The sequence below is a fragment of the Paenibacillus sp. NPDC058174 genome, from assembly GCF_042883865.1.
In the GTDB taxonomy this organism is placed as follows: domain Bacteria; phylum Bacillota; class Bacilli; order Paenibacillales; family Paenibacillaceae; genus Pristimantibacillus.
This window is the reverse complement of sequence record NZ_JBHVUY010000001.1, coordinates 2,197,514-2,312,856: the sequence shown is the minus strand read 5'-3', so window position 1 is coordinate 2,312,856 and position 115,343 is coordinate 2,197,514. Positions and strand designations below refer to the sequence as shown.

Below are 115,343 nucleotides of genomic sequence, written 5' to 3'. Positions count from 1 at the left end.
CATTGACCGGATTGGCCTGCAAGGAGATGCGATGAGCGTAGCGATATGCACAGACAATGAGAAAATTAATGAAGATATCAAACTGTTCAGTCAGGCTCTAAGCGACGACGATGAAATGATCGGTGAACGTTTGCGGGCATTATCGAAAATTTTACAGGATATGGGGTATTGAAGATGTTTTCCAATCGTTATGTTCGAACTATTATATTTTCCCGGGTACTGCTGCAATTGGGCATCTGGATCCGGAATTATTCCGTCCTTCTGTATGTGACCGAGTTAACGAATAACAATTCGGTATATGTATCGCTAATTTCGGTTGCGGAGTTTGCTCCGATCTTTATTTTCGGACTAATTGGCGGCACCTTTGCCGACCGGTGGCGGCCGAAGCGGACGATGGTTTGGAGTGACCTGCTGTCGTCCTTATCCGTTATGGCCGTATTGCTTACCGTCATGAACGGGGGATGGATCGCACTTCTAGTCGGGTCATTTATTTCTGCGAGTCTGTCGCAATTTTCACAGCCTTCCGCTATGAAGCTGTACAAACGGCATGTGCCTGGCGAACAGCTGCAAGGCGTAATGGCGATGTCCCAGACGATTGTCGCTGTATTTACGGTGTTGGGTCCGGTTGTCGGCACGTTTATTTTCATCCGATTTGGCATTAACGTTTCTTTGATCCTTACCGTTATTCTGTTCCTCGGCTCGTCGGTTATCCTCTCGACGCTTCCTCGTGATGCAGAGGAGAAGAAATCTGCCGATGGAAGCAGCTTCTTGAAGGAATTGACCGACGGTCTGCGTTATATCGGTGCCAATAAATCTTTAAAAACGTTAACCATGACTTTCGCGGCTGTCGGATTAGCTTCCGGATTGATTCAGCCGCTGCAAATCTTCCTTGTCATTGAGAAGCTGGGTCAGGATAAACAATTTCTGCAATGGCTCGTAATGTCCAATGGAGCGGCAATGCTGGTCGGCGGAGCTGTCATTATGTCGATAGCGAAAAAAGTGAAGCCGCAGCTGCTGCTCATGATCGGTCTGGTTGTTACAGCTGTCTGTACGATCGGAATTGGCGCGTCAACGATGATCTGGCTGACGATCACGCTGCTGGTAATTAGCGGTCTGGTGTATCCTTTCGTGCAAGGAGGCATTCAGACCTTGCTTGTACGGAATACAGAAGGGGCCTTTATTGGCCGGGTATCGGGAGCGATTATGCCCGCGTTTATGGGGATGATGGTGACCGGGATGTTTGTAACCGGCTATTTGAAAGAATCCTTTTCCTTAATGTCGGTATATATGGTGAGCGGCTGTCTGACGATTGCTGGTGCGATTTTGCTGCTTCCTATTGTTGTTGAGAAAAGAAAAAAAGCGGAGAATAGTCAAGCGTTATGACAGAAGGGAAAATGAAATATGTCTGCATTGGAGCAATATGAGCTGTCGCCTGCGAGACAACTGACCGAAGCGGAAAAGAAGCTGGTCTGGCAAAAGCCTGCTTCTCACAAAATTAGTGAAGAGGAGCTGCGCATTAGCAAGGAAGTAAAGCGCAATTGGAATCGCGGGGAAATGAAAATCGCCAATATTTTGTTAGAGGGCGATGCCGGCTCCGGTAAAACACAGCTCGCAAAAGCATTGTCGGCAAACTTTGGGCTGCCGTATACGAAGGTGACTTGTTTTGCCGATATGGATAAGTCGGATATTATCGGGGCGATCCTGCCCGTCATTTCGTCCGAGCAATTGGAGAAGCTGGAGCCCGCAGAGCAAGCGGTGATGAAGGCCTTGTATGAAAGCGACGGCTTTCAAAGCGCTGCTGAAATCTTGATGGATGTGCTGGGGATGACACGGGAGCAAGCGGGTCTGAAAATGAAACAGCTGCTGAAGCACGCATCGGAGCATGCTAATGGCCAGGCGGTCGAGTACCGGTTTTACCCGTCGGAGATTGTCAGAGCGTATCAGCAAGGCTATCTGCTGGAAATTCAAGAGCCTAACGTTATTCGGGACGCCGCGGTGCTTATGGCGTTAAACTCTGCTTTGGAGCTGGACGGCAGCATTAATCTTCCGACGGAAATGATACGCAGACATCCGGATTTCATCGCAGTCATTACAACAAACCGCAGCTATGCGGGGGCCCGGCCGCTAAACGAAGCGCTGCGCGACAGAGTTCAGCATTCGGAGAAGATGGATCTGCCCGCCAAAGAAACGATGATGGAGCGTGCGATGTCCAAGACAGGCTACGGGGATGAGGAAGTGCTGAGCCTGTTAGCCGAAAGTATCATGGTATTGGATCATGCTGCCCGGGCTAATGCAATCAAAGGCGTGGCGGGAATGCGTTCGCTGTTTTACTGGACTGATGCGGTTGCCGGGGGAGCTTCAGCCAAAGAATCACTGTATCATAAGGTTATCTACAAAATTACAACCGATCCAGAGGAAATCAAAATTTTGGAGGAAGCACTCGAAAAGCATGGTCTGATCGCGAGTCTAGATGGCGTTGCGGACGAAGTAAAAAAAAACGAAAAAATAACGATGCTCTAGAAATGAAGATTTGGGGAGAAATTGACACCGCTGATTTTGACCAGAACAGCAGCCTTGAAGAGGAACAGGGCATTGCATGGAAAAAGTCAGCGGATAGTGAAGAAAGCTCTTCTCTGGCATCCGAAGAGTCTGCCGATATGGAAAGCTCAGATACGGGGGAGAGCGGAGCTCCCCGCTATCATCAGGCCAATCCCAAAGCCATGCCGGAGGATGCCAAGCAGCAAGAACGCGAGTTCCGCAAACAGCTGAATCGTAGCGCCAGAGAGATCGTGTCCGGTTCTATTCATGATAAAATAAAGCTAATCGTACACCGCCCTGCATATGATGAAGGTCATCAACAGGAATATGCCAGTCTGAGCAAGGGGCTGATGCCTGTCGTAAGGGAAATTGCCAGGAAGACGCTTCCGCTTCTGGAGCATGAGGTCTCCTCCGAATTTACGAGGAACCGTTACTACGGCAGCAAGTTTCAAGCAGACAGCATTGCTTACAAGGATTACAAATATTTTGCTAAAAAACGGCCTCCAACAGAATCGCCTTCCCTAATTGTTGGTCTAAGGGTTGATGAATCCGCATCGATGTCCGCTTTCGGAAGATTAGAAGCGGCTAAGCGGGCTGTTATCGCGGTATATGAGTTTTGTCAAATTTGTCAGATTCCAATTCTGATCAATGGCGATACGGCGGATGTCTCCAGGCTGGAGCAGATGTCAATCTTTGCTTATGCAGATTGGGAAAGACCAGATGCCAATGACCGGTTCCGATTAATGGGAATTGGGGCAAGAAGCAATAACCGGGACGGCATGGCGCTGCGAATTATGGCGGAGCGGCTGGCTGCATCACCGCAGCAGACTAAGCTGTTAATTAGCATCAGTGACGGACAGCCCAAAGCAATGGACAACTACACGGGAAGCTATGCCGTTACCGATATGCAGCAAACGATTGAAGAGTATGAACGGAAGGGCGTTACCTTTCTGGCTGCCGCAATCGGTCAAGATAAGGATGTCATTAGTGAAATATATGGCGATGAGCGTTATTTGGACATTACAAATTTACAGGAGCTGCCTGCCAAACTGGTTCGGATTATCGCGCGGTATTTGTAGCATTCATTAACAGTTCATCAGCCACAATAAGGAGAGAAGCGACATGGATAAGAATAAGAGAAGGGAACTAGTTGAGGAATACAAGAAGATCAAGATTTATATGGGAGTCGCTCAGATCAAGAACAAAGTGAACGGCAAAATCTATATCGACAGTTATCCCAACCTGAAGAATAAATGGTTTACCCTGCAGATGCAGCTGGATATGGGGAAGTTTGCGAATGCCGAGCTGCAGAAGGAGTGGAAGGAGTTTGGCGGAGCCGATGCATTCGAATATGAGGTGCTGGAGCAGAAGGATACCGAGAAGATAACGGATATCCGCTGGGAAATGAAGCAGATTCTGAAGCCTTGGTTCCAGAAGCTGCAGCCCTTCGGAGACAAAGGCTACAATAAGCCGCTCAAAGAAATTTAAGATGAGTATGAACCCGTCAATTGAAAAATTGGCGGGTTTCGTCATTTGTTACGCCTATAAGGATGCCCCTGTATCGTCTGCAGATTGACTAGCGCTGCAATCCAAGATAAGATGAAACCGTCGTTTAGTAATTTAGTACAATTTAGTACATACACGGGTTAGAGGAAAGAGGGGTATAGATGAAAATACCTACGACGTTAAAGCATAAGCCAGTGGTCGTATCGGAAAATTATGAGAACGTTGACGGCCGCTTGGCCGGGAACACGGACGCCAAAGGTCTATCCCTGGGTTTAGCCCAGTGGAATGATAGAGGAAAGGTCGATATTTCGGCTAAAGTATGGAGATATACGGGAGAAAAATGGTCGAGGCAATCTGAGGAGCTGCCGCTCCATCGTGTGCTGGATTTGTCGATTCTCATTTGCCGCTCCCTGGAGCATTTCCGCGAAGCTTACCGGTACGAGCATTTGTATGACCCGCAGCAGCCTGTCATTGACCGGGTTGGTCTGCAGGGCGATGCGATGAACGTGTCGATCTGCACGGACAATGAGCGGATTAATGAAGATATTAAGCTGTTCAGCCAAGCTTTGAGCGACGACGATGAAATGATCGGAGAACGTCTGCGCACGTTATCGAAAATTTTGAAGGATATGGGCTATTAATTCAGTCTTGCTATGGGAAACCCGCTAGACGTCTTGCTTTTACAAGGCGCCTGGCGGGTTCTTTATTTTGTCCGTGAATCAGGAATCTTGCAACGTTTGTTGTTTTCTGCGGAAGCCAACCAATTCGAGCATACTGCCTCCGACGATATGTGCCATCGCGGCACGCGGTGCTCGGTCGCACATCGGCGGTCAAACCTGCCTTTCTTCAGGCTGTCCGGCTGCGAACATCGACCCCATTCCCGTTCACTAGGAGCAACAAAATGCAAAAGTGCAGGCTGATGGGGCTCAAATGGCCCAAAACAGCGTTCAAAATGCAAAAGTGCATTTGAAATCGTTATTTTTCATGCTATAGCGGCTTTTTGAGCCTATCAAACTGCACTTTTGCAGTTTGAAGCGATAAATCGTGGAAAATGCGGCTAACAACATGTACTTTTACATTTTGATTCTCTGCAGCGCCATTAGCCGGCATCATCAGGCGGAACTGAAAACGTAATCTCCTTCCATAGCAGCTGGTTGCCCTAATAACAAATTGACATATCGGTAATTATCGATATAATCATGGTTATGGAACCTATCGAATTGTTTAAAGCATTGGCGAATGAGTCACGCCTCCAAATTTTGCAATGGTTAAAGGAGCCTGATCATTATTTTAAGCCCCATGAAGGGATTGATATGAAAAAAATCGGGGTATGTGTCGGTCAGGTAACTGAAAAGTTGAATATGACGCAGTCAACTGCCTCTCAATATTTAACGATTCTGCAGCGGGCAGGTCTAATTACAAGTGAACGGATCGGGAAGTACACCTACTACAAAAGAGATGAAGAGAAAATCCGCGAGGCTATAGCGCTGCTGAAAGGGGAGATGGAATAGCAGCAGTATGGACGCGAGGGGATAAGGCTAGGCCTTCGGATGACTGGCAAAGGAGGCCGGCTATTTTGTTTGACGGGATTAATGTTCCTGGGGCTTTTTTTTGAAATAAAACATCGACAAATTCCGATTTTTTGATTTGAATGTAATCGTGATCGTGATTCTGAATGTGAAAGTGATCCTGATTGCCAGAAGACAATACCGAAGGTCTGTTTTATTTTTTTTGGGCAATACATCGACAAATAACGATTTGTTAATTTGATATTGAGATTGAGATTGAAGTTAAAGCTAAAGTGAATTTATCTATCCGTCACAGCTTGCAGACAGAACTTAACTAAAGGAGACACATAAATGAAGGGCTCGTTAAAAGTATATTTATTAGCGCTTGTCAGCTTTTTGGTAGGTACATCTGAATACGTCATTTCGGGAATATTAGATAAGATTTCATTATCTCTGGATATATCGATTACTTCGACCGGCCAGCTGGTGACGATTTTTTCATTAATTTATGCGATCTGCACACCGGTAGTAATGGCATTGACTGCGAGAGTGGAACGGCAGAAGCTGCTCGTTGCTGGACTAGCCGTATTTGTGATCGCCAACCTGCTGGCGTTCCTGCTGCCGGGCTATGAGCTGTTTGTTGCTTCGCGGGCATTGATGGCGTTAGGAGCGGGAACTGTCGTCGTATCCGCGCTCGACATTGCCTCCAAAATTGCACCTGAGGGTAAAAAGGCGAGCTCGATTGCCAACGTCACGATGGGCTTTACGATGTCCTTAATCATTGGGGTGCCGCTCGGGCGGATGATAACAGCCGAATTTGGCTGGAGAGCGGTATTTGGCCTCTTGGCATTGGCGGGGCTGTTGATTATGGTTGTGTTATATTTCACCATTCCCCGTGTGAAAGGCGATGCCCCAATGCCGCTGTCCAGGCAGCTGGGCTTTCTCAAAAATAGCCGGGTAGCGTTTGGGCTTGCGATTACCTTCTTTTGGCTCGGCGGCTACTCAATTGCTTATACGTATATTTCGCCTTATCTTCTCTCGGTCGCGGGCTTAGGTGAAAATATGCTGAGCAGCGTACTGCTGGCTTTCGGTATTGCCAGCCTGATTGGTTCCAAATCCGGTGGTTACAGTACGGATAAATGGGGAGTTGCCCGTACCTTAACCGGCGGGATGCTGCTGCATGCGGCTGCTTTAATTTTACTAACGGTTGCCGTTATGTTCACACATTCATGGGTTCCGGTTGTCGTGATCCTTATGTTGTGGTCGTTCGCAGCTTGGTCTACCGGCCCTACACAGCAGTACAATATGGTGCGGATTGAGCCTCAGTATTCAAGTGTAATGCTTAGTCTCAATCAGTCCACGATGCAATTGTCGATGGCTGCAGGCGCTGGACTCGGCGGAATCGTTATCGATCAGGTTTCGTTGTCTCATGTCACATGGGTAGGGGCGTTCAGTGTGTTGATTGCCTTTGCAGCATCGCTCTTCTTACATGCGAAAATGAAAATGAAGGAGAACGTCGCTTAAGGCAGTGAAAACCCGCGAAAACCTTGGTTTTACGAGGCTTTTCGCGGGTTTTATTGTCAGCCCGAATGGGATAGGCTAATTACTTCCGGATAGATCTGTAAAATGCGCGAATGTCTTCAGCCAGCAGCTCCGGTTCCTCTATGGCCGTAAAATGCCCGCCGGAAGGCATCGTGGTCCAGCGCGTTATATTGAACTGGCGTTCCGTCCATGATCTAGGCGGCGGCAGTATATCTTCGGGAAATAAAGCTAGACCTGTCGGAACTTCTATAGGGCCGAGAGGCGGCAAGGAATGCGAGTTTTCGTAATACCTATTGGCAGCTGGTCCGCTTGTATTCGTCACCCAATAAATCATGACGTGAGTCAGCAGCTCATCCATGCTGTACTTCTGGCTGAGATCGCCCTTACAATCGCTCCATGCCCGAAGCTTCTCAATGATCCAAGCAGCCAGACCAACAGGAGAATCAGAAAGCCCATAGGCCACAGTGTGAGGCTTTGTCGATTGAATGGACATGTAGCCTCCCTCATTAGAAATCCATTCGGCTGCTTTTTTCTTATATTGACGTTCTTCCTCAGAAAGTGCCGAATCATCCGATGAAGCCATAAGACTTTTTATAATGCCAACATCCGTTAGATGGATCCCCACCAATAGCTCAGGATAATGGGCGGCCAAGTACCTTGTCACACCAGAGCCCATATCTCCGCCTGCAGCGGCAAATTTGTTATAGCCTAATTCTTGCGTCATCAGCTTAGCCCACATCTGAGAGACAACAAAGTTGTTGACGCCAGGGCGGTCAGGATGGCCGGAAAATCCGAATCCAGGCAATGAAGGGACGATGACATCAAAGGAGTCCTCCGCATTGCCGCCGTAACGGGCAGGGTCTGTCAGGAGAGGAATCATTTTTTCATACCGAAGATAGCTGTCAGGCCAGCCATGGGTAAGAATAATGGGCAGCGGATTAGGGCCTTTGCCGCGTTCGTGAACGAAATGCACGTCTATGCCGTCAATATTGGAACGAAACTGGGACAAGCGATTCAGCTTGGATTCCTGTGCCCGCCAGTCGTAATGATCTCTCCAATAGTCGACGAGTGACTTTAAATAGCCTAAGTCCGCACCTCTCTCCCAGCCTGCATCTTCCCACTGGGCGGGCCAACGGATGTGATGAAGCCTATACTGCAGATCGTCAAGAATTTCATCGGAAACATGGATAGCATACGGTACAGCAGTCATTATGATTTCCTCCTTTTTTGTATATTTGCAACCTCATTATATCCGTTCGTCTTGTATGCTACACTAGAATAAGTGAAGCAACCGACTATACTATTTGATAGGTGATCATTATGCCGCAAGTGGACAGGCACAAAGAACGTATTGTGAATATAGAGTTTGCAGCAGTGGAGGATTTCAGCAGTTTGCCTTATCCGGAACGTTCAACCATGATTTTTATAACGTCCGGAAGTATTAAGGGTATATTGAACCAGCGCCCCATATTGATAAGTGCTCCAGGTGTTCTCTGTCTGGCGGAAGACGTTCAATGGCAGCTGGTTGAAAAGATCAACGTATGCGCACAATCGTTCCGGTTTCATTCCGAATTTCTGAGCAGCGTTAAGCTTACAGAGACGAAGGCGCATTTTCCGGCAGCGCCTAGAATACAAGTAGGACTTTCCTTGTTTGAGAACACTAATCCTTATGCCGGAGTGCCGCGTATTACGGACAAAGCATTTCCGCTGCTCTTAGAATGGTTTTTTCTGCTTGGCATGGAAGTGCAGGCGCAAAGTGATGCACTCTGGGCGTGCAGAATCAAGAAATATCTGATTCAAATTTTAGGATTGTTAGAGGAACTGAATCGCAATCGCGAGCATTCGCCTGTCGATGAAGCGCTGGACTATATTCATACTCATTATTCGCAAAAGATATCCTTGGAGGATTTGACAAAGTATGCACATTTGAACCGGGTGACGCTTAACAAGAAATTTCAGGACAGATGCGGGAGTACCGCGATTGGTTACTTGCTGGCCCATCGCTTGAAAGTTGCGTGCGAGCTGCTGACCCATACCGATATGAGCCTGAATGAAATTGCGCTCGCTGCCGGATTTGAATATGATACTTACTTCATCAAGCAGTTTACAGCTAGAAAAGGATTGTCACCGACGGCGTACCGGAATGCCTCCCGCAAGTTCTCCAGCGCCCAATGATAAGATTTGATTAGCGGATAGAAATACAGAAGCGGGTGCTGTCCTGATTAGAGGATAGCACCCGCTTTTGCGTGTTACTTTGCGAGTTTAGCGAAGTATTCCAGCGTCCGAACCAATTGAGCCGTGTAAGACATTTCGTTATCGTACCAAGCTGCAGTTTTCACCAGCTGCTGGTCGCCAACCGTCAGAACTTTGGTTTGAGTGGCATCAAATAGGGAGCCGAACGTCATCCCCTTAATATCAGAAGATACGATTTCGTCTTCTGTGTAGCCGTAGGTTTCCGGGTCAGAGGCTTCTTTCATTGCGGCGTTAACTTCCGCTACTGTAACCTTTTTGTTCAAAACAGCAACTAGCTCCGTTACGGAGCCTGTTGCAACAGGTACACGCTGAGATGCGCCATCCAGCTTGCCCTGCAGCTCGGGAAGAACTAGACCAATAGCTTTAGCGGCACCGGTTGGATAAGGAACGATGTTCTCAGCAGCAGCCCGTGCTGCACGATAGTCACCTTTTGGATTAGGAGCATCAAGTGTGTTCTGATTTCCTGTATAGGCGTGAACGGTCGTCATTAACCCGGAATGAATGCCGAACTTGTCATGAAGAGCTTTAGCCATGGGCGCCAGACAGTTTGTTGTGCAGGAAGCGCCAGAAATAACGGTTTCCGTTCCGTCCAGCGTGTCATGATTCACGTTGTATACGATGGTTTTCATGTCGCCTGTTGCCGGTGCGGAAATGACGACTTTTTTGGCGCCGCCCTTCAGGTGAAGCTCTGCCTTTTCCTTAGTGGTGAAGAAACCTGTACATTCAAGAACGATATCTACACCAAGCTCGCCCCAAGGAATTTCTTCGGGGTTACGGATAGCCGACACTTTAACCTCTTTGCCTTTAACGGTGAAGGTCCCGTCATGAACCTCAATACCGCTCTGAAACATGCCTTGCGTCGTATCATACTTGAGCAGATGAGCCAGCATTTTCGCATCGGTAAGATCATTAATTGCGACAACCTCAATACCTTCGAGCTCTTGAATACGGCGAAAAGCGAGTCTGCCTATCCGTCCAAAACCGTTAATACCTACTTTTACGCTCATAGAATTAATCCTCCTGGAATCGTTATTTATTCCAAACAGACAAAAGCCTGTCTTGAAATCAAAGGAAGCGGGACGTACATGTTGCATAAATAAAAAAAAGAGACCGATCGGTACTTTTATTGTATCATGAAATTATAGATTGGCAAGGCTTCGGCCGTCTTAGTTTTGATATAATGTTGAATTAGAATACGATCATTCGGAGGCACTCATGAAAAAAGGAGATCGGACACGAGAACACATCATTATGAAGTCAGCGGCTATCTTTAATCAGAAAGGATATGCCGGAACTTCCCTAAATGATATTATTGCGGATACCGGAATTAAGAAGGGAGGCATATACCGGCATTTTGTCAGCAAAGACGAGATTGCGATTGAAGCCTACAATTATGCTGCTAGTCTGGTCAGCAGTAAATTTAATGAGGCAGTCGATCAAGAGCAGTCCGCGTCAGGCCGGTTAATTGCTTTTTTTCGTGTTTATGGAGATGTTGTACACAATCCTCCCTTTATTGGCGGATGTCCGATGCAGAATACGGCAGTGGAAAGTGATGATACGCATACGGAGCTTCGTGACCGGGCAAGGCAAGGGCTGCATAATTTCCTGGATGTGATGAAGGGTATTATTAGGGACGGGATTACAGCAGGGGAGTTTAAAGAAGATTTGGATGCCGAGGCGCTTGCTTCCTTTGCATTTTCGCTGTTGGAAGGCGGCATATTGTTGAGCAAGCTGGATGGAGACAACAAGCACATGCACACGAATACAGCCATCTTCTCATCCTATTTGCAGCAATGCTGCTTGAAGACCAGTTAGTTGAAGGCTGGTAGCTGGTACAGGGAGCGGGATAATGCTTATAACAAGAAAGACTGTAATGTCCATAACCGGGTCATTACAGTCTTTTTAATATCTGCACCTAAGCTGTTATTTCTTTGTACTGACCGCCGGTTCATAGATCAGGCACCGTAAAATCTGCTCCGGATAGCGCAGCTCGGCAAGGTAGGAGCTCCCATCCTCCAGCTCAAGAGAGATCGCAACTGTACCACGCTTGTTATATTGATCCGCTTTTACGATTGAGGATTTTTTAATAGCCCGTTTTTCACCTTGTTTTTTGACTACAATATCTTTCGCCGCTGTCACCCAGCTTGCATCCTGCTGAATCTTTTTCGCAATTGCCTCTGTAATTGGCGTCCGCTTATAAGCAGAGTCGGTCACGGTCGTATCAACGACTTGTCCGCTCATGGAATCAATGTACACGTCGTACATCATGAAAGCTTTCCCGTCAGTCAGCAGTTTCTCCATCTGATAGGGCTGAAAGTGGACATTCCACTGGCCTTTTTGTGCGGGGCCAAACTTGTTGTAGGCGACGCTCATTTGGAGCTTGGATACATCGACATCAAACAGCTTCTTGACGCTTTGAATCGCCTTTTGCGCAGCCGCTTCTTTACTGATATCCTTGGCATCCGGCTGCGGAGCCTGATAGCGCTTGGCTCCGGCGTAATTAACACGGGCATGCCAGTCAATATATTGCAGCAGCTCTTCATTGGTCAGCTCCCGTTTGGGATAGACAAACTTGTCGTTCTTCAAGTCAAGATAGAAGCTGGCTTCTCCCGCCTTCAACGGCAGCTTCTTTTGCGGACGAACGCCATCGTACATGTACTGTGCATTTAATGCTGCCAAGCGCTTGTTTTCCTGCTCGCTCATTTTCCGGGTACCGAGTTCGCTCTCGCCCTTGATATGATCCAGGTAATCATAGATTTGCTGGAGTTCCGCTTCCGTCATGCTCTCCGACAAATAATCCTCTACAGTAGAAGAAGGGGTCTTGCCCTCCACCTTCAACAAAGGAACCCTGCTGCTTACAAATGCAGTTTCCGGTAAATCGATTAGCTTGTTGCTCTGGTAAGCCTGCGGCGAGCTCAAGGCGTTCACCTGGGTAGTGGCACCTAGGCGCGGGACAGCAATTGCGCTCAGTGTCAGCAATCCGGCAGAAACGGCAAAAACCGTCAGGGTGGCGGGAATACGCTTTCTCTTCATATGACAACCTCCATGAATATTAGGATGAGGACTGGCCCATGCCCCTACTTTAAACCAGAGATGTTATTAAGTTAGGGCCTAGTTGTTATGGAGTTGTAAAAAGATTCGGATGCTTGTTCCGCGCTTCTCCTCCGATTCAAGCGATAGCTCTGCCTGATGCGCCTCCGCGATCTGTCTGCAGATCGATAAGCCCAGTCCTGCTCCGCCATGCGATCTGGAGCGGGCATTATCGGCCCGGTAGAAAGGCTCGAACGCCTGCTGGACTTGTCTGGGGCTCATCCCTTTTCCGAAGTCTCGAACTTCAAGGACGGCAGCGGCGCCTTCTTGATAGGCAAGCATCCGGATTTCGGAGCGGGGGGCAGAAGCATGAATGGCGTTATCGACACAATTGACGAGGAAAGAAGCGAGCAGATCGGGATCGCCCGATACGTGCTTAATGCTGCTTTCGATAACAAGTGTAAGTCCTGCTTCCTCGAGCTGCTTCTGCTCCAGCTGCCGCACGGATTCAAACAACTGATCTACCGGCACACGGACGCGTTCCACCGACTCGCGGCGCAATATCGAGAGATCCAGCAGCTTGAAGACTAAGCTTTTCAATCGCAGCGTCTCGCTCCAGATGTATCCGCTGGCCGTAATGCGCTCCTCCTCGCTAATATTGGCAGCATTCAAATATTGCGCAAAGCCCTGCATGCTCGTTAATGGGGTTCGCAATTCATGAGCAAGATTATCGACAATCCGCTGCTTATCCTCCGCCATTGCAGACAGCTCGGTGACATGGCGGTCTACCGCTTTCGCCATTTGATTGAAGTTTTGGGCAAGCTCCCCGAATTCATCACGGTTCTTCAATTGCACGCGTTCGCTGTAGTTTCCTTCTGCTATCGTTTGCGTCGTGGCCGATAAGAGGCGCAGAGGCTTAGTTAACTGCCGGATGAGAACATAGAGTATAATCGCGAGGATTGGGCCGGTTATAAAATTGACATAGACAAAATAGCGGTTAAGCTCAGCCTGGCTTGCGTACAGCTCATCTATATTTCTCCGGTATACGAACCGGAGATGCTCGAAGGGAGCAGGCAGCTCGCTGGCTGATACGATATCATGGGCATTTTGCTCGTGTGTTAAGTTGTTCGCCGGGGCTGCCGGATCGTCCGGCTTTTGGCCATCTTCGTATACGAGCTGGTTCCCGTTCCACAGCTGCAGCGAAATTTTCTGCTTCCGGTAATAGTTAGCATAGGATCGTGCAACGTCAGTCAGAACCGTATCATTAACCGCCATCCCCCGCGACTGGATAGAGATCAGATTCTCATAAATGTTGTTGGCGATCAGTGCCTGCTCGCTTGCTGCCCGCTGTATCTCGCGCTCCATATGAAGCTGCCAGCTTTTATTCATAATGATAATGACGCTAACGTCTAGAGCGATGATGAACAGCGCCAATACGGCAAGCAGCGTCTTATGCCAGAATCTCATCGGCGGCCACCTCAAGACGGTAGCCGAGCTTGTACACCGTTTTGATCCTTTCTTCCCAGCCAAGCTTCTTGCGCAGCTGGCGGATATGTACGTCTACCGTTCGGGTTTCGCCTTCATATTCGAAGCCCCATGCGAGCTCCAGCAGCTTCTCCCGCGACAGCGCAATATTCCGGTTCTGAATCAATACCTCCAGCAGCTCGAATTCCTGCGCCGTTAATTCAACAATGCTGTTGTCCCTATAGACTTGACGCTGGGCCAGCCTGATCTGGGCGCCGTCCAAAACAAACCCCGACTCTTCCTTCACATTGCGGCGCAATACAACATTAATGCGGGCAAGCAGCTCCAATATTTCAAAGGGCTTGATCAAGTAATCCTCCGCGCCAAGCTCAAAGCCCGTAATCCGGTCGGCTAGTGAATCCTTTGCCGTAATAAAAATTACAGGAATGTTCATGCCGCGAATACGCTTCATCAGTTCAAAGCCGTCCAGCTCCGGGAGCATCACATCGAGCAGAATGAGATCGATCTTCTCCTGCTCCAGCAAGGGCAGCACTTCTGCACCATTGTAAGCTTTGACATATTCATGCCCGACAAGCTTCAGATTCATTGTGATCAGGTCATTGATTGGTTTCTCATCTTCCACTACCAATATTTTCGTCACGCATTTATCTCCTTTTTCTATAGGCAATCCTGCTGCTGGCAGCGTATTGCTGGCAATAGCGGTTAGATATTCGACTATTTCCAGCAATTTTCCTCTTAAACAGCCCAACTTAACTATTAATCGTATTTTACCGATAAATAAATCGTATAGATAGGGATTTATTGGTATTGATAAATAGAAAGAACCCCCTGGTTGATCAACCAACTTATTGGGCGGGATATAAGAGAGCATAAGAGCTGGAGGCTAAAGGATGAGTAACGGGAACGAAGTGCAAGCGCCGCATGAGTTGATTGAAGCTTTTGTAAAGGTGGCTCCGCTGCTGAGAAATCTTACGAATGATGATATGACAATCGGCATTTATGACACGGAGAAGCTGATCGTCAACATTCCAGGCCGGACATTCTCGCTGAATGTCAGTCCGGGGGACCCGCTAAGAGAAGGGGATATTGTGAACGATGCGATTAAAAATAATACGGTGCTGTCGGCTGTCGTGCCAAAAGAATTGTTTGGCTTTCCGCTCGCAGCCCGTGCCATTCCGCTGCATGATGAGCAGGGCAGAGTGATTGGCGGCGTCGGCATGGGGACAAGTCTCGAGAAAGCGAATAAGCTGTTTGAGATGGCCGAGAGCTTCTCCGCTATTGTAGAACAGACAACCGCGTCCATTGAAGGGATCAGTCAGTCTGTTACGCATCTTACTTCCCGTGTGAATGATGTATCGAATCAAATGAAGGACGTCAGCACGAGCGCGCAGGAGATTGACCAGATATCGGCTGTCGTAAAGCAAATCTCGGATCAGAGCAACTTACTGGGACTTAATGCTGCGATTGAAGCAGCAAGAGCGGGGGAAGTGGGGAGAGGCTTCTCCGTTGTGGCCGATGAAATCCGCAAGCTGGCCACAAGCTCGAAAGAAAATGCGGACCAGATCAACGGCATTACCAGCAATATTCAAGACCTGTTGCTGCGGCTGAATCATGCTTTTGCCGATATTAACAAGCTGACTGACAGCCAGTCGGGAGCTATTCAGGAGTTTGCAGCTACGATCCAGGAGATTAGTTCCAAATCAGAGGAATTGGCTCAGGTTGCCGAAGCTTCGCTTTATGCGAAGCAAGAAGGGGAGTAGTCTGGTGCCAGGCTGCCGGGATAATCCCGGCAGCCTGTTTTTTTTACAATCCTCGCTTTTACGACTCTAAGCAAGCAGGATTATTTAAGCTTAACAGGAATCTCCTTAAGCCCCCGAACAATCATGCCAGGCCGCCATTCCAGTTCACTGACATCCTCTTGGAGCTGCATATCCGGAAAGCGGCGAAGCAGCGTCGTGATTGCAATCTCGCCTTCAAGCCGCGCGAGAGGGGCTCCCAGGCAAAGGTGTATGCCGGTGCCAAAAGCCAGATGCGGACTCTTCTCGCGGGTAATGTCAAATACATCTGCATCCTTGAATTTCTGTGAATCCCGGTTGGCTGAATCCAGCGCAACGACAACTAGCTCACCTCTGGCTATGTGATGTCCATGAAAGTCCATATCTTCTGCTGCCCAGCGTGATGTGCTGAATTCAACCGGTCCATTGTAACGCAGCATCTCTTCAACAGCTTTATGAATGAACTCGGGCTGCCGGATGAGCAGGTCGCGTTGTTCCGGATTCTCCAGCAGGGCAAGTACGCCGTTGCCGATCAGGTTAACGGTTGTTTCGTGTCCGGCAATAATGAGCAGCGCGACAACACTAAGCAGCTCCTCACCGGTTAGCTGTTCCCCGGCTTCCTCGGCTATAACGAGCTGGCTGATCAGATCATCGCCCGGTTCTTCGCGTGTTTTGGCAAACCAGGCATTCAAGTAATCCGTGAACTCTTGCATATGCTGCTCGAATACTTCAGCAGACTCATCGCTGGTCGCATCGATGATGGTGTTGGACCAGACCCGGAATTTATCCTGATCCTCAACCGGCACACCGAGAATCTCGCTGATGACAATAATCGGCAGCGGGAAGGCAAACTCATCTATCAGATTCATCTTGTCCGGGGATTTAAGATTATCCAGAAGATCGTCGGCAATTTGCTGGATGTGGCTTCTCATGCCTTCAATCATCCGGGGGGTAAAAGCCTTCTGAACGAGTCCGCGCAGCCGGCGATGATCGGGCGGATCTGCAAACAGCATGTTATGCACAAAAATGTTCTGTTCATCGGGACCGAACAGCTGAACGATATCCTTACTAAAGCGATTGTCCTTCAACACTTCCACTGCATCCTCATATCGCGTAATCATCCAGCCGAATTCACCGTTAGGAAACATTACTTTAAAAATAGGATTTTGCTCTCTCAGCTTTTCATAGGCGGGATAGGGGTTTTGTGTAAAAGCTTTGGTAAAAATTTCAGGCTGTGAAGCTTCATTTGTCCGCAGCATGATTGAACTCCTCTCAAATTAAAAACTGTTTAAGCCATGCATCCTTTAACGAAGCAGGATAGGAAGCCGACAAAGCGCTTGTTTAATCTGTATGTAAAAATAAAACAAAAATTAATCATCCAGTGTGAGGATTTCGTGACATTTATAGGCAATCAGCAGTCATGACCGCTAGCGTCAGAGAGCCGCCTGGCCGTCCGGCATGAATCATAGTCATTAAACGATCTCTATAGCCAAGGATGAGGATCTGGTTGTACAATTACCGAAGTCAAAGGAGCCGTGCGGGGAGGAAGCAGGTTCGTAACGAACAAATCCCGTGTTTGTCAGGAGATTCTCGAATGGGTTCCTTAAAAGCTGCAAAAAATGACTACAGGGCAGCTAAAGCAAAATAGATGAATTGGACAGGAGTGCCTTTATGTTGAAGCGGCTGCAGTCTATACCTTGGAATTCGATTCGTGTGAAGCTTGTGCTTGGCCTGCTTGCGATTACACTTCCGCTTATTGCCTTATTAATCTATAACAATCAATACAGCATAAGGGTCGTACACAATCAAGTAGCCAATTCTAATGAAAACCTTATTCAAATTCACATGAAACAAATCGATGCCAAGCTTTCAGAGATTGAACGTTATTTGATCGGAGTGAGAATGGCTGATTTGAACGTGCAAGCCATAAGCGGGCATTTGCCGGAGGATGATTATATATTGACCAAAAGCAGCATATACCGGAAGTTCAATTCCGACATGGTCATTTATCCCTATGTTGAAGGATTATTTATCTACTCCATTTCCCGTGACGACATCGTAGAGCCTTACCGCAATACGATCAGCTACTCCGACGTCTTGAAGCTAAATACAGTCATTAAGCGAAAGATCGTCGAGATGGCTGGTCAGACAGCTTCATCCGACGGAAAGTGGCAGGTTGTTTCAGTCGAAGGGAAGAGCAGCCTCTTGCAAATTTATGGCGAAGGCGATCTCTATGTAGGCGCATGGGTTCCTGCTGGCGCGCTGGTTGAACCGCTTCGCAATGCGAAGTCGGGCACATCCAGCAATATGCTGATGGTAGATGCAAATGGCGCTTTAATGTATAGTACCCAGCCTCTAGCGGATGAAACGATTGATTTTACCCGGAGCTTTGCCAAATACTATTTGTCAGGGAAAAATGAGTCTTATTTGATTGTCGGAGAGAAGTCGGCGAGAGGACCCTTTAGTCTTGTTGCTGCCACTCTTAATAAATCTATTCTAGAAAATTTACCTTATCTCACCTGGGCAACTATACTGGTCATCCTGCTTGCTCTGCTTATGCTCCCGATCAGCTTTTGGCTGCTCCGCCGTGTCCTTATGTACCCGCTGGTTAAGCTGGCGGAGACGATGCGGCTTATCGGGCAAGGGAATTTTAACGTGCAGATTAAAGAGGTTTCTTCCTCCGATGAGTTTTTGCTTCTATACCGCACCTTCAACCGGATGTTATCGCAAATTGCAGAGCTGAAGATTCATGTCTACGAGGAGCAGCTAAGCAAGCAACGCGCAGAATTGAAGCATTTGCAGCTGCAAATCAACCCGCACTTTTTCATGAACGCGCTTAATATCTTATTCCATTTAGCCCAAATGAAGCAGTACGGGCTCATTCAAGAAATGATCATGCTGCTTTCTCAATATTTCCGCTATATGTTCCAAAGCCAGCGGTCGCTTGTACTGCTTAAGGAGGAGCTGCAGCATGCGATTAATTATTTGCGTATTCAGCAGATGAGACTGTCAGATCGGCTGGCATATGAAATCGACGTTCCTGAATATTTGGGAACGACCCATATTCCTCCGTTAATGCTGCAGACCATTGTAGAAAATACGATGAAGCATGCGGTGCGGGCTGAGGGACAGACGCTGCTTGTTATTGAGGCCACACTTGATGATTTGGCGGAGGAGCCTATGGTTTGTTTGTCCATACGCGATAACGGTGCAGGGTACTCCGAGGAGTCTTTGCAGGCTTTTCGCTCAGGAAACGTAACAGTTGATGATGACGGGGAGCATATCGGGTTATGGAATGTTCGGGAGAGGCTGCGCCTTCAATATGGCGACAAAGCCTGGATAGAGTGCTATAACGATGATCCGCAAGGTGCTGTTACAGAAATTTATGTTCCATTGCGTACACAATAAAGGGGGAGCAAGCATGAGTCATTTGTTAATCGTAGATGACGAGCCAATCGCAATAGAGGGACTTTTATCCGGCATGAAATGGGCAGATATCGGTATTAGTCAAGTCTCGACTGCGTCAAGTTCGGAACAAGCCAAAGCTATTTTTGAGCAAAAGCAGATTGATGTAATGTTATGCGATATCGAAATGCCGAAAGAGACGGGGCTGCAGCTGCTTGAATGGGTGAGGGAAGCGCATCCGAATACCGTAACTATCTTTTTGACCTGCCATGCCGATTTTCAATATGCGAAGCAGGCTATCGCTCTTGGGAGCCTGGATTATCTGCTGAAGCCGGTGCATTATGCGGATTTGGAAGCCTCTCTGCAGAAAGCGCTCCGCAAAATAGAAGAAGACAGTACGATGAGTAAATTCAGCCAATACGGCAAGTTTTGGGTCAAGCATCAAGCTATCCATATCGAGCGATTCTGGAAGGACATTATAACGCATGAGATTCCATCCAATCCGGATGCCATCCGAATTGCAGCAGAGGAGCGCAATATACCCTATTCCAACGAGCTGCTCCTGCTTCCGATTCACATTCGCATTCGCAGATGGCATCAGGAGTTTTCATTGCGCGACAAAAAAATATTGGAGACTGCTTTGCTGAAATCAGCGGAGGAGCTCATTCTGGAAAAGTATGAGAGCGGGTTTGTGTTTACTACCGGTGAAGAATCGATGCTGGCTGTCCTGAATGGTGATTTGTCAGCAGGCATAGATATGCAGGTGCTGAAGGAATCCTGTGAGCGGTATATTCAGGCATGTCCCCATTATTTCTATTGCGACGTTGTATGCTACATTGGCGAGCCTGTATACGGCTATAAGCTGGCGGGTATGTACAGGAATTTAGTTGAGAAGGATCAAGTTAACGTATCCTATGACAATCATGTATTTATTCCGCAAGAGCAGTTGACGGCAGGCAGCACTGCGCGTGCTTTGCCCGATATGGGGATGTGGGCGCTGATGCTGAAGGAGGGAGCGCGTCATGAGGTGATGCGAACTGCGCTTGATTATATTAATGAGCTTGTCACAAGCGGTGAGCTGACCTCGGAGCTGCTGCGCTCATTTGTACACAACTTCCAGCAAATGATTCATTATGTGCTTCAGGTTAAAGGCATACAGGCGCATCAGCTGCTGGGTGACAGCGAGTCATCTGAATTGTATGTCAAAGCCCAGCGGTCTGCACAGCATACCACAGCCTGGATCAGGCATGCCGTCAACAAATCGATGGATTATGTAGCTTCGCTGGAGCAATCGCCTAATGTAGTAGAGAAGGCAAAGGCTTATATTATGGATAGGCTGGAGGAGGACATTTCCAGAGAGGATATCGCGGCACATGTCTTTCTTAACCCCGATTATTTAACCCGTATATTCAAGAAAGAGACAGGCCAGTCTATTTCGGATTATTTGCTCCAGCAGCGTCTAAGCCTTGCCGCAAACTTGCTTGTAAATACAGAGATGCCCATCAGTATGATTGCCAGCCGGATTGGATACTCCAACTTTTCGCATTTTTCACGTATTTTCAAAAAGTATATGACTTTAGGGCCGCTGGAATATCGGCAAAAGGGTCAAGAATGACAGAGAAAGTCGTAAAAGTGACAGCCAGAAGTCTTGTAAAGAGCAGTGGGGGACGGGAGGTAAGCGCTTATAATATGGACAGGAACAAAAATAAAGATAAAGGCGGGTAGAACAAATGAACAGAAAATGGCTTTCGGCATCGGTCTGGCTGCTTTGTATGATGTTAATATTGGCGGCTTGCGGCGGCAAGGAATCAAAGGGAGAGAAGCCGGCACCAGAGGGTGCAGCTGAAAAAATGGATGAAATTACGATTGCTTTCCCGATGATCAGCACCATTCTCAACGAAATGCCGGCTATTGAAGCTAGTATTAATGAGATTACCCAAGCTAAAATAAATACAAAGGTACACTTAAAGGCGATTAGCTCCGGTGAATGGAGACAGCAGATCAATTTGATGTTTACTGGCAGCGAAACGATTGATCTGATGTTCGTCAACGGCAATCTGTATCCTGGCATGGTTTCGAAAAATCAGCTGACGAAGCTGGATGAGTTATTGGATAAGTACGGCAGCGGAATTAAAGAAGCGGTTGGTTCGGATTATATTAAGGTTCCAATGATTAAAGGGGCAACCTACGGGGTGCCAACCATTCGTGACCTGGCGGCCAATTATGGCGTTATTATGCGCAAAGATCTCGTTGATAAATACAACATCGATTTGAATGCGATTAATAAGCTCGAAGATTTGGACAGCGTATTCAAAAAAATTAAAGAAGGCGAAGGCATTGAGCCGTTTGTCTCGGCTGCCAGCGGCAACTCATTTGTTGACGCCCACATGACTTGGGATTCGCTAGGCGATAATTTAGGTGTATTGCCTGGCTATGACAACAACCTTAAGGTTGTCAATCTGTATGAAACGGATGAATATAAAAACCTACTGAATCTGGCAAGAGGCTGGTATACGAAAGGCTATATTGCGAAGGATGCGGCTACATCCAATGCGACATCTTGGGACAGACTGAAGTCCAATACTGGGTTTGCGTTTCTAGCTGCCTTCAAACCAGGCATCGTTGAGCAGGAGACAAAGGCTGCGGGTATCGAACTCGTCGGCAAGGAGCTTACCGACATCATTGCCCGTTCAGGAACGGTATCCAATGTCATGTGGGGCATTCCTTCCATTTCGAAAAATGCCGAAGCAGCTATGAAGTTTCTAAATTTAATGTACACGGATAAAGATATTGTCAACCTGTTCGATTGGGGTATTGAGGGCAAGCATTATGTGAAGGTTGAAGGAAAAGAAGGCGTTATTCGTTTCCCTGATAATGTTAATGCCAAAACAACCACTTACAGTATGCCGCTTGGCTATTTGTTCGGCAATCAATTCCTGTCCTACACCATGGAGGAGAATGACCCGGACATTTGGAAGAAGACGGCTGAGTTCAACCAAAATGCGCGCCATTCCAAGGCAATGGGCTTTACCTTTGACCCAACGCCTGTGAAGACGGAGTATGCGGCTGTGTCTAACGTAGTTACACAGTACAGAATTGCTCTGGAATCGGGAACGGTAGATCCTGCGAAAGTGCTGCCTGACTTCATTGCAAAGCTCAAATCGGCAGGTATCGATAAAATTATTGCTGAAAAGCAAAAGCAATTGGATGATTGGGCAGGAAGCAGCGCTTCCAAATAAGCATAGCCCTGAACAATAGTATGAGATCCTTAAAAGGCTGTCTTTCAGATTTTTATCTGATGAGGCGGCCTTTTTTTATTGCTCGCAAGCCGGGGATTCATCCGGCAGCCATTGCGGAGACAAGGATAGTCGGCAAAGTGCAAGCTATAAGTCGCCCCAGCAGTAGTGGGCCTCAGCGCTCTTCGATAAAATTACTAATACATACAGGCGATTGCTTGCCAATTAAGGGGGAGAATACGGTGGCTACAACCGTGCAAAGCAAAAAAAGATCGGGCATCCGAAAGTATTTGCCGTTATACGTGATGCTGATTCCAGGCTTGGCGTATTTGTTACTGAACAATTACTTGCCGCTGTTCGGGCTTACTATTGCGTTCAAAAACATTGACTACAGCAAAGGGATTTGGGGCAGTGACTGGGCCGGATTATCCAATTTCCAATATTTATTTCAAACCAATGATGCTTTTGTTATTACTAGAAATACGCTGCTCTACAACGCTGTTTTTATCGTGCTTGGTTTAGGGCTGGCCATTATCGTTGCCATTTTGCTTAATGAAATTAAGAACAAGCTGGCATCCCGTTTTTATCAAAGCGTCATCATCCTGCCGTTCTTAATCTCCATTATCATTGTCAGCTACTTGGTCTACTCCTTTCTGAGCCCAAGCACAGGCTTTGTGAATAATACGATACTGCCTGCGTTTGGCATTGAACCGGTCTCATGGTATACAGAGTCGAAATATTGGCCTTATATCCTCGTTTTTGTACACCTTTGGAAAGGTGTAGGCTACAACTGCATCGTGTTTTTGGCAGCCATTATCGGTATTGATCCAGAGTATTATGAGGCAGCACGAATTGACGGCGCTTCGAAGCTGAGACAAATTTTCAGCATTACGATACCGACGATTTCTCCAGTCATAGTGATGCTGATGCTCCTTGCTATCGGACGAATCTTCTACTCGGATTTTGGACTGTTCTATCAGGTTCCGATGAACTCTGGTGCATTATTCGAGACGACAAACGTAATCGATACCTACGTTTTCCGCGGTCTCATGCAGCTTGGCGACATTGGCATGTCATCGGCAGCAGGCTTGTATCAATCTGTAGTCGGATTTTTGCTCGTGCTCATTTCCAACTTTATCGTACGTAAAATCAACAAGGAAAACGCATTGTTTTAGGAGGCTTGAACATGGATAGAGAAGATAAAATTTGGCAATGGATGGCTCATCTTATCATGATCGTACTTGCATTGCTCTGTATACTGCCTTTCATTTTGCTGTTCATGGCTTCGATTACAGATGAGACTAGCATTATTACGAACGGCTACTCCTTTTTCCCGGAGAAATTCAGCTTTGAAGCCTACAGCTATTTGTGGAGTCAATCCGACCAAATTTTTCGGGCATATGGGATAACCGTTCTCGTAACAGTCATTGGAACGGCAGCAAGTCTGATTATTACCTCCTTGCTTGCCTATCCGCTTTCCCGTAAAGATTTGCCGGGCGGCCAGACGCTTTCGTTTATCGTCTTTTTTACACTGCTGTTCAATGGCGGACTTGTTCCAACGTATATGGTCTATACGCAAGTGATTGATTTGAAAAACAGCTTTCTGGCCTTGCTTATTCCTTGGCTGCTTATGAACGGATTTAATGTCTTGCTGATGCGGACGTTTTTCAAAACAACAATTCCGCCCGCTTTGATTGAATCGGCAAGCATTGACGGCGCAGGTGAATTCAAAATCTACTGGCGCATCGTATTGCCGCTTTCCATGCCGGTTATGGCGACAGTAGGCATGTTCCAAGGGCTGGCATATTGGAATGACTGGAACAACGGCTTGGTATTTGTCACTTCACCGAACTTGTTCAGCTTGCAAAATATATTGAACCGGATTATGAATGACATTCAGTTCTTAACGAGCAACAGCGGCACCAGCAGCAGTCAGGCTTTGGCTTCACTGCCAAGCGAAACCTTCCGGATGGCAATTGCCGTCATTGGCGTCATTCCGATTCTGGTTGCCTATCCGTTTTTCCAGCGTTATTTCGTCAAAGGGATGACAATTGGCGCTGTAAAGGGATAGCACGGAAAGCGTACACCATAGTTGATGAAGGAGATGATGAGTATGTCTACACCTGTATATATTTATCCGCAGCCCCGCCGCTATGCGGCGCTAAATGGAAGCTCGGCTGCAGCGGCGTATTTCCAATTGCGTACCGGAGATGAAGCGGCCGAGCGAATGGCGAAGGCAGCACATGCGAACGAGCGTCTTGCTGATCTGCCGAGAGGGGAATCCGTCTCTGCTCCTCATCTCGCTGCAGTGTCTGCCAGCATCATCGTGAAAAAGAATCTTCATCCGCAAGGCTATGAATTGACATGGAATGAGGATGGACTGCAACTGGCAGCGGCTACGGCGCAAGGCCTGCATTATGCCTTGCTGACTGCATCGCAGATTTTTGCAGGAATGAAGGGAGCTGCGCAGTGGGGACATTTCACTGTGGAGGACGAGCCGCAGCTTCCTGTTCGCGGCGTTATGCTCGATATCGGCCGATGCAAAATTCCAACCCTGATATCGCTGCGGACGTTGATTGATCATTTGTCCGGTTTGAAATTCAATCATTTGCAGCTGTACATGGAGGGCTTTGCTTTTGACTACCGCAAATATGCGGAGCTGTTTCCGGATGCAACGCCTATTACGGCTGAAGAATACCGGGAGCTGGACGCCTACGCAGCTTCACGCTTTATTGATCTTGTACCCAACCAAAATTGCTTGGGACATATGGGGAAATGGCTGTCTAAGCCGGAGCTTAGACATTTAGCGGATCATCCGGACGGCTGGCCGCTGCCTCTGCCGGAGCCGCTTTCGATTATAGCTCCTCCGTTAACGCTTAATCCCGCGGACGAGCGCAGCGTCTCGCTGGCTAGAGATTTGTTCGAGGAGCTGCTGCCGAATTTCTCCTCGCCGTACGCCAATATTAATCTGGATGAGCCGTTTGGTCTCGGGACGGGAGAGAGCAAGGAACGGGCCGATGAAATTGGAGTTGGACAGCTGTATCTTGATTATGCGCTAAAAATGATTGAAATTGTCCGTGAGCAAGGCAAATCGCCGTTGATGTGGGGGGACGTGCTGACCCACTACCCGGAGCTTGCAGATCAGCTGCCGAGTGATTTGACTGTGCTTCATTGGAATTATGAACCGGATATCCCGTTCGAGCCAGTATGCCAACAGCTGCAAAAAAGCGGCGTGTCTTATTATGTTTGTCCCGGTACAAGCTCATGGTCATCGCTAAGCGGACGTACGGCTAATATGCTGGCCAATATTGCCGATGCTGCAATAAACGGTAATAAGTACGGAGCTGGCGGATTAATTGTTTGTGATTGGGGAGATGGCGGACATTGGCAGGTTGCGGCGATAAGCTATCCGGCTTACGCCTATGCTGCCGGAGCAGCCTGGCAGACTGACCATAATCTGAAAGCGCTGGAGCCGCTTGAATACTATGTATCCCGTCATATGCTGAGGGATAGAAGCGGCAAAGCCGCGGCCTTGCTGCTGGAGATGGGCCGTTATCACCTGCTGGAGAGAAGCACGGCGGAGAATATGACGTACACCAATCTTTTGCTTACCAAAGGGCTTATGGCAAAGGAACAGCTGGATCAGACGCTGGCTGTGACCGTACAAGTTCAACAGCAGTTTGGCGGAAGCGGGACACCGATGGAGCATGATTACCGCTTTGCAGAGCTGTCGAATTGGCTGTCTCAACGCAGGGAAGAGCTGAATGCGCTTCAGCTTGAGAGCGAGGATGCTGTGCTTCTGAAGGACGAGCTCGCCAATACCCTTCTGTTCATTGAACAAGGGGGCGGTCTGCACCGCTACATTCACCGTCAGGATCTGCATAATGAAGCAGAGGAAAAGGCATGGCTGACAAAGCTGCATAACGATTTGGAAGCAGCCCTTGCCGAATTCCAGCGGCTATGGCTTGCGCGTAATCGCAGCGGAGGACTTGAGGAAAGTATAACCCCGTTTACAAAGCTGCTTGATCAATATAAAGAGCAGCTGGCTTGAATGCGTCATGCTGGTGAAAGGGAGGAACCTGTGAAATGTTCGATCAATTGAGTACGGAGGTCCGGCAGCTGCTGCTGACAATTAGCGATAAGATGCTGGAAAAAAGCAAGCAGCAGCGCCTTGAGGCATTTAGAAGTTTAAATGCGGATGCAAGCAAACAAGGCATCGTATTTATCGGGGATTCGATTACCGAGCATTTTCCGTTATCCGAAATGCTGCAAAGCAAGGATATGATCTACAATCGGGGCATTGCAGGGTTTACGGCCTCGGAGCTGCTGAAGCATCTGCAGGTTATGTTATATGATTTGGAGCCGCGCAAAGTATTTCTGATGATCGGCACCAATGATATGGGGAAAGGCGCCGACCCTGATTCTATCGCAATTCGAATCGAGAAAATTTGCGAGGAAATACAAAAGAAGCTGCCGCAGGCTGAGCTGCTGATAGAGTCTGTTTATCCGGTAAATGAGCAGGCAGCGGCTGCTCCTTTCGGCATTGAGGCCAGAAGCAACGATAAAATTATAGCGTTAAACGAACGTATTAAAGACATTTGCGCGCGCAAGCAGCTCACTTATATTGCTGTATTCCCTCAGCTCATTGATGAGAACGGCAAGCTGGACGAAAGCTTTACAACAGACGGATTGCATTTGAATATCAGGGGCTACGGGGCAGTAAGACAATCCATTTCGGCCTTTCTGTAAGGGCATTATACTATGCCAGGAACTAGACCTTGGGTCTGAGAAATAGCTTTAGAAGGAGGACATCATAATGAAGAGTTCAAATTATATAAAAGAATTGGTCGGTCAATTGACGCTGGAGGAGAAGGCTTCACTCTGCTCGGGCAAGGATACATGGCATACACAGGCTGTAGACAGACTGGGCATTCCGTCGTTAATGGTAACGGATGGCCCGCACGGTCTGCGCAAGCAAAAAGCATCGGCCGATCATTTGGGCTTGTTCGACAGCGTGCCGGCTACTTGCTTTCCTTCCGCTGCAGGGTTAGCAAGCTCTTGGAACCGCGCATTAATTCAGCAAATGGGCGAGGCGCTGGGCAAAGAATGCCAGGCGGAAGAGGTCGCCGTGCTGCTGGGGCCCGGGGTTAATATTAAGCGCTCGCCGCTCTGCGGCCGGAATTTCGAATATTTTTCAGAGGATCCCTATTTGTCCTCTGAGATGGCTGCTCACCATATTACAGGAGTGCAGAGCCAGGGAGTGGGCACTTCCTTAAAGCATTTTGCGGCAAATAATCAGGAGCACCGGCGCATGACTTCAGATTCTATTGTGGATGAACGAACCTTGCGGGAAATCTATTTGGCCAGCTTCGAAGGCGCGGTGAAAAAATCGCAGCCTTGGACTGTTATGTGTGCTTACAATAAAGTGAATGGCGAATTCGCCTCGGAAAACGAAGAGCTGCTCACAACCATTCTGAAGGAAGAGTGGGGACATGAAGGAATCGTTGTATCCGATTGGGGCGCTGTAAACGACCGGGTTAAAGGGGTTGCAGCAGGGCTTGAGCTGGAGATGCCGTCCAGTCATGGCGAAGGCACAGCTCTAATTGTGCAAGCGGTGCAGGAGGGCAAGCTTGCGGAAGAAAAGCTGGATCAAGCGGTTGAACGCTTGCTGACCGTCATCTTCAAAGCGAAGGATAATCAGAAAGCCGGCGCCAGCTTCGATAAGGATGCGCATCACCAGCTTGCGCGCGAGATTGCCCGGGAGAGCATGGTGCTGCTTAAAAATGAGGACAGCATCTTACCCCTCAGCCGCACCGGCAAGCTGGCGATTATTGGCGCAATGGCGAAGGAAGTACGCTATCAGGGCAGCGGCAGCTCCCAGATCAAGCCAACGAAGCTGGAGGATATCAGCGAAGAAATGATGAAAATTGCTTCCCAGGCTGAGGTTGTGTATGCCCAGGGCTATCAGCTTTCGGAAGAGCATACCGATGAGAAGCTGCTGGAGGAGGCCAAGCTTGCAGCTGCGGGCAGTGACACTGCAGTGGTATTCGCAGGCTTGCCCGCACGCTATGAATCCGAAGGCTTCGACCGCCAGCATCTGCGCATTCCTCCGAATCAAATTGCCTTGATTGAGGAAATAGCCAAGGTACAGCCTAATCTTGTTGTCGTATTAAGCAACGGTGCGCCTGTTGAGATGCCATGGCTGCCGCATGCTAAAGGGGTTCTGGAGGCTTACTTGGGCGGACAGGCGCTGGGCGGCGCCATCGCGGATTTACTGTTCGGAATAGTCAGTCCATCCGGCAAGCTGGCGGAGACATTCCCGCTGGCGCTTAGCGACAATCCATCCTATTTGTATTATCCGGGCGAAGGGGACAATGTGGAATACCGGGAGGGCATCTTTGTCGGTTACCGCTATTATGATAAAAAACAGCAGCCTGTTTTGTTCCCGTTCGGACACGGCTTGAGCTATACAACCTTCGAATACTCCAATTTATCGGTGCAGTCGAAGCAGATCAGCGACACCGATACGCTGCAGGTACAGGTAACGGTCCGCAATGCCGGACAAATGCCGGGGAAGGAAGCCGTTCAGCTCTATGTACGCGATATCGAGAGCAGCGTTATCAGGCCTGAGAAGGAGCTGAAGGCCTTTGACAAAGTAGAGCTGCAGCCAGGCGAAAGCAAAACCATCTCTTTCGAGCTGGATAAGCGGAGCTTTGCTTATTATGATGCAGCATTAAAAGACTGGGTTGTCGAATCAGGAAGCTTTGAGCTGCTTGTCGGCAAGTCTTCGCAGGATATTGTATTGACGGAGCAAATCGATGTCGAATCTACGACAGTGCGCAGCATCAGCTATCATCGTAATTCTACCGTTACAGACCTCATACAGACGGAAAAGGGGCGCGAATGGGTGAAAAAGATTTACGCGGCATTGCCGTTCGCAGCAGCGCTGGAGGGCCCTCATGCCGCAATGCTGCAAGCCTTTATGAAATATATGCCGATTCGCGGCTTGCTGTCCTTTAGCGGGGGCAAATTTACGGAACGTCAGCTGAGCGAGCTGATTGATGATATGAACAGTAAATAAAAGTGAATCAGTTAAAAAAGACGATACACAATTTCACTGGCATCGCCAGGCTGTCGAGAAGTCTCGACAGCCATTTTTTAGATGCAAATCATTTCTCGCAACAACGCGGATACCATCGTATTTGTTGCTTTCTTAGAAGCGATTAGCGGTCAGTTCCTTTGCCGGATTCAAGCCATTCCATAAAAGCGGCAACATGCCGGGCCCATAGCTCTGGCTGAGTCATTGTCAGATGTCCCCGGGATTTCAGAGTTCCCGGCTGCACGACATACCGTCCGTTTTTGACCTTGGGGACGAGTCGTTCAAGAACGCGGAGCTGTTCCGGATTAAACTCATCATCGGTGAAATTAAGTGCAAAAAGCTTTGTTTGGATGGAGGAGAGAAACGGCTCAGGATCATAATCAGCAGAGGATTGAAGTGAATAGAGTATATCGTTGGCATCTATCTGTTCTGCTTGTTTAGGTGATTCTTTCATAAATTGTTTAACAGCTGCGTTGTCTGGTATCGTTTCTTGCAAATGAATGACGCTGTCTATCATCATTTGCAGTACGGGATAGCTCTGTATCCAGCCAAGCGGAGGTTTTGTATAATTCCCGTTATCCCATGACGGGTCATTGCGAATAGCATCGGTTATAATATGCCGCCATAACAGGTTGCGGCCGGACACTTTGGTTGGAAATGATACGACGGGCATCACTCCGTCCATAGCCTTGGGATAGGCTTCTGCCCACTGCCAAGCATTCATGCCTCCCATAGATAAGCCAAGAATGGCATGAAGCCTTTTAACGCCAAGTATATCAACGACAATGTTATGCTGCAGGTCTACAATATCCTTGTATCCGTAATTAGGGAAGCCAGCCCTGAGGCCATCACTTGGTTTGCTGGATTGCCCGTGGCCGACATTATCGATAAAGATAAGATAGTAACGCCCGGCATCAAGAGGTTTTCCGGGATTGAATAATGCCTTCCTAAACTCGGGTGCAAGCAGGTTCTGGCTGCTAGCGCCAGTCCAGTGCAGCACAAGAACGGCATTATCGATTTCGCCATAAGTATCCCGGCGGGGCGTTCCCATCGTCACATAATGGATACGCAGCCGATCAAGCGTTTCGCCGCTTCTAAACTTGTAATTGTCAAACCAGGCATCGGCTTGTACAGGAGCAGGCACTTGCTGTGAGGGTATTATGGCAGAAAAAAGGATGCTGAAAATCAGGCAGTAAAGTTGAGCGAGGAACATGAGCAGAGCCTCCAGGCCATTATGTTTGCTTTTATCCATTATTTGTCCCATTTATATTGTCCAAACAAAAAGCAGGATACTCCTAGTGTTATTACAACACAAGATGCATCCTGCATACGCATAATAGATTTGATTAGCAAGGCAGTAAAATCTCAATCTTCGTCCCTTGCAGCACTTTGGATTGGACTTGGATTTCGCCGCTGTGGGCTTCGACGATCGATTTAGCGATGCTCATCCCGAGACCGGAGCCACTCGTCGATTCTAACGTATTCGTCCCGCGGTAGTAGCGCTTGAATAAGTGGTGCAGCGTTTCCTCGTCCATCCCTTGGCCATTATCGATTACCCGGATGTATGCTTTGCTGTTGAGCATGCCGGCAGAGACGTTAACACTTACGCCCGGCGGATTATGCTTCACGGCGTTGGACAGCAAATTGTCCATCAGCCGCAGCAGCCAGGTTTCATCTGCTTTTATCATCAGGGGACGTTCTTCCCCAACATAGATGAACTGATACTGGGACATTGTAGCGTCGTTGATGTACTTCAGTACGGAGCAGCGAACCAATTCATCCAGATCGATCTCGCGCAGCTCTATGATGGTATCACCCTGCTTGAGCTGATGAATCAGGGAGAAGTCGGAGATCAGCTCCAGCATATAATCCCCTTTTTCGCGAATCGTCGTCCCCATGATCCGCATTTCTTCTTGACTCCATTCCTCAGGCAGGCTCTCCAGCATATAACCATAGCCTTGAATGGTGGACAGGGGAGTGCGCAGATCATGCGAAATTCCTGACATCCATTCCGCTTGCGACTTTTCCAGCCTTGCGCGTTCCTTCTCGGTTTGCTCCAATTGATGCGTCATCTGATAGAAGGATTCGATGACTTCTCTATAGAGCTTGTAGCTGAACCGCATCGAACCGTCACGGCGGAACACCTTGCGCATGTCCTTGGCAGTCAGAACTTCATTGTATTGTCCGTTGCGCATCCGGTCGAACCAGCCTGCGAACAGAATAAGCGGTTGACCGTAACGGTAGCCGTGCCAGATGGAGATTGGAATCGCTAATAGCAGGATTAGACCTACAAACCACATGAGTCTGCGAGTTGCCGTATCCATCAGCGGATGCTTAAGCGGGCCTCCAGAATCTTGAGCGGTATAGAGAATCCAGGTCATTCCGCTCGGCTTGTCCAGATGGGTAACGATATTCGTATCATAGTTGCCCGGTGATTGCTGGATGGCCAGAATGTCCAAGGATCGAAAGGCCTTTTTTACATAGGCATCATCCCCGACTCCTTGCACAGCATGACCGGCAGAATCGATAATTTGTAAATAGCTGCCGGACTCGCGCAGCTTCTTGTCCAGCACGGGGATCGCTGCATTTTGTACCACCCCTTGCTGTCCGTAAGCGCCGAACCAATTCATCAGCTGATCAAGGTCAGCGTTATGATAGCCCAGCAAATATAAAAGCGGCTCGTTGAACGTGAAATTCAGCTGTGTGTAGACTTCATAATTGCCTAAAGTCCGGGTTTCCTGAATATCGAGCAGCTGGGCAGTAGAGTAGGAGGCTGGCAGCGTATGGTGAGGAATCGTATTGACTGAATGGATGACCTTCCCCTCGGCATTGACAACCTGCATCCACATGCCCCTCTCTTCAATGAAACTGTCCCACTTGGAGGAAATCTTAATTGTTCCGTCCTTGGAGCTCGCTTCCTGAGAAATCAGCTGCAATGCGCCAACCGGAAAGTTACGGCGCAACTCATTATTTTTCGTGTTCTGAAAGTACAGGATGCAGGCAATCAGTGTGAGAGCCACGATGAGCAAAGCATAGAAGATTAGTTGATAGGTGAAGTGGAAGGCCATACGCTGCTGGATTTTCATGGCTCCTGCGACTCCTTCGCTAGCTTATATCCGAGTCCGCGTACAGTAAGCAGCAGCTTCGGATTGCTGGGATCAATCTCGATCCGCTCGCGGATGCGCCGGATGTGTACCATCACGGTTGCATCATCGCCCAGGCCATTGATTCCCCAAACCTTGTCGTACAGCTGAGTTTTGGAAAAGATAATGCCCGGATACTTGCAGAAGTGCAGCAGCAGCTGGAACACCTGCGCAGGACATGGAATAAGCTCTCCATCAACAATCAGTTCTCCCTCTGCCTCATTAACGGTGAAGCGGTGAAACCGGTATATACCGGTTTCAGGCCGCTTTACTGGAGGGGCAGCAGCGGCTTCCGGCTCCAAGCGGCGTATGCGCGCCTGAATTCTTGCGGCTACCTCCAGCGGGTTGAAAGGCTTCGTAATATAATCATCCCCGCCCATGGAGAAGCCGCGAAGGACGTCGAGGTCGGAGGTTTTGGCCGTCAAGAAGAAGACATGCGGGTTCCCGTATTCCCTGAGCTTGGCGCAAAGCTCAAGTCCGCTGCCGTCGGGAAGCATAATGTCGAGCAGAATGATATCAGGAATGAGGCGCTTCGTTAAGTCGAGCGCCTCTGCACAAGTAGAAGCCGAATGCAGCTGCTGGAACCCTTCTCTGCGAAGCACCATCTGCAGCATTGTGACAATGGAAGGCTCGTCGTCGACGATTAATATTTTTATATCCGATAGATTAGTCATTGTTGTTCTCACCCACTTTCATATTAACATTCTCACTTTAACAGAACCTAAACGAGGCAGCAAAATGCAGAAACAGAGTCATCGATTTGTTTAGCTTTATTATTTAAAGGCTCCATTAAAATTATTGACTGAATGGTCTGGATTGTGTAAGATAGGGGTGGAAAGGTGGCTGAAGCGATGGCGAGAAGCAAGGAATTTGATACGACCGAGGTTCTGCATAAGGCGATGAAGGTTTTCGGCCGCTATGGCTATGAAGGAACATCTCTCCAGAATTTGCTGGATGGTCTAGGGATTGCACGTCAAAGTCTTTATGACACTTACGGGACGAAGAGAGATCTGTTCATCAAGGCTGTGAAGCATTATGTAGAAGAAAAGTCAGCCGCAGTGGTTAGCTATCTGAATCGCACAGAGCCGGTTAAAAAAGTGCTCGCTGAAATTTTTCAGACGGTAGTAGCTGCATTGCAGGACGAAGAGCGGCGCGAGGAATGCTTGATTTTATACAGTGCCATCGACCAAATACCTCATGATGCTGAGATTGCAGCGCTTTTTGAACGAGATCGCATCCTATTGGAACAAGCCTTCTATGATGCGCTGGTTCGTGCGCAAGACCGGGGAGAGATCAGGCAAGATCAAGACGTACATGCGCTTGCACGCTATTTATATCATGCACGGTACGGGCTGACGCAGACGGCGAAGCTGTCTAAGGACCCTAAAGTTCTAGAAGAGGTTTCAGCGGTTATGCTTTCTACACTGGACCGTTATTAAGGGAGCGGAATCTAATGCGCAATGCTCCTCAACGGATGCAAAGCCGCTTGCGCTTGTTGTTTTTAGACTGTTTAGTCTGTAATCCCGCTTGTTCAATGCAATAATATGTAGAAGTAATCTCTTAGTTTCGATGTGAATCTTATGCTGAAATTTGACCGAAAGGTCTAGAAAGAAAAGACATATTTTTTTGATTATAACAGACTGATTGGTCTATAAAAGAAAGGATGGTTCCGTCATGAACCTTAGCAAGCGTAAAGGACTTGCATTAATGCTTCTTGCCGTATCTCAGTTAATTTTGGCGCTTGATTACACGATTATTTTTGTGGCCTTGCCTGCAATAGGAGAGGCATTGGGATTTTCCGCCAACCATTTGCAATGGGTGGTCAGTGCATATTCGCTTGTTTTCGGTGGATTTCTGTTAATTGGAGGACGACTGTCCGACTTGCTCGGGAGGCGTAAAATGTTTGTGATCGCGATGAGCCTTTTTGGTCTAGGTTCATTGCTTGGCGGTCTGGCAACCTCACAAGTACTGCTGATCATTGCCAGGGGAATGCAAGGGCTTGGCGGAGCGTTATTGTCGCCAGCAACCTTGTCGCTTATTATGTCCAATTTCGATGAAGGCGCCGAGCGCAACCGGGCAATGGGAATATGGGCAGCTATGGGGGGCGTTGGCTTATCGGCCGGCTTGCTGCTGGGAGGTGTATTAACGAGCTACGTCGGCTGGGAATTTACGTTTTTCGTTAACGTGCCTATTACGATATTGGCAATTATACTTGCACCGCTTGTTCTTGTGGAGAGCAAAGCCGAAACGGGTAAAAGACACTATGATGCTGCAGGTACAATATCGGTGACGGCAGGCATGATCCTTATTGTATATTACTTGATTCAGTCTCCGGTAGAAGGCTGGGCTGGTGCAGGGACACTCACGTCCGGAATTATCGGTGCTGCTTTGCTGCTGCTGTTCGTTATCATTGAGAACCGTACGAAAGAACCGCTGCTCCCGTTTCGATTGTTCCGCAATCGCAACCTGACGGGTGCTGCTTTGACGGCAGCGCTGTTCTCTGCATCATTTGGCACACTGTATTACTTTTTGACCTTGTACACGCAAGGTGTACTGCATTTAGCGGCGATTCAATCCGGCTTAAGCTTTTTACCGCTGACGATCAGCGCATTTTTCGGAGCAAAGCTTGTTAATAAAATGCTGTCGGCCGTCGGAGCCTCCGGCACAATTGCTGCCGGTATGGGGCTTGGCGGCATCGGATTCCTGCTGCTTAGCGGGCTCTCGGTTTCGGGCCGCGTATGGGCAATCATTCCCGGCACCGTTATTATCGGACTCGGTCAGGCCCTTGTCTTTACGACGATGTTCATTGCCGGCAGCACGGGAATCGATCCGAAGGAGCAGGGTGTAGGCTCAGCGATGATCTCGACCGGCCAGCAAATTGGCGGTGCTATAGGCTTGGCTGTTATTATGGCTGTCATTTCTGCCAGTCTGGGCTCGGATGCATCACTGGAAACGATGGCAGCAGCCGATTTGAATCAAGCGATCCGCACAGCATTCATTATTGCCGCCAGCGTTACGGGACTTGGCATTCTTATAAGCCTAGCCATACTAAGAAAGCAGAAGAATTCCAGCAATGAGCTAAGGCAATAATAAAATATCTGCGATCGTCTGGATTCCTTCTGTAATTTGCGTTTCCGTGACATTGCCGAAGCCCATAATGAGACTCTCTTCATATTTGCCTTTGGCGATCGTATATTTCTCTGCGGGATAAATTTTAATATTCTTCTCTTGAAGCTTTGCCGCTTGGCTGGAGTCGAATTTGCATCCGGATAATTTGGCAATCAGATGCAAGCCTGCAGCATCTCCTGAAATCGCAGTCCTGCTGCCGAACGCTGCTGCTAGAGCTGTAATGAGATGATTTCGTCTTTTGCCGTAAATCCGCTTCATGCGGGCAATGTGCCGCTCCAGATGACCTTCAGCCATAAAGCGTGCCAGGGCTGCTTGGGGCAAGGCCGGGCATTGCAAATCCGTCATGCGCTTCAAGTGCAGCAGCGGCTCCAGCCGCTTCTGGGGAACGACCATATAGCCTAGCCGCAGGGAGGGGTACAAATTTTTGCTGAAGGTGCCGACATAAATTACCCGTTCTGAGTCTAGCTCCCGGAGTGCATGAATCGGCATGCCGGCATAACGGAACTCACTGTCGTAATCATCTTCAATAATGAAGCTTCCGGTCTGCCGGGCATAATCGAGCAGTTGAATACGCCTGCCAATGGACAGAATGCTGCCGAAAGGAAACTGATGCGAGGGTGTAACGAAGATGCACTTAGGCTTTGTATGAATCGGCAAGCGATCCACGCATATGCCATGTTCATCGACGGGAACGGGGACAATGTCTGCACCTGTTGCTGCGAAGAGGTTATGAATGAAGTTAGCGGTCGGGTCCTCAATCGCTACAGCGTCACCTGGCTTCAATAAAAGCTTGCATAACAGGGAGATAGCTTGGGTTGCTCCGGCTGTTACAATCACCTGTGACGGCATACATGGAATGCCTTTGACGCGGAGCAGATACCGGCAAATCTGTGTGCGCAGCAGCCAATTGCCTGCCGGATCTTCATCATAGCCGAACAGTGCCGAAGGAGCGTGATCATAGACATGCAACACAGCTTCCTTCCACTGCTTGTGCGGAAAATGGGCAAGAGACGGAAAGCTTGGACGGAAATCTATGCCTTGGAAACGGGGCGCTGCAGCTTCCGGGGCATCGTTCCATTCAACGGTGTCTTCGTTCAGATTCATGGACGGCATCTGAAACGGCCTGCTTTTCCCTAAATCCAGCACATAGGTCCCGGAGCCCTGACGGCCTTCCAAATAGCCTTCGGCTATAAGCTGTTCATATACCTCTACGACAAGAGTTCTTGATACACCGAGCTCGCTGGCAAGATCTCTTGTTGACGGGAGTCGGCTTCCCGCCTGATACCTGCCATGAAAGATACGTTCGCGGAGCAGCGCATAGACCTGCTTAGTTTTCGTATCTGGGGTTGCTGTAAAAGGGGCTGAAGGTTTCGGCATATAGGTTGCTCCTTTCCGATGCTTGAATTGGTATGCTTATATTAGCATAGAAGTGGTACTTATTTCTTCCAATTTCTCTTGCTATCATAAGCTTATATCCGGAGGTGTTCGAGATGAAAATATTCGTAGCCGGTTCATCCGGTGTCATTGGCCGTTTCCTGCTTCCTAAGCTGGTGAAGGCAGGCCACGAAGTGACAGGAATGACGCATAACCCGGAGCAGCTGCAGGTTATTGAAGCATTAGGCGCAAAGGCAATCGTTGCAGATGCCTTTGACCGGGAGGGGATGATTGCAGCAATCGGGGAGATTAAGCCAGATGCGGTTATTCATCAGCTTACTTCGCTCAGCAGCTGGAGTTCAGCTGATAATGCCAGGATTAGAGTGGAGGGCACCCGGAATTTGGTGGATGCCGCTAAGCAAGCAGGTGTTAAAAAAATGATCGCTCAAAGTATTTCCTGGGCATATGAGCCTGGCGATGCTCCAGCTTCGGAAGAAGTTCCTTTAGATATCCATGCCGCTGCGCCGCGAAAAACGACAATCGACGGTATTGCCGCTTTGGAAAAAGCCGTTGCAGAAATTCCGGAGCATGTCATTCTCCGGTACGGAACGCTATATGGACCTCATACCTGGTACGACAGCAAGGGCGCTATGGCAGATAAAGCACGGAATCGTGAGCTTCCGGCCACGGCGGGCATTACTTCTTTCCTGCACGTTGAGGATGCAGCGAATGCAGCTTTATTGGCATTAAATTGGCCGTCCGGTACGTTCAACATTGTAGACGATGAGCCAGCTCCAGGCACGGAATGGCTGCCCGTCTATACCGATGCGCTGCAAGCTCCCGCACCTGAAATTCAGCACGGAAGCAGCGGCTGGGAACGTGGTGCTTCAAACGCCAAAGCACGAAATGAGTACGGCTGGATGCCGAAATATCCGACGTGGAGAGCAGGATTTGTGCAAGCTTTGAAATAGGCGTGCTTGTTATGTAAACAAAAAAACCGCGAAAGACCTGATTGTACGGGGTCTTCGCGGTTTTTAATGTTAAGACGTTACAGTTTGGTCACCTTAAAGCCTTCCTTCTCCAGCAATGGAACGACACCCTCGTCTCCCAGCATATGCAGCATGCCAAGGACAACCAAATACGTTTCTTTCTTGTCGCCGTTCAAGTAGCCTTCAATTTTATCGGCCATTTCTGCATTGCGGTCAGTCAGCAGAGCCTTGTGGTACTCAGGATCCCAGCCTGAAGGACTGCTGTATTGATGCAAAGCGTTTACATCGCCAGTTTTCCACATCTTCGTCAGATCGTCGAGCCCCATATTTGGAGCAAGGGTGCCCCCGGCAGTCGGATCAATGGTTTGGAGCAGCAGCTTTTCCTGCAGGGCGTCGGAATAGTTGTCGTTTGTCGCAATCTGGGATTCGATCGTTTCCAGTGAAATAATCGGCTTTTTCGCATTGTTGGCCTTGTCGATCAAGTATTGGTCAATGCCCGTTTCCGATTGATAGCCTTCTTTGCCGGCGATAATGCCCACTGCATTTTGTTGGACGAACCATGGCTTGAAGCTGTCGAAGCTGTTTTCCGGCAGCCCGTTCGCCTTCAGAAAGGCGGCAACTTTCTTGTACGTTTCTGCAGAGATATGATCCTTCAGAGTCGTTCCGTCTTTGTACACAGCGAGATCAAGCAAGAGCGTTTGATATTGTTCGGCAGTAACCTTCGACAAGTCAACCTCTACGCCCAAGTAATCGGCAGCCTTTAAGGCATTTTCAATTTCCGGACGGAGCGGATACATGCCCTCCATTACATAATGAAGGGAACCAAGCAGATATACCGTATTGCCTTTATGCTCGATTTTCCACAAAAAACCGCGGTTTTCAGCTGTTTGCTGCTTAGCGGTTAAGATAATCTGACGCTGTGATGAATGATAGGCCACTTGATAGCCGGCAGTTTCCGCAACAAAGCGGAGCGGCACATACGTTACATTGTGAATTTGCTTTGGCGCGGCCTCCAGCTTGACTGTTTTGCCGTTTGCTGTAGCGCTCGTACTGCCAATTTGCAGAGACAAGGAGACGCCATCCTTCGCACCGCTGACCGTACGGGTCTTTTCATCCCATTTCACTGTGACGCCTAGCTTCTCCAGAATAGTACGCATCGGAACGAGCGTGACCCCTTTTTCTACGATTGGTGCCGACTTATTAAACTGAATTTGCTCGCCGTTTTGCCAGACGGATAACGCTTTATCCGCTGCATGAACAGATGAGAGACCGGAAGTAAGCAAGAACAGGGAAAGTACGGATGCGCTAATTTTTTTCATAACCATGCAACTCCTTCTAGTTGGAATAGGAAATCGTCGTTTTCTTATTTCCTATCGTACTAGCCCCAATGAAACATAGACTGAACGAATTGTTAAACGGCAGCTAAAGTTTGCTTCTGCCCGTTTAGCTTCTGTTTAAATAGAAAAAGCGGCTTTATCTCCTCGCGAGAAGAATAAGCCGCTTTATGCTTTAATTCACTTCAGCTGTTCAATATCGGTATTTCGCCGAGCAGATTTTTCAGGTTTATCGCATCCCAAGGCATATGCTCCGTTATCCCTAATCCAACGACATCGGTTTCCTGAGCCAGTTCTTTAAGCAGATGCAGGAGCCCGGACAGCTGCATCGTTCCGGCAGCGGAGAAGTCATAAGGAGCTTCAGGGTTGGCGAATAATAAAGAACGAAATGCCTTAGGGTCAAGCACATCCAGATCAAGATGAATCGCCAGATGCTTAATGCCGCTTTGTTTTATCCAATCCTTTATAGAGGCTGTGCAGTTCATCAGCTCTTTGGTGCCAGCCGTTCTAATACCAAGCCTTCCGATGATTTCAGTATCTTGTTCCGTAGGGACATCAAATCCGGCGATGAAGACATTTTCAGGCTTTAGCGGGATCTTCACATGCTTGGCGAACTCGGCATCTCCTTCTCCCAGAAGATTCCCAAGCGGCAAAGTATGTCCGTTGTCATACCCGGTAATCCGCACTAAATCGCTGTGTGCATCTATCCATATTAAACCTAATTCCCCGTTGTATCGTTCGTTCAAATAGGCAAATGGGGCTTGTTCGACTAAGCAATCGCCGCCAAACATGACGATGCGATCCGGTTTATGCGCACGTATGATATGCTGAGCAGACTCTAATTGCTCCAGCAGCTGCTTTCTTCCGTATATGCCATTCTCATTTTCCAGCGGAACTCCGTTATAAGGCTGAACAGGGACATGAATTAGGGGCTGATCATTGTCAGGAGCTAACCATGCCAGCAGCTCAGCTCCAAAAGAATAGTTAGCATTATTGCCCCCTTGCCATTGCGGCATCAGCAGGCGTATTGTTTGTTTAGTCATTGTTGTTCTCTCCTTTACTTTGAACGAGCTTTCAGACACGCCCTAGTATAGAATGTATAGATACAGAAAAATAGTACGCACTTTATGGGTAGGTACTTTCAGAAAGGATAGTGCAAGCATGAGTATGGCTGAATATAAAGGCAAGGTTAAGCACATTCAAGATACGCCTTTTGGTTATACCTTATCGGTTATCGGAGGCAAGTGGAAAATGGTTCTCATCTACCTTCTGGCTGAGAACCAGCCGGTTCGCTTCAATGATCTGAAAAGACAGGTAGGAGCTATCACTTATAAAATGCTGAGCTCGCAGCTTAAAGAATTGGAAGCCGATGGTATGGTGACACGGACCGAATATCCTCAGGTGCCGCCTAAAGTTGAATACAGGCTTACAGAGAGAGCGGAGAGCTTATTGCCCGTGCTGGAGCAATTATGTGAGTGGGGCGTAAAGAACCAGAATATTGATGCTCAACACAAAGAACAGGGCTAACCTCACGGTTAGTCCTGTAGTGTTATATATAATAAAAATTCAATTGCTGCTGTTATATCACCTTAAAGTCTTCCTTCTGTCGGAAAACGTATCACGAATGCCGCGCCGCCGCCCGGCTCGTTATGGGCTGAAATCCGGCCGCGGCACCGCTCGACAATGGCGCGGGAAATCGCCAGGCCAAGCCCTGTTTCGCCGTTCTTTCCTTTCACGAACCGCTCAAACAGCTGGGATAACAGCGGCTCAGGAATGCCTTCGCCGTCATCGGTAATGCCAATGCCGATCCCTTCAGCGTTAGCAGAGGTTTGAATGTGAATCTTGTGCTTCGCATAGCGGGCTGCGTTGCCCAGAATGTTGATAAGCGCTTGAAGCACTTTCTCGCGGTCGGCATAGATCGACCACTCTTGACTGCTGCCGAGTTCATCCAGCTCGACTTGCAAGCCGTTTTTGACGAGCAGCGGGTTGATGCGTTCAAGTGTCTCTGCAATCAGCTCTCGTACGGGGACATGGTCCATCTGGAATATGCCTTCCTCGCTTTCCAGCTTCGCAAGAAGAATCATTTCGGTGACGATTTTTTTCAGCCGCTCACATTCTTTAACGATGACATCTAAGCCCTTATTGGCAAGCTCCCCCGTAAAAACGCCATCCTTAATTCCTTCGGCATACCCTTGAATGGACATGAGCGGCGTCTTCAATTCATGCGACGTGTTCTGGAAAAACTGCTTCTGTGTACGCTGATATTTCTCTAATTCGCCTGCAAGATTGTAGACGGCTTTCGCGACATCTCCAATCTCGCCGCCCGTCTCAACCAGCCGGACTTCGGAGAAGCGGCGGTTTTCCACCTTATTCAATTCTTTCGTCAAATCGCCGAGCGGCTTCACGAGTCTTCTCGTAATGATCATGCTCAGCAGGAATGCGACGATTCCGCCTACAGTCAGAATGATCATAAGCCTTCCAAATAAGGCGAACTGCATCTCTTTTATTTTGCTTAGAGGGGCTGCCATCACCGCAGTGACAGCTGGAATTTGATACTCCGCCTGGATGCCTGGAATTGAAGTCATTGTTTCTAAGATATATTGATCGGTGGTGCCTTTCCAGATTTCTCCGGATGAAAGCTTCCCTTGCTTCGATAATTCCATGAGCTCGCTCGTGTCTTCTCCCGTGAGGGTACTGTATACGACTTGCTCCCCGGGTGTAAACAATACTGCGTTCGTGGGCTTGCTTAAAGACAGCGTGTCGGCATTTTTCATAGCCGCCGATTCCTGACCAGGCACAAGAGGCATAACCGGCGATAAATTCATGAGCATGCTGGCTTGACCCTGCAGTTCTTTCCGCTGGCTGTCCACTAATGTCTTAAGCAGCAGAGGGTGGATCAGAACAGCAGTAACTACCAGCGTACATAGCAGCAGCAAGGCAAAGGAAAGATGAAGCCGATAGATCATTTTCATATTAATGCCCCGTCCTTTCCGTCCGCAGCCGATAGCCGTGTCCTCTTACGGTATCAATCGGAAGCTCTTTAATTTTTCTGCGAAGCCGCTTTACCAGATCGTCAATCGCCCGGTCGTAGCCGTAGTAATTGTCTCCCCATATTAACGTAAGCAGCTCATCCCGGGTAAAGGCACGATTCGGCTGCTCGGACAATAGCTGCAGCAATTCAAATTCCTTCAGCGTCATCTCGATTTCTTCCTCATGCCAGAACACGCGCCGTTCCTCCAGAACGAGCCGCAGCTCGCCAACCTCGATAGCGGTATGCCCGGGCTGCGAAGTGGCAGCATTCTCCTTAGCCTCGCGAATCGAGCTTAGCCGGTGGAATAAGCGGTTCACGCGCGCTACTAATTCCCTCGGGCTGAACGGCTTCGTCAAGTAGTCGTCGCTGCCAAGCTCCAGCCCGAGAACGCGGTCGACTTCGTCATCACGAGCGGAGATCATGACGATTGGAACCTCCGCCTCTTTGCGGATTTTCCGGCACAACTCGAAGCCGCTCATGCCCGGAAGCATGATATCGAGAATCCACATATCGGGCGGATCATTTTTCCACAGCTCCCACGCAGCTTCAGCTGACGACAAGGTCAAAGTTCGGTAACCCTCTTTATATAAATAAGCCTCAACGATTTCTAGTATTTGCGCATCGTCGTCGACTACAGCAATTTGATAGGACTTCATCCGGCAACCTCCTAAACGGTTATCGAGGAACATTCTATCATAAAAGATTCGGCAGCGGCCCGATTCCACAGTTTTTCCACATTGCTTTCATACTTACTCCCCAGATTTGTTTGTACACTAGTCGATGTAAGGCCGTGCCCTTTGTTTACCGGCTCCCGATAGGAGGTTCCACCATGAAATTGCAACGTTTATCCCGCAAGGAGCTTCTGGCTGCGCTTGGTTTTCTGGCGCCCAGCCTGGCCGGATTTTCCTTGTTCTATCTTATTCCGTTCGGCCAGAGCATCTTGTATTCATTCCAAGACCGGATGGGTGGAAGCTTTACGCTGTCCAACTACAAGGAATTGCTCCTTAGCTCCTCGTTTCAGAAGGCGGCATCCAACACGTTCTCGTTCACAGCGGTCAGCGTGCCGATCCTTGTTGTGGTATCGCTCTTCCTAGCGCTGCTGTTGAACCAGCGGGTGTTTTTCCGCAACTGGCTGCGCACGGCGTATGTTCTGCCGCTGGTTGTGCCGGTCGCTTCAATTGTGCTCGTCTGGCAAATTCTATTCGACTGGAATGGCTCGCTAAATGCTGTTATGGAGCATTTTGGCTACAACCGCCAAGACTGGATGAAATCCGAGTGGGCCGGCCTTGTCATTGTGCTGGTCTATGTGTGGAAGAACATCGGGTACAACGTCATCCTGTTCCTGGCCGGCCTGCAGAACATTCCGGATCAATATTATGAAATCGCCGACCTGGAAGGGGCAGGTCCTCTGCGGAAGCTGTTCGGCATTACGCTCACCTATTTAACCCCGACAACGTTTCTAGTTGTGCTGATGTCGGTGTTGAACTCATTTAAGGTGTTCCGCGAGACATTTCTCGTGGCCGGCGCCTATCCGCATGACCGGATCTACATGCTGCAGCATTACATGAACAATATGTTTTTGTCCCTCGATATTCAGAAAGTGTCGTCTGCAGCTGTGCTGATGGCGCTTTGTATGACGGGGCTAGTGTTCGTGCTCTTCCGTACAGAGCGGATATTCCGTTCTTATATGGAGTAAGTGCAAAGAAAGAGTGGGGGGAGGTGAATGATTTGATGAAGCAATGGATACTGCCGCTGCTGCGCTCGCTGCTGCTGATCGCCATTGCCATCCTGCTGCTTATGCCCGTCGTTTTGACCGTCGTAAGCTCCTTCATGACGGAACGTGAAATTATGGCGAATTACAGCATGCTGGGCAAAACCGACACAAGTGTATTCGTCAATCTCAAGTGGATACCGGACTGGGTATCCTTCCAGCAGTACAACAAAGTATTGATTGCAACGCCGAATTTTTTGTATCTGTTCTGGAATTCGGTCATGCTGGTGGCTCCTATTATTATCGGACAAGCAACAGTGGCAACACTCGCCTCATTCGCATTCGGAAAGCTGAATTTTCCGGGCAGGGACGGATTGTTCTTCTTGTATTTGATGACGATGCTGATGCCGTTTCAGGTGACGCTTGTACCCAACTACTTGATGGCTGACCGGCTGGGTCTGCTGAATCATCCCAGCTCTATTATTTTGCCGGGTGTGTTCGGCGCCTTTGGCGTGTTTCTGCTGCGGCAGTTCATGCTCCACATTCATTCGGCTTATATTGAAGCGGCCAAAATGGACGGTGCCGGCTATTGGCGCATATTCATCTCAATTGCATTGCCGATGGTAAAGCCGGGCATCGCTGCGCTTATTGTGCTTCTGTTCGTCGATTATTGGAATATGGTCGAGCAGCCGCTTATTTTTCTGCAGGACGCCGCGATGCAGCCGCTGTCGGTATTTTTATCCCGGATTCAGGAAGATGCGCTTGGCGTCTCGTTCGCTGTCTCGGTTGTATACATGATGCCTATGGTGCTGCTGTTTTTGAGCGCTGAACGGTATTTTATCGAAGGAATCCAGCTTTCCGGCGTGAAAGGCTGAGTGAAGGGAGATTAGCAACATGGTATTGCGAAAACAACGGATTGCCGGCATTGCATTGGCGGCGTTCCTTCTCATACTGGCGCTGCTGACATTATTCAGCCAGACGCTTCAAACGGCTTTGCTGCCGAAAGTGGCGACGGAGAAGCCCTCGCAGAAATCACTCTCTCATCGCATTGAAGGGAGCGGGGTTATTACGCCTCGCAAGCAAACCGAGATAACCAGCGACAACAGCTGGAAGATTGCGAAGGTGCATGTCAAGGATGATGACCAAGTGAAAAAAGGTCAGGTTCTGATCACCTATGACGGAACGGAAGTTCAGCAGCAGCTGCTTGATGCGGAAGATGAGATGAAGAAACGGAATTTAAACCGGGAGTTGCTCAAGGAGCAGTTCGTCGCTGCTCAGCGTTCAGAAGACGAGGAGGCAATCCGCAAAGCAAAGCGGGACCTGGAATTGGAGCAGTTGGACCGGGGCATTGCGGAGAGGAGAATCGAAGCGCTGCGTAAGGAGCTGTCCCGAAATCGCACTTTGACTGCGCCTGCAGACGGTAAAGTGTTGAATCTTCAAGCGAAGGAAGGGATGAGCATTCCGCAAGGCCAGCCGGTGCTGACGCTGCTGGAGGGCGGTGAAGGTTTCAAATTCACCTTCACGGCGGATAAAGATTCAGCCGAAATGCTGCGAAAAGACGAGAAAGTGACGGTCAATGTGGACGGGGATGAGCCCCGAAAAATCGAAGGGACGGTAGCTGAGATCAAGGCCGCTCCGGCGAGCGGCGGCGGAGGGGATAACCCTAACCAGCCGGATGCAGGAAATGAAAGCCCGGGCGGAGGAGCCAAGGGCCAGAAAACGATCGTCGTCTACGTGCCGGGCAACGGTCTTCAAGGGGGTGAAACAGCCAGTGTCAGCTTGGAGAAGCCGTTCAAGGAGCAAGGTCTTGTCATCAGCAAAAAATGGATTAAAAAAGATGCAACCGGAAGCTACGTATTCGTTGTGCGGGAAAGACGAAGCTCACTTGGCAACACGTACACCGTACAGAAAGCGTACTTGAAGACAGGCAAGGATAACGGCGATGAAATCGTCGTGCTCGGAGGCGTCTACCCGGCAGAAGACATCGTGACGGAATCGAGCCAGCCGCTTCAGGACGGCAACCGGATCCGATTAAATTGAGAGGATGATTGATTTGAAAAAAGCAGGTTTTTTTGCAATGCTGTCTATCGTTTTGCTGCTGTCCGCATGTTCAGGAAACGGGGGAGGAGGTTCCAAAGAATCGAATACGGGAGGAGAAAAATCACCTTCGGAACAAGGCGGGAAAAAAACCATCGCCATATCGGTCATGATGAAAGACCGTTTTTTGGAGAATGCTGCGCGCAAATTTGAGGAGCAGCATAAGGATATCCATATCGAAATTAAGGAATATAGAACGTCGCAGCCAGCCGCAGAAGGCAGTATGAGCATGGAGGCCATTTCGCTCGGAGATGTGGAAAAGTACGTGCAGTCGGTAACGACACAGGTTATTTCCGGCAAAGGGCCTGATCTGATGCTGATGAGCGAATTGCCTCAAAACAAATTTGTCTCCAAAAAATTGCTCGTCAATCTGAATGATCTGATGGCAGGTGATAGCTCGTTTGACAAGAATACGCTGTACAACAACATTTTGGAGGCATCCAAGGACGGGGACGGCCTTTATGCGATGCCGCTCTCCTTTTCGATTAGCCTGTTCCAAGGCAATACCGAGTTGTTGAAGAAGGCGGGTCTTTCGGTTGACGCGGATAAAACGTGGAACTGGAATGAATTCAAGGCAGCCGCTAAAAAGCTGAATTTGGATGACTCGGACAAATTAATCAGTCTCGATCCAACAGGGCTGCTCTTCGATTTTATCGAGGATAGTTATAATCAGCTCGTAGAGAAGGGACAGCCGAACTTCGACTCGGAGCTATTCCGCAATATGCTAACGGATATCAAGTCGATGTATGAAGATGGACTGCTTAATGAATCCTTCTCGTTCAGCAGCAATAAAGCGGCCTTTCAAATGATGGACATATTCGGTCCTGAGCAAGCGCTGACGATGCCAAATGGGATGGATTTCTACCAAAAGCCGAATGTAAGCGGGCAGACGAAGGGCGCAGCGTTCCGGCCTTCATATAGCTTGGGAATTAACAGCAAATCCGCCGTTCAGCAGGAAGCATGGGCATTTATTAAGTTCCTGCTCTCCGAGGAAATGCAAGCTTCCCCGGATCTCTCGGGCCTTCCGATGAATAAATCCGTTACCAGCAGCAAGCTGAACGAGATTGCGCAAAAAATTGAAAGCGGAACGCTGGAAACGATGGTTCCGGCAGATATGCTGCCGGATGGCGAAACCGCCAAGAAACGGGTTGAAGCGGTGGAGAAGCTGATCTCGAACGCGGGCTTCCGAAGAACTAGCGATATGAAAGTGCTTATGATTGCGATGGAGGAGTTCAACAGCTTCATGAGCGGGCAGAAATCGGCGGAAGAAGTGAGCAAATTGATTCAGAATCGGGTGAAGACATATTTGAATGAGTAGCAGAGGAAAGCAGCAGGAGCGTTCAGACGCCGAAGTACTTCATCATTTATACGCCAGCTATTTCAAGCCAGTCTATTATTATGCCTTCTCGATTGCCAAGGACCGCGAGCTGGCACAGGACGCGGTTCAAGAAACGTTCTTGAAGGCTTATCGTCACATTGAGCTGCTGGAGCAGCTGGAGCAGAAAGAAGCTTGGCTTAAGACGGTTTCCCGTCATGTAATTATTGATATGTACCGCAAGCAGCGCAGGGAAAGGTGTGTCTATACCGGGTCACGGGATGTCTATATGAGTGATAGCGATATTGAACGGACAATCGTCGACCGGCAATTCCTTCGGGAATTGCTCTCTTCTTTACATCCGGTCAACCGGCAATCCTTGCTGCTCGTCTATGAATACGGCTTGACGTACGAGCAGCTCGCTGATCGCCAGCAAACCTCCATTAGCGCCGTGAAGTCGAGAATTCATCGGGCCAAGCAGAAGCTGCGCGGCGTGGCGGTGCAAATGGAAACCCCGATGGGGGTCTAAGATCAGCTAATAGCAATTAAAGGGGGAAAATAAAGCCATGTCGAGAAGATTTCACACCATTGCTGCGGGCTTGCTGGTACTGCTGCTGCTGATTCAAGGCGGCACAGCAGCAGTGGCTGCGGAAGCAGAAATTTCACGGCTCGTCTTAAGCAAGAATGAGGCAGCGCTTGAAGTAGGCGGTTCCGTCTCACTGACTGCAACAGCTGTATCGGTTACAGGAGGCACCAGCGATGTGACAATCAAAACGGACTGGAGCAGCAGCAATTCGGAAATTGCTGCTGTATATGCGGGTACGATTACGGCCAAAAAGGAAGGAACGGCCATTATTACTGCAACCTATCAGGGGAAAACAGTCATTGTCAATGTAACGGTAAGCAAGAAGGTTAAGGCATTGACGATGGATGTGAATGACTTCGACCTGCGCGTAGGGAAGGAACAGCAAATCGAGCTGACGGCCATTTATGAGGATGGAACAAGTGAACTGGTAACGAAAAAGGCAGCATGGTCCGTCGATAATTATAGTGTAGCGACGGTTGTGAACGGTCTGGTAACCGGCAAGAAGTCTGGAACGGCTAAAGTTACGGCCAAGTATGGCAACCAAAGCCTTACTGTAAAGGCATCTGTGGAGCTGGCCAGACGCATCGATATGGAATTTGCGGAAATCAACTTATTGGTTAACGAAGAAAAGAAAATTGTCGTGACCGCGACCTATCCGGATGGCTCTACGCAAAATGTATCCGATAAGGCAGAATGGGAAAGCGACAATGAGAAGGTAGCGGACGCCATTAAAGGCGTTATTAAAGCCTACCGTGCAGGAACGGCGACGATTACGGCTACATATGGAACGAAAACAGCATCTATTCAAGTATTTGTAGATGCTTCCCGCAAGCTGGAGGCGAGCAAGCAGGAGCTGTTCCTGCGTGTCGGGAAGTCTGAGCAGCTTGAACTGAACTTGACCTATATGGACGGGAAAACTGTACGCATTACGGATAAGGCAAAGTGGAGCTCCTCCGATGATACAATCGCTTATGTTGTAAATGGCGAAGTGTTCGGCCAAAAGTCGGGATCTGCAGACATTACGGCTGCATACGGAGATAAAAGCGTAACCATTCATGTCGACGTAGAGGTGCCAAAACGTCTGGATTTCGATACGGACTCCATTGACCTGGACTTGAATAAGTCCCGTGACTTAAAGCTTTATGCCACATTTGCAGACGGAACACAGGAGTTGATGACAGACAAAGCGCAATGGTCTTCCGATCATCCGAATGTTGCAGATGTAATCAAGGGCAAGGTGACAGGCTACAAGTCAGGTACAGCTATTATTAAAGCGTCCTACGGCGGCAAACAGGTGACCGCGAGTGTCAGAGTGGACATTCCAAACCAGATCGTAGTGAGCAAAACAACGGCGGATCTGCAAATTGGCGAGTCAGTGACCTTGACTGCCAACGGCTATTACAGCGATAGCCGTGTGGTCGATGTTTCGGCTCTTTCGCAGTGGAGCTCCTCGCATCCTGATGTAGTTGAGGTGAACAAAGGCGTCATTACCGCCTTGAAAAATGGAACATCGACGATTACTGTCACCTATGGCACGCGGACTGCAACTGTTGTTGTCTCCGTCGGTATTATTGAGAAGCTGACACCGAGTCAAAAGAAGCTGTCTCTCCGCAAGAATGCAACGTCTACAGTTACCCTGACTGCTGCCTACAAGGATGGTCTGGTAAAGGACGTGACGGCGATTGCGGAATGGAGCTCGTCCAATCCTGATGTTGCGTCAGTCTACAAAGGGCAAATTACAGCGAATAGCTCCGGTACAGCAACCATTAAAGCGGAGTTCGGCGGAGAGACTGTAACGATTTCTGCGGATGTGGATGTAGCGGATAAACTGACGGCAGATACTTATGCCATTACACTAGAAGTGAATGAGAACAAGCAGATTTCGCTAACGTCGACAGATAGTCTAGGCAATAAATTAGACGTAACGGATGCTGCGGAATGGTCGACCTCCTCGAAGACGGTTGCTGATGTCAATGGCGGTCTCATTCATGCGCTAGCTGCAGGCAAGACAAGCATAACTGCCAAATACGGCGGAAAAACGGTAACGATTACGGTCGAAGTTGGCGCTGTTCAGAAGCTGGAGGCGAGTACGGATGTGTTGACGATGCAGTCTGGTACGGCCCACTCTATTAAATTGACCGCGATGCTGCCGGATGGCCGAACGAAGGATGTCACTTCACAAGCAGAATGGTCCTCTAGCAATTCGAAGATCGCTTCGGTCTCGCAAGGGAAAATCACTGCGGTTGCAGCCGGAAAAACGAAGGTAACCGCCAAATATAACGGCAAGACGATTAATATTAGTGTGGATGTCGACCAGCTGAAATATTTGGATATTTATAGAGGCGGCAAACCGGTAACCCAGTTGACATTGAAGGGTGACCAGAGTATTCAGCTGGAAGCTATCGCAACCTACTTGGACAACGCCGAACGGACGATTACGACTGACGGAATTTGGAGCTCCTCGAAGGTAACGGTTGCTCATGTGAAGCATGGTGTCGTTACGGCGCAAGGCAAAGGAAGCGCAACCTTAACCGTGAAATTCGGCAACAAATCGGCGAAGATTCGGATTATTGTGGAATAGAATGTCAGAGGTAAGGGTGCTCCTTGAGAGCATCCTTATTTCATTTTCTAGAAGAAAGCACTTTCGGTTTTCATTGTGCTGCGCCTGCTCCGATGCGGAATCGGCTCTTTATACACGCCTTCCTGTGCTGCTGAGAAACAGAATAGGAAACAAAATGCAAAAGTGCATGCTGATCCGCCTGAAATGGGGGGAAACAGCTGTCAAAATGTAAAAGTACATTTAAAATCTCTGAAATTCTCTCTTTGGCGGCTTTTTACGCCAATCAACCTGCACATTTGCATTTTGATGCGGTAAACCGTCAAAAAAGCAGCCTGCAGCCTGCACTTTTACATTTTGATCCGCCGATATGGACTCGAAAGGCCCAACTGACGGACTGGTTTTGCGCCAATGGTAGACTGCGATTTGCTTATCGCTCCCCACTCCTTTCTAGCGACAGTACAGGTCATGACGTTACGTCAGGCGCAAGCATTCTTTTGACCTCATTAGCATAAAAAAGAGCCATAACCAAAATGCTGTAATCGAATGAGCTCCCTGAGCATCATTCAACAGAGATTTTGGTATGGCTGTTTGCATTAACGCAGATGAAGCAAAAGTAAACTCAACGCCATGCTTCGAATGGGTTCGTTTCTATTTTACCAAAGCGTCAGTCTTTCCTCTGGGGCAATGTACATCGCGTCGCCTTTTTTAACATTAAATGTGGAGTAGAAATCATCGGTATTAGCTGATACGGCATTCACTCTAATTTTATTCGGCGCGTGGGCATCGATCGTCAGCAGCAGCTGTTCCAGCTCAGGACGAGCCTTCTGTCTCCAAATGGTTGCATAGGATTTGTAGAATTCATTCAGATTGGCATCCGGCAATTGCTTGGCTGCTTCAAGTGCGGCCATCAATCCGCCAATATCGGCGATATTTTCGGATACGGTCATTTCGCCGTTGATTTTCTGTCCCAAATAATCCATGTTGCTGTATTGGTCAATAACAGCCTTTGCTTTTTCCTCGAATTTCTTGTAATCCGATTCTGTCCACCAGTTGGCCATATTGCCGATCTCATCGTATTTTGCCCCGTTGGTATCAAAGGCGTGAGAGATTTCATGCGCAATAATGGTGCCGATGCCGCCGTAATTTTGGCTAGCGCTTTGGTTTTTATCATAAAATGGCGCCTGAAGAGCGGCAGCGGGAATCGTAATCGTGTTGGTCAGCGGCTGATAGGATGCATTTGCCGTGTTGGCAGACATTCTCCACTCGTCCCGGTCCACCGGCTTATCCAATTTTGCAAAGTTGTTTTTCGTAATGATCGTTTGGATAGCGCGATTGTTCTCGAATAACGTTTTATTCTCATCAACCTTGAGCGATGCGTATATGTCTTCCAGCTTGTCCGGATAACCGATATGTGTTTTCATATGATCCAGTTTTTTAATAGCTTCTGTCTTGGTTTGCTCCGACATCCAGTCGTTGTTAAGCAGCTTATCTCTGTAAACGTCAATCATGTTTTCAACCATAGAAGTAACATCCTGCCGGGCTGCGGCTCCAAGATGGGACTCCCCGTAGTAGCTTCCGGCCACATACTTGAATGCTGCATTTACGATATTATGAACCGTATCTTCCGTTGCCGTCATTTCTTGCTGTCCGGACAGCGCTCTGCCCAATTGCGTTGATGCATTTACAAAGTCATCGGAGAGCAGCGACGAGGATTTCAATACAAAGTTTGCGTAAGTCCAGCTTTTTACTTTATCCCAATTATTCTCGTTGAGAAACGTATCGAGATTTTCGAAATAGTTGACGGACATGACCGAAATATGATCGGGTACTTTACCGACAACGTCGACCAGGAATTTTTCGAAATCTATGCTTTTGCTGTATGCCTTTAACTCGTCAATCGATTTAGGGTTGTAAAAGGATTCGAAATTGCTGGCTTCTGCTGCGCTTAGCGTATACTGTACATACTCTTGTTCAAAATCGACGGCTTCACCCGCAATTCGCGCCGCTTCCGTGTCCGATTCGCCAACCATTACTAGCAGATCGGTCAGCATTTTTTTGTACAGTCCTAGGAACACTTCGCTTTGCGGATTTTCTGAAGCATAGTAGCTTTTATCCGGCATTACAGGTGCAGGCGCTTCGATGTACAGGGCGTAATCTGTCGCATTTTTCATATCGGATAGAAGATTCAGGCTGAATGGCAAAGCCAGACCTTTGAAATAAAATTCCTTTTGCTTGCTCGCCAGCTCCTCCAGGCTTTTGGTTGATTTAATTTTTTGAATATCGGCCTTAATGGCTTCAAAGCCCTGTTTGTTCAATTTATCGCGGTCTGCGGCCAATTTATAAAATTTAACCATGCTGCCGATCGCGTCATCGGTTTTATCGCGGCCCTCAGCTGCCATTTTGGCCAGATCGTCCGAAACGGCTTTTTTTACATCGGTATCGAGGTCTGCCAAGCCGCCTATAATGACTTTATTCGCCGGCAATTCCGTAGATTTCAGCCATTTGGCATTTACTGCTTCATAAAAATCGTCTTGCAGTCTGTTTTGTGCGACTTCATTGTTTGCAGGGGATGGGGCTGCTTTCTCGTTCACAGCCTTTGTGCTGTTATTGTTTTGTATATCGCCTGCGTTGTTTGCGGTACAAGCCGATGCAGAGATCATTACAGCTGCGCCTAAAGTGATGAGGCCAAGCGTTTTTATTTTTTTCATAAAATAATTCCTCCCATATAAAAATATTAGATAATGACTGCGGTTCCGCTGACAGCAACCATCAGCATATCCTGCCGGACAACCTCGTAATTGATCGCGACTCCAATAACAGCACTGGCACCCATCTGCGAAGCCTGCTGTGTCATTTCTTTAAAGGCCTCGTCTCTTGCTTCTCTCAACTTTGTCTCATAGGCTTTCGAACGTCCGCCTACAAGATCTCGGAAGGAAGCAAGAATGTCGCGTCCGATATTAGCACCCATGATAACTTCGCCGGTGGCAACGCCGATATATTGTCTGACCGGAGCGCCTTCGACGATTGCGGTTGTTGTAATAATCATCTGTTTTCCTCCTTTACTATTGCTTGATGCCCGGGAGCCTATGCTGCATGAGCTTCCTTAGTTCCTATCCTACCAACCCGCTTGAAACGGAGCCGAAACGAATGGATAAACCTCAGCTAAAGTTTGCAGCGGCTGTTTAGATTCTGTTTAAGTACGAACATTGTAACTGCAATGTGCAAGCTTCCCGGGCTAGGCGGGAAACAAAATGCAAAAGTGCATGCTGATGAGCCTCAAAAGGTCATAAAAAGCAATCAAAATGTAAAAGTACATTTGAAATCGCTCCAAATGGCTCAAAAGAGGCTTTTTAGGCCAATCAACATGCACATTTGCATGTTGAGGCGGCATTTCGTTGAAATGGCGGCAATCAGCCTGCATTTTTACATTTTGATTCTTTTCAGCCTGCAGTAAGCCTGATGCGCTAGCAAGGGTACTTTTTTCTAGGAATGAGTAAACGATTAACTATGGCTATTGACTATGACGACCGTCATAATGTACTATCATTATGACGGTCGTCATAATTTTGTGTTATTAAAGGAGAATGAGTGATGCCAATGATTGATGTATACGCACCTGAACATATTTTCCCAGCCGATGCAGACAACACCCTTGGAACAGAGCTGGCTTACGCTGTTCTTAGAGCGGAAGGGGTTACGAAGCCGGGTCCATTTCATTTGGACAACACAGCGGTGTTTGTTCATCGTCTGAAAGAAACGGCTATTCATACGGGAAGCATGAACTCGGCGAATCATGTAAGAGTCCAAATTATTACACCTCCAGGCGCGCTTAATCGCGATGGCCAAAGACAAATTACGAAGGATGCGACTGAAATTGTTGCGCGTATTGCCGGTGATGCAACGCTCGTAAAACGTACTTGGGTCATTCTAAGCGAAGCTGCTGAAGGCGGTTGGGGAATTCAGGGAACCGCATTTGGCAAAGAAGAGTTGGGCGCTTTGGCTGCCCAAGCCGCCGCCGCAGCTAATGCCGCGCAAGAAGGTGCGAAATAAGTATCGAAGGAATAGGTAATAGTTCGTAGGCCTGCTAGTCTGTCAGCTTCGTTATGGAGTGGCGGACGTGCAGGCCTGATTTTATGGGAGAACAGTGCATCGACTGATATGAATGTTAAGGCTATTGCGCCGTAATTCTTCAACCACTGCCTTTAAATAAGACAAGTCCCGGTTGCAAAGGATGCAGCCGGGACTTGGGAAAATTAATTAAAAGATCGTACATCATCAAAATCAGCACAGTAATTCGTGATGTTCTATTCATTTTCCTGAGGAGAGTTTGTTGCGTTCCTGATCATCATAAGCAATTGCTCCGCTACGGTATCGAAGGTATCGAATGACTTTTGCGCTCTGCTGATCGCTACAGCGCCTTCGCAGGAAGAGATAACTAAATTCGCTAATCCTTTTGCTTGGCCGGATGCTACACCGCCAGCAAGCAGCATCGCTGTTAATTGGTCACTCCATTGGCGAAATACAGCTGCAGCTTGTTCCAGCATATCCGGTGATTCCGATCCTACCGTGACCGCAAGCACAGAGCAGCCTATTTCAAAGTTGAAGTGACTAAGCAGCATTCTCCAGAGAGAAATGAACTTCTCGACAACGATTACAGCGGGTTGGCCTTGATGGGGATCTAAAAAGTTTAGAGCTCGTTTACCAGCGAGCTCGACCGCTTCTTTGACCAGTTGTTCTTTGCCTTCTGGAAAATGATGATAGATGGAGCCTCTTGGCGCTCCTGTAGCCTTCATTATTTCAGTAAATGAGGCGGCTTGTACCCCTCGCTGTCCGAGGAGCTTTACAGCACCCTCAATCATTAAATCCCGGGAGTTTTGACTCATCGTTACACCTTCCTTAAAGCTTGCTGACTTATATAGTAAAGATTGTACCGTTCAAAGGCAGAAACGTACAGAAATACACCTCCAAAGCTCCATAAAGCTCTATAAAAATGCCTGATACCGTCTCCGGTACTCTCCGGGCGTGAACGATGTCTGGCGCTTGAACAGGCGGATGAAATAGTTGCTGTCATTGAAGCCGCACTGCTCACCGATCTTGACCAAAGGGAGCTCGGAATGGGTCAGCAGCCGTTTGGCGCGTTCAATTTGCAGATGATGTCTGTACTGCAGAGGGCTCATCCCGGAATATTGCTTCAAGCATCTGGAAAGATAATCAAAATGGTAATGCAGGTCTAGCTCCATTTGCTCGGAATCAAAAGGAGCTTCCAAACGGCTCGCCAGGTAGGAAGCGGCCTTCTCGCCAATGAGATGGGAGCGGGCTTGCGAGCTGCCTGTTATCATTCCGTTCTGAAGCTGCACCAGAAGCTGACCGAATAAAATATGCAGGTCAAAGGAACGGCTAGGCGTCAGCACGCTGTGTACCTTAAGCATCTCTGTCAGCATCGGAACGATAATCCGCAGATTGGCTGCAGCAAATTTAGGGATATGGATGATGGCTGGATGAGGCACAGTATCTTGATTAGTCGTTTCAAGCAAAGGCTGCTGCCAGCTCTCCGTTAATTTAGGCGGTGAAGAGGCGGGATGCTGGAAGTGTATCCAGTAAACCTCGGTTTCCGTCTCGGTGGGACGATAGCCGGCATGTGTTTTTCCCGGTTCCAGAACGAGCATTTTTCCCTGTTCAATCTCGTATTGTATGCCGTTTTCCATCATATATAATGTCCCTCTGGTACAAATGATCAAATCAAACACATCAAATTGCCGCTTGGCATGCGTGACGCCTGACGGCCATAATACATAACCGACAGTAGTCAGCAGAGGAAAGGGAGGAACTTGTAATTCAAGTGCAAGCATCGCATCACCTTAGTCTGAATTTATGTAGAAATTGTACTATAGAAAGTCGAGATTGTCAGCTGTAACGGGGGCCTGGATTCTATACAGTAGTAGATATCATATGATTCTATTACAACGGATAACAGGGAGGCAATCTTCATGAGTAATCAAGAGCTGGTACAGCGGCAGCAATGGTTCGTTAATCAAAGACATGGCATGTTTATTCATTTCAACAGCGCTACCTTTCAGTTTGCAGAGTCGGAAGTTGAGGACTGGGAATACGGTCACGAGAATAATGACGAGCCCCGCAGATTCGTATTTGATCCAAAGGACTGGAACCCGGCTCAGCTGGACTGTTCCCAATGGGCGAAGGCTGCTAAATCGGCAGGGATGAAATTTGCTGCCCTGACAGCCAAGCATCATGAAGGCTTCAGCTTGTGGCCGACAGCCTACACGGAGCATTCAGTGAAAAACGCGACGCTCCAGACGGACGTCGTTAAGGCATATCTTGAAGCGTTCAGAAAAGAAGGAATCGAAGCAGGTCTTTACTTCTCTGCACTAGACCTGCATCATCAAATCGGGCAGAAGAAATGTACGCCTGAAGACAAGCAGTTTATTAAAAATCAGATTGAGGAGCTGCTCACAGGCTACGGGGAAATTCCGTTCCTGATCATTGACGGCTGGAATGCGCCTTGGGGCGGCCCTAGCTATGAGAATCTGCCTTTCGAGGAAATTGATGCATGGGTCAAAGGGTTCCAGCCGCAGTGCCTGCTGATGAATATTGGCTGCGAGTCTAACGTACAGCAGACGGATATCGCCTTCTTCGAAAATGCTGCAGGACAAGAAGTGAATTCTTCATTTAATGGTCCTGGAGCAAGCTGCAACATTTTAACGAAAACGTGGTTCTGGCGTGCGACAGATACGGCGATGGAGCTTAGAACGGCGGACTGGGCGCTGGACAAAGTGAAGGAATCCAATGCGCATAATGTATCATTCTTGCTCAATGGCGCTCCAAACCAGCAAGGTTTGCTGGATGATAACATTCTGCAGCGCTTTAAAGAAGTCGGCGAGCGATACGTCCATCCGGCGGAGCTCACAACAATTCCGGACAACTGGTGCTACCGGAAATAAATGAAAGGGGCTGTCCCATTCGATGACGAATGGACAGCCCCTTTGTTCTATTAATCAGCTTTTGTTTTGTGCAGCAAGGAAGGCATCCAGTTGTTTCTGATACTCAGCAAGCACTTTATTGATGCCAGCGGCATCGAGCCGGCTTAGAAATTGATCCTTCACGGTGGAGAAATCAACTTGACCATTCATGAGCGGGCCGTTAGCGGAGTACTCCGCGACAATCGCTGACAGCTTGGCAAGCTCTGCTTTCACAGGCTCATTGTCGAGAGCAAAGCCGATCAGCGGCGTTTGTACGGCGCCGTTATCAAAGTTCTTAATGACATCGAGCTGAGCCGGCGTTATATATTTGCTGAACTTGTGATAGCGCATATCCGTCCAAGCCCAGCTGATCGGGAAGTACTGCTTGTCGGCAGGAATGCCGTCATAGGAAGCGCTGCTGCCGTCGACTTTGTAGTTCACATCTTTAACGCCAAGCGTGAACAAGTCGTAGTTTTCTTGACTCTTATGCAGCCAGTTCACGAATGCTACCGCTTCATTAGGATGCTTGCTCGTAGCCAGAACCGCTAATAAATTATCTGCGCTGCTAAAAATATATTTCGGATCTTCTGGAGCAAACTGTACAAATTCAAGCTCAGCTTCAGGGAAATTCGTTTTCAAAGCGTCGATGACCTCTGTAGGACGCAAAATGTTAGAAGGCATTGCCGCCATTTTACCTTGCGTGAAGCTTCCGTTGACGTCCTTGAACAAATTAGGATCTTTCGGCAAATACCCTTTCTTATACCAGTCCCGGGTAATATTCACGAAGTCCTCGTAAAATTTAGAAGTAAACATATTTTTGACCTTCAGCGGTTTTTCATTGACATCCACATAGAACAAGCTGTTCATATATTCGCCGTTCGTAAAATTGCTAGGTCCAAGTTCTCTGATCATGCCGCTCGCTCCGCCTACAAGAGGGACCATTTGCGGATCATTTTGCTTGACAGCCTCCAAATATTTCTCGAAATCTGCGGAGTTTTTAATTTCCGGCAAGCCGTACTTTTTGCGGAGATCGCCCCGGATTTGGAAGCTGTCGCTTTGTGCGGAAGGGACGACCCTTGGTATCGCGTAGGTTTTGCCGTTTACTTGGACAGCCTTCCATACGAAGTCCGATATATCTTGATTCAGCTCGGCGCCGTTCGTTTGCAGGATTGCATCCAGAGGCATCAGCACGTTTTTGCTCACACTCTGGGACAGCTTGGACACATGAGACCAAGTCAGGTCATAGCTTTCTCCAGCTGCAACAACGAGGCTCTGTTTATTCCAGTAAGAATCCCAAGGAACAAAGGTATAATTCAGCTTGATATTGAGTCCGTCTGCTTTCAACTTCTCGGAGATTGCCGCATTCACAGCATCCAGGTCACGAGGGGGATCGCCAGGAAATAAGATTTTCAGTGTAACTTCTTTGCCGGCAGAGGAAGCCTCACTTCCTCCCTGTTTGGTTGAACCGGCAGAGCCGCAGCCTGCAAGCAGAGTTAAAATCAGAATAGCGGCAATCAGGATACTGCTCTTAAACGGCTTCTTGTTCTTCATTGTAATCGCTCCTTGTTCATGTTTATCGTAACCTTATTTAATTGGGGTTAACCTTTCACAGAGCCAATCATAATCCCCTTCACGAAATACTTTTGGACATAGGGATACAAAAGAATAATGGGGCCAATCGTAATGAGAAACATCGCGAATACGATGGTTTCAGATGGCAGCAGAACGGCTGACATATTGGTATGCTGACTCATATAAGCGATCATGGAATTGATCCGGTACAGCAGGAACTGAACGGTGAACAGCTTCCGGTCATCAATCAGCCATAGCGATGTTGTGAAATCATTCCAATAGCCAAGTGAAGCGAACAGGCCGACAGTTGCTAGAATCGGTTTCGATAATGGAATCATAATTTTATAAAAGGTGTACCAGGGCCCGGCTCCGTCAATTTCAGCCGATTCTGCCAGCGCAGGAGAGATCGACTTATAATAATTTCGCAGCAGGAAAACATTGAACGGGCTAATGGCCAGAGGCAGAATGAGCGCCCAGACCGTATTTTTCAAATGAAGCACATTGGATACGACGATGTACCAGGGGACAAGTCCCGCTGCAAAAACAATCGGAATAAAGATGAGAAAAGCGATAATATTGCGGTACTTTACTTTTTGAACAGACATCATGTAGCCCAGCAGCGATGAGAACAATAGGGAGATGAATGTGCCGACAACCGTTACGAAGATGGTTACTTTGTATGCATTAAATACCATGCTGTCTTGGAATATCATTTTGTAGGCATCCAATGAGAATTGTTCAGGGATGAACTTATAGCCATGCAGCGCAACCGAGCTTTCTGCGGAGAAAGAGACCATGATCGCCAGCGTAAAGGGGACCAGCGTCACAAGAGCAAAGGCTATGAATACGATATAGATCAGCAGATCCAGCCAGCCAAATTTGATTTTCAATTTCGTTCACCTCGATGCGTTTAGAATAGCGAGTAATCCTTGTCATATCGTTTGACCAGCCAGTTGCTTCCGAGAACAACAATGAACCCGAGAATGGACTGATACATGCCAATGGCGGTAATCATGCCGTATTCCTGTCCTCCATTGATCAGGGCACGATAAATATAGGTTTCGATAACGTCGGTAGTCGGATAGAGCAGACCGTTGTTCTCGACGATGGCATAGATGAGCGCGAAGTCGCCGAAAAATATTTTGCCAATCGCAAGTAACGTCAATGTAATTATGGTAGGAATCAAGTTAGGAAGCATGATGTAACGTATTTTCTGAATGCGGGAAGCCCCGTCCAGCGATGCAGCCTCCATCATTTCATCATTAATGGACGTGATGGCAGCGAGATAGATAATGACGGAGTAACCGACGTTTTTCCAGACGCCTGCAGAGACAATAATCTTCACCCAATACTCCGGTATGGCGTACCACTCTTTAGGCATGCCGTGGAATAGCTGAATCAGGCCGTTGGCAAGTCCATTTTCATTTGCGAATATGAGGAGAATCAATTTTCCTACAATGACAAAGGAGAAGAAGTAAGGCAGGAACAAAATGCTCTGAAACCACTTTTTCACGGCATTGTTTTTAATCTCATTCAATAAAATCGCGAATACGACAGCAAGGACAGTCCCCCACAGTATCTGGTTGGCATTGATCCAGAATGTATTAAAGGTAATGCGCAAAATATCGTCATTGCTGAATAGAAACTTGAAGTTGTCAAAGCCGCTCCATGGACTCCCGAAAATGCCTTGAATCGGATTGAAATTTTTGAAGGCGATGAGCATACCCGGATAAGGCAAATAGGAAAAGGCAAGGAGTAGGAGAAGGCCTGGAAGCGCCATTAAATAATAAGCTCTGTTTGTCCATAATTCTCTTGTTACACTGTTTTTCAGCTTCATGTCTGCACCTCCTGTTGTGTTGTTTGTAACCGCTTACCACATCATAAGGGAGGCTTGTCTATTTTCAAATAGTCAAATATTTAGGCAATGTTCTAATATTCAGCGGTGGATTTCGGGGAAACTTTAGACTGTTGTTTTTCCTGAAAGCAGCTACTATACTGTTACTAAAAAAAGTCAGGGTGAGTGTGGTTGAAGTTAAAATCCTTTAAAACAAGCATCATTCTATACTTCTCGCTGCTCATATGCGCTTCGCTTACCCTGCTTGGTACAATCAGCTATCGAACCTTCTCCAGCTTTACGGAGCGGGAGATGGTGAAGAATACGACCTCTATTACGGATCAAGTGAATCAGAGCCTGGACCTATACTTGAACGAAATTAAGGATTCCTTGCATTTCTTGGCGATTGACCAGAATCTGATCACGATGCTCCAGGATTCGGTCTTGGAAGAGGGGGGATTTGCATCAACGATGGACCGTACCCGGATATCGATTTTGTTAAACAATATCTTCTCCGAGAAATCGGATATCCGCGGTTACTTTATTTATAATAATGACTATCGCAAGCTGTATATTAACAGCTCTCGTTCGATTAATTTTGAGTCCCCGTTTCTGAAGCAGGTATGGAAGGATTTCAAGGAAACCCCGTATGCCCTGCAGACCAAATTCTATGGCGCTCATAAGCCGGATTATTATGATAACTATGATAAGAAAGCGGATTCAAACAATGTAATTACGATAGCAGCCAATATCAAGGATGCGTATGATCCGTCTAATCCAAATCTGTATGGGGTAGCTGTATTTGATTACAACATTAACAAGCTGAATCATATTTTCGAGTCCACCCAAACTCAGCTTGGCATCGAATCATTTATTCTGGACAATGAGAAGCAGCTTGTGTATCAGACGGATTCTTCCCTTCGCCTTGATGAAGTGGAATTGGATCAGCTATTCCATGATTCAGAGGGTTATTGGACGCAGAAGATACAGGGACAGAAGATGCTCGTCGTCTATTCCACTTCAGCGGTTACGGGCTGGAAAACCGTAAGCTTGCTGCCTTTTACCCATCTGGATAAAAACCTGTCGGTCATCCGCAATACGACGCTGCTGCTGCTCGTCATCATGATTGTTGTAACCATCGTGTTAGCTTCTGTCATTACGATTCGAGCCTCCCAGCCGATCTTGAAGCTGGTCAATTTCATGAAGAAGGTTGGAACAGGCAATCTGAATATTAGAGTTGAAAGACAAGCGGAGTATGAGGAAATTATGGTACTGAACCGGGGAGTCAACGATATGCTGGATAAAATAAATGAGCTTATAGAGGACTCCATTAATCGTCAGCTGCTGCAAAAGGAGGCGGAATACAACGCCTTGCAGGCCAAGATGAATCCGCATTTTCTGTACAACACCTTGCAATCGATCTCATCCTTATCGATCTTGGGCAGAAATGAAGATATTGAATTAGTTACGCATTCACTGCGAGAGCTGCTGCAATATTCGCTGTATCACATGAATGACATGGTACAAATAAAGGACGAGCTCCACGCTGTAGAAAACTATCTGCACATTCAAAATATTCGTTATGATGGACGAATTCAATTCGATATTCAAGCGGATGAGCGTATACTTTCGGTTCCGATCAACAAATTCGTGCTTCAGCCTATTATCGAAAATTCGATTTATCATGGTTTGGAAAGCAAGGAAGGGGTATGGCTGATCAGCCTTGTTATAAAGGAGGAACTCGAACATATTCAGATCATCATTAGCGATAACGGAATAGGTATAGAACCGGGCAAGTTAAGCTCCATACGTCAAGAGCTAGCTTCAACGAGCACGCGCAACGGCCGAATTGGGTTAACGAGCATAGCAGACCGCTTGATGCTGAGATTCGCATCCAAAGCCCAATTGACGGTTGACAGTGAGCAGGGAAAGGGGACGGCCATCCGTATAATGATCCCGAAGCCACAGTCACAGGAGGGGATACACAATGCTGTCGATACTACTGATTGATGACGAGCCTCTTACGACGCTGGCTCTTCGTAAAATATTGGAAAATCATTTTCCGGCCATAGAAATATTAGGAGAAGCAACGAACGGGAAGCAGGCGTGGGAGCTCATACAAGTGAAAGTTCCAGACATTATTATTTCGGACATTCGTATGCCGCACTTGGATGGATTGGAGCTATTGAACAAAGTCCGTGAGGCCAACTTGCCGAGTAAAGTCGTATTGCTTACCGCATACGGAGAGTTTGAATACGCACAAAAGGCGTTGAAGCTCCAGGCATCAGGTTATTTGCTGAAACCGTATATCCAAAGCGAAGTGATTAAAGAAATTTTCCGCCTGGTTAAAGAAGTTGAAGCAGAAAAGGGAGTCAAAGAGAGTTTGTCCAAAGTTATTCCATTGTTTGAAGAAAACGCTCTCAAAAAGCTGCTGGCGGGCAAGCTGGATTCTAATGGATTAGATGATTTTATGAAAATAACGAAAAATCGCTGGGAGAGCTGCGAGATAAGCGTGTTTCAGCTTGGAGGCACAACTGCCAAAGCAGAAGAAATCGAAGAGGTTATTAAAATTAGCCTCACAGAGGAAGTCAATGATTATTTCTCGCATTCTGATTGTCATGGAATCAGCTTTTTTCACCGTTATAATGAGCTGATCGTTATTCATGCTTCCCCTTCTGGCACGTCCTGTGATTCTGCGCTAATCCAGGGCTGTACGCAGATTTTGATGAATTATATAGAAGAGCCGTTTCTAGTGGGCACTAGCTCAAAGTGCTGCCCGTTGCTGCAGCTAGCGGATGCCTATGCAGAGGCTTTGTCGAACAGCAGTAAAATCCAGGATTCCAGTTCTAGCAGAGGGGCTTCAATTCGTCAGGGGGCTCTCATCGAGAAGGCGGTTGAGTATTGCAAGATGAACTATACGACAGATATTAATTTGCAAAAGATTGCCGAGTACCTGGATGTGAATAAAAACCACTTCTGCAATATCTTTAAGGAGCAGCTGCAAGTTACGTTCTGGGATTATGTGACCGGACTGCGCATAGCTCATGCGAAGCAATTGCTGCAATCGAGCGATGAGCTTGTTGCAAATATTGCGGTTCAGAGCGGTTACATTAATACGAGCCACTTTGGCCGCGTGTTTAAGGAAATGGTAGGCGTTACGCCTGCTGAATACCGGAGGAAATCGAAGATTACTTGACCAAAATGTAAAAGTGCAGGTTAATAGGCGTTTTTTCGGCGATTTATCGCATTGAAATGCAAATGTGCAGTTTGATTGGCCTGGAGAGCCCTTTTAAGGGTGAGATGGGACGATTTCAAATGCACTTTTGCATGTTGAACGCCATTTTGGGCCTTTTGAGCCTCATCAACCTGCACATTTGCATTTTGTTTTGACGTTAGCGCGTGAAGAAAACCATATGACAGTTATTAAAATTGCAGTCCCAGACGATAGGCTTCTGCCAGCAGGGCATCGTAATGATGTTTCTCCTTTTCGGAATCATCAGGGAATTTAGCAATAGTCTCGTATAGGTAATGAACCGCCGAATCTTTAACCCCAACGTAACCGGCCAAGTAATTTAAGTGGCGGGTTATCGTAACATCATGCTCGTGTTTCTCGAAATGCGGCTGCGTTCCTCCAACTAGCGAAACCCAGCTTATTTTTTGGACAGGCAGCTTGAACCTTTCACCGGTCACTTCATCTTTCCCATAGGCGAATCCATTATTCCATATCCGGTCGATATAGCCTTTCAGCATGGCCGGTACACCAAACCACCATAACGGGAATACAAAAATAATCGCATCATGGTTCCGGATTCGCTCTATTTCGCGCATCGTTTCAGCAGAATATACTTTATTCGGATTGTCCCAATCCGGCTCATCGGGAGGATATACCAGAGGATTAAAGCCTTCCGCGTATAAATCAGCTACCTCATATTCATGTCCGGCTTCGGCCAATCCTCGTGCCAGTTGCTTCGTGATGCTCCCGGTTAATGAATCTTGCCGGGGATGTGTAACGACTACAAGTATTTTCATCGTATAATTCCTCCTTCTATAAAATGAGTTAAGATGAAGGCTTCGGCTAATAACCGATTAACCTTTAATTTTTTGCTTGAATGCTAGTATGTCGTATTGATGCTAAAATAGGAAGTAGGCACAATATTGTGCTATAGGAACATCAGAGTACTGTATAGACGAAAAGGATATCGTCTTAATTCATAAATTTGCATTGAATGAGGAGGATACTGCAATGGATAAACAAAAGAAATATAGAATTGGCGTTGAGGTTACGCTAGAAGTTATGGGCGGGAAATGGAAAAGCGTAATCCTTTATCATTTGACCACGGGCAAGAAACGGACGAATGAATTAAGAAGTCTCGTGCCAGAAATTACGCAAAGAATGTTAACCAAGCAATTACGGGAACTGGAGCGGGACAAGGTCATTAATCGTTATATGTACAATGAAATTCCTCTGCGGGTAGAATATGAGCTTACTGAATATGGCTGGAGCTTGAAGACGATTTTAGACAACATCTGTGATTGGGGTGAACATCATTTGGAGCATGTCCATGGCAACAAGGATCTGCTTGAGCCATGGGAAGCATAAGGCTTGAACAGAGAATAATCGCCCTCCGTATGGCTATTGAGGCCAAACGGAGGGCGATTGTTATTTTGCAAGACGTGTTCCTCTCTTATTTGTCTACAGCTTTCGGTTCTGACTGCCCGGACTGCTTACGAAGCCAATTCAAGATGACCAAAGACAATGCGATGACCGTGAGGACTGCTCCTAGTCGCTGAAACCCGTTAGCACTAAGTTTATCTCCCATGATAATGCCGAGCAGGAGGGAGGAGAGAATCGTTCCGAAGTATCTCGATGTCATAAATACGCCAGATGCGACACCGATCATTTCTCTGGGAGAGCTGTTGAACAGAGCGGCTTGCATGCCGACACTGTTCAGTCCGTTGCTAATGCCAAATGCAGCTAACGCCAGTATGACACTGATCACTGGAGATGCTTGATTGAAAGTCATGATCCAGATGGACCCCAGCGTCATGAGGATACCAGCCGTGAGCAGTGCTGGCCGAGGGCCCGCTTTATCAATCCATCGTCCAGCTATAGGCGAAGCAACAAGCGAGCATAAACCCAGGCTAAGCATGAGCATTCCGGTGTGGAACTCGCTGACATGACGAACGGTCTGCAAATAAGCTGGAAGCCCGAAAAAGAGCGAGTAATACAGGATGTTAACGAGTATAAATTCGATATTAATCCAAGTCATCGCCGGGTATTTGACGAATGTGCGCAGCGGAATGAACGGTGATGCCGCCCTCCATTCATGTCTGGCGAATGCCGCCAGAGACACGAGACCTAATAAGCCAAGGGCAGCATGTCCGGTTGAGACATGTCCGGATGATTTGGCTGCCAGCACAGCAATGAGCAAACCAACCAGGCCGACGGTGAAGAGCAGTATGCCAGACGCATCAATCAAATGGAGCCAGCTGCGAAGGGACATGCTGCGTGCAAGGGAAGATGCCGGCTTATCCTTCGGTATATTTCGCCAGGCGAACAGAAAGCTTGCCGCTGTGAACGGAATATTCACGAGAAAGATTGCAGGCCAATCCCACCAATGGAGCAGAACCCCGCCGATAAAAGGTCCGATAGCTGCCGCTCCGGATAGAAAGATCGACAAAACGGAGAGCGCAGACGCTTGTTTCTCCGTTACATGGATTCGCACGATCGCCATTCCAACGGCCACCATCATGCTCGTTCCGATGGACTGCATGATGCGGAATACGATAAGCCATCCGAAGCTTGGCGATAAGGGAGCCAGCATGGATGCGGCGAAGGCAACGACCAGCCCGGCAAGGAACAGCTTTCGGCGGCCGAATAAATCACTGGCTTTTCCCATAACGGGCTGGGCAACTGCGCTCGCAATGTAGAACGAGAAGATAATCCAGGAAACAACGGTAAAGTCGAGCTGATATACGGCCTGCAGTCTTGTTATTGCAACAGCAATCATTGAAGAATTTAGAGGATTTAACAGGATTCCGAGTCCAACGGAAATGATCAGCCATCTGCTGCGAACACTCATTTGCGGTTCCTCCCATAACGTAGTAAAGTCATCGTACGCGAAATGAATGATTCATTCCAACGCTTTTTATGCTATGATTTCATTGATTTGAAGGAATGAGCGGAGGTGCGGAATGGAGCTTCTTCAGTTGCAATATTTTCTCGCAGTTGCCAGGCTGGAGCATGTTACGGAGGCAGCACGGAGTCTGCATGTTACGCAATCATCATTAAGCAAAACGATCCAACGTCTGGAGGAGGATCTAGGGGTCCCGCTGTTTGATCGCATAGGGCGAAAGCTGCGCTTAAATACGTACGGAAGCAGCTTTCTCCGCCGGACCGAGAGGGCTTTGTTTGAATTGGAACAGGGGAAGCAGGAGCTTAGCGACTTATCAGGCGCAGAGCATGGAACACTTGAACTGGCGGTCACCGCAGCAAGCACGCTGCCTTCTATTCTCCGCGAGTTTCGGAGGAAGCGGCCTCATATTCAATTTCATGTACAAATGCTGACCACGCAGGAAATGGTCACGCTTCTTCACAGAGGAGAGGTCGATTTCTGCTTGTCCTCACCTGCTGTACAAGGGGAAGATATTGAATGTCAAATTGTGTTCAATGATCCGGTCATGGTCGCGGTTCCGGCTGGACATCGGCTGGCGGAACGAAACAGCGTATCGTTGTCCCAATTGAAAGAGGAAGCTTTTGTCGGCGTGAAGAGAGGCTACGGCACGCGGGATTTAGTGGATAAGGTATGCGAATCAGCCGGCTTCGTCCCGCGATATGTGTATGAGGGAGATGAGCCGGCAAGGCTAAGCACACTAGTCGAAGCGGAAATCGGCATCGCCTTCATTCCAAGCACAGCGAGGAATCCGCGCGAGCAAATTAATTATCTCCAAGTGGAGGATTATGCGCTGGTCCGGGAGATCGCTTTGCTATCGCATAAGAACCGGTACATTTCACGGGCTGCGCTGGAATTCCGCGAGGTCGTGATGGAATACTTTGCGGCGTTATCGGAATCGGAGGCGTAGGCTATATTTTTTTGTAATGAAAACGCAATCAGTTAGAAGGATGCGCCGACAGTCGCGACAAAGACGTTTCTGCATGTGATATAATAGGAAGAATGCAAGGTGTACGGAAGAAAGCAGGTGAACGTATGTCGAATTTCGATCAAAAGCAGCAAGTAACGCTGGAGCAGCACTTCAGCGAGCATCTGTCGGATACCATCATTACCCGAGGCTGGGAATATTACCGCAGCGGTCATGTGAAAAATGTAAAGTTTGCTTCTGACGATACGCTATACGGCACCGTAATCGGATCCGACGTCTATGCGGTCGTTATCGATGCAGGAAAGTTTAGATACAGCACATGCACATGCCCTTACGGCGATTATTGCAAACATATGGCGGCGGTTTTTTTCGCCTATTTGAATGAAGAAGATGCAACCGGCTTTGCGGCGAAAGCGGCTTACCGCCGCTTGATGGGGCTGGATCCGCAAGCCGAGCTGACAACAGCGGCTGCTTTGCTTAACAATAACAAACCGCAGCCGGCAGCTGAACATAACAGCCAGCCGGACGAAGAGGCGAGCCCGGAGGTTTGGCAAAGCTGGATGGAGTCGGTATACGGCGAGGTATGGCGCAATTGCCGTCATTCGCTGCATGCGCTGCAGCCGGTGCTGTCCGCCTTGAAGGGAACTTCAAAGCATTGGGATAAGCCGCTGCAAAGGCTGCACTGGATGAACGTTATTTTGTTTGTCCTGGAGCAAGGAGAACGTGCGATTAAATCGGTCGACACGTTTAGCCGCTACTATCATGAGATGTCCTTTGCGCGCATGGCGGAGCCATGGATCGAGCATTACGGCCAGCTTGTGCTGGAGCTTCAGCCTTCCGTAATGGGTGAACACGAGCGGAAGTGGGCTGACCATGTCGTCCGCTTTACTTACAAACGTGCGCTGAAGCTGGAGCAGCAGCTGTTCGACTGGCCGTTACTTTATCTAACGATTTGCGAGAAGCTCTCGGAGAACCGGCTGTGGAGAGAAGAGGAATTATCGGCACTCAATGATTTCGCAGGGGAAGGTGCCGGCGATTCGGATGAGCCGGTTAATCGTTCATTCATTCATACTGCGTCTGCGATGCTGCATTTTTTCAGCGGCAATGACGAAGGCGCTTTAAGCCATTTTGAGCAAGCTGATTTTCAGCGGGCGCAAAAAATAATCTATCCATGCGCAGCCCAGCGGCTAGGGGAACAGGACTGGGAGCTGTTCAGCCGCTGGATGAGCTTTTTGCATGAAAGAATTTACCCGAACCGGAGCGGCAGAACGATTGGCCCGTTCTTAGCCCTGTGCAGGCGGGCTGACGAAGAGCAGCCTGAGAACGGGAAGTGGACGGCATATATGACGGAGCTTCTTCCTTATTCCTATAGCGAGCTGTCGGAGCATTGGCTGGCTGTCCATAAGTATGAGGAATGGGCGGATTTGCAGCTGCTGCTCGGAATGAAGCCGGATGATCTGGGCATCCAGGATGTGAAGGAAGTGGTGAAGGCTGCGCCTGCGGTCATGCTCCCGCTTTATCACCAATCGGTTGAGGATTGGATTAACACGCGCAACCGGCAAGGGTACCGGATGGCAGTCAAGCATCTGAAGAAGCTGGAACGGCTCTATAAAGCGATTAAAGCCATGGATACATGGAATTTTTATATCACATCAATTGCCAAAAAGCATCAACGGCTTAGAGCCTTTCAGGAGGAGCTGTGGAAAGGAAAGCTGGTGAAATGAAAGCATTCGTTGGAGGTATAATTGTTGACGGTTTCTGGTCGCGGCTGGAGGATGAGCTGCATGGCTCCGTCATGCTGGCAGCTGCCGAACGGCAGGAAAGCGCATTGCGGCTCCGTTCGGTGCTGTTCGCCTGGCATAAAGCTTCCTGGTACGGAACCGAAGTTGAAGAGCTTGAGCATAACGGCCGGAAAATGCTTAAGCTGCCGCCGCTAATCGCTGTTGACTATTTGTCTGCCCCGCAGCATGCAAGACTGCTGCGTGTGGAGTGGAGCGACCGTCTTCAGCGGCTGATGGCGATTGCGTCGCTCATCCGCGAAGCGCTCATTGGCGGTTGGTTTGAGCCTGAATGGAGCCGGTGGTCGGAGCAAAGCCGCGCTTGGCGAATCGCATGGCCGGAAACGGAGCCGGAGCGGGAATCGCAATGGGCGGAGCTCATCGCGGCAGCAGCGGGCTCAGGCGATATTGGGATTGAGCAATGGCTAAGTGATGCCATTGAGCAAATGCTTGCCGGTGGCGGAGAAGCCAGCGAAGCTTGGCGTCAAGTCGGGATCGCGGCTGGCGGAGAGACGATTCTGGAACGGAAATCAGGCGATGAAGAGGATTGGCTGATCGCGATCGGACTGCGGAAGGATTCGCTGCCGTTCAAGACAGCGCTGCAGCTCGTCGAGCCTGGAGAAACTTCATTCTGGCGGCTTCGTCCTGCGCTGCAGGATCGTAACGGCGGCCCGTGGATTCCGATCATCCCAAGCGGTGAGCAATGGCTGGCGGTGCCGGATGCCAATGCCGGATATGAACCGCAGCCTTTGCCGGAGGAATGGCAGCTGCTGCTTTCCCCGAAGCTGGAGAAAGAGCAGGCGAAATGGCTGGCGGCGCTGCCGGATTGGGCCGATGAAGAGAAGCCGGGTGATATTAAGCGGATGCTGAGCGACAATGAGGCTTGGGCGTTCATGGAAAAGGCAAGCATCACCTTGCTGGAAGCCGGCTGTCCGGTTCTGCTGCCTAGCTGGTGGGAAGCGGTCCGCTCCCGCAAGCTGAGGCTGCGGGCGAAGATGAAATCATCGGTCGGTTCCGAGGCGCAGCCGATGTTCGGGCTTGATCAAATCGTGCAATTCGATTGGCGGATGGCGCTCGGCGACGTTGACCTGTCTGAGTCCGAATTTATGCGGCTTGCTGAGGAAAACCGCAGGCTGATGAACATCGGCGGTGAATGGGTGCATCTCGATCCGCATGATGTTGCGCAAATTCGCGATTGGATGAAGCGCGTCGGCAAGCGAAAAGGCCTTTCCTTCCGCGATGTGATGGAAATGCATCTGCTGGGCGGTTCGCCGCTTGGCGATGAGCTGGACGACACGGAGAGCCTGCGGGCTGAAGTTGAGCTGAATGAGCATTTGGCCAAATGGCTGGAGCAGCTTCAGCATACGACGGAAATTCCGCTCGTAGAGAAGCCGGACAGCTTCCTTGGCGAGTTGCGTCCGTACCAGCAGCAAGGCGTATCCTGGATGCTGTTCCTTCGCCGCTTTGGCCTTGGCGGCTGTCTAGCCGATGATATGGGTCTGGGCAAAACGATTCAATTTATGGCGTATTTAACGTATATAAAAGAACAAAAAACGAGCAACGGCAATCCGTCATTGCTCATTTGTCCAACCTCGGTTATCGGCAACTGGCAGAAGGAGCTGGAGAAATTCGCCCCTTCCCTTCGTGTCCATCTGCATTACGGTCCGAAGCGGGATAAAGGGGAGGCGTTCGAGGCTGTTGTTCATGAAGCCGATCTTGTCATTACCTCCTATTCGCTGGCCCAGCTTGACGAGGAGGATTTGCGGCTGGTGGAATGGGACGCGTTATGTCTGGACGAAGCGCAAAACATTAAAAACGTTTATACGAAGCAATCGACGGCTATCCGCAGCTTGCCGGCTTATCACCGCATTGCGTTGACCGGTACGCCAATGGAAAACCGGCTGACGGAGCTGTGGTCGATTTATGACTTCATCAATCCTGGTTATCTGGGCGGCATGGGCGAGTTTCGCAAGGCCGTCGTCGCGCCGATCGAGCGCACGCGGGACGAGGCGATTATCTCGGGCTTGCAGCGCTGGGTGAAGCCGTTCATGCTGCGCCGAGTGAAGAAGGATCCGGCGATTCAGCTGTCGCTGCCGGAGAAAAACGAAGCGAAAACCTATATTGCGTTAACAGCCGAACAGGGCGCCATATACGAAAATATCGTATCGGATCTGCTGGAGAAGCTCGATACGCTTGATGCTATGCAGCGGCGAGGCTTGATTCTCGCTTCGCTGACTCGGCTCAAGCAGCTCTGCAACCACCCGTCGCTTTTGCAGGATGATGGCGCGAAAAACTGGGAGGAGGACCGCTCGAACAAAGTGACCCGGCTATTGGAAATGGCTGAGGAGATCGCTTCGGAAGGCGAGCGCTGTCTGATCTTCACCCAGTTCGTCGAGATGGGCCATCAGCTGAGCCGTCTGCTGGAAGAGCGGATCGGCATTCCTGTTCCTTATTTGCATGGCGGCGTGCCGAAGGCGAAGCGGGATGAAATGATCGACCGCTTCCAGAATCAAGAGGTTCCTGGCTGTGCCTTTGTCTTGTCGCTCAAAGCAGGAGGAACCGGCTTGAATCTTACAGCAGCCAACCATGTCTTCCATTTCGACCGCTGGTGGAATCCGGCTGTGGAGAACCAGGCGACAGACCGCGCCTTCCGGATCGGCCAGACCCGGCAGGTTCAAGTTCATAAATTCATCACGCTTGGTACGCTGGAAGAGCGGATCGACGAAATGATCGAGCGGAAGCAAAACTTGAATGAACAGGTTGTCGGCCAGTCGGAGCAATGGGTAACAGAGCTGTCAACCGATGAGCTGCGTGAGCTGTTCGCGCTTCGGAAAAACTGGTTGAAGGGATGAGGCTGGCATGACGGAACAAAGCTTGAGGGATAAGCTGTCGAAGGTGATGGCGGGACGCTCCGCCCATGCAGAGGCACCGCCCGAACAATTGCCGGAGACGGAATTGCCCCAATCCAGGCAAGATGAAGCGAATGCGGAATGGAAAGCTTTTTACGCCGCGGTTCGAGCCCAAATGTTAAAAATGCGCGAATAATCGCCTATAAAGGAGACTATCGGAGGATATGCTCCATTCCTGTGCAGCCTGCCCGGTAATAATTGCCCGGCAGGCTGTATGTTTTTATCCCCCTTTACAAAAATAATAGAATTGTATCCCTCACTTGTTTTTTTTTCGACCTCCTAGCCGCGAATCAGCAATTCTATAATAAGGGTGCAAGGCAAACAAGCAACATCATTATCGAGGAGGTCTTTACAAATGAAAAAGAGTTTTACAGCAATCGCCATGCTGCTCGTATCGCTCGTGCTCGTTGTCTCCGCTTGTGGTTCGGGCAACGGCGGGAACAACACTCCGCCAGCAGCGACCAATGAAAGCACGAAAGCACCGGAAGCAACGGCTGAGCCAACTCCGGCAGCAAAAGACATAACGCTGTCCCTCCGCCATACACAAATTAAAGAGACAAGCAAAACGCGTCTGGGCATTCTCGAGGACGTCGTAAAGAAAACGCAAGACGAGAACCCGGGCCTGACCTTCAAGCTTGAAGGCATTGACGAAATCGTCAACCGCGATCAAAAGCTGAAAGCGGAAATGACAGCCGGCAATCCTCCTGATATCTTCGAAGTATTCGGCGGTTCTGATCTGAACCTCTATGTAAAAGCAGGCCGCATGCTCGACCTGACTCCTATCCTCGATGAGCTGGGCATTAAAGACAAATTCGCAAGCCTTGACGAATTTACAGTTGACGGCAAAGTATACGGCCTTCCTTTCGGCGGTTACAGCGAAGCGATCTTCTACAACAAAAAAATCTTCTCCGATCTGGGCCTTCAAACGCCAACAACTTGGGAAGAATTGATTGCTGTAGCTGACAAAGTAAAAGCTGCAGGCATCACGCCATTCGCACTTGCTGCGAAAGACGGCTGGGTTAACGGCATGATGTGGAACACGGTTATGGAACGCAACGTAGGTATCGACGCGATCAATAAGCTCGTTACTGGCGAAACGAAATGGACGGATGAAAACTTCGTTAAAGGTTTTGCATCGTATGCAGAACTGGTTAACAAAGACTACTTCACTAAAGGTGCACTGGGTCTTGCTTACGCGGATCAAGGCGCGCAATTCCTGTCCGGCAAAGCTGCAATGGTATTCACAGGCACTTGGGATGCTAACCGCTTCTCCGGTGAAGAAGCAGGCGACCTGAAAGGCCAAATCGGCTACTTTGGCTTCCCGTCCATCGCTGGCGGCGCAGGCGACCAAACTTCCATCAACGCATCGTACTCCAACGGCTTTGGCTTCTCTGCTAACCTTGACGCTGACAAAGTAGCGGCAGTTAAGAAATTTATCGGCAACTTCTACACAGAAGAAGTACAAAAACGTACGCTGGTTGAAGACAAATTGCTGCCTTCGATGAAACTGTCCGACCTGTCCGGCGTTGACCCGCTGACAACTGAAATCTTGACAGTTATGGCTGCAGCTTCCTCTTCGTGGAAAGCTTATGATGCAATCGTACAACCGGCTGTATCGGCTGAAGTTAACGTAGGCATTCAAGAGCTGATCGGTAAAGTAACAACGCCTGAGAAAGTGGCTGCAAAAATTCAAGCGGCTCAAGAGAAAGCTAACGCTGCGCAATAATAAGCAATCATTGATAGCTTGGCATTGCAATCGATCCTGATGGACGAGAGGGTGTCCCACGGGGACACCCTCTTTTTCCTTTCAAATCCCATTGCAGCAGCAAGCAATATGAGGAGGAAATCATGAACAAGGCGCTCAGAAACCCCATTACTTATATAGCGTTCATATTGCCGACGCTCGCGCTTTATGCCCTGTTTTTCGTATATCCGGTTATCGTATCATTCATTTACGGCCTGTATCAGTGGGATGGTATTACTGACAAAGTGTTCATTGGACTGGATAACTTTATCCGCCTATGGTCAGATAAGGTATTTCTCAAATCATTATTAAACAACTTCTATTTCCTGATCTTTTCCTTAGTGGTGAATATTCCGCTCGTCTTCCTTATTTCGATCGTAATCAGTAAGGTAAGCCGTTTGCGTGACTTCTACAAGTCGGCCGTGTTTGTTCCTGTCGTTATTTCTACTGCTACGGTCGCTATACTGTTCGGCGTATTGTACAACTACGACTCCGGTCTGATCAATCAGTTTATTCGTCTGATTTTCCCTGATAGCTGGGCCAGAGAATGGCTCTCCGATCCGAAGCTCGCGATTCTGTCTATTCTAATTGCGAACGCATGGCAGAACGTCGGCTTCTTCATCGTACTTTGCTTAGCCGCAATTCTGAATATTCCGAAAGAAATTGTGGAAGCTGCCAAAATCGACGGTGTGAACGCGTGGAACGAGACATGGACGATTACACTGCCGCTGGTACGCCCAATCCTATTTGTTATGCTGCTCTTGTCAGTATCGGGAACAATGAAAGTACTTGATATCGTTCAAATTATGACGAACGGCGGTCCTTTCCAGTCGACGGAAGTTATGTCCACCTACATGCTGAAAGTCGGCTTCCGCTCTATGGAGCTTGGCTACGGCAGTGCAATTGGCGTGGCGATGTTCTTAATCATTCTCGTGCTTACCTTCATCCTGAATCGCGTGACCAAGCATGAGGAGGTGCAATACTAATGTTGAAATTCCGCAAAGGGCAAGCTGCCAGCCATACCTTCCTATGGGCATATGTATTGTTCACCTTATTCCCGCTCGTATGGCTCTTGATGACTTCTTTCAAGACGAACCGTGAGATTACAGTCAATACATGGGCGTTGCCAACGTCCTTCAACTTCGACAATTATAGAGCAGCATGGGAAACGGCAAAAATCGGGTTTTATGCCTGGAACAGCCTTAAGGTTACGGTCATTGCCTGTCTAGTTACCGTCTTGTTCGCAGCTATGACGTCCTTCGCGCTGTCGCGTATGAAGTTCGGCCGGGCCAATAAACTGGTCTACAACTTTATTATGTTCGGCTTGCTTGTGCCGTCCGGCGCGTTGTTCATTCCGCTCTACCGCTTGATTCAAACGCTGACGACCGACTATGGCATCAAACTTTATGATTCGCATCTTGGACTGATTTTGGTATACTCCACTTATGCATTGCCGATTACGGTCTTTATAATTTATGCCTTTATGTTGTCGATTCCAAATGAACTTGAAGAAGCCGGCATTATGGACGGGCTGAGCGCAACGGGCATCTTCGTCAAAGTCGTTCTCCCTATTTCGATGCCAGCTCTTGTTACCGTTACGATCCTTAGCTTCATCGGCAACTGGAACGAATATATATTATCTCAATTATTCATAACGTCCGAGACGCTTCGCACGCTGCCAACGGGCATGGCCAGCTTTAACGACGGCTACCGTACGAACTTTGCTTCGTTGTCCGCGGCCGTCATTATAAGCATCATTCCGGTTCTGATCGTGTACTTCTTCTTGCAGCGCCAGATTATTGAAGGCATGACGGCAGGAAGCGTCAAGGGCTAACCGCAATTGTGGAAGGGGCCCCATCCAGATGAACTTGAGACCGAAGCTGATGCTTGCTTTTATCCTTCTCATTCTAGTTCCCATGATTGGTCTCGGCATCGTCTCCTTTCTCAACTCGGAGACGCTGCTGGAGAAGAAATACAGCGAGCAGACGGAAATTTCGCTCAAGGCAGTAGGAGGGAATATCAAGTACTTCTTCAAGGAGCTCGAGCAGTTGTCTGACGGCAATCTGACGAGCTCCGAAGTACAGGATACGCTGCAGTACAGTACGCTTCCCCGTGACGACGCCAGTACACAGATCGCCATTAACCAAGCGCAAAAGGAAATGAACCGTATTCTGTTCCAGCATCCAGCGGTCAGCTATGTCGTTCTCTATTCCAATGACGGAACGATGTTTCGTTCGTACCGCAATGATCCGACGACTTTTCGTCCCATTACGCTGGAGCAATTGAAACAGCAGCCGCTCTACTTGGAGACGAAGAAGCTCGGCGGCCGATCCAAATGGATTGGTCCTTATGAGGAACGGCAATTGACAGGCGTTGAGCCGCCATTATTTACGCAAATGAGGCTGGTGAAGGATTACCAGACGTTCTCCGACATCGGTTTAATGATTACGCAGTACAAGACAGAAGAAGTGTATACGATGCTGAACACCTTTCTTAATCCGCATGCGGAAGGCCGTGATTCGCGGTATGTGATCGTGAATCAGGAGGGCCTTATTTTGCTAGATAGCAATAAACAGCTGGAAGGCGAGCAGCTGGCCGATTATACGGAGGGGAATTTGCAGCATACGGACAGCTACTCCAGCTCCAGAATCAAGTTTAATGAAATCGACAGTCTCGTGTCCGCCTACAATCTGGACCAAAGCGGCTGGGTTCTCATTTCGGTCAAACCCTGGAACAGGCTGACGAATGAGAACGTAAGGTTCGTGCAATGGATTGGGATGATTACGGTGCTGTGCGTATTGTCCGCGATATTGTTCAACGTGTTCTTCGTCAATCGGGTCGCGAAGTCGATTATTAAGGTTGTCCGCAAAATGCGTCTTGTCGAGCAAGGCCTCCTTGATATCCGGGTGAAGGCGCAGGGCAAGGACGAGACAGTTCTGCTGGCGAACAGCTTTAACAGCATGGTCGAGCGAATCGGCGAGCTGCTTACGGAGGTGCGAACGGAGCAGGAGCGGAAGCAGCATGCCGAAATGATGCTGATGCAAGCGCAGATCAAGCCGCACTTTCTGTTCAACACGCTGGAATCAATCAATGCGCTGGCGGCTCAGAACGAGGGACGTAAAATTATGATGATGGTGCGCCAGCTAAGCAATTTGCTGCGTACAACGCTTCATGATTCCGAGGAAATTGTCATTAGCCAGGAAGTGGCTCACGTTCAAAGCTATCTGGAAATCCAGAAATACCGGTTTGAAGATTTATTTACGTATGAATTGAATGTGGCTGAAGAAGTGTATGAATATACAATACTAAAGCTGACGCTTCAACCGCTTGTCGAAAACAGCATTCAGCATGGCTTTGAAGGCTTGGATGACGGCAAGGGTGTCATTACAATCGACGTCCGTGCAGAGGCGCATCAAATTGTGTTCTTGATCAGTGACAACGGGGTTGGAATGAGCGAAGCCAACCTGATTAAGTTTGGCGAACGCAGCAATAAATCCGATAAACGCCGAAATGCCGCAGAACTCGGGGAGAGGCGCGGCCTTGGCCTTCGCAACGTCGCGGACCGGCTCCGTATCCAGTACGGTCCGGCCTACGGGATGATGATCTGCAGCGCAGAAGGTTATGGTACCGTCATTCGCTGTACAATTCCGAAAAGCAGGGGTGAACGGTTATGACAGGCAGAGTGCTATTGGTAGACGATGAGCCGCATATTACGCGAAATCTGGAAAAGGTCATTCCCTGGGAGATGCTTGGTCTGACGGTTGGAGGAACGGCAAAAAACGGGATGGAGGCGCTGGAGCTGCTTGAGGCGCAGCCTTTCGACCTTGTGCTTTGTGATATTCGCATGCCGATCATGGATGGACTGGAGCTCGTCAAGCACATTCGGGAGAAGGGCGCTGAATGCGATATTATAATGCTCTCGGGGTATCAGGATTTTGCTTATACCCGTGCTGCCATTCAATATGGCGTACAGGATTATGTGCTTAAGCCGATTCCTTATGATGAGCTTACCGGCGTTATTGCCCGGGTAATGTCCAGCCAGCGGATGAAGCAGAAGCAGCTTACCGAGGAGCGTCAGAAGCTTGGCCGGATGATCGATCTGGCCAGTGAAAAAATATTGTACGATATTCTAATGGACTATACGGAGCTGACCGACAGCAACTGGATGATAGCCGGTGACGAGCAGGCTATCCGGGAACAGCAGTATGCACTCATCGTGCTCGATCTTGACGTCAGCTCCGAGCGGACAAAGGATTGGCGGGAATGGTCGGATAAGGAACGCAAGCTGTGGAACTTTGCAGTATGCAACGTACTGCGGGAGAAGCTGCAGCAGAACGGCTTTCACCATGCCGTCATTCAAATTCGTGACGGGGAATGGTGCGTCCTTATCGAAGTCAATAAATCACAGCCGTATGATCTGGCGCAAATTACCGGATGGGCAGAAATGCTGCTGACCGCAGTGAAAAACCACGTCAAATTGTCATTGTATGCCGGCATTTACCGGGACTATGCTCCGGTTGCATCGTTGTCTCAGGCTTATAAGCTTGTGCAGCAAGGCATGCAGCTGGCGCCTCATCAGGAGACGATTGAGGTCTATCCGAATTGCGAGGCCGGTTCCTCCCTGGAGGATCAGGCATTCTGGGATACATCCGAGAAGCTGATTGGCGCAGTCAAACGCGGAGACACCTCTGTAGTAGACGCGGAGCTGCGGCGAATGACACAGCAGCTTCAGGGGATGAATGAATCTATGATCGGCCGGTTCAAGCCGATGCTTCATTTCTTCGTATTGAATTTGATGCGGGAGATGAAGGAGATGGGCATCTTCTCCCGTGATCAGGAGGAGCTGCTTTGGCGCAAGCTTGACCGCCGCTTTGGGATTAAGGATTTGCTTTCTGTCATTTTGCAAGTAACCCGGGCTGTAGCGGATAAGTCTACGGACAAGAAGAAGCAGTCGGAGAGATCGATGGCGGAAGCGAAGCAATTTCTGGACCGCAACCTGTACCGCGATTTAAGCGTGGAGGAAGCGGCTACTCATGTCGGACTGAGCACCTCCTACTTCAGCCTGCTGTTCAAACAGACCTTTAATGAAACGTTCATTGAATATGTGACGCGGCAGCGGATGGAAAGGGCGAAGGCGATGCTGGCGGACTCTCATAAAAGCGTAGCGCAAATTGCCAAGGAAGTCGGGTATGCGGAGCGGCGTTATTTTACGAAAGTGTTCATGAAATATACCGGGGATAACCCGACCGATTATAGAAGCAAGCATCAGCAGGTGAATGACGGATTGATGGATCGATAGACTCCGGAAAGTGATTCTGGAGAGAAAAGCGGAGGTCATCATAATGGGGAAGCAGCATGATTGGAAAAACTGGACGCTTAGAGAGAAGGTTGGTCAGCTGTTCGTCTTCGGATTTCATGGGCATGAGCCCAGCGACGGAATCCGTCATCTTATCGAAACCTATGGCATCGGAGGGACGATTTATTTCTCCCGCAACGTACAAACGGCTAAGCAAGTACATGGACTGTCGCACTCGCTTATGCAGCTTGCTCAGCAAGCAGGCAAGCCGAATTTGCTTGTCGCAATCGATCAGGAAGGCGGCATGGTCGCCCGTCTAGTAGACGGAGTTACACTGATGCCTGGCAACATGGCGCTGGGAGCGGCAGGCTCTACGGAAGGAGCGGGCGAGACTGCTCGCGTATGCGGTGAGGAGCTGCGGCTTCTCGGCGTGAACATGAATTATGCCCCTTGCCTGGACGTCAACAACAACCCGGACAATCCTGTTATTAATGTCCGTTCCTATAGCGACCGGTCCCATGTCGTCGCCGAGCTTGGCACGGCCGCTATGCTGGGCTATCAAGCTGCTCGTGTGGCGGCGACGGTGAAGCATTTTCCAGGCCATGGCGATACGGCTGTCGATTCCCATCACGCGCTGCCAGTTATTCCGCATGGCCGGGACCGGCTGGACGCGATTGAGCTGAAGCCTTTCCGCGCTGCCATTGCGGCAGGCACAGCTGCCATTATGACCGCACATGTCGTGCTGCCGGCGTTAGAGCCGTCCGGCAAGCCGTCTACGCTTTCACATAGCGTATTGACTGGTTTGCTGCGGGAGGAGCTTGGTTACCACGGCATTATCGTGACAGACTGTCTGGAGATGGATGCCATCGACCGGTTTTACGGCCCGGAGAAAGGTGCGGTTGAAGCCATTTCAGCAGGTGCGGATATGGTGCTTGTCAGCCATACGTTCGAGAAGCAGGTAGCGGCGCTGGAGGCCGTTGTCGCCGCTGTAGAGAACGGCACTCTGTCTGAGGAGCGGATCGAGCAATCGTTGGCCCGCGTTATGAAGCTTAAGCAGGAGCTCGTTGTCGATGAGCCGTTGGCAGCATGGGAGCAAGCGGCCGAGGGCTTAGCGACAGAGGCCAATCGGGCGGTAGCGGTGAAATGGAGCGAAGCTTCGGCAACGCTTGTCAAAAACGAAGGCGGCCTGCTGCCATTGAAACGAGGCGCAAGCACGCTAGTGCTCTGGCCGGACATTAAGCCGGTATCGGTCGCAGATGAAATTTTGTCTAGTGACGGTACCTTAGGCACCTATTTGCAGGGCCGGCTGGACCGCTTGACGGAGCGGAGCATGAGCAGCAGCGATCCGCTGGCCGATCTGGATGCATTCGAGCAAATCGTTGTCGTGACCTATGACGCGACCAAGCATGATCTGGAAGCGCGCATTGCACAGGAAGTCGTTGCCCGTGCAGGCGAGAAGACAGTGGCGGTATCGGTGCGCAATCCGCTCGACTTAAACGTCTATCCGCAAGTTCCAGCTTATGTGGCTGTCTATGAATGCCGTCCGCTGGCGCTTGCATCGGCAGCGAAGGTGTTGACCGGAGAATTGAAGCCGGCTGGGAAGCTGCCTTTGGAGCTGTCGGCAGCGTATCCCTTCGGCTGGAGTGCAGTTAGTGAAGAATAAGCTGCCATGAACAGTTAGAGTTACAAGCTCACCCCTAGAGTATACCTTTTCGAGCAACACGGAGGGTATCCTTTAGGGGTGTTTTTCATGGAATTTTCTAGTTATTATATTATCTATATTTTGTAAAACAAGATGTAATTAGTAATATTTTATACGTATTATGCCTTATTATCACCGGAATTCAACTATCTTTGCCTGTTTGCGGGGGTACAAGCTCGATTGCCAAATAGCCATAATTATATTACATTTACGATTGCTTCCAACCGTTGGCAACTATTATAGTTAGATAAAAATATAGCAAGCTGGGAGAGAGAGAGTCTACCTTATGATGCTGCATCACCTCCGGGCGCAGGATAAAGCATCGCTTAGCGTGATCGTGCTGTTAAGTATCTTCCTCTTTTTTGTCGGCATCGTTAGCGATTCATCGAAGATAAAGGATACCCCTTCGCCGGTCAAAGGTGTTTTGGACTTGAAAAAATGGAACTTGGAGGAGAATGGAAGGGTGTCGCTCTCCGGAGAGTGGACTTTTTATTTCAGTTCGTCCAAGCCCCGTGAGGGCTTATCGAGTCTAACGCCTGCTTGCGGTGAACACCTTTGTGTACCGGAACTTTGGAATCGTTACAGTCTTGAAGATAATCCGTTCCGCTATGTGGCTTACAAGCTTAAGGTGCAAATGGATGCTGTTCCGTCATCCCTGATCGGTATGAGAATTCCTGCGATGCCGGTCCCCTATCAGGTTATGGCGGACGGTCTGACTTTGGTCGATAACGGGGAAGAGTTCGATCATAAAGAGCGGGCTATTGAGGCGTATTCATCGCGAACCGTATATTTTAAGCCCGCCTCCTCACAGTTCGATATTATTATGCAAGTATCTAACGGCTTGTTAGCGGGAGGGAAATCGGGATCTCCTATTGAGCTTGGAGGCAGGGTAGAGATGGCTTCACTGCGGGACAGGGAGTTGGCGGGTGCCATGTTTTTCATGGGAATTGCAATTATGCTGGGCTTATACAGTATAGCCGTATATCTCTATCGGCGGGTTCGGCGGGCGCATTTATACTTCGGCATCATCTGTCTGCTCGTCGCAATCCGGCTCCTTGTCGCTGACCAGCTATTCGTTCAGCAGCTGATTCCGCAGATGACGAATCAGCATATTATGCTGCTGGAGTATTTGACTTATTATGGCGGCATCACTTTTGCAGTTCAGTACATGAGACATTTGTTTCCAAGTGAGTTCCATGCCGTAGCAGTCAAAACCTTGACCGTTATCGGCTTCTGTTTTTCGCTATCTTTGCTCCTGTTTCCTGCAGCAATCTATACAAAGGGTCTTCCATTATTTCAAGGATTTACCTTGATCATTTGCGTATACTTCGTTTATGGTCTTATTCTGGCTGTGTGCCGCCGCAAAGACGGGGCATGTCTGCAATTATACGGAATCATTCTTGTTCTAGCCGGTTTTCTGCATGATTATTTGCTGCAGAAGGTGAACGTGCCTATCGATAGGCAAGTACTAACGATAGTGACACTTATACTTCTGTTAATTCAAGTAGCTGAGCTTGCCAGACATCATTCCGGAGCAGGGCAGATGATGGACCGGAGAGATGAACGGCAGGATTGCTCCGACCGTCAGAAGGATGAGTATCTGATGATGCATGCCTCCCAAGAGCTTCAACTGCCTCTTCAAGGCATTATCAATATTTCGCAGTCCATTCTGGATGGACAATCCAGTCGTCTGACAGAGGAGCAGCTTCATGGCATTCAGCTTATATTGTCCGTGTCCGGCAGACTGTCCAAGCAGGTTAACGATCTGCTTGACTTCGTAAACTTGAAGAAGCAAAGCCTAGATTTGCAAATCATCTCGCTTGACGTTAAAGCCGTTATTGAATCGCATTTGCCTGTGTTCATGCGGCTTGCCGGTCACAAGCCTATTGTATTCAAGGCGGATTTCCCGGAAGCGCTGCCGCGGATTTCTGCAGATGAAGCCCGCTTGCTGCAAATTGTGTACAATCTTGTAACCAATGCCATTAAATTTACCGAGCAAGGCTATGTCATGATTCGAGCCCGCGAGGAAGAAGGCTTTGTCCGGATCATAGTCCGGGATACGGGGATTGAATTCGAGGATAGTGACGGGTCAAATATACATATGGAGCCAAGCTGTCAAGCGGAAAAGCTGGCGGGAGGCGCCGGATTAAGCTACTCGGTGATGAAGCTGCTCGTTGAGCTGCATGGCGGCGAGCTTTCTATCCGCTCGATCGTCGGGGAAGGCTCTGAATGCTCCTTCACAGTTCCGATTAGCGCTGAGCAGGACGAAGATGCCTTCTTGAGCTTAGGCCAGCATGAAGATAACGGCCAATGGCTTGCGGTTGAGCATATGGCTGCTGTTCAGCCTGTGATTGAGAATGGATTGAAGGGCAACGCGCCTGTTATTCTGACAGTCGACGACGATCTGCTCAGTCAGCAGACGGTCAGACAAATATTACAACACGAGCGCTACCGGATCATATTTGCTTTTAATGCCCACGAAGCGCTCCGGTATTTGAATGAATCGAACTTTATCGATCTCGTATTGCTGGACATTACGATACCAGGCATGTCAGCCTATGAGCTTATAAGGCAAATACGTGATAAATACTCGACCAGCGAGCTTCCTATCGTACTCGTGACTGCCAAGAAAGAGCAGGAGGACCTGCTCGCAGGCTCTGCTTCAGGAGCTAATGATTTTTTGATTAAGCCTTACTTTGCCAATGAATTGCGGGCGAGAGTCAAGACGCTCTTGGACTTAAAGCGGTCAAACGATGCGGCAGCCGCATCAGAGACAGCTTTTTTGCAGGCGCAGATCAAGCCCCATTTTTTATACAATACGTTAAATACGATTTTGGCCCTTTCGCTTGATGAACCTCAGCAGGCTCATGATGTATTGACCCGATTAAGCCAATATTTGCAAAGAAGCTTTGCATTCAACGATAAAAGCAGGTATGTAAGCTTAAGTGACGAAATGGAGTTGGTCAAATCCTATTTGTACATAGAGCGGGTCCGGTACGGTGAGCGTCTTAGCATCACTTACCAGATTGACGAGGCATTGAACCTGCCGATTCCTCCGTTCATCATTCAGCCGCTGGTTGAAAATGCGGTCCGCCACGGCGTTATGAAGCGGAAAGAGGGAGGCAATGTGACGATATCGATCCGGGCCATCGGGGAGGAGATCATGATTATGGTCCGAGATGATGGCGTCGGCATTGATCCTTCCCGCATGGCTACATTGCTCGATGAAAATCCCGACGGGCGCCGGGGCTTGGCGCTGGTTAATATTCATCGCCGTTTGCTTCAAGAGTATGGCAGAGGAATTGAATTGAAAAGCGAGCCGGGCGCCGGGACGCAAATTATCATTTGGCTGCCGGAATCGAAGGGAACTGCTGAAGGAGTGGAAATCAAGGGTGAATTAAGAAGGTGGATGTGACGATGTGTAACAACCATATGATCAGAATAGGAGTTGTAGATGACGAACCTCCAGCGTTAAAGCGCATTAGCCGGCTGCTCAGCGAATTTCCGAATGTCGTAATTGAGGGGATGTATACGGACCCTGAGGAGCTTTTGGAACAAACGGTTGCGGGGCGGTTTGATCTTGTGCTTCTGGATATGGAAATGCCGGAATTGCACGGTCTTGAGCTGGCCAAGGAAATCTATCAGCTTTATCCGACCGTTTATATCGCGTTCATAACCGCTTATGAGCAATTTGCGCTGCCTGCCTATGACGTCGAAGCAATCGATTACATTATGAAACCGGTTCTGGAGGAAAATCTGACACGGACGATTCGGCGGTATATGCAGCGGAAAAAGCAGGGCCATGCTGAAGATCAAAGTCCTGACAGGACTGCGGTCTTGCCGGCTTCCTTCCGCAGCTTCGGCTGGTTCACCGTAACGACGGAGCAGCAGGAAATGGTCCGGTTTCGAAATTCCAAATCAAGGGAGCTGCTCGCTTTTCTCCATTCGCATGGCGGCAGTCCCGTCAGTAAAAGCAAAATTATCGAGGCCTTATGGCCGGGCCGCGACAATGAAAAGGCATTGGTAACGCTGCATTCGACAGTATATCAGCTTCGCAAGGACATGGAGTCCTACGGCTTGAAAGAGGTTGTCGCTCAGGAGAAGGGTGAGGGAGGCAGCTACCGTCTTCGTATACCGCCAATGTATGATGAGCTGAGCCATTTCAGACAGTTGGGCGAGAGCTTTTGGAGAGATGGCCGTGTGGAGGATGCCCGGCAAGGCATTAAGCTTTATCAGGAAGGGCTGTGGAAAGAGCATGACTGGGAATGGGCGGCCAAGCTGAAATGGGAGATCGAGACGAGCTACCACGGACTGCTGGAAGGGATAATCAAATTTGAACTGGCGCAAGAGCGGTACCGCGACGCTATCCCCTATCTGATGCTTAAAGCAGGGAGCAATCCTTACCATGAGGAGCTGCAGGGAAGAATCATTGCTTCGTTCCTGCTGGCTGAGGATCACGAGGGAGCTCTGAACCATTTCATTCGAACCTTGCAGTTGTTCAAAAACGATTTAGGGATAGGCCTTATGTTTTCGTTTGATCAGATAGCAAGAGATCCTAAGGCCTATTTATAACGGTGTTTTTAGCAGTCTGACGTATAAGTCAGACTGCTTTTTTATGTTTTTTCAGTTATCTTTCAGTCCCCGTTTGTATAATGAAATTTAAGTGTTGTCGATTGTTGGCGAAATTGAATGAATCTATAGGAGACGATATGCAGGTGATGAAATTTCAGCCGAATCAGAGCAATTGGAGCGGCATGTCGGATGAGAATTTAGTTTCTTGTTACAACGAGGCGTTGGCGGCAAACTGTGATGCGGATTTTATTGAGATCCTTCTCTGCGTCATGCGGGACCGGGGGTTGAAGATCGATAATCCGCCGGAAGAAGTAAAGTAAACCTATTGTCTTGGATATAGACGATAATTCGCTCATACGCCGTTCTATCAGGCGTTTGTCTAGCACTCATAAATAGCAAGTCATCATGAACGGAACCGGGAATAGAGAAGGCAAACCGAACGAAAGTTAGTCGAGCTGCGACACGCAGGCATCTAGAATGAGGAGGAGATTTAGTGTCAGCCCCTATGCGGTATGTGCAATTCGGGATTGGAGGAGAGAGCTACGCTATTCCGATCCAGGAAGTGAGCGAAATTATTCGGGTTCAGGAGGTAACAGCAATTCCGGCCGGCCGCGATGACATGATCGGTGTTATTGAGCTAAGGGAAAGGGTTGTTCCGGTCATCAGCTTGCGAAAGTCGTTTGGCTTGCCGGACGTGCCGCCGATGAAGCAAGCGAGAATTGTTGTAGTTCGCAGAGGTATGGAGCATATAGGCATCATCGTAGATTGCGTGTACAAAATTGCAAATGTCAGCGGCATAACGGCATCGCCGGAACGTTTTGGAAGAAGGAACGGACATTACTTAAACGGAATGTGCCTGACCGATATGGGGATGGTTGCTTTACTGGATGTGGACAGACTGCTGCTGCATGGTTAGGAGGCGCTCAGGTGATTAGTCAAAACGAGATGAAAGAGAAGCACAAGAGCCGTGAGAGCCAGACGGCCATTGTAAGCGGCGAAAGCCTGAAGCGGCATGTGAAGCTGCTGGGCGAAATGATGATGGATCAAGCGAGATTGCATCAGGCAGCCAGAATGGTGAAGAGCAGGAAAAATCATCTCGAAGCGACAGGACATGCCGAGGGAATCGATTATTTGTCTGAGGTGGCAGCTGACTTTCAGCAGCAAGCAAGAAAGCTCAGAATGATGACGCATGACCAGCTGATGCACAGCTATCCGAAGATCGTCGATGATTTATCCCGGGCTTTTGGCGGAGCGGGTATGGAGTCTCGTATGGAAGAGGAGGAGCAGCCGGCCTTGGATCGCTCTCTCATCGAAGATATCGGAGCCTCAATTAACCAATTGATCCGTATGGGAGCCAATTTCAACAGGGAAACGCAATCGTTTCAGTACATTGGAGCGAGTTCTGAAGCTGGGGCAGCTTCGAAAAGATATGACGGCATCGTTGCGGTACCGTCCCCTTTATCGATAGATAAACGCACATATTTGACATACGAGCCGAGACTGCATGGCAAACAACATGCGGAGTAAGGGGCAACGGGAGGAATAAGAAGGTGAGCTGGTTTATCAACCGTCGGATTGGTACAAAACTGCTAGTCGTCTTTACACTGTTTGGGATTATATTGACAGCGATCGGGGGATTTGGACTCTTTAACTTGTATCGCCTGAATGACAGCCAGATGAATATGTACACCAACAATCTCATCGCTGTAGATGAAGCCCATAAAGCCCAGAGCGACTACGCCCATCTAAGAATTTATATCCGGAATATGTATATGTCGACGGATGAAGCGGAGCGGGAGCAGGTGCTGCAGGAAATTCATATGACTAAAGCGGAGCTGCTAAAAGATATCGAGAGCTACAGATCAGTCAATCTGAGCAAAGAGGCGTTAGAGGCGATTGCTCCATTCGAGGATGCCTGGTCTACCTACTCGACCTTGTTCGATACGGCTGTCAATTACAATCTTGCAGGCGACAATGAACGGATGAAGAAACTTATTGACGGCGATCTGAAGGCTAAGGGCGAAGTGCTGCGGGAAATTTTACAGGAAAATGTGGAAATCAACGTAGCTGCTGCAGAGGATTCGTATAAAAAAGGACAAGCGCTCTTCTCCTCCGCATTCGTTATTACGGTTACCGTCATCGTACTGGGCATCGCAATCTGCGTTGCGCTAGGCATCATCATTACGAGACTGATTGCGAAGCCGCTATCCCGAATCGTTACTCTGGCTAACAAAGTAGCGGAGGGAGATCTGCGGGAGAAGGCCGAGCTTCAGTCCACAGATGAAGTGGGTATACTGGCGAAGGCGTTCAATGGGATGATCGAGCGGTTGAACGAGACGGTGGGGAGCATTATTAACTCCTCCCATAACGTCGCTTCGGCTGCTGAGCAAATATCGGCAAGTACGGAGGAAATGGCGGGAAGCAATACGAATCAGGCACACGCCGCACAAACGATTCATGCCTTATTCGGCGAGCTGACCAATGCGATTCAAGCGGTCGCCCGCAGCACGGAAAGCGCCTCTGAACTTTCGGATTCCGCGATTAGCGTTGCTAGGGAAGGCAGGCTGATTATCAATTCGTCGGTCAAAAGCATGAGCGGTGTTCGCGAGCAAATGTCGCAGCTGGAGCAGGATTCGCATCAGATCGGCGATATTATTGAGGTCATTGAGGAGATAGCCGATCAGACTAACCTGCTTGCGCTTAATGCAGCCATTGAAGCGGCACGGGCTGGAGAGCAAGGACGAGGCTTCACTGTTGTAGCCGACGAAGTCCGCAAGCTGGCGGAGCGCAGCGGAACGGCAACGAAGCAAATTACAGCCATTATTAAAGGCATGCAGGAAAATACGAAGCGAAGCGTTACTGCCGTCGAGGAAAGCGCTAATTTGTCCAATCAAACCGGTGATGCGTTTGAACAAATCGTTCAGATGGTTAATGAAACGGGACAGCGTATTACGGAAATTGCCGCAGCCAGTGAAGAGCAGGCGGCACAAGCTGAGAATGTGCTGCTGACCGTTGAAGAAATTTCGGCGGCGACGGAAGAAGCGGCTGCGGGCAGCCAAGAGACAGCGGCTACCGCACAATCGCTGGCGCAGCTGGCCGATGATCTGCAGCATTCGGTATCGGCGTTCAAAACGGCAAGCTAATGAATTGTATCTTTATAGAAGAACAACGGGTCTGCTATGAGCAGGTTCGTTGTTTTTCTGTTTGCAAGGATTAATAGAAGTACTGGCTGATGCGAGGATAAGGATAAGGATAAGGATAAGGATAAGGATAAGGATAAGGATAAGGATAAGGATAAGGATAAGCTAAAAAGAATTTATATAGTCATATTGACAATAATAAAAGACTGGCATATACTGTTGATATCAGGAGGTGACCGCAACCCATGGAGAACGCTAATATGAAATACCGGACGCCGGACGGACTGCCGGTTGATATTGCGATCTTTACGATATTATCATCTGCGAAAGCGGGCAGCTACCGTATGGTGGCGCAGCGCGAGCTGCATGTACTGCTTGTGAAGCGGAGCCGCGAATCGGCTGCTTATCCGGGCTATTGGGCGCTGCCGGGCGGATTTTCCGGAGAGGAAGAGACCTTGCAGGAAGCCGCATATCGGGAGCTGAAGGAAGAGACGAATGTCGATCAGAACGTATTGATCGAGCAGGTGAAGACAGTCTATTACCCCGGCCGCGATCCGCGGGGCTGGATGCCATCCGTCGTCTACTGTGCGCTGGTGCAAGAGAGTCATTTGATGAATCTGGCCGCTGACACGGATGCCGATGAGGTCAAGCTTTTTCCAATCGGAGAGGCGCTGGAGCTGGAGCTCGCCTTCGATCATCATGAGCTGCTGAACGATACATTGGAGCATATTAGAAGGAAGATGATGACAACGACGATCGCTTCTGAATTTTTGCCGGAAGCTTTTACGATTCGTGAGCTTTATCAAGTGATTCAAGCGGTTGTGCCTGCTTTCGAAGAGGACATCGCCAACTTCAAACGGAACCTGTTAGCTACGAAAACAAGAAAAGGGCTGATCAGCGAGTCTCTGGATGCCAATGGCGCACCGCGAACGAGCGACCGCAATTCGAATCGTCCTGCACAGCTGTACCGGTTTAGCGGTTATGAACCGAACATTTCAATATATAATTCCAGTTTTTTCTAAAGTATAATAGATGAACAGTCTTTTCGCACCGCGCTTGTCTCTTGAAGTGCGCGCGGTTGGGAGGGACATTTTTTACCGGAATCTATATAGTCAATTTGACAATAAAAACGAACCTGGAGGAATGAATGATGTTGAACGCAATTCGCAATAATCCTTTACTGTTAACGGACAGCTATAATCTGTCGCATTACCGCTTGAAATGCAACATGGATTGGGAAATCAGCCATATGTATAACCGAAAGGACGGCATGGTGCTGTACGGTCTTCGCGAAACGGTGACAGAGCTGTTGTCGATTCAGATTACGGAAGAGCATATTGCTGAGGCGGAGCAATGTGCGGCAAGACAAGGGCTTATTTTTCCTTCGGAGCTGTTTCACCGCGTTGTTCAGGAATACGGCGGTTTTGCGCCGATTGCGGTCGAATCGCTGCCGGAAGGGACATGGTGCCCGGCAGGTACGCCATTTGCCCAAATTAGGAATACAGTGGAAGGGTTCGGCGAGCTTGTAACCTGGTGGGAAGGCGTATTCATGCATGCTTATTTTCCAAGTGCTTGTGCAACCGAAGCGTTCCGCATGCGGCAATATTTGGAGGAGAAGCGGGAAGAGCAAGGAGAAGGCGAAGGGTTTATGTGGAGACTTCACAGCTTTGGCTTCCGCGGCCACCGGAGCTTGGAGGACGCATACTGGGCGGGAACGGCATGGAATCTGTCGCTCCAGGGTACGGATGATTTCCATACTACGGCTCATACGCCAGGGGCAGTTATCGGCAGCATCGCGGCATTGGCTCACAAAGTGACACAGCAGTTTGATGATGAGCTGGAATGCTTCCGACATGCGATTGATGCAACGGCGGATGCCGGGGAGAAAATCGTTGCCCTTGTTATTGATACGTATGATGCTAACCGCGTTATTCGTGAATATTTGCCGCAACTTGCGCGGCAGGCAAGAGAAAGAGGCGTCCGCATCGTACTGCGTCCGGACAGCGGCGATGTGCTGCAGCAGGCTGTTGAGATCTATAAGCTTGCAGAAGCGGAAGGATTGCTGGAGGAGACGACGGTTATTATTGGCGAGGGAATGGGCTTCCGTCAGGTTAAGGCATATGATGCAGAATTGGAGCGCCAAGGTGTACCGCTCGCATTCGTATCGTATGGAGTTGGAGGCGGATTTTATCATAATCTGAATCGGGATACGTTAGGCTGGGCAATGAAAACCGCATTCAGCAACGGCAAGGCAAGAATGAAGTTTTCGATGGAACGGATGAAGCGCAGCATTCCGGGCGAAGTGAAGGTTACACGCCAAGCGGGTCGATTGATCGCGATGACTGCTGGTGAGGCTGGGGATAAAGGTCTGTACGAAACGATATATCGTCATGATGGCGGCGACGTCGCTCCTCAATTGCTGGCTGCGGGACCGGAACATTGGAATGAGGTTCGTGACCGGGTGCGTACTGAACTAACAACAGAGCATCAAGCTCAGACTGCAATCGATTTGTCGGTTGGCATACAGGCGCTAGTGCAGCAATTGGCCGAACAATATTTATAACGTAATGAATAGTGAATCGGGGGCGGATGGGGATGGAAAAGGGTCAAGGACTTGGGCAAGAGCAAAGACAAGGACAAGAGCGGGGACAAGAGCAGGGACAAGAGCAGGGACAAGAGCAGGGACAAGAGCAGGGACAAGAGCAGGGACAAGGACAGAAACAGGGGAAATCGAAAAGGCCGAGGCCAGGGCCAGGGACAGTTCAAGGACAGAAACAAGAACAATGGGAAGAGCGAGTGCAATTGCAAGACAAGGCTTTTCGTTTCGGCTTCGTGTTGGGCAGATTCCAGCATGTTCATGTCGGGCATGAACTTATGATCGATACAGCGCTTCAGGTATGCGGCAAAGTGCTTGTGCTGGTGGGGTCGGCTCAGTTGGAGGGCACGCTGCGCAATCCTTATTCTGCGGAAGTAAGGATGGAATTGCTGCATCGATTGTACGGTGATCGGATTGAACTCGCCATGCTGCCCGATTACAGTCATGAAAATGACCATAGCCATGCCTGGGGCAGCTATTTATTGAAGGCAGTCCGTGGCTGTGGGCGGGAGCGGGGGTTTGCTGAGCTAGATCTGATGATCTATGGCAGCGACGAGGAACGGGTAGCTTGGTTTGCCAAAGAGGAGCTGAATGGAGTCGCACAGCTGGCGCTGCCCCGAGACAGGCAGCCGATCAGTGCGACTCGGCTTAGAGAGTCGCTAGTCCGTGACGATCGAGTGTTATGGAAGCAGCATGTAAATGAAGCGCTGCATTGTGAATACGATAGGCTCCGGGCACTGCTGCTGCAAATCCCGGAATATCAGGTGCAGGTTAAGTAAGAAAGAAGATGGGAAGATCCGTGGGAAAGGGAGAACCTTTCTACGAAGAGTGGAAATGATGGACATCGCTCTAGTGTAACTAGTATCGCCAGTTGATGTTGAGTAACTATGAAGGAAAAGTAACAAATATCGCTGAGTGTTGATAGCAGCTCCAAAGTGTGCTCCAGTACTAGTCGCTAGACTAACTATGATTTAGAAGTAACAAGAAGCGCCGACTGTTGATATCAGCTCCAAAGTGTGCTCCAGTACTGGTCGCTAGACTAACTATAATTTAGAAGTAACAAGAAGCGCCGACTGTTGATATCAGCTCCATAGTATGTTGCCGGCACCCGAAATTAGAGTAACATTGAAGTAAAAGTAACAAGACGTGTCGAGTGCTGATAGTAGCGCCAGAGTGGGCCTATACGTCCGTAGTTAGAGTAACTGTGGATAAAGTAACAAGAATTGTCGGCTGCTGATAGCAGCGCTAGAGTGCGCCCTAGTTGTCCGTGGTTAGAGTAGCTATGAAGTTTAATATTAGTTGAGGTTAAGAGTTGACTGCTGCTTGAGTGGATCTGAAGTGACTTTTGCTGCTGCCTGCTGCGATTGAAGATGGATTAGCGAAGCGGGTTCGCTATATAATGAAGCAAATTTCGCTGTGGACAGTCATTGACAGGGGACAATTAGTAAATAGCGAACCTTTTTTCGCTCTTCGTGAACTTACGTTCTCGAAAAGCGAAAAAAGGTTCGCTGTAGGTTGGAGGGCTCTAGCATTGGCTGATATAGCGAACTTGGCTTCGTAATATTGCGAAGCTGCTTCGCTAACAGGCCTTGAAAGCCGTTTCTCTACAGACATGGAGCCTCTTCTGCAATGGAAATAGTTCTATTGGGCCCCAGAAGGACGGGGCGCCTGGCCTTCCAGTGGCCCATGCCCCAGGGCGAAGCGGTTGGGCTAAAGTCGCCCATGTATCCCCGGCGCGAAGCCACTGGGCTAAAGCCGCCCATGCATCCCCGGCGTGAAGCATCGCGCCGCCGGGCTATAACGGCTCGGACAGTTCGTCGAGCGTTTTGCCGAGGCTGGGCGCGAGATGGAGCAGGAACCATTGCACCTCGGGCATGCCGAGGCGCTCCAGTGCAAGCTCCGTCTGCCCTTTCGCGACGAGAAATTCGCGGTTGCCCGCCGACAGCTCGCTCAAGCATTTCAGGTAGGCGTCGAGCAAATCCGCCGCCTTCACTAATGCATAGAGCTTCTGCTCCGCAGCAGAAAGCTTCTCGTCTTCCGGCTTTATCAACAACGGCGAGTAAGCGGCTTGAAGCGGCTGCGGCACCATGCTGAGCAGCCGCTCGGCGGCCATCGCCTCAATCTCACGGAAGCTCGATAGCATCTTCGGGTTGTGATGCTTCACCGGTGTCGGAATATCGCCGGTAAACACCTCCGTCGCATCATGGAACAGCGCGATCGTCACCGCCCGGTCGGCGTTATAGGCGGCATGAAATACGTTGTTCCCAATCTCGCAAAGCATATGGGCGAGCAGTGCCACATGAAACGTATGCTCCGCAACGTTTTCTTTCGTCGTATTGCGCATGAGACTCCAGCGCTCGATATACTTTAACCGGTACATATAGGCGAAAAAAGGGCTGTTAAGCTCTCCAGCTTCCTGATTATGATTCATTTCATCCATTCGCTTAGCTCCTTCCGTACGGTTGTTTCAGTTCCAAGCACATTCGCACTATGCTATTATAAGGCTAAAGAAGCGCTGCAACCAGATCATAGAAAAAGAGGGATGGCTTACGCGTCAGTTCGGCTTAGAGTTTAACCGTTATTTCGAGAAATGGATGTTTCTCATTATCCCGGGATCGCTTATCCTGGGTTTTATTTTTGCCAATGTGCTTCAGCCGATGGTTGGCGCGGTACCCTATTTATTCGCTTATGTTACGCTCGCGATGGCGATCGGCTGCGGTCTCGGACAACTTAGGGACGTACTGAAAAAGCCAGGCATTATCGTATGGACATTTCTGCTGGCACATCTTGTTTCCCCTATATTGGCCTACGGCATCGGAACAGCATTGTTTGGCGCCGATTCGCCCTATGTTGTAGGGCTCGTCCTGTTCACCATTATTCCGCTAGGCGTCTCAACCGTGTTATGGGTCGGAATGTCCGGCGGCAGCGTGCCGCTGGTACTTGCAATGGTCGTGCTGGACTCGGCGTTAAGTCCGCTTGTCGTGCCTGCCGGCCTGCATTTGTTCTTCAACGCATCCGTCGATATTAAGCTGACGCCGCTGATCGTTGATTTGCTTATTATTATCGTGCTGCCGACAGTTGTCGGCGTGTTTCTTCATCAGATTACGGGCGGACGTATTCAAGAGCAGGTCAAGCCGTTCGCCGCTCCGGTCTCGAAGCTCTGTTTTGTCGCTGTCGTCGGGCTTAATGCTTCTGCCATTGCCCCCTACGTAGGACAGCTCAAACAGGACATGCTAAAGCTGGTGCCGCTCGTTATCCTTCTTGTTGCATTATGTTACGCTGCAGGTTTCCTCGGTACGCTGAAATCCCGGGACAGAAGTCTTCAAGTGACCGTATCGTATGCAACCGGCATGCGCAATATTTCACTTGGCATCGTACTCGCCCTTGGCTATTTCAGTCCGCTGACAGCAGTGCCTGTCGTACTTTCCATACTCGTGCAGCAGCCGCTGGCAACGGTTCACCATTACATTTTACAAAAACTTAACAATCGAAAAGCAGACAGATCACCTGCCTCCCATGTACGATAGTACGAGGTATGCCCTTATCTTTGTTACTACTCAACTAACAACAATGGAGTGAATGGAATGAACAGCTTCCGCAATCGGCTCACCTTTATCATGATTGCCATGATTGCCTTGTCGGTTACGGCAGCAGGGTTTATTATGGCGAAGACCTTCAAGGAAACGCATATCAGCACGCTGGAAGACAGCATGGTTCGCGAGATGCAAATTATTTTGGCGAAAATGGATTGGAAGGAGGGTGATCCGGCTTCGCTGATCCCCTATTTCTCTAATGAAGCCGCTATGCTGAAGAAATATACGGGAGAACGGGTTACTTTTATTTCCGGTGACGGTACGGTGCTCGGCGATTCCGATCATGCGGCGGAGACGATGGACAACCATATGAACCGTTCGGAGGTGCTTGAAGCGCATGCCAGCGGCATCGGCCGGGAAATCCGCTATAGCGATACGCTGAAGCAAAATTTGCTCTATGTAGCGATTGCTACCGATCCGACTAACCCGCAGTCCAGCGTGATCAGGCTGGCCGTAAGTCTGGCGGATGTGGAAGGAAGCATCTACCAGCTGTGGACTGTCCTTATCATCGGCCTGCTTATTTTATTCCTGGTGGCGGCCTTTATCAGCTATCGGATAGCGCTTAGCCTGACTCGTCCGCTGGAGCAAATTACACGGGTCGCAAAGCGGATTAAAAATATGGATTATGATGCGCGTGTCACCGTCAAAAATCAAGGTGAAATCGGCGAGCTCGGCAACGCGATCAACGCGATGGCCGAAAGCCTCGACGTGCAAATGACGCGTATTCGCGAGAACGAAAGCCAACTGGAGAGCGTGCTCGACAATATGATCAACGGCGTCGTCATGATCGACGAGACCGGACAGATTGTACTCATTAGCCGCCGCGCGGAAGAAATTCTCGGCTTCTCGTCCAAGGAGCTTGTCGGCCGCAATTTTGCAGAAGCGAAGCAGCAGTACGAGCTCTCGCAGATGATTCATGAGGGACTTGCCGTGCGCGAGCATATCCGCGAGGAGATCAATTTCTACTTCCCTGAGGAGCGGCTGCTGGAGCTTAACCTCGTGCCGATCTATCATGAGGGCAATGAGTTCGGCGGCGTGCTGCTTGTGCTGCAGGACGTAACGGCTATTCGCAGGCTGGAGCGGATTCGCAGCGAATTTGTAGCGAACGTCTCGCATGAGCTGAAGACGCCGATCGCAGCGGTTAAGGGCTTTGCGGAGACGCTGCTTGGCGGCGCGGTGAAGGACGAGGAGACGACGAGATCCTTCCTGCAAATTATTTTTGACGAAAGCGACCGGTTGAACCGGCTTATCGGTGATATTTTGGAGCTGTCGAAGATCGAATCCAGGCGGGTGCCGCTTTATTTTTCCCCGGTAGAAGTGGATTCGTTCGTCCAGAAGACGGTCACGCTCATGGAGACAGAGGCGGCCAAAAAATCAATCCGGCTCGACGTTCAAGCCGAAGGCGGTCTTTATGTAGAGGCCGACGAGGACCGGCTACGGCAAATTATGATGAATTTGCTGGCGAACGGCATAAACTATACGCCTGAGGGCGGTAAAGTAACGCTGTCCGTGGAAGGCATCGATGAGGATCATATTCGGATTAAAATTACGGATACCGGCATCGGCATTCCGAAGAAGGATCTGCCGCGTATCTTCGAACGTTTTTACCGGGTGGATAAGGCCCGTTCACGCAGTTCAGGCGGTACAGGCCTTGGACTTTCGATCGTCAAGCATTTAGTCGAGCTTCATAAGGGAACCATATCCGTAACGAGTACAGTAGGGGCCGGTTCGACATTTATTATCGAGCTTCCTGTGCTTCAACAGTAGCCTATCGCGCCTGAAGCTTGTACGGCTTCAGGCGGGTGGTCCTGATTTCCGTTACCCTTTTATTAAGATTTCGTGTTAATATTAAGTTGTCTTTACATTCTCCAAGTTGGAGGTTTCCGTAATATGTCGTATAAAGTACTCGTAATCGAAGACGAACCGACATTGGCGAGGCTGCTTTCTTACAATTTAACGCAAGAGGGCTATGCCACGACCGTCATCGATCATGGAGCTGAAGGGCTGCAGACTGCCCTGCAACGCAGTTTTGATCTGATTATTCTGGATATCATGCTTCCCGGTCTGAACGGCTTTGAGATACTGAACCGGCTCCGCCAGAACGGCGTCAAAACACCGGTCATTATCTTGACAGCACGCAACGCAGAGGAAGAGGTCGTACAAGGGCTCAAGCATGGCGCGGATGATTACATTACGAAGCCGTTTGGCGTAGCTGAGCTGCTGGCCCGTGTATCCGCCGTCCTTCGCCGTACTCAGCAAGAGGACAGCCTGCCGATTGAATCGACGGACAAAGTCATCAGCGCTGGCGACTTGTCGATTTATCCGGAGAAATATGAGGTTATTCTTAACGGAGATACTGTGCCGCTTCGTCCGAAGGAATTCGAGGTGCTTCTCTATCTGGTGCAGCGTCCGGGCATGGTCATTACAAGGGATGATTTGATGAACGTCGTCTGGGGCTTTGACTATATCGGCGGACAGCGTACAGTAGACGTCCACGTCAGCTCGCTGCGCAAGAAGCTGGAGCTCGGCCAGCAATCGGTGCAAATCGAATCGATCCGAGGCGTTGGTTACAAGCTCGTTATGCCAAAAAAACTCGTCACACCCAAAGTATAAGGGGAGACGAGTTTTTTGTTTGTCAGAGGCGATTTACTGCCGGTTCCACTCCAGCATTTTACGCTGAAACTGTTTGGGCGAGCAATCATTATGCTTTTTGAACATTTTGTAAAAATGCGCCATATTCGGCATCCCGATTCGTTCACCCACATCGGAAATGCTTAGGTCCTTCGTCAGCAGCAGACGCTCTGCCCATTTGATTTTGCGGTAGTTGACATATTCAGTGAACGACATGCCGATCGTTTTTTTGAAAAACTTAACGAAATAGTAGTAGCTCATATTGGCGATCTTGCACACTTCCTCGACCTGAATCCGGTCATGCAGCCGGTCTTCCACATAATCGAGGACAGGCTTGAGCCGGGCCCGGTCGAAGGCATCCTGCTCGGCGAGCACCTTCCGGTTATCGTTGCGGAGAAGGAGCAGCAGGATTTGGCGGATCAGCATGCTGACTGCAAGCTCATAGCCAATATCTTTGCGTGAAGCCTCATCCAGCAGCTGGCGGATGCAATCTCCAACCTCTTGCTTGACCGCTGCATTTTCTTGAAAAATATAATTGGCTTCGCTGAGCGGATTTTCCGTCTCGGAGAAGAATCGCATATAGGGAATCGTGCTATGGTCGAAGAATGGCTCCAAATCGAATTGCAGCACAATATAGTCGAGCTGAGTTAAAGTCCGGTCGCGATGCAGCTGCGAGGCGCCAACGATGACGACGTCGCCGGACTGCAGGTGGAAAATTTTCTCCTCGACGTAGAAGTCGAGCTTCCCTTTGGCAATATAGAGCAGCTCCAGCTGCTTGTGGTAATGCCAGTTTGTCGAAAGATGCTGATTGCGGTTCGTCTGGAAAATCCTTAAAGAGAGCAAGGGATTCTCGTAGACGACTTTTTCGTTGAAAGCTTGCATGAAAAGAATCCTCCCGTTCTTTATGTACGTGATTTTCGCCAGCAAAGCGCTTCTCTCATTGTAGTGGGCTTTTACGCAACGCGCAACAGAGGGTTAGCGATAGGTGACATATGCTTGTATAATATAGGAAACCATAAGGAGGCGTTGAACATGAAACCGAAAGTGTACATAGCCAGCAGAGTGCCTAATGAGGTAAAAGCGTATTTGGACGAGCATTGCGATTGCGAGATGTGGCAGGGTGAAGAAGCAATTACTGGAGCTCAGCTGGCTGAACGGCTGACGGAAGCGGAAGGCTTGCTTGTCTCTGGCAATGCGATCAGCAGCAGGCTGCTCGGCTCCGCACCGAAGCTGCGTGTCGTCAGCAACGTATCAGTAGGCTACAACAATAATGATCTTGATGCGATGAGAAGCCGCGGCATTATCGGTACGCATACGCCTTATGTATTGGATGACACCGTCGCCGATCTCACCCTTGCCCTTATGCTTGCCTCGGCAAGAAGAGTAACAGAGCTGCACAATCTGGTGCGTTCGGGCGGCTGGCAGCGGGGAATGGGCGAAGGCTTGTTCGGCGTCGATGTTCATCATGCGAAGCTCGGCATTATCGGAATGGGCCGAATCGGCGAAGCGATCGTCAAGCGGGCCAAATTCGGCTTCGATATGGACGTTGCTTATTATAACCGCAATCGCAAGCCGGATGCGGAGGAGCGGTTTGGGTTACGCTATTTGCAAATGAACGAGCTGCTGGCCGAGTCGGATTTTGTTGTGCTGATGACACCGCTGACGCCTGAGACGAAGCGGATGATTGGCGCGGAGCAATTCCGCCTAATGAAGCCTGGCGCTATCTTCATTAATGTATCCCGCGGAGACACGGTGGATGAGGCGGCGCTTATCGAGGCGCTTCAGAACGGAACGATACGTGCAGCCGGTCTTGATGTATACGAGATGGAGCCGGTCAGCCCGGAGAACCCTCTGCTGAAGCTCGACAATGTCGTGACATTGCCGCATATCGGCTCAGCAACCGCTCAGACCCGCTCGAATATGGCGATGGTAGCCGCCCGCAATATGGTGGATGCCTTATACGGCCGGGAACCGCAATACGTCATTCCTGAATTGAAAGCATAGCTGCTTATTGAATGGTTGATTTATTGATTTATTGAATGATAATCGTATTACCGGATCCCGTACAATTTGCGGAATTGCTCCGGGCTTAACCCTTCTATCTTGCGGAAAACAGAGCTGAAATAGCTGGCGCTGTCGAAGCCGACCTTGGCTGCGATATCGCCGGTCTTCATGCCGCTTTCGCGGAACATAATTTCCTTGCTGCGGTTGATCCGCTGGCGGTTGACGTATTCCATCGGCCGCATATGCATCGTCTTCTTGAACAGCAGGCATAGATATTGCGGTGTGACGTCTATGCATTTCGCCAGATCGGCGATTGTAATGACCCCTGCAATATGGCTTTCAATATAGTGCATAACCGGGCTCAGCTTAACGAGGCTTCTCTCCGGGGAGTGGGAGCCGGTGAGCACCACCTTCATTAAATCCAGCAGCAAAGCGTACACAAGCTTGGAGCATTCCAGTCCAGGCGAGGCTTGTCCCGACTGCGTCAAATTATAAATATGGTCGATCTGCGATACGATCGCCTCCTGCTCATCGGTAGCAAAGACGCCGGATTGCATAATGCCGGCCTGCCGGAGCAGCGGCTCGGCGAGACTGCCGTTGAAGCCTAAGAAGTGGACGTCCCATGGCTCGCGAACGGCATAATATTTATTCGGAACATCGGGGAATAGGCAGAATGCCTGTCCTGCCTTGACCGTATAGCGCTCGCTGCCGATAAACAGCTCGCCTTCGCCCGACGTCACCTGCAGCCATTGATAATCCGGGAAGCCCTCCGGACGGTCAATACGCTCCTGATTGTCCCAATGTCCGACCGTCGTCGTATAGACGGGAAGAAACCGGTCGGCTTCCGTCAGGGTTGGGAAGGAAATGGTATCCATGCTCATTCACCTCATATTCATATTTTGATAATGATGCGAAAATAATAGGATTTAGTTAGGGCCTTATCCATAATATAATCTTAATATCGTTATAATAAAAGCATTTTCACAATAACAATATATTATTGGAGGCTACTACAAGATGAGCAAAAAATTCCCCCCAATTAGTCCAAAAATCCCGGTTATGCTCCACGGTGCGGACTATAACCCTGATCAATGGCTGAATCATCCGGAAGTGCTGGAAGAAGATATCCGCCTGATGAAGCTGTCCAAGAGCAACGTTATGTCCATTGGCATCTTTGCTTGGTCGGCTCTGGAGCCGGAGGAAGGCGTATTTACGTTCGAGTGGATGGATCAATTGCTGGAGCGCTTCAAAGCGAACGGTATTTATGCCATGATGGCGACGCCAAGCGGCGCGCGTCCGGCTTGGCTGTCCCAGAAGTATCCTGAAGTGCTGCGCGTCGGACAAGACGGCATTCGCAATCTGCACGGCGGACGCCATAACCACTGCTTCACTTCGCCGGCTTACCGGGAAAGAATTACGATCATGAACCGGAAGCTGGCTGAGCGTTATGCGGATCATCCGAACGTTATCGGCTGGCATATCTCGAATGAAGTAAACGGCGAGTGTTTCTGTGATTTGTGTACAGAGGCTTTCCGCGGCTGGCTGAAAGAGAAATACGGCAGCCTTGAAGCGCTCAACGCAGCTTGGTGGACAACGTTCTGGAGCCACACATATACGGACTGGAATCAAATTGATGCGCCAACAGCCCGCGGTGAAAATGCCGTTCATGCGATGAACCTGGACTGGAAACGTTTCAGCACGCATCAAGCGACAGATTACTGCCGTGCGGAAATCGCGCCGCTTCGCGCTGTCAATCCAGACCTGCCTGTAACGACAAACTTAATGTACGATTACGAGCCGGTTGACTACTGGAAATTTGCCGAAGCTTTCGACTTCATCTCCTGGGATGCTTATCCGACTTGGCATGATGCGAAAGACGAAAGCGGCCTTGCTGCAGCTTATGCATTCAACCATGATTTCTTCCGTTCCGTGAAGGGCGGCAAGCCGTTCATGCTGATGGAAAGCACGCCAAGCACGACGAACTGGCAGCCGATCAGCAAGCTGAAGCGCCCGGGCATGCACTTGCTGTCTTCGCTGCAAGCTATTGCTCACGGCTCGGATACGGTTCAATATTTCCAATGGCGTAAAAGCCGCGGCTCCAGCGAGAAATTCCACGGAGCAGTTGTCGATCATGTGGGTAACGAACACACGCGCGTGTTTAGCGATGTGACGGATGTTGGCAATGCTTTGGAAAAGCTGAGCGAAGTTGTCGGCACTTCGGTACGTCCGCAAGTAGCGCTGATCAGCGATTGGGAAAACCGCTGGGCGATCAAGGATGCGCAAGGTCCGCGCAACAGCGGCATTCATTATGAAGAAACGATTCAAAGCCACTACCGTCCGTTCTGGGATCTCGGCATTCCGGTAGACATCATCAACTCCGAGAGCGACTTGGATTCCTACAAAGTGCTCGTAGCGCCAATGCTGTATATGGTTCGTGCCGGCGTAGGCGAGAAAATTGAGAAGTTCGTTGAAAACGGCGGCATCTTGATCACAACCTACTGGTCGGGCATCGTCGACGAGAATGATCTTACGTTCCTCGGCGGCTTCCCGGGCCCATTGCGCAAAACGCTGGGCATCTGGTCGGAGGAAATCGATTCGCTGTATGATGGCGAGACGAATCGCGTCGTAACAGCTCCAGGCAACGTGCTTGGCCTTAGCGGCGAGTATGAAGCGCATGAGCTTTGTGATCTGATCCATCTGGAAGGCGCAGAAGCACTGGCTCATTACGGCGACGATTTCTATGCAGGCCGTCCGGCGCTGACGGTTAACCGTTTTGGCAAAGGCAAAGCGTATTATGTAGCGTCCCGCAACAAAGAAGCTTTCAATACGGACTTCATCTCGGCAATTGCAGCGCAAGAAGGCATCGAGAAGGTGATCAACACGACTCTGCCTAGAGGCGTAACGGTTCAGCTTCGTACGGACGGCGAGCATGATTATGTATTTGTTCAGAACTATAACGGTGCTGAAGTTACGATTACGCTGGATGGCGACTCTTACGAGGACCTGCTGGAAGGCGGTCAAGCTCCTGTACAGCTTCCATTGCCGGCTTACGGCGTTCGCGTACTGAAGCGTACGGCACGTTAATTGAAACGAACGAAGAATCTATCCGGTTCAAAAATATAAGTAATGGCGGTGCTAGGGATATTGTCCCTAGCACCGCTTTTTTTGATTTTGGCTGATTGCAGCTTTTGAGCAATTAGCTATTCAAGTTTACTGTTTATTTACAAATCAGAAGTAAAGCTGTCGTTTTTTGTTAGACAAATAAGAGGTTCATAGAGAGGTGTCCATCGTTTAAACGGCTGGAACGCCTCTTTTTTGCGTAAATTAACATTCCGTTAACATTTCCAAGCATTGGAGTTGATGCTTTAGGCCTATATTGATGTCGAGAGTATTCGAATGAAGAAGGGTGGAACCATTCAGATGACGATATCTGTGCTGGACCTTCAAATGGAAGGCGTCTCGACAAGCGCCGACAACCAAGCCGCGGCAACCGGAGACAGACATGTGCAAGACATGAAGGCGAACACTGACCGGAAGCAAACGGCAGCGTCCTCTGTGAGAATTGCTGATTTCATCCGCGAAGCGCCGATTCTGCATGCGGATCAGAGCTGCAAAGAAATGATCGCGTCATTCAAGCGGAATGAGGAGAGCGAGTGTGCCATCATTTGCGGCGACGATGGGGCTCCGGTCGGGTTAATGATGAGAAACCAGTTTTTTATGCGGCTCAGCCACCGTTTTGGAGCCGATTTATTTTATGAGAAGCCGATAGCCGGGCTGATGGATGCATCTCCATTGATCGTGGATAGCGAGGATGAGCCTCAGCTGATCATCGATCAGGCGCTTAATCGGCATGACAGCCTGCTGTACAACTGCGTGATCGTTACTCATGACGGCAAGACGCTAGGCACGCTTACTGTAGCGGATATGCTGCGTATTTCCAGACAGCTGCAGCAGGAAGCGATAGATGGACAAGTGCAAATGATCCATGGCGTAGGCCAGCGGATTAAAGATATCGATTCAGCATTTACAGTCGTCCGCGAATCGTCCAAGCAAGGGGAAGCGACGTCGGCGGAGATGGTAGACATGACGTTAAGCGGGAAGAACGAGCTGGACAAAGTGACGGATGCCTTCCGCCGTATAGCAGACAATTCGAAGCAGCAGGAAGAGCAGATGAGCGGCCTTCAGGCGGAAGCCGGTTCGATAAGCCGTGTGTCCCGGCTTATTCGTGAGCTGGCAGAGCAAAGCAATCTGTTAGCTATTAACGCTTCTATTGAAGCGGCAAGAGCGGGCGAGCATGGCCGCGGATTCGCCGTCGTAGCCAGCGAGGTAATGAAGCTTGCTCAGGAAACGAAACGTTCGGCGGAAGAGATTACGGATTTGACCCGAACGATACTGGACGCTATCGGCCGTACGGCAGCGGTAGCCCATGAGGGCAAGGCGGAAGCTGCTGCAAGCGAAGTCTGTGTACAGGAAGCGGGACGTGTCTTTGCCGATCTGTTCCGGGCCGCCGCAGGCAGCAAGAACAGTTCCGAACAAATTGGCCAGCAGTCGGAGCAGGCGTATAGCCAGATGAAGAAAGTGTCGGAGGAAATCGACAAATTGCTGCAATCTTATTTTTTTACATGAAGTTTACAAAACAACAATACTCGATTAACAAACGGCTAGTAGGATAGAGTTCGTAGGGCAGATACAACAGAAGAAAGTTAAGAGGAGTGGTTGAGTTGTTTAAAGGTAATGGCTTCAAAGGGATCTTAATGTCGGGTATGGTAGCAGCTCTCGTATTTGCAGCAGCTTGCGGCAATGGCGGAACTGGTACAAATAACGGTAACAATAAAGGCGGTAATGAGCCTGCAGCTACAGAAGGCGCAACACTGTCTGGCGAAGTGAAAATCGACGGTTCCAGCACGGTGTTCCCGTTAACAGAAGCGGCAGCAGAAGAGTTCAACAAAGAACACCCTGGCGTACGCGTACCAGTTGGCGTATCGGGAACAGGCGGCGGCTTCAAGCAGTTCTGTGCAGGCGAGATCGCAATTGCAGACGCATCGCGTCCAATTAAAGACGAAGAAGCTGCTGCATGTAAAGCAGCAGGCATCGAGTACACAGACCTTTCGGTTGCCTATGACGGACTGTCCGTCGTTGTGAGCAAAGACAATGATTTCGTTGACCACCTGACAGTGGAAGAACTTAACAAAATCTTTACAACAGGCAGCACGGTACAGACTTGGAAAGACGTTCGTCCAGAATGGCCGGCTGAGAAGATCGTAATGTTCTCCCCTGGCGCTGACTCCGGCACTTATGACTACTTTAACGAAGCAATTCTTGAAAAAGCAGGCATCCGCAACGACAAGCAAATCAGCTTCAGCGAAGATGACAACACGCTTGTACAAGGCGTATCCGGCAGCAAAGGCGGCATCGGCTACTTCGGCTTCGCTTACTTCGAAGAGAACCAAGACAAGCTGAAGCTCGTTCCAATCGACAGCGGCAAAGGCCCAATCGCTCCTTCGCATGAAACGATCAAAGACGGCACTTATGCACCGCTGTCCCGTCCGCTCTTTATCTACATTAGCAAAAAAGAGCTTGAGCGTCCTGAAGTAGACGCATTCGCTAAATACTATATCAACAACATCGGACCTTTGGCAGACGAAGTCGGCTACATCGCTCTTCCAGATGAGCAGTATGCAACTGAAGCAGCTAAACTCCAATAAGATTCAATAAGATAACGAAGCAATCGCGACTCTTGGTGTGAAATGTGGTGTCTCGTGGGACATCACATTTTTCACGCCGCATATGTTAACGATTTGTAAAGGCAAGGAGAGGACGCCGAACATGCAGAGCGACACGCCGCAGGCAAACCGTAAGGTGCTGAACACTAGTACGTCCATAACAAGCCCGAATGCGTTCAAGAACAACCGGGTAAGCGTAATGAACAAAATGATGCCGATCATCCTGTTTCTATGCGCTTCCGTATCGATCTTAACGACAATTGGCATCGTTGTTACGCTTTTCTCAGAAACGATTCAGTTTTTTCAAAAAGTACCGATTCTTGAGTTTATATTCGGCACCAAATGGTCGCCGCTCATTACGCCAAAAAGCTTCGGTGTCCTTCCGCTGCTGAACGGCACGCTTATGATTACGCTCATCGCCTGTCTTGTAGCGATTCCGCTTGGACTTGCGAGTGCGATCTACTTATCGGAATATGCGCCGAAAAAAGTGCGCAGTGCCGTTAAGCCTGTGCTTGAAGTACTGGCCGGCGTTCCGACTATCGTCTACGGTTATTTCGCTCTGAGCTTCATTACCCCGCTGATCCGCGATATCTTTCCCGGAGCGGGCGTGTTCAACGCACTAAGCGCAGGTATTGTCGTCGGCATCATGATTATACCGATGGTCTGCTCGCTTAGTGAAGACGCCATGTCATCTGTTCCCCGCGCTTTGCGTGACGGGGCATACGCCCTTGGCGCAACGCGGCTTGAAGTCGCGCTCAAGATCGTCGTACCGGCTGCTTTCTCCGGTATTGTCGCATCCGCCGTTCTGGCTTTCTCCCGTGCAATCGGGGAGACGATGATCGTAACGGTAGCAGCAGGCGCAACGCCGACGCTGACAGGCAATCCGCTGGACAGCATTCAAACGATGACTGCTTATATCGTACAAGTCAGCCTGGGCGATACGCCGCATGGCACGGTGGAATACGGAACGATCTTTGCCGTCGGCATGACGCTGTTCGTAATCACATTCCTGCTCAATATTCTTGCCCAATACGTTGCAAGAAAATTCCGGGAGGAGTATTAAGATGAGCCCGATATTTCAAGACGCAAACCGCCAGCAAATCGCAAACCGCCGCCGCAAGGATGTCATTATTCACTTGCTGTTCATTGTGGCGACATCTATAGGTGTCTTAGCATTATGCGCATTAATCATTGATATTTTACTGGACGGCTTGTCCAGGCTGCAGCCGGATTTGTTCACGAACTTCCCTTCGCGGAAGGCAGCAGGCTCAGGCATGAAGTCGGCAATTGTCGGCTCTATCTATATGCTGATCATCATGCTTCCGGTATCTTTCGTTCTCGGGGTAGGCGCTGCAATCTACCTGGAGGAATATGCCGGGAAAAACCGCTTCACCCGTCTTATCCAATTGAACATCAGCACGCTGGCAGGCGTACCGTCTATCGTCTACGGTATTCTGGGTCTTACGCTGTTCGTCCGGCTGCTGGCGCTTGAGCGAAGCTTGCTGGCCGGGGCATTCACGATGACGCTGCTTGTGCTGCCGATTATTATCGTATCGGCTCAGGAAGCAATCCGGGCCGTGCCGAAATCGCGGCGTGACGCATCGTTCGCTCTTGGCGCGACAAAGTGGCAGACCGTATCGCGGTCGGTTATTCCATCGTCCATCTCTGGTATTCTGACAGGCGTTATTCTCGCCATGTCGCGTGCCATCGGAGAGACGGCGCCGCTGGTCATGATCGGCGCAATGACGTATATCAACTTCCTGCCGACAAGCTTGAAGGATTCGTTCACGGTTATGCCGATCCAGATCTACAACTGGATATCGAAGCCTCAGCTGGAGTTCAAGGAGCTTGCGGCAAGCGGCATTATCGTCTTACTGGCGCTGCTGCTCATTATGAACTTCTCAGCTATACTGCTTCGTAATAAATACCAGAAGAAATATTAATTCAACTCTTGGAGGAGATTGAGCCATGGCAACGGCAACGCAAGTGCAAGCACAGCCTTTAATCAGCATCGAGAAATTGAATCTGTTCTACGGAAGCTTTCATGCCCTGAAGGATGTATCGCTGACGATACCCGAGAAGGCGATTACCGCATTCATCGGCCCATCCGGCTGCGGCAAATCGACGCTGCTCCGTACGCTCAACCGGATGAACGACATGATTCCGGGAACGAGAATCGAAGGAAGCATCGCCATTGGCGGAACAGAGCTGTATTCCAATGAGGTTGATGTCGAGACTTTGCGCAAAAAGGTCGGAATGGTGTTCCAGCAGCCGAATCCTTTTCCCAAATCGATCTACGACAACATTGCCTACGGACCTCGCCTGCATGGCATCCGCAGCAAGCAGCAGCTCGATGAAATCGTCGAGACAAGCTTGAAATCGGCTGTACTTTGGGATGAAGTGAAGGATCACCTGAAGCGTTCGGCATTCAGTCTCTCCGGCGGCCAACAGCAGCGTCTGTGCATTGCGCGCGCGCTTGCCGTTAACCCGGACATCCTGCTGATGGACGAAGCAACATCCGCACTGGATCCAATCTCCACACTCAAAATCGAGGAGCTTGCGCAAGAGTTGAAAGACCGCTACACAATCGTCATGGTAACGCACAATATGCATCAAGCGGCGCGCGTCTCCAATCAAACGGTATTTTTCCTGAATGGTGAAGTAGTAGAATTCTCGGATACAGAGAAGCTGTTCTCGAACCCGACGGATCAACGTACGGAAGATTATATTAGCGGACGCTTCGGCTAAGCTTAGGGGGATATTGGCGATGATGACGACAAGAAAAGAGTTCGATCACGGCTTGGAGCTGCTTCACAATCTGCTGGTTGAGATGGGACATTTCGTAGATAAGGCACTTGAGCAATCGATGAAAGCTTTAAGCGAGACGGATACGCAGCTTGCCCAGCAGATTATTTCGGAAGATACAAAGCTGAACCAGCTTGAGCATGATGTAACGGAGCTCGGTTCGAAGCTGATTGCAACCCAGCAGCCGGTGGCAAAAGATTTGCGCCGCATTTTGTCCGCGTTCAAAATCGCTTCCGATCTGGAGCGGATGGGCGATCTCTGCGTCAACATCTCGAAGCTCGTCATTCGTTTGGACGGTCAGCCGCTAATCAAGCCGCTTATCGACTTGCCTAGAATGTCGGCAATCGTACAGACGATGACTTATGAATCGATCCAGTCCTTCGTACAGGAAAACGTCGATCTTGCTTACAAAATGGCAGCAGACGACGATCAAGTTGATGCGCTGTGCGCCCAAATTTCCCACGAGCTGCTTGCGCTGATGATGGAAAATCCGCGTAACATATCGCAAGCATCGATACTTAACTTCGTTGCCCGCCATATCGAACGGATTGGCGACCATGCGACGAACATCGGCGAAAGCGTCGTTTATCTCGTTACGAACAGCCGCCCGGATTTAAACCGATAGTCCTAGGAAAAAGCAGCCTTTCGCTACTGAGCGAAAGGCTGCTTTTTTGTCGGCTTTGTCGGCTTTGTCGGCTTTGGCAGCGTAAGGCCTGCGCTAACGTGGAAACCAGCTCAATACGCGCCTCCGGCTCCCTGCATGCGAAACAAAATGTAAAAGCGCAGGTTGAGGCGACTGAGCAGCTCCAAAAGTGTGATCAAAATGTAAAAGTGCAGGTTGAGGCGGCTCAAAAGCTCCAAAAGCGCGTTCAAAATGTAAAAGTGCATTTTGAATTGCCTAATTTCCCTCAAAAGAGGCTTTTTAGGCCAATCAAACTGTACTTTTGCATTTTGATGCGATAAATCAACTAATAAGTGGAAAACAAAATACAGTTTTGCATTTTGATTCCTCGCAGCCGATCATAAGCTTCGAAAAGAGAAGCCAAGGATACGTTAAACTTCCTGATGTGCGCACCGAGATTAACTGCGATGATTTTTTTGTTTTTGTAAAAGTTTTTTTACGCAAATTTTACGAAGCGTTATTCTTGTCCGTACAAAGTTTAGGTAATATGTACCATACAAGCGATATAAGCACGATAATCGGACATCGAGGGGAGCCGTATGGGGGATATCGGGAGCGGTCTATTCAACCGGCAAATGATCCGGGCCATAGCGAGAATGAGGGAGCAGGGCGGTTTGCTGGGCGTATTAACCTTGCAGTATGCCAAGAAGGACAAGCAGGCGGAAGCAGAGGTGCAGCGCTGGGCGAAGGAGCAGAAGCGACTGTTCTGGCAGCAGCAGCTGGGCGAGAGCCAGCTGTTCTTGTTCTGCGGCAAGCCCAAGGGTGAGCCGGTAGACAATCTCATAAGCAAAGCCATGGAGGAGCTTCGCTCCCGGCTGGGCGACAAGCTGCGCCGCAGCGAAAGCGCCGTTCTGCCTTCCGGCTCCACGGGCGGGGAGATCGAGGCTGCGCTGTACGCGGCACTGCGAGAGACGGCAGCCGGCCAGCGGACCGGTCAGCCGGGAATGGCGATGGGAACGGGAAGCGAGCTGGCGCATACAATCGGCCAGCTAGCAGCTTCGTTCCCCGTATTCCCTTCGCGGATGAAGGTGTCGGAAGTGGCCCATTATTTCGAGCTCAATCCGAAAGCTCAAGGCGCTGTCATTGCAGATGAGGGCATACCGAAAGGGCTGCTGATGAAGGAAAAGCTGCATCAGCTGTTAGCCGGACAATTCGGCCAGCCGCTGTATTGGACCCGGCCAGTTGAGAAAATTATGAATGGCAGTCCGCTAATGGTGGATGAGCATACGCCAATTGAACAGGTTTCCTATCTTGCCATGGGGCGTGACTATGCGCAGCTGTACGATGTGGTCATCGTAACGAGCCGGGGCGAGTTTCTCGGAGCAGTCTCCATTCGCGCGATTCTGGAAGGGATTACTGCACTTCGGACGAAGGCGGCACGGGAGGCGAATCCGCTAACCGGACTGCCGGGCAATGCAGGCATTCAGGAGGAGCTTCGCCGCCGGATTGAAGGTCATGAATCATTTGCTGTTATTTATGCAGATCTGGACTATTTCAAATGGTTCAATGACTGTTACGGCTTCGGCCAAGGCGATGAGCTGATTCGCTTCCTGGCGGAGCTGCTCAGGCAGGAGAAGGAGCGCAGCAGCCAGCCTGATGATTTTATTGGCCATATTGGCGGTGATGATTTCATCGTTGTAACGGACGCGGGCAGCGGGGAGCGGCTTTGCGAGCGACTGATCGAGCGGTTTGATCTGGGGGTCAAGAGCTTCTATGGGGATTCCGGTCTGCATGCGGTTGAGGATCGCCATGGCAACGTTGTGGATCAGGAGGGAGTCACCCTCTCGTTATCCTTGATGATTAGCCATCATCCGGCTTCATTAACACCGGACCTCATATCACGCCATTCTGCAAGACTGAAGAAACGGGCAAAAGCGCACAGAGGAAGCATTTACGTGAAAGAGACGTTAACCATACCGCAGCATAGAGAGGAACGGAATTGAGCGTGAGAGTAAATCGGATGCAAGTGCGTAATCGGGTGCGTCAAGCGCCTATGGAATGGCGTGGAGGACGGGGCGTCATTTATCTATCCTGGCATTCGGTTGCACCCGCGGGCTGGAGTGTGTTTGCGGAGGAAGCGATCGCCGCAGAAATGGAAGCAGCCGCGATAGTAGTGGAGGAGAAGTACTGGATACATAATGATCTGTTCCTGCTGCTTCGTCTGCCGTCTGGAGGGCGAAGCAAGCTGGAGGGCTGGCTGCTGGAGCAGGCGATCAAGCGGCAGGCGGAGTGGGAATCGAGGTTCCGGGAAATGGAGGAGTTACCAGAGGCCCGGCTGCTGGCAGGTGTCTCCATCATAGAAGATAATCTTCTGGACTTAACTGAGCAAGAGGGGAACGCAGATCGGATATATGAAGCGATGAAGCGCGCGATGGTGCATGGCCAGCGGGACGGCTCGCTGGTTAGAAGCATGAAGCTGCGTGCCTTGGAGCAGCTCATCGCCGAGCATGCCATCATGTCCGTCTATCAGCCGATTATGTCACTTCAATCGGAGGGGCGGTCGCTGTTCGGCTACGAAGCTTTGGCGCGGTTCACCAAGCAGGAATGGTTTGCCGGTCCGCAGCAGCTGTTTGCTTTCGCGGAGCAAGAAGGCTTGGCATACCGCCTCGACAGGCTGGCCCGGCGCAAGGCGCTTGACGGTATCGGCTCGCTAAAGCCTGAACAGCGGCTGTTCATTAATGTGCAGGCGCAGATTATTAATGATCCGCATTTTACGCCGGGACGTACCTTGAGCATGCTGGAGCGGAGGGGATTGTCTCCGCATAATGTCGTGTTTGAGATTACGGAGCGGACATCGATAGATGATTTTGGAGCGATGAAGAAAGCGCTAGAGCATTATCGCAATCAAGGCTTTCAAATTGCAATTGATGATGTCGGTGCAGGATACTCATCCCTTCAGTCCATTGTCGAGCTCCGTCCCGACTACATTAAAGTAGATCGTTCCATAATTGACCGGATCGACGAGGACGATGTGAAGCTGCATATTTTGCATACGTTAGTGCAGTTGGCCTACAAGCTGGACGTATCGATCATCGCCGAGGGCATTGAGCGGGAAGAGGAACTCGCTGCGGTGAAGAAGCTTGGTGTTCATTATGCGCAGGGCTATTTGCTCGGGCGTCCGGGCGGCATCCAGTAATGATTGCTAAGCTGAAAATGTGATTTCGATCCCCCGAACGGATATTTGCCGTTTCGGGGGCTTTTTTTGCTGTCGCAGAAGGCTTTGCGGCAGAGCAAGCAGGCTCCGCTTATGGTATGATAAGGAGTAGTAGAATCAATAGGTGAGGTGTCGGAATGGACAAGTGGATGTTGATAGACGGCAATAGCATCATATATCGGGCGTTTTTTGCAATGCCGCCATTAACCAATTCAGCAGGCTTGCATACGAATGCCGTATTCGGCTTTACAACGATGCTTCTAAAGCTGCTTGCAGACGAGAAGCCGACGCATGTTCTGGTCGCTTTTGATGCCGGCAAGGCGACTTTTCGCCATGAGGGTTACACGGAATATAAAGGCGGCCGCGAAAAAACGCCTACGGAGCTTTCTGAACAGTTTCCTGTCCTGAAAGATCTGCTGAGCGCCTTTGGTATTGCCCAATATGAGCTGTCCGGCTATGAAGCGGACGATATTATCGGTACGTTGACGAAGATGGCGGATGAATCCAAGGTGGAGACGTTAGTCATTACTGGAGATAAAGATATGCTGCAGCTGGCATCCGAGCATGTTACAGTTGCGATTACGCGAAAAGGCATCAGCGAGGTGGAGCCTTATTCACCGGCTGCCATTCAGGAGCGCTACGGTCTCAAGCCGCTGCAAATTATTGACTTGAAAGGTCTGATGGGCGACGCGTCTGACAATATCCCGGGCATTCCGGGTGTTGGCGAGAAGACCGCTCTGAAGCTGCTGCATGAGTTCGGTTCCGTAGAAGAAGTACTGGCTCATACCGAAAGCTTGAAGGGGAAAATGAAAGAGAAGGTCGAGGAGCATAAAGAGAGCGCCATTATGAGCAAGAAGCTGGCGACGATTTATCGCGAGGTACCGCTCGACAAGGGCGCGGATGAGATCCGCTATGCCGGTTATGAGGATGCGGCTTTGGCGGAAGCGTTCCGCAAGCTGGAGTTCAAATCGCTTATCGAACGGCTTGATCTCGGAAGCGCAGGAAGCGGCGGCAGCGAGCAGGAAGCGGCCGAAGCGGCAGCGGAGCTGAAGGTTGCAGTCATTGCGGGAGAAGATGACGCGGATACGCTGAATGCCTTGCTGGATGACTTGAATAGAGAAGAGCCGGCGAAAAGGGCAGCAGGCGGCGAAGCTGGAGTGGAGGCAGATGCAATCAGCCACGGCTTATATGTGGAAGCGATCGGAGACAATCCGCATCATGCCGCAGTAATCGGGTTGGCTATTGCGGTCGGCGAGCAGGTCTACGTCATTTCGGCCGATACGGTAAAGCTGCCTTTCGCAGAGCCGCTGCGGAAGTGGCTTGCAGACGGGGACAAGCCGAAATACGGCTTCGATACACATAAGGTGGAGCTGGCTTTGGGCTGGACTGGCGTCGTCTTTAACGGAGCTGTCTTTGACGTCCAGCTTGCTGCTTATTTGCTCGATCCGACGGATGCGAGCCTTACGCTCAGCGGCATGAGCCAGCGTTACGGCCTTACGGCCATAGCGGCTGATGAAGCGGTGTACGGCAAAGGCGCCAAGTTCAGAGTGCCGGATGCTGAGACGCTGAACCGTCATTTGGCGGTTAAGGCCGCTGCGGTGCAGCGGATTGCGAAGCATCAGCAGGGCGATCTGGAGAAAAGCGGCATGGGCAAGCTCTACTATGAGCTGGAGCAGCCGTTGTCCCGCGTGCTTGCGGCGATGGAGCAGCAGGGTATTCAAGTGGAATCTGCTGAGCTAGAACGTCTGGGCAGTGAACTGGAACGTAATCTGTCCCAAATTATGAGCAATATTTATCGCCATGCGGGCATGGAGTTCAATATCAACTCAACGAAGCAGCTTGGTGATGTTTTGTTCGAAAAGCTGGGCTTGCCGGTGATGAAAAAGACGAAGACGGGTTATTCCACCGACGCTGAAGTGCTGGAGCGGCTGGAGCCCTATCATGAGATCGTGCCGCTTATTTTGCATTACCGCTCGCTTGCAAAGCTGCAATCGACTTACGTGGAAGGACTGCTTAAGGAGATTCGCCAGGAGACTGGCAAGATTCATACGTATTACCGTCAGACGATTGCCGCTACCGGCCGTCTGAGCAGCCAATTCCCGAACTTGCAGAACATCCCGATCCGTCTGGAAGAGGGGCGCAAAATCAGGAAGGCGTTCGTGCCATCCGAGCCAGGCTGGTACATTCTCGCAGCCGACTACTCGCAAATCGAGCTGCGCGTTCTTGCGCATATTTCAGGCGATGAGCGGCTGAAGGAAGCTTTTATCCACGATATGGACATTCATACGAAGACTGCGATGGACGTGTTTGGCGTGACGGCTGATCAAGTTGATTCCAATATGCGGCGCTCCGCCAAAGCGGTTAATTTCGGTATCGTGTACGGCATTAGCGACTTCGGCCTTTCGCAAAACCTGAATATTACGCGGAAGGAAGCGGGAGCGTTCATCGCGCAATACTTCGAGGTATTCCAAGGCGTGCGCAAATATATGGATGACATTGTTGCCCAAGCCCGTCAAGACGGCTATGTGACGACGCTTCTTGAACGCAGACGTTATTTGCCGGATATTAAGGCGTCGAATTTCAACATCCGATCCTTCGCTGAACGGACAGCTATGAATACGCCGATCCAAGGAACGGCAGCAGATATTATTAAGCTGGCAATGGTTCGTATGGACGAGACGCTGCGTGAACGCAAGCTCCAAAGCCGCATGCTGCTTCAAGTACATGACGAATTGGTATTCGAAGTGCCGGAGGACGAGCTGGAGCTCATGAAGGAGCTTGTGCCGACCGTTATGGCAGGAGCGCTTAAGCTGGACGTGCCGCTCAAGGCAGATGTCAATTACGGTGTGAACTGGTATGAGGCCAAGTAAATAGCTATGTAAGG

93 protein-coding genes (1 of these 93 cut by a window edge) are annotated in these 115,343 nt (G+C 49.4%); 67 read left to right on the top strand and 26 right to left on the bottom strand.

Translation table 11 applies throughout. From position 1 onward, the window contains the following. The 8 genes from ACFVVF_RS10295 to ACFVVF_RS10260 form a co-directional block, all read left to right on the top strand. Positions 1 to 172: the end of a DUF6530 family protein gene (locus ACFVVF_RS10295; protein ID WP_387808004.1), read on the top strand. It extends 308 nt beyond the left edge of the window; 172 of the gene's 480 nt are visible here — the last part of the coding sequence; its start codon lies off the left edge, out of view; it ends in the stop codon at positions 170 to 172. A 2-nt stretch (positions 173 to 174) separates the two neighbouring features. Further along, positions 175 to 1,383, top strand: a complete 1,209-nt coding sequence (locus ACFVVF_RS10290) for an MFS transporter (RefSeq protein ID WP_387808996.1) — start codon at positions 175 to 177, stop codon at positions 1,381 to 1,383. An 18-nt stretch (positions 1,384 to 1,401) separates the two neighbouring features. After that, positions 1,402 to 2,520 carry an AAA family ATPase gene (locus ACFVVF_RS10285; RefSeq protein ID WP_387808001.1) on the top strand — a complete coding sequence of 373 codons (1,119 nt, stop codon included), beginning with the start codon at positions 1,402 to 1,404 and terminating at the stop codon, positions 2,518 to 2,520. A gap of 2 nt (positions 2,521 to 2,522) precedes the next feature. Next, complete coding sequence (locus tag ACFVVF_RS10280; RefSeq protein ID WP_387807999.1) at positions 2,523 to 3,617, top strand: vWA domain-containing protein; 1,095 nt, start codon at positions 2,523 to 2,525, stop codon at positions 3,615 to 3,617. 43 nt (positions 3,618 to 3,660) lie between these two features. Beyond that, positions 3,661 to 4,026: a GIY-YIG nuclease family protein gene (locus ACFVVF_RS10275; protein ID WP_387807996.1), complete on the top strand. Its 366-nt coding sequence runs from the start codon at positions 3,661 to 3,663 to the stop codon at positions 4,024 to 4,026. Between the two features lie 179 nt (positions 4,027 to 4,205). Further along, positions 4,206 to 4,685 (top strand): DUF6530 family protein, encoded by a 480-nt coding sequence (locus tag ACFVVF_RS10270; protein WP_387807994.1) that lies wholly within the window; start codon positions 4,206 to 4,208, stop codon positions 4,683 to 4,685. A gap of 564 nt (positions 4,686 to 5,249) precedes the next feature. After that, on the top strand, positions 5,250 to 5,555 hold the full coding sequence (locus ACFVVF_RS10265) for an ArsR/SmtB family transcription factor (protein ID WP_387807991.1): 306 nt from the start codon (positions 5,250 to 5,252) through the stop codon (positions 5,553 to 5,555). Positions 5,556 to 5,903: 348 nt separating this feature from the next. Then, the gene (locus ACFVVF_RS10260) at positions 5,904 to 7,076 is read left to right on the top strand and encodes an MFS transporter (RefSeq protein ID WP_387807988.1); all 1,173 of its coding nucleotides are present in this window, start codon (positions 5,904 to 5,906) and stop codon (positions 7,074 to 7,076) included. 79 nt (positions 7,077 to 7,155) lie between these two features. Here ACFVVF_RS10260 and ACFVVF_RS10255 read toward each other — a convergent pair whose 3' ends face one another. Continuing rightward, entirely contained in the window at positions 7,156 to 8,304 is a 1,149-nt protein-coding gene (locus ACFVVF_RS10255; RefSeq protein ID WP_387807986.1) for an epoxide hydrolase family protein, read from the bottom strand. A gap of 110 nt (positions 8,305 to 8,414) precedes the next feature. Between ACFVVF_RS10255 and ACFVVF_RS10250 the strand changes: the two genes are divergently transcribed. Continuing rightward, a complete protein-coding gene (locus ACFVVF_RS10250) occupies positions 8,415 to 9,269 on the top strand; it encodes a helix-turn-helix domain-containing protein (RefSeq protein ID WP_387808993.1) in 855 nt (284 codons plus the stop codon). A 74-nt stretch (positions 9,270 to 9,343) separates the two neighbouring features. Here ACFVVF_RS10250 and gap read toward each other — a convergent pair whose 3' ends face one another. After that, entirely contained in the window at positions 9,344 to 10,354 is a 1,011-nt protein-coding gene (gene gap / locus ACFVVF_RS10245; RefSeq protein ID WP_387807984.1) for a type I glyceraldehyde-3-phosphate dehydrogenase, read from the bottom strand. A gap of 208 nt (positions 10,355 to 10,562) precedes the next feature. On the opposite strand from gap, the gene ACFVVF_RS10240 reads away from it, so the two are divergent. Continuing rightward, positions 10,563 to 11,162, top strand: coding sequence for a TetR/AcrR family transcriptional regulator (locus tag ACFVVF_RS10240; protein ID WP_387807981.1), 600 nt, complete (start codon positions 10,563 to 10,565; stop codon positions 11,160 to 11,162). Positions 11,163 to 11,270: 108 nt separating this feature from the next. Here the strand turns inward: ACFVVF_RS10240 and ACFVVF_RS10235 are convergent, their stop codons facing one another. The 3 genes from ACFVVF_RS10235 to ACFVVF_RS10225 form a co-directional block, all read right to left on the bottom strand. After that, positions 11,271 to 12,380 (bottom strand): hypothetical protein, encoded by a 1,110-nt coding sequence (locus ACFVVF_RS10235; protein WP_387807978.1) that lies wholly within the window; start codon positions 12,378 to 12,380, stop codon positions 11,271 to 11,273. Positions 12,381 to 12,458: 78 nt separating this feature from the next. Further along, positions 12,459 to 13,844 (bottom strand): sensor histidine kinase, encoded by a 1,386-nt coding sequence (locus ACFVVF_RS10230; protein WP_387807975.1) that lies wholly within the window; start codon positions 13,842 to 13,844, stop codon positions 12,459 to 12,461. After that, entirely contained in the window at positions 13,828 to 14,502 is a 675-nt protein-coding gene (locus ACFVVF_RS10225) for a response regulator transcription factor (protein WP_387807973.1), read from the bottom strand. Before ACFVVF_RS10225 ends, ACFVVF_RS10230 begins: the two co-directional genes overlap by 17 nt. Positions 14,503 to 14,752: 250 nt before the next feature. Here ACFVVF_RS10225 and ACFVVF_RS10220 point away from each other — a divergent pair, with 250 nt between their 5' ends. Continuing rightward, positions 14,753 to 15,622 carry a methyl-accepting chemotaxis protein gene (locus tag ACFVVF_RS10220; RefSeq protein WP_387807970.1) on the top strand — a complete coding sequence of 290 codons (870 nt, stop codon included), beginning with the start codon at positions 14,753 to 14,755 and terminating at the stop codon, positions 15,620 to 15,622. Between the two features lie 80 nt (positions 15,623 to 15,702). Here the strand turns inward: ACFVVF_RS10220 and ACFVVF_RS10215 are convergent, their stop codons facing one another. Further along, on the bottom strand, positions 15,703 to 16,893 hold the full coding sequence (locus ACFVVF_RS10215) for a cytochrome P450 family protein (RefSeq protein WP_387808990.1): 1,191 nt from the start codon (positions 16,891 to 16,893) through the stop codon (positions 15,703 to 15,705). 415 nt (positions 16,894 to 17,308) lie between these two features. On the opposite strand from ACFVVF_RS10215, the gene ACFVVF_RS10210 reads away from it, so the two are divergent. The 8 genes from ACFVVF_RS10210 to ACFVVF_RS10175 all read left to right on the top strand — a co-directional run bounded on the left by ACFVVF_RS10210 (position 17,309) and on the right by ACFVVF_RS10175 (position 29,359). Beyond that, positions 17,309 to 19,045: a sensor histidine kinase gene (locus tag ACFVVF_RS10210; protein ID WP_387807968.1), complete on the top strand. Its 1,737-nt coding sequence runs from the start codon at positions 17,309 to 17,311 to the stop codon at positions 19,043 to 19,045. Further along, positions 18,993 to 20,657: a response regulator transcription factor gene (locus ACFVVF_RS10205; protein WP_387807966.1), complete on the top strand. Its 1,665-nt coding sequence runs from the start codon at positions 18,993 to 18,995 to the stop codon at positions 20,655 to 20,657. The genes ACFVVF_RS10210 and ACFVVF_RS10205 overlap by 53 nt, the downstream gene beginning before the upstream one ends. Before the next feature lie 115 nt (positions 20,658 to 20,772). After that, a complete protein-coding gene (locus ACFVVF_RS10200; protein WP_387807963.1) occupies positions 20,773 to 22,281 on the top strand; it encodes an ABC transporter substrate-binding protein in 1,509 nt (502 codons plus the stop codon). 302 nt (positions 22,282 to 22,583) lie between these two features. Beyond that, positions 22,584 to 23,453, top strand: coding sequence for an ABC transporter permease (locus tag ACFVVF_RS10195; protein ID WP_387808988.1), 870 nt, complete (start codon positions 22,584 to 22,586; stop codon positions 23,451 to 23,453). A gap of 11 nt (positions 23,454 to 23,464) precedes the next feature. Next, positions 23,465 to 24,349, top strand: a complete 885-nt coding sequence (locus ACFVVF_RS10190; protein WP_387807960.1) for a carbohydrate ABC transporter permease — start codon at positions 23,465 to 23,467, stop codon at positions 24,347 to 24,349. Positions 24,350 to 24,391: 42 nt separating this feature from the next. Further along, entirely contained in the window at positions 24,392 to 26,329 is a 1,938-nt protein-coding gene (locus ACFVVF_RS10185) for a beta-N-acetylhexosaminidase (RefSeq protein WP_387807957.1), read from the top strand. A 35-nt stretch (positions 26,330 to 26,364) separates the two neighbouring features. Beyond that, entirely contained in the window at positions 26,365 to 27,027 is a 663-nt protein-coding gene (locus ACFVVF_RS10180) for an SGNH/GDSL hydrolase family protein (RefSeq protein WP_387807954.1), read from the top strand. 67 nt (positions 27,028 to 27,094) lie between these two features. Then, positions 27,095 to 29,359, top strand: coding sequence for a beta-glucosidase (locus tag ACFVVF_RS10175; protein WP_387807951.1), 2,265 nt, complete (start codon positions 27,095 to 27,097; stop codon positions 29,357 to 29,359). Positions 29,360 to 29,501: 142 nt separating this feature from the next. Here ACFVVF_RS10175 and ACFVVF_RS10170 read toward each other — a convergent pair whose 3' ends face one another. The 3 genes from ACFVVF_RS10170 to ACFVVF_RS10160 form a co-directional block, all read right to left on the bottom strand. Then, complete coding sequence (locus ACFVVF_RS10170) at positions 29,502 to 30,629, bottom strand: alpha/beta fold hydrolase (RefSeq protein ID WP_387807948.1); 1,128 nt, start codon at positions 30,627 to 30,629, stop codon at positions 29,502 to 29,504. A 94-nt stretch (positions 30,630 to 30,723) separates the two neighbouring features. Then, entirely contained in the window at positions 30,724 to 32,463 is a 1,740-nt protein-coding gene (locus ACFVVF_RS10165; protein WP_387807945.1) for a HAMP domain-containing sensor histidine kinase, read from the bottom strand. Then, positions 32,460 to 33,194 (bottom strand): response regulator transcription factor, encoded by a 735-nt coding sequence (locus ACFVVF_RS10160; RefSeq protein WP_387807942.1) that lies wholly within the window; start codon positions 33,192 to 33,194, stop codon positions 32,460 to 32,462. The genes ACFVVF_RS10165 and ACFVVF_RS10160 overlap by 4 nt, the downstream gene beginning before the upstream one ends. A gap of 177 nt (positions 33,195 to 33,371) precedes the next feature. Here ACFVVF_RS10160 and ACFVVF_RS10155 point away from each other — a divergent pair, with 177 nt between their 5' ends. Then, a complete protein-coding gene (locus ACFVVF_RS10155) occupies positions 33,372 to 33,959 on the top strand; it encodes a TetR/AcrR family transcriptional regulator (protein ID WP_387807940.1) in 588 nt (195 codons plus the stop codon). Between the two features lie 235 nt (positions 33,960 to 34,194). After that, complete coding sequence (locus ACFVVF_RS10150; protein ID WP_387807937.1) at positions 34,195 to 35,610, top strand: MFS transporter; 1,416 nt, start codon at positions 34,195 to 34,197, stop codon at positions 35,608 to 35,610. Here the strand turns inward: ACFVVF_RS10150 and pdxR are convergent. Continuing rightward, the gene (gene pdxR, locus ACFVVF_RS10145) at positions 35,599 to 37,026 is read right to left on the bottom strand and encodes a MocR-like pyridoxine biosynthesis transcription factor PdxR (protein ID WP_387807934.1); all 1,428 of its coding nucleotides are present in this window, start codon (positions 37,024 to 37,026) and stop codon (positions 35,599 to 35,601) included. The two genes, ACFVVF_RS10150 and pdxR, sit on opposite strands and share 12 nt — an antisense overlap. Positions 37,027 to 37,139: 113 nt before the next feature. On the opposite strand from pdxR, the gene ACFVVF_RS10140 reads away from it, so the two are divergent. Further along, positions 37,140 to 37,994 (top strand): NAD-dependent epimerase/dehydratase family protein, encoded by an 855-nt coding sequence (locus ACFVVF_RS10140; protein WP_387807931.1) that lies wholly within the window; start codon positions 37,140 to 37,142, stop codon positions 37,992 to 37,994. Positions 37,995 to 38,071: 77 nt separating this feature from the next. Here the strand turns inward: ACFVVF_RS10140 and ACFVVF_RS10135 are convergent, their stop codons facing one another. Both ACFVVF_RS10135 and ACFVVF_RS10130 read right to left on the bottom strand, forming a co-directional pair. Further along, on the bottom strand, positions 38,072 to 39,331 hold the full coding sequence (locus ACFVVF_RS10135; RefSeq protein WP_387807928.1) for a TraB/GumN family protein: 1,260 nt from the start codon (positions 39,329 to 39,331) through the stop codon (positions 38,072 to 38,074). 200 nt (positions 39,332 to 39,531) lie between these two features. Next, the gene (locus ACFVVF_RS10130; RefSeq protein WP_387807926.1) at positions 39,532 to 40,389 is read right to left on the bottom strand and encodes an arginase family protein; all 858 of its coding nucleotides are present in this window, start codon (positions 40,387 to 40,389) and stop codon (positions 39,532 to 39,534) included. Between the two features lie 118 nt (positions 40,390 to 40,507). On the opposite strand from ACFVVF_RS10130, the gene ACFVVF_RS10125 reads away from it, so the two are divergent. Further along, entirely contained in the window at positions 40,508 to 40,873 is a 366-nt protein-coding gene (locus tag ACFVVF_RS10125) for a winged helix-turn-helix transcriptional regulator (RefSeq protein WP_387807924.1), read from the top strand. Positions 40,874 to 40,935: 62 nt separating this feature from the next. Here ACFVVF_RS10125 and ACFVVF_RS10120 read toward each other — a convergent pair whose 3' ends face one another. Then, positions 40,936 to 42,318 (bottom strand): sensor histidine kinase, encoded by a 1,383-nt coding sequence (locus ACFVVF_RS10120; protein ID WP_387807921.1) that lies wholly within the window; start codon positions 42,316 to 42,318, stop codon positions 40,936 to 40,938. 1 nt (position 42,319) lies between these two features. Then, the gene (locus ACFVVF_RS10115; RefSeq protein ID WP_387807918.1) at positions 42,320 to 43,033 is read right to left on the bottom strand and encodes a response regulator transcription factor; all 714 of its coding nucleotides are present in this window, start codon (positions 43,031 to 43,033) and stop codon (positions 42,320 to 42,322) included. A gap of 173 nt (positions 43,034 to 43,206) precedes the next feature. Between ACFVVF_RS10115 and ACFVVF_RS10110 the strand changes: the two genes are divergently transcribed. From ACFVVF_RS10110 to ACFVVF_RS10085, 6 genes are read left to right on the top strand one after another with little or no spacing between them, the layout of a single operon-like run. Beyond that, the gene (locus ACFVVF_RS10110) at positions 43,207 to 44,073 is read left to right on the top strand and encodes a carbohydrate ABC transporter permease (RefSeq protein ID WP_387807915.1); all 867 of its coding nucleotides are present in this window, start codon (positions 43,207 to 43,209) and stop codon (positions 44,071 to 44,073) included. A gap of 35 nt (positions 44,074 to 44,108) precedes the next feature. Continuing rightward, positions 44,109 to 44,963, top strand: coding sequence for a carbohydrate ABC transporter permease (locus tag ACFVVF_RS10105; RefSeq protein WP_387808985.1), 855 nt, complete (start codon positions 44,109 to 44,111; stop codon positions 44,961 to 44,963). 19 nt (positions 44,964 to 44,982) lie between these two features. After that, positions 44,983 to 46,128, top strand: coding sequence for an efflux RND transporter periplasmic adaptor subunit (locus ACFVVF_RS10100; RefSeq protein WP_387807912.1), 1,146 nt, complete (start codon positions 44,983 to 44,985; stop codon positions 46,126 to 46,128). Between the two features lie 37 nt (positions 46,129 to 46,165). After that, positions 46,166 to 47,503, top strand: coding sequence for an ABC transporter substrate-binding protein (locus ACFVVF_RS10095; protein ID WP_387807909.1), 1,338 nt, complete (start codon positions 46,166 to 46,168; stop codon positions 47,501 to 47,503). After that, on the top strand, positions 47,496 to 48,029 hold the full coding sequence (locus ACFVVF_RS10090) for an RNA polymerase sigma factor (RefSeq protein WP_387807906.1): 534 nt from the start codon (positions 47,496 to 47,498) through the stop codon (positions 48,027 to 48,029). The genes ACFVVF_RS10095 and ACFVVF_RS10090 overlap by 8 nt, the downstream gene beginning before the upstream one ends. A 37-nt stretch (positions 48,030 to 48,066) precedes the next feature. Continuing rightward, the gene (locus ACFVVF_RS10085) at positions 48,067 to 50,667 is read left to right on the top strand and encodes an Ig-like domain-containing protein (protein WP_387807903.1); all 2,601 of its coding nucleotides are present in this window, start codon (positions 48,067 to 48,069) and stop codon (positions 50,665 to 50,667) included. A gap of 632 nt (positions 50,668 to 51,299) precedes the next feature. Here the strand turns inward: ACFVVF_RS10085 and ACFVVF_RS10080 are convergent. Then, the gene (locus ACFVVF_RS10080; RefSeq protein WP_387807898.1) at positions 51,300 to 53,354 is read right to left on the bottom strand and encodes a M13-type metalloendopeptidase; all 2,055 of its coding nucleotides are present in this window, start codon (positions 53,352 to 53,354) and stop codon (positions 51,300 to 51,302) included. Between the two features lie 26 nt (positions 53,355 to 53,380). After that, positions 53,381 to 53,692: a YbjQ family protein gene (locus ACFVVF_RS10075; protein WP_387807895.1), complete on the bottom strand. Its 312-nt coding sequence runs from the start codon at positions 53,690 to 53,692 to the stop codon at positions 53,381 to 53,383. Between the two features lie 545 nt (positions 53,693 to 54,237). Between ACFVVF_RS10075 and ACFVVF_RS10070 the strand changes: the two genes are divergently transcribed. After that, positions 54,238 to 54,696: a tautomerase family protein gene (locus ACFVVF_RS10070; RefSeq protein WP_387807892.1), complete on the top strand. Its 459-nt coding sequence runs from the start codon at positions 54,238 to 54,240 to the stop codon at positions 54,694 to 54,696. Between the two features lie 254 nt (positions 54,697 to 54,950). Here ACFVVF_RS10070 and ACFVVF_RS10065 read toward each other — a convergent pair whose 3' ends face one another. Both ACFVVF_RS10065 and ACFVVF_RS10060 read right to left on the bottom strand, forming a co-directional pair. After that, on the bottom strand, positions 54,951 to 55,529 hold the full coding sequence (locus tag ACFVVF_RS10065) for a TetR/AcrR family transcriptional regulator (protein ID WP_387807889.1): 579 nt from the start codon (positions 55,527 to 55,529) through the stop codon (positions 54,951 to 54,953). Positions 55,530 to 55,628: 99 nt separating this feature from the next. Next, positions 55,629 to 56,495: an AraC family transcriptional regulator gene (locus tag ACFVVF_RS10060; RefSeq protein WP_387807887.1), complete on the bottom strand. Its 867-nt coding sequence runs from the start codon at positions 56,493 to 56,495 to the stop codon at positions 55,629 to 55,631. A 138-nt stretch (positions 56,496 to 56,633) separates the two neighbouring features. Here ACFVVF_RS10060 and ACFVVF_RS10055 point away from each other — a divergent pair, with 138 nt between their 5' ends. After that, the gene (locus tag ACFVVF_RS10055; RefSeq protein ID WP_387807885.1) at positions 56,634 to 57,605 is read left to right on the top strand and encodes an alpha-L-fucosidase; all 972 of its coding nucleotides are present in this window, start codon (positions 56,634 to 56,636) and stop codon (positions 57,603 to 57,605) included. A 54-nt stretch (positions 57,606 to 57,659) separates the two neighbouring features. Here the strand turns inward: ACFVVF_RS10055 and ACFVVF_RS10050 are convergent, their stop codons facing one another. The 3 genes from ACFVVF_RS10050 to ACFVVF_RS10040 are packed head-to-tail and all read right to left on the bottom strand — an operon-like array spanning position 57,660 to position 61,032. Next, entirely contained in the window at positions 57,660 to 59,174 is a 1,515-nt protein-coding gene (locus ACFVVF_RS10050) for an extracellular solute-binding protein (RefSeq protein WP_387807883.1), read from the bottom strand. A 47-nt stretch (positions 59,175 to 59,221) separates the two neighbouring features. Next, on the bottom strand, positions 59,222 to 60,085 hold the full coding sequence (locus tag ACFVVF_RS10045) for a carbohydrate ABC transporter permease (RefSeq protein WP_387807881.1): 864 nt from the start codon (positions 60,083 to 60,085) through the stop codon (positions 59,222 to 59,224). A gap of 20 nt (positions 60,086 to 60,105) precedes the next feature. Further along, entirely contained in the window at positions 60,106 to 61,032 is a 927-nt protein-coding gene (locus ACFVVF_RS10040) for an ABC transporter permease (RefSeq protein ID WP_387807878.1), read from the bottom strand. Positions 61,033 to 61,215: 183 nt separating this feature from the next. Here ACFVVF_RS10040 and ACFVVF_RS10035 point away from each other — a divergent pair, with 183 nt between their 5' ends. Together ACFVVF_RS10035 and ACFVVF_RS10030 are read left to right on the top strand one after the other, a co-directional pair. Continuing rightward, positions 61,216 to 63,039: a sensor histidine kinase gene (locus ACFVVF_RS10035; RefSeq protein WP_387807875.1), complete on the top strand. Its 1,824-nt coding sequence runs from the start codon at positions 61,216 to 61,218 to the stop codon at positions 63,037 to 63,039. Then, positions 63,017 to 64,225, top strand: coding sequence for a response regulator transcription factor (locus ACFVVF_RS10030; RefSeq protein ID WP_387807872.1), 1,209 nt, complete (start codon positions 63,017 to 63,019; stop codon positions 64,223 to 64,225). Before ACFVVF_RS10035 ends, ACFVVF_RS10030 begins: the two co-directional genes overlap by 23 nt. A gap of 227 nt (positions 64,226 to 64,452) precedes the next feature. Here the strand turns inward: ACFVVF_RS10030 and ACFVVF_RS10025 are convergent, their stop codons facing one another. Further along, complete coding sequence (locus tag ACFVVF_RS10025; protein ID WP_387807869.1) at positions 64,453 to 65,058, bottom strand: NAD(P)H oxidoreductase; 606 nt, start codon at positions 65,056 to 65,058, stop codon at positions 64,453 to 64,455. Between the two features lie 214 nt (positions 65,059 to 65,272). Between ACFVVF_RS10025 and ACFVVF_RS10020 the strand changes: the two genes are divergently transcribed. Beyond that, a complete protein-coding gene (locus tag ACFVVF_RS10020) occupies positions 65,273 to 65,629 on the top strand; it encodes a winged helix-turn-helix transcriptional regulator (protein WP_387807866.1) in 357 nt (118 codons plus the stop codon). An 85-nt stretch (positions 65,630 to 65,714) separates the two neighbouring features. On the opposite strand, the gene ACFVVF_RS10015 is transcribed toward ACFVVF_RS10020, so the two are convergent. Beyond that, positions 65,715 to 67,112, bottom strand: coding sequence for an MFS transporter (locus tag ACFVVF_RS10015; RefSeq protein ID WP_387807864.1), 1,398 nt, complete (start codon positions 67,110 to 67,112; stop codon positions 65,715 to 65,717). Positions 67,113 to 67,224: 112 nt separating this feature from the next. On the opposite strand from ACFVVF_RS10015, the gene ACFVVF_RS10010 reads away from it, so the two are divergent. The 19 genes from ACFVVF_RS10010 to ACFVVF_RS09920 all read left to right on the top strand — a co-directional run bounded on the left by ACFVVF_RS10010 (position 67,225) and on the right by ACFVVF_RS09920 (position 92,646). Next, the gene (locus ACFVVF_RS10010) at positions 67,225 to 68,112 is read left to right on the top strand and encodes a LysR family transcriptional regulator (RefSeq protein WP_387807861.1); all 888 of its coding nucleotides are present in this window, start codon (positions 67,225 to 67,227) and stop codon (positions 68,110 to 68,112) included. Between the two features lie 125 nt (positions 68,113 to 68,237). Next, positions 68,238 to 69,854 carry an SWIM zinc finger family protein gene (locus ACFVVF_RS10005; protein ID WP_387807858.1) on the top strand — a complete coding sequence of 539 codons (1,617 nt, stop codon included), beginning with the start codon at positions 68,238 to 68,240 and terminating at the stop codon, positions 69,852 to 69,854. Next, positions 69,851 to 72,760, top strand: coding sequence for a DEAD/DEAH box helicase (locus ACFVVF_RS10000; RefSeq protein ID WP_483875027.1), 2,910 nt, complete (start codon positions 69,851 to 69,853; stop codon positions 72,758 to 72,760). The genes ACFVVF_RS10005 and ACFVVF_RS10000 overlap by 4 nt, the downstream gene beginning before the upstream one ends. Positions 72,761 to 72,767: 7 nt before the next feature. Continuing rightward, entirely contained in the window at positions 72,768 to 72,953 is a 186-nt protein-coding gene (locus tag ACFVVF_RS09995; RefSeq protein ID WP_387807852.1) for a hypothetical protein, read from the top strand. Positions 72,954 to 73,172: 219 nt separating this feature from the next. Beyond that, on the top strand, positions 73,173 to 74,543 hold the full coding sequence (locus ACFVVF_RS09990; protein ID WP_387807849.1) for an extracellular solute-binding protein: 1,371 nt from the start codon (positions 73,173 to 73,175) through the stop codon (positions 74,541 to 74,543). Positions 74,544 to 74,665: 122 nt separating this feature from the next. Next, positions 74,666 to 75,547: a carbohydrate ABC transporter permease gene (locus tag ACFVVF_RS09985; RefSeq protein ID WP_387807846.1), complete on the top strand. Its 882-nt coding sequence runs from the start codon at positions 74,666 to 74,668 to the stop codon at positions 75,545 to 75,547. Continuing rightward, positions 75,547 to 76,395 (top strand): carbohydrate ABC transporter permease, encoded by an 849-nt coding sequence (locus ACFVVF_RS09980; protein WP_387807844.1) that lies wholly within the window; start codon positions 75,547 to 75,549, stop codon positions 76,393 to 76,395. Before ACFVVF_RS09985 ends, ACFVVF_RS09980 begins: the two co-directional genes overlap by 1 nt. A 28-nt stretch (positions 76,396 to 76,423) precedes the next feature. Continuing rightward, positions 76,424 to 78,235 (top strand): cache domain-containing sensor histidine kinase, encoded by a 1,812-nt coding sequence (locus ACFVVF_RS09975; protein WP_387807841.1) that lies wholly within the window; start codon positions 76,424 to 76,426, stop codon positions 78,233 to 78,235. Further along, positions 78,232 to 79,860 carry a response regulator transcription factor gene (locus ACFVVF_RS09970; RefSeq protein WP_387807838.1) on the top strand — a complete coding sequence of 543 codons (1,629 nt, stop codon included), beginning with the start codon at positions 78,232 to 78,234 and terminating at the stop codon, positions 79,858 to 79,860. Before ACFVVF_RS09975 ends, ACFVVF_RS09970 begins: the two co-directional genes overlap by 4 nt. A 43-nt stretch (positions 79,861 to 79,903) precedes the next feature. Continuing rightward, on the top strand, positions 79,904 to 81,520 hold the full coding sequence (locus ACFVVF_RS09965) for a glycoside hydrolase family 3 protein (RefSeq protein ID WP_387807836.1): 1,617 nt from the start codon (positions 79,904 to 79,906) through the stop codon (positions 81,518 to 81,520). A 325-nt stretch (positions 81,521 to 81,845) separates the two neighbouring features. Further along, the gene (locus tag ACFVVF_RS09960; RefSeq protein ID WP_387807833.1) at positions 81,846 to 84,974 is read left to right on the top strand and encodes a hybrid sensor histidine kinase/response regulator; all 3,129 of its coding nucleotides are present in this window, start codon (positions 81,846 to 81,848) and stop codon (positions 84,972 to 84,974) included. 17 nt (positions 84,975 to 84,991) lie between these two features. Continuing rightward, complete coding sequence (locus ACFVVF_RS09955; protein WP_387807830.1) at positions 84,992 to 86,131, top strand: response regulator; 1,140 nt, start codon at positions 84,992 to 84,994, stop codon at positions 86,129 to 86,131. 146 nt (positions 86,132 to 86,277) lie between these two features. Next, positions 86,278 to 86,451, top strand: a complete 174-nt coding sequence (gene sda, locus ACFVVF_RS09950; protein ID WP_387808982.1) for a sporulation histidine kinase inhibitor Sda — start codon at positions 86,278 to 86,280, stop codon at positions 86,449 to 86,451. Between the two features lie 173 nt (positions 86,452 to 86,624). Then, on the top strand, positions 86,625 to 87,047 hold the full coding sequence (locus ACFVVF_RS09945; RefSeq protein ID WP_387807828.1) for a chemotaxis protein CheW: 423 nt from the start codon (positions 86,625 to 86,627) through the stop codon (positions 87,045 to 87,047). An 11-nt stretch (positions 87,048 to 87,058) separates the two neighbouring features. Beyond that, on the top strand, positions 87,059 to 87,658 hold the full coding sequence (locus ACFVVF_RS09940) for a hypothetical protein (protein WP_387807826.1): 600 nt from the start codon (positions 87,059 to 87,061) through the stop codon (positions 87,656 to 87,658). 23 nt (positions 87,659 to 87,681) lie between these two features. After that, positions 87,682 to 89,274 (top strand): methyl-accepting chemotaxis protein, encoded by a 1,593-nt coding sequence (locus tag ACFVVF_RS09935; RefSeq protein WP_387807824.1) that lies wholly within the window; start codon positions 87,682 to 87,684, stop codon positions 89,272 to 89,274. Positions 89,275 to 89,516: 242 nt separating this feature from the next. Beyond that, positions 89,517 to 90,293 carry an NUDIX hydrolase gene (locus ACFVVF_RS09930; RefSeq protein ID WP_387807821.1) on the top strand — a complete coding sequence of 259 codons (777 nt, stop codon included), beginning with the start codon at positions 89,517 to 89,519 and terminating at the stop codon, positions 90,291 to 90,293. Between the two features lie 125 nt (positions 90,294 to 90,418). After that, a complete protein-coding gene (locus ACFVVF_RS09925; RefSeq protein ID WP_387807818.1) occupies positions 90,419 to 91,834 on the top strand; it encodes a nicotinamide phosphoribosyltransferase domain-containing protein in 1,416 nt (471 codons plus the stop codon). A gap of 32 nt (positions 91,835 to 91,866) precedes the next feature. Further along, the gene (locus tag ACFVVF_RS09920; protein ID WP_387807816.1) at positions 91,867 to 92,646 is read left to right on the top strand and encodes an adenylyltransferase/cytidyltransferase family protein; all 780 of its coding nucleotides are present in this window, start codon (positions 91,867 to 91,869) and stop codon (positions 92,644 to 92,646) included. 1,016 nt (positions 92,647 to 93,662) lie between these two features. On the opposite strand, the gene yfbR is transcribed toward ACFVVF_RS09920, so the two are convergent. Next, positions 93,663 to 94,307: a 5'-deoxynucleotidase gene (yfbR, locus tag ACFVVF_RS09915; protein WP_387807814.1), complete on the bottom strand. Its 645-nt coding sequence runs from the start codon at positions 94,305 to 94,307 to the stop codon at positions 93,663 to 93,665. Between the two features lie 154 nt (positions 94,308 to 94,461). Between yfbR and ACFVVF_RS09910 the strand changes: the two genes are divergently transcribed. From ACFVVF_RS09910 to ACFVVF_RS09900, 3 genes are all read left to right on the top strand, one after another. Further along, on the top strand, positions 94,462 to 95,394 hold the full coding sequence (locus ACFVVF_RS09910; protein ID WP_387807812.1) for a bile acid:sodium symporter family protein: 933 nt from the start codon (positions 94,462 to 94,464) through the stop codon (positions 95,392 to 95,394). Positions 95,395 to 95,451: 57 nt separating this feature from the next. Further along, positions 95,452 to 97,227, top strand: coding sequence for a two-component system histidine kinase PnpS (pnpS, locus tag ACFVVF_RS09905; protein ID WP_387807809.1), 1,776 nt, complete (start codon positions 95,452 to 95,454; stop codon positions 97,225 to 97,227). A 123-nt stretch (positions 97,228 to 97,350) separates the two neighbouring features. After that, a complete protein-coding gene (locus ACFVVF_RS09900) occupies positions 97,351 to 98,073 on the top strand; it encodes a response regulator transcription factor (protein WP_387807806.1) in 723 nt (240 codons plus the stop codon). A gap of 33 nt (positions 98,074 to 98,106) precedes the next feature. Here the strand turns inward: ACFVVF_RS09900 and ACFVVF_RS09895 are convergent, their stop codons facing one another. Beyond that, positions 98,107 to 98,973, bottom strand: a complete 867-nt coding sequence (locus tag ACFVVF_RS09895) for an AraC family transcriptional regulator (RefSeq protein WP_387807803.1) — start codon at positions 98,971 to 98,973, stop codon at positions 98,107 to 98,109. Positions 98,974 to 99,123: 150 nt separating this feature from the next. On the opposite strand from ACFVVF_RS09895, the gene ACFVVF_RS09890 reads away from it, so the two are divergent. Beyond that, entirely contained in the window at positions 99,124 to 100,095 is a 972-nt protein-coding gene (locus ACFVVF_RS09890) for a 2-hydroxyacid dehydrogenase (protein ID WP_387807800.1), read from the top strand. Between the two features lie 47 nt (positions 100,096 to 100,142). Here ACFVVF_RS09890 and ACFVVF_RS09885 read toward each other — a convergent pair whose 3' ends face one another. Then, the gene (locus tag ACFVVF_RS09885) at positions 100,143 to 100,970 is read right to left on the bottom strand and encodes an AraC family transcriptional regulator (protein WP_387807797.1); all 828 of its coding nucleotides are present in this window, start codon (positions 100,968 to 100,970) and stop codon (positions 100,143 to 100,145) included. A 142-nt stretch (positions 100,971 to 101,112) separates the two neighbouring features. Here ACFVVF_RS09885 and ACFVVF_RS09880 point away from each other — a divergent pair, with 142 nt between their 5' ends. The 10 genes from ACFVVF_RS09880 to polA all read left to right on the top strand — a co-directional run bounded on the left by ACFVVF_RS09880 (position 101,113) and on the right by polA (position 115,329). Further along, complete coding sequence (locus tag ACFVVF_RS09880) at positions 101,113 to 103,179, top strand: beta-galactosidase (RefSeq protein ID WP_387807794.1); 2,067 nt, start codon at positions 101,113 to 101,115, stop codon at positions 103,177 to 103,179. A 312-nt stretch (positions 103,180 to 103,491) separates the two neighbouring features. Continuing rightward, on the top strand, positions 103,492 to 104,721 hold the full coding sequence (locus ACFVVF_RS09875; RefSeq protein ID WP_387807792.1) for a methyl-accepting chemotaxis protein: 1,230 nt from the start codon (positions 103,492 to 103,494) through the stop codon (positions 104,719 to 104,721). A gap of 95 nt (positions 104,722 to 104,816) precedes the next feature. Continuing rightward, on the top strand, positions 104,817 to 105,800 hold the full coding sequence (locus tag ACFVVF_RS09870; RefSeq protein WP_387807789.1) for a PstS family phosphate ABC transporter substrate-binding protein: 984 nt from the start codon (positions 104,817 to 104,819) through the stop codon (positions 105,798 to 105,800). 121 nt (positions 105,801 to 105,921) lie between these two features. Further along, the gene (gene pstC / locus ACFVVF_RS09865; RefSeq protein ID WP_387807787.1) at positions 105,922 to 106,881 is read left to right on the top strand and encodes a phosphate ABC transporter permease subunit PstC; all 960 of its coding nucleotides are present in this window, start codon (positions 105,922 to 105,924) and stop codon (positions 106,879 to 106,881) included. A 1-nt stretch (position 106,882) separates the two neighbouring features. Next, on the top strand, positions 106,883 to 107,761 hold the full coding sequence (gene pstA / locus ACFVVF_RS09860; RefSeq protein ID WP_387807784.1) for a phosphate ABC transporter permease PstA: 879 nt from the start codon (positions 106,883 to 106,885) through the stop codon (positions 107,759 to 107,761). A 25-nt stretch (positions 107,762 to 107,786) separates the two neighbouring features. Beyond that, positions 107,787 to 108,566 (top strand): phosphate ABC transporter ATP-binding protein PstB, encoded by a 780-nt coding sequence (pstB, locus tag ACFVVF_RS09855; RefSeq protein ID WP_387807782.1) that lies wholly within the window; start codon positions 107,787 to 107,789, stop codon positions 108,564 to 108,566. 22 nt (positions 108,567 to 108,588) lie between these two features. Next, on the top strand, positions 108,589 to 109,248 hold the full coding sequence (gene phoU, locus ACFVVF_RS09850) for a phosphate signaling complex protein PhoU (protein ID WP_188887908.1): 660 nt from the start codon (positions 108,589 to 108,591) through the stop codon (positions 109,246 to 109,248). Between the two features lie 596 nt (positions 109,249 to 109,844). Beyond that, positions 109,845 to 111,248, top strand: a complete 1,404-nt coding sequence (locus ACFVVF_RS09845) for a GGDEF domain-containing protein (protein ID WP_387807779.1) — start codon at positions 109,845 to 109,847, stop codon at positions 111,246 to 111,248. 17 nt (positions 111,249 to 111,265) lie between these two features. Then, entirely contained in the window at positions 111,266 to 112,441 is a 1,176-nt protein-coding gene (locus tag ACFVVF_RS09840; protein ID WP_387807776.1) for an EAL domain-containing protein, read from the top strand. Between the two features lie 155 nt (positions 112,442 to 112,596). Further along, on the top strand, positions 112,597 to 115,329 hold the full coding sequence (polA, locus tag ACFVVF_RS09835; protein WP_387807773.1) for a DNA polymerase I: 2,733 nt from the start codon (positions 112,597 to 112,599) through the stop codon (positions 115,327 to 115,329). Positions 115,330 to 115,343: the final 14 nt, after the last annotated feature.

Excerpts from the sequence above, each read along its gene's own strand:
- ACFVVF_RS10290 (WP_387808996.1), top strand. The coding sequence starts at position 175 with ATGTTTTCCAATCGTTATGTTCGAACTATTATATTTTCCCGGGTACTG.
- ACFVVF_RS10285 (WP_387808001.1), top strand. The coding sequence starts at position 1,402 with ATGTCTGCATTGGAGCAATATGAGCTGTCGCCTGCGAGACAACTGACC.
- ACFVVF_RS10280 (WP_387807999.1), top strand. The coding sequence starts at position 2,523 with ATGAAGATTTGGGGAGAAATTGACACCGCTGATTTTGACCAGAACAGC.
- ACFVVF_RS10275 (WP_387807996.1), top strand. The coding sequence starts at position 3,661 with ATGGATAAGAATAAGAGAAGGGAACTAGTTGAGGAATACAAGAAGATC.
- ACFVVF_RS10270 (WP_387807994.1), top strand. The coding sequence starts at position 4,206 with ATGAAAATACCTACGACGTTAAAGCATAAGCCAGTGGTCGTATCGGAA.
- ACFVVF_RS10265 (WP_387807991.1), top strand. The coding sequence starts at position 5,250 with ATGGAACCTATCGAATTGTTTAAAGCATTGGCGAATGAGTCACGCCTC.
- ACFVVF_RS10260 (WP_387807988.1), top strand. The coding sequence starts at position 5,904 with ATGAAGGGCTCGTTAAAAGTATATTTATTAGCGCTTGTCAGCTTTTTG.
- ACFVVF_RS10255 (WP_387807986.1), bottom strand. The coding sequence starts at position 8,304 with ATGACTGCTGTACCGTATGCTATCCATGTTTCCGATGAAATTCTTGAC.
- ACFVVF_RS10250 (WP_387808993.1), top strand. The coding sequence starts at position 8,415 with ATGCCGCAAGTGGACAGGCACAAAGAACGTATTGTGAATATAGAGTTT.
- gap (WP_387807984.1), bottom strand. The coding sequence starts at position 10,354 with ATGAGCGTAAAAGTAGGTATTAACGGTTTTGGACGGATAGGCAGACTC.
- ACFVVF_RS10240 (WP_387807981.1), top strand. The coding sequence starts at position 10,563 with ATGAAAAAAGGAGATCGGACACGAGAACACATCATTATGAAGTCAGCG.
- ACFVVF_RS10235 (WP_387807978.1), bottom strand. The coding sequence starts at position 12,380 with ATGAAGAGAAAGCGTATTCCCGCCACCCTGACGGTTTTTGCCGTTTCT.
- ACFVVF_RS10230 (WP_387807975.1), bottom strand. The coding sequence starts at position 13,844 with ATGAGATTCTGGCATAAGACGCTGCTTGCCGTATTGGCGCTGTTCATC.
- ACFVVF_RS10220 (WP_387807970.1), top strand. The coding sequence starts at position 14,753 with ATGAGTAACGGGAACGAAGTGCAAGCGCCGCATGAGTTGATTGAAGCT.
- ACFVVF_RS10210 (WP_387807968.1), top strand. The coding sequence starts at position 17,309 with ATGTTGAAGCGGCTGCAGTCTATACCTTGGAATTCGATTCGTGTGAAG.
- ACFVVF_RS10205 (WP_387807966.1), top strand. The coding sequence starts at position 18,993 with ATGATCCGCAAGGTGCTGTTACAGAAATTTATGTTCCATTGCGTACAC.
- ACFVVF_RS10200 (WP_387807963.1), top strand. The coding sequence starts at position 20,773 with ATGAACAGAAAATGGCTTTCGGCATCGGTCTGGCTGCTTTGTATGATG.
- ACFVVF_RS10195 (WP_387808988.1), top strand. The coding sequence starts at position 22,584 with ATGCTGATTCCAGGCTTGGCGTATTTGTTACTGAACAATTACTTGCCG.
- ACFVVF_RS10190 (WP_387807960.1), top strand. The coding sequence starts at position 23,465 with ATGGATAGAGAAGATAAAATTTGGCAATGGATGGCTCATCTTATCATG.
- ACFVVF_RS10185 (WP_387807957.1), top strand. The coding sequence starts at position 24,392 with ATGTCTACACCTGTATATATTTATCCGCAGCCCCGCCGCTATGCGGCG.
- ACFVVF_RS10180 (WP_387807954.1), top strand. The coding sequence starts at position 26,365 with ATGTTCGATCAATTGAGTACGGAGGTCCGGCAGCTGCTGCTGACAATT.
- ACFVVF_RS10175 (WP_387807951.1), top strand. The coding sequence starts at position 27,095 with ATGAAGAGTTCAAATTATATAAAAGAATTGGTCGGTCAATTGACGCTG.
- ACFVVF_RS10170 (WP_387807948.1), bottom strand. The coding sequence starts at position 30,629 with ATGGATAAAAGCAAACATAATGGCCTGGAGGCTCTGCTCATGTTCCTC.
- ACFVVF_RS10165 (WP_387807945.1), bottom strand. The coding sequence starts at position 32,463 with ATGAAAATCCAGCAGCGTATGGCCTTCCACTTCACCTATCAACTAATC.
- ACFVVF_RS10160 (WP_387807942.1), bottom strand. The coding sequence starts at position 33,194 with ATGACTAATCTATCGGATATAAAAATATTAATCGTCGACGACGAGCCT.
- ACFVVF_RS10155 (WP_387807940.1), top strand. The coding sequence starts at position 33,372 with ATGGCGAGAAGCAAGGAATTTGATACGACCGAGGTTCTGCATAAGGCG.
- ACFVVF_RS10150 (WP_387807937.1), top strand. The coding sequence starts at position 34,195 with ATGAACCTTAGCAAGCGTAAAGGACTTGCATTAATGCTTCTTGCCGTA.
- pdxR (WP_387807934.1), bottom strand. The coding sequence starts at position 37,026 with ATGCCGAAACCTTCAGCCCCTTTTACAGCAACCCCAGATACGAAAACT.
- ACFVVF_RS10140 (WP_387807931.1), top strand. The coding sequence starts at position 37,140 with ATGAAAATATTCGTAGCCGGTTCATCCGGTGTCATTGGCCGTTTCCTG.
- ACFVVF_RS10135 (WP_387807928.1), bottom strand. The coding sequence starts at position 39,331 with ATGAAAAAAATTAGCGCATCCGTACTTTCCCTGTTCTTGCTTACTTCC.
- ACFVVF_RS10130 (WP_387807926.1), bottom strand. The coding sequence starts at position 40,389 with ATGACTAAACAAACAATACGCCTGCTGATGCCGCAATGGCAAGGGGGC.
- ACFVVF_RS10125 (WP_387807924.1), top strand. The coding sequence starts at position 40,508 with ATGAGTATGGCTGAATATAAAGGCAAGGTTAAGCACATTCAAGATACG.
- ACFVVF_RS10120 (WP_387807921.1), bottom strand. The coding sequence starts at position 42,318 with ATGAAAATGATCTATCGGCTTCATCTTTCCTTTGCCTTGCTGCTGCTA.
- ACFVVF_RS10115 (WP_387807918.1), bottom strand. The coding sequence starts at position 43,033 with ATGAAGTCCTATCAAATTGCTGTAGTCGACGACGATGCGCAAATACTA.
- ACFVVF_RS10110 (WP_387807915.1), top strand. The coding sequence starts at position 43,207 with ATGAAATTGCAACGTTTATCCCGCAAGGAGCTTCTGGCTGCGCTTGGT.
- ACFVVF_RS10105 (WP_387808985.1), top strand. The coding sequence starts at position 44,109 with ATGAAGCAATGGATACTGCCGCTGCTGCGCTCGCTGCTGCTGATCGCC.
- ACFVVF_RS10100 (WP_387807912.1), top strand. The coding sequence starts at position 44,983 with ATGGTATTGCGAAAACAACGGATTGCCGGCATTGCATTGGCGGCGTTC.
- ACFVVF_RS10095 (WP_387807909.1), top strand. The coding sequence starts at position 46,166 with ATGCTGTCTATCGTTTTGCTGCTGTCCGCATGTTCAGGAAACGGGGGA.
- ACFVVF_RS10090 (WP_387807906.1), top strand. The coding sequence starts at position 47,496 with ATGAGTAGCAGAGGAAAGCAGCAGGAGCGTTCAGACGCCGAAGTACTT.
- ACFVVF_RS10085 (WP_387807903.1), top strand. The coding sequence starts at position 48,067 with ATGTCGAGAAGATTTCACACCATTGCTGCGGGCTTGCTGGTACTGCTG.
- ACFVVF_RS10080 (WP_387807898.1), bottom strand. The coding sequence starts at position 53,354 with ATGAAAAAAATAAAAACGCTTGGCCTCATCACTTTAGGCGCAGCTGTA.
- ACFVVF_RS10075 (WP_387807895.1), bottom strand. The coding sequence starts at position 53,692 with ATGATTATTACAACAACCGCAATCGTCGAAGGCGCTCCGGTCAGACAA.
- ACFVVF_RS10070 (WP_387807892.1), top strand. The coding sequence starts at position 54,238 with ATGCCAATGATTGATGTATACGCACCTGAACATATTTTCCCAGCCGAT.
- ACFVVF_RS10065 (WP_387807889.1), bottom strand. The coding sequence starts at position 55,529 with ATGAGTCAAAACTCCCGGGATTTAATGATTGAGGGTGCTGTAAAGCTC.
- ACFVVF_RS10060 (WP_387807887.1), bottom strand. The coding sequence starts at position 56,495 with ATGCTTGCACTTGAATTACAAGTTCCTCCCTTTCCTCTGCTGACTACT.
- ACFVVF_RS10055 (WP_387807885.1), top strand. The coding sequence starts at position 56,634 with ATGAGTAATCAAGAGCTGGTACAGCGGCAGCAATGGTTCGTTAATCAA.
- ACFVVF_RS10050 (WP_387807883.1), bottom strand. The coding sequence starts at position 59,174 with ATGAAGAACAAGAAGCCGTTTAAGAGCAGTATCCTGATTGCCGCTATT.
- ACFVVF_RS10040 (WP_387807878.1), bottom strand. The coding sequence starts at position 61,032 with ATGAAGCTGAAAAACAGTGTAACAAGAGAATTATGGACAAACAGAGCT.
- ACFVVF_RS10030 (WP_387807872.1), top strand. The coding sequence starts at position 63,017 with ATGCTGTCGATACTACTGATTGATGACGAGCCTCTTACGACGCTGGCT.
- ACFVVF_RS10025 (WP_387807869.1), bottom strand. The coding sequence starts at position 65,058 with ATGAAAATACTTGTAGTCGTTACACATCCCCGGCAAGATTCATTAACC.
- ACFVVF_RS10020 (WP_387807866.1), top strand. The coding sequence starts at position 65,273 with ATGGATAAACAAAAGAAATATAGAATTGGCGTTGAGGTTACGCTAGAA.
- ACFVVF_RS10015 (WP_387807864.1), bottom strand. The coding sequence starts at position 67,112 with ATGAGTGTTCGCAGCAGATGGCTGATCATTTCCGTTGGACTCGGAATC.
- ACFVVF_RS10010 (WP_387807861.1), top strand. The coding sequence starts at position 67,225 with ATGGAGCTTCTTCAGTTGCAATATTTTCTCGCAGTTGCCAGGCTGGAG.
- ACFVVF_RS10005 (WP_387807858.1), top strand. The coding sequence starts at position 68,238 with ATGTCGAATTTCGATCAAAAGCAGCAAGTAACGCTGGAGCAGCACTTC.
- ACFVVF_RS10000 (WP_483875027.1), top strand. The coding sequence starts at position 69,851 with ATGAAAGCATTCGTTGGAGGTATAATTGTTGACGGTTTCTGGTCGCGG.
- ACFVVF_RS09995 (WP_387807852.1), top strand. The coding sequence starts at position 72,768 with ATGACGGAACAAAGCTTGAGGGATAAGCTGTCGAAGGTGATGGCGGGA.
- ACFVVF_RS09990 (WP_387807849.1), top strand. The coding sequence starts at position 73,173 with ATGAAAAAGAGTTTTACAGCAATCGCCATGCTGCTCGTATCGCTCGTG.
- ACFVVF_RS09985 (WP_387807846.1), top strand. The coding sequence starts at position 74,666 with ATGAACAAGGCGCTCAGAAACCCCATTACTTATATAGCGTTCATATTG.
- ACFVVF_RS09980 (WP_387807844.1), top strand. The coding sequence starts at position 75,547 with ATGTTGAAATTCCGCAAAGGGCAAGCTGCCAGCCATACCTTCCTATGG.
- ACFVVF_RS09975 (WP_387807841.1), top strand. The coding sequence starts at position 76,424 with ATGAACTTGAGACCGAAGCTGATGCTTGCTTTTATCCTTCTCATTCTA.
- ACFVVF_RS09970 (WP_387807838.1), top strand. The coding sequence starts at position 78,232 with ATGACAGGCAGAGTGCTATTGGTAGACGATGAGCCGCATATTACGCGA.
- ACFVVF_RS09965 (WP_387807836.1), top strand. The coding sequence starts at position 79,904 with ATGGGGAAGCAGCATGATTGGAAAAACTGGACGCTTAGAGAGAAGGTT.
- ACFVVF_RS09960 (WP_387807833.1), top strand. The coding sequence starts at position 81,846 with ATGATGCTGCATCACCTCCGGGCGCAGGATAAAGCATCGCTTAGCGTG.
- ACFVVF_RS09955 (WP_387807830.1), top strand. The coding sequence starts at position 84,992 with ATGATCAGAATAGGAGTTGTAGATGACGAACCTCCAGCGTTAAAGCGC.
- sda (WP_387808982.1), top strand. The coding sequence starts at position 86,278 with ATGAAATTTCAGCCGAATCAGAGCAATTGGAGCGGCATGTCGGATGAG.
- ACFVVF_RS09930 (WP_387807821.1), top strand. The coding sequence starts at position 89,517 with ATGGAGAACGCTAATATGAAATACCGGACGCCGGACGGACTGCCGGTT.
- ACFVVF_RS09925 (WP_387807818.1), top strand. The coding sequence starts at position 90,419 with ATGATGTTGAACGCAATTCGCAATAATCCTTTACTGTTAACGGACAGC.
- ACFVVF_RS09920 (WP_387807816.1), top strand. The coding sequence starts at position 91,867 with ATGGAAAAGGGTCAAGGACTTGGGCAAGAGCAAAGACAAGGACAAGAG.
- yfbR (WP_387807814.1), bottom strand. The coding sequence starts at position 94,307 with ATGGATGAAATGAATCATAATCAGGAAGCTGGAGAGCTTAACAGCCCT.
- ACFVVF_RS09910 (WP_387807812.1), top strand. The coding sequence starts at position 94,462 with ATGTTTCTCATTATCCCGGGATCGCTTATCCTGGGTTTTATTTTTGCC.
- pnpS (WP_387807809.1), top strand. The coding sequence starts at position 95,452 with ATGAACAGCTTCCGCAATCGGCTCACCTTTATCATGATTGCCATGATT.
- ACFVVF_RS09900 (WP_387807806.1), top strand. The coding sequence starts at position 97,351 with ATGTCGTATAAAGTACTCGTAATCGAAGACGAACCGACATTGGCGAGG.
- ACFVVF_RS09895 (WP_387807803.1), bottom strand. The coding sequence starts at position 98,973 with ATGCAAGCTTTCAACGAAAAAGTCGTCTACGAGAATCCCTTGCTCTCT.
- ACFVVF_RS09890 (WP_387807800.1), top strand. The coding sequence starts at position 99,124 with ATGAAACCGAAAGTGTACATAGCCAGCAGAGTGCCTAATGAGGTAAAA.
- ACFVVF_RS09885 (WP_387807797.1), bottom strand. The coding sequence starts at position 100,970 with ATGGATACCATTTCCTTCCCAACCCTGACGGAAGCCGACCGGTTTCTT.
- ACFVVF_RS09880 (WP_387807794.1), top strand. The coding sequence starts at position 101,113 with ATGAGCAAAAAATTCCCCCCAATTAGTCCAAAAATCCCGGTTATGCTC.
- ACFVVF_RS09875 (WP_387807792.1), top strand. The coding sequence starts at position 103,492 with ATGAAGAAGGGTGGAACCATTCAGATGACGATATCTGTGCTGGACCTT.
- pstC (WP_387807787.1), top strand. The coding sequence starts at position 105,922 with ATGCAGAGCGACACGCCGCAGGCAAACCGTAAGGTGCTGAACACTAGT.
- pstA (WP_387807784.1), top strand. The coding sequence starts at position 106,883 with ATGAGCCCGATATTTCAAGACGCAAACCGCCAGCAAATCGCAAACCGC.
- pstB (WP_387807782.1), top strand. The coding sequence starts at position 107,787 with ATGGCAACGGCAACGCAAGTGCAAGCACAGCCTTTAATCAGCATCGAG.
- phoU (WP_188887908.1), top strand. The coding sequence starts at position 108,589 with ATGACGACAAGAAAAGAGTTCGATCACGGCTTGGAGCTGCTTCACAAT.
- ACFVVF_RS09845 (WP_387807779.1), top strand. The coding sequence starts at position 109,845 with ATGGGGGATATCGGGAGCGGTCTATTCAACCGGCAAATGATCCGGGCC.
- ACFVVF_RS09840 (WP_387807776.1), top strand. The coding sequence starts at position 111,266 with ATGCAAGTGCGTAATCGGGTGCGTCAAGCGCCTATGGAATGGCGTGGA.
- polA (WP_387807773.1), top strand. The coding sequence starts at position 112,597 with ATGGACAAGTGGATGTTGATAGACGGCAATAGCATCATATATCGGGCG.